This is a genomic window from Sphingomonas sp. OK281, from assembly GCF_900115295.1.
GTDB lineage: Bacteria > Pseudomonadota > Alphaproteobacteria > Sphingomonadales > Sphingomonadaceae > Sphingomonas.
The window spans coordinates 1-113,955 of record NZ_FOVZ01000002.1 but is presented as its reverse complement, the minus strand read 5'-3'; the positions used below and the strand labels follow the sequence as shown (position 1 = coordinate 113,955).

The 113,955-nt window shown below is 66.2% G+C and carries 100 protein-coding genes and 4 tRNA genes (1 of these 104 only partly in view); 48 read left to right on the top strand and 56 right to left on the bottom strand.

The genetic code is table 11. The features are described from left to right. A protein-coding gene (locus tag BM244_RS06690; RefSeq protein ID WP_093398238.1) for an alkene reductase crosses the window boundary here: on the bottom strand, positions 1-821 show its 5' portion. It extends 268 nt beyond the left edge of the window; the window shows 821 of its 1,089 coding nt (coding positions 1-821); it begins with the start codon at positions 819-821; its stop codon lies beyond the left edge, outside the window. A 51-nt stretch (positions 822-872) separates the two neighbouring features. Between BM244_RS06690 and BM244_RS06685 the strand changes: the two genes are divergently transcribed. The 6 genes from BM244_RS06685 to BM244_RS06660 all read left to right on the top strand — a co-directional run bounded on the left by BM244_RS06685 (position 873) and on the right by BM244_RS06660 (position 6,963). Then, positions 873-1,871 (top strand): DMT family transporter, encoded by a 999-nt coding sequence (locus tag BM244_RS06685; RefSeq protein WP_093398237.1) that lies wholly within the window; start codon positions 873-875, stop codon positions 1,869-1,871. Next, positions 1,868-2,521 carry a COQ9 family protein gene (locus BM244_RS06680; RefSeq protein ID WP_093398236.1) on the top strand — a complete coding sequence of 218 codons (654 nt, stop codon included), beginning with the start codon at positions 1,868-1,870 and terminating at the stop codon, positions 2,519-2,521. The genes BM244_RS06685 and BM244_RS06680 overlap by 4 nt, the downstream gene beginning before the upstream one ends. Positions 2,522-2,648: 127 nt before the next feature. After that, entirely contained in the window at positions 2,649-2,924 is a 276-nt protein-coding gene (locus BM244_RS06675) for a FeoA family protein (protein ID WP_056487822.1), read from the top strand. Between the two features lie 9 nt (positions 2,925-2,933). Then, the gene (locus BM244_RS06670; RefSeq protein ID WP_093398235.1) at positions 2,934-4,808 is read left to right on the top strand and encodes a ferrous iron transporter B; all 1,875 of its coding nucleotides are present in this window, start codon (positions 2,934-2,936) and stop codon (positions 4,806-4,808) included. 8 nt (positions 4,809-4,816) lie between these two features. Next, entirely contained in the window at positions 4,817-5,425 is a 609-nt protein-coding gene (gene ssb / locus BM244_RS06665) for a single-stranded DNA-binding protein (RefSeq protein ID WP_093398234.1), read from the top strand. A 5-nt stretch (positions 5,426-5,430) separates the two neighbouring features. After that, positions 5,431-6,963: a sensor histidine kinase gene (locus BM244_RS06660; protein WP_254784325.1), complete on the top strand. Its 1,533-nt coding sequence runs from the start codon at positions 5,431-5,433 to the stop codon at positions 6,961-6,963. Here BM244_RS06660 and BM244_RS06655 read toward each other — a convergent pair. From BM244_RS06655 to BM244_RS06640, 4 genes are all read right to left on the bottom strand, one after another. After that, positions 6,953-7,339, bottom strand: a complete 387-nt coding sequence (locus tag BM244_RS06655; protein WP_093398233.1) for a response regulator — start codon at positions 7,337-7,339, stop codon at positions 6,953-6,955. The genes BM244_RS06660 and BM244_RS06655 overlap by 11 nt on opposite strands. A 94-nt stretch (positions 7,340-7,433) precedes the next feature. After that, on the bottom strand, positions 7,434-8,021 hold the full coding sequence (metW, locus tag BM244_RS06650; RefSeq protein WP_093398232.1) for a methionine biosynthesis protein MetW: 588 nt from the start codon (positions 8,019-8,021) through the stop codon (positions 7,434-7,436). Beyond that, a complete protein-coding gene (locus BM244_RS06645; RefSeq protein WP_093398231.1) occupies positions 8,018-8,452 on the bottom strand; it encodes a GNAT family N-acetyltransferase in 435 nt (144 codons plus the stop codon). Before BM244_RS06645 ends, metW begins: the two co-directional genes overlap by 4 nt. Then, on the bottom strand, positions 8,449-9,600 hold the full coding sequence (locus BM244_RS06640; RefSeq protein WP_093398995.1) for a homoserine O-acetyltransferase MetX: 1,152 nt from the start codon (positions 9,598-9,600) through the stop codon (positions 8,449-8,451). Before BM244_RS06640 ends, BM244_RS06645 begins: the two co-directional genes overlap by 4 nt. A gap of 247 nt (positions 9,601-9,847) precedes the next feature. Here BM244_RS06640 and hisC point away from each other — a divergent pair, with 247 nt between their 5' ends. Continuing rightward, positions 9,848-10,957 (top strand): histidinol-phosphate transaminase, encoded by a 1,110-nt coding sequence (gene hisC, locus BM244_RS06635; RefSeq protein ID WP_093398230.1) that lies wholly within the window; start codon positions 9,848-9,850, stop codon positions 10,955-10,957. Next, a complete protein-coding gene (locus BM244_RS06630; protein ID WP_093398229.1) occupies positions 10,957-11,865 on the top strand; it encodes a prephenate/arogenate dehydrogenase family protein in 909 nt (302 codons plus the stop codon). The genes hisC and BM244_RS06630 overlap by 1 nt, the downstream gene beginning before the upstream one ends. A 136-nt stretch (positions 11,866-12,001) precedes the next feature. Here BM244_RS06630 and BM244_RS06625 read toward each other — a convergent pair whose 3' ends face one another. The 4 genes from BM244_RS06625 to ftsE are packed head-to-tail and all read right to left on the bottom strand — an operon-like array spanning position 12,002 to position 14,836. Next, a complete protein-coding gene (locus BM244_RS06625; RefSeq protein ID WP_093398228.1) occupies positions 12,002-12,682 on the bottom strand; it encodes a lysophospholipid acyltransferase family protein in 681 nt (226 codons plus the stop codon). After that, positions 12,679-13,215, bottom strand: coding sequence for a YdcF family protein (locus BM244_RS06620; RefSeq protein WP_093398227.1), 537 nt, complete (start codon positions 13,213-13,215; stop codon positions 12,679-12,681). Before BM244_RS06620 ends, BM244_RS06625 begins: the two co-directional genes overlap by 4 nt. After that, positions 13,212-14,111, bottom strand: coding sequence for a cell division protein FtsX (locus tag BM244_RS06615; RefSeq protein WP_093398226.1), 900 nt, complete (start codon positions 14,109-14,111; stop codon positions 13,212-13,214). The genes BM244_RS06620 and BM244_RS06615 overlap by 4 nt, the downstream gene beginning before the upstream one ends. After that, positions 14,108-14,836, bottom strand: a complete 729-nt coding sequence (gene ftsE / locus BM244_RS06610) for a cell division ATP-binding protein FtsE (protein ID WP_093398225.1) — start codon at positions 14,834-14,836, stop codon at positions 14,108-14,110. Before ftsE ends, BM244_RS06615 begins: the two co-directional genes overlap by 4 nt. A gap of 165 nt (positions 14,837-15,001) precedes the next feature. Between ftsE and BM244_RS06605 the strand changes: the two genes are divergently transcribed. Then, positions 15,002-15,763, top strand: a complete 762-nt coding sequence (locus BM244_RS06605; RefSeq protein ID WP_093398224.1) for an MJ0042-type zinc finger domain-containing protein — start codon at positions 15,002-15,004, stop codon at positions 15,761-15,763. Here the strand turns inward: BM244_RS06605 and BM244_RS06600 are convergent. Continuing rightward, positions 15,760-17,136 (bottom strand): MATE family efflux transporter, encoded by a 1,377-nt coding sequence (locus tag BM244_RS06600; RefSeq protein ID WP_254784324.1) that lies wholly within the window; start codon positions 17,134-17,136, stop codon positions 15,760-15,762. The genes BM244_RS06605 and BM244_RS06600 overlap by 4 nt on opposite strands. Before the next feature lie 112 nt (positions 17,137-17,248). On the opposite strand from BM244_RS06600, the gene BM244_RS06595 reads away from it, so the two are divergent. Beyond that, positions 17,249-17,335: transfer RNA gene (locus BM244_RS06595), tRNA-Leu, on the top strand. Between the two features lie 79 nt (positions 17,336-17,414). Beyond that, on the top strand, positions 17,415-17,567 hold the full coding sequence (locus BM244_RS23025) for a hypothetical protein (RefSeq protein WP_175518116.1): 153 nt from the start codon (positions 17,415-17,417) through the stop codon (positions 17,565-17,567). A gap of 171 nt (positions 17,568-17,738) precedes the next feature. Here BM244_RS23025 and BM244_RS06590 read toward each other — a convergent pair whose 3' ends face one another. The 6 genes from BM244_RS06590 to BM244_RS06565 all read right to left on the bottom strand — a co-directional run bounded on the left by BM244_RS06590 (position 17,739) and on the right by BM244_RS06565 (position 26,587). After that, positions 17,739-17,981 (bottom strand): hypothetical protein, encoded by a 243-nt coding sequence (locus BM244_RS06590; protein ID WP_093398223.1) that lies wholly within the window; start codon positions 17,979-17,981, stop codon positions 17,739-17,741. A 17-nt stretch (positions 17,982-17,998) separates the two neighbouring features. Then, a complete protein-coding gene (locus BM244_RS06585) occupies positions 17,999-23,050 on the bottom strand; it encodes a DUF11 domain-containing protein (protein ID WP_093398222.1) in 5,052 nt (1,683 codons plus the stop codon). Positions 23,051-23,135: 85 nt separating this feature from the next. Then, complete coding sequence (locus tag BM244_RS06580) at positions 23,136-24,221, bottom strand: hypothetical protein (protein WP_175518115.1); 1,086 nt, start codon at positions 24,219-24,221, stop codon at positions 23,136-23,138. A gap of 85 nt (positions 24,222-24,306) precedes the next feature. Continuing rightward, positions 24,307-24,780 carry a hypothetical protein gene (locus BM244_RS06575; RefSeq protein ID WP_254784323.1) on the bottom strand — a complete coding sequence of 158 codons (474 nt, stop codon included), beginning with the start codon at positions 24,778-24,780 and terminating at the stop codon, positions 24,307-24,309. Positions 24,781-24,800: 20 nt separating this feature from the next. Continuing rightward, the gene (locus tag BM244_RS06570) at positions 24,801-25,769 is read right to left on the bottom strand and encodes a hypothetical protein (protein ID WP_093398220.1); all 969 of its coding nucleotides are present in this window, start codon (positions 25,767-25,769) and stop codon (positions 24,801-24,803) included. 356 nt (positions 25,770-26,125) lie between these two features. Further along, the gene (locus BM244_RS06565) at positions 26,126-26,587 is read right to left on the bottom strand and encodes a helix-turn-helix domain-containing protein (protein WP_093398219.1); all 462 of its coding nucleotides are present in this window, start codon (positions 26,585-26,587) and stop codon (positions 26,126-26,128) included. Between the two features lie 529 nt (positions 26,588-27,116). On the opposite strand from BM244_RS06565, the gene BM244_RS06560 reads away from it, so the two are divergent. From BM244_RS06560 to BM244_RS06540, 5 genes are all read left to right on the top strand, one after another. Beyond that, positions 27,117-28,217 (top strand): type III polyketide synthase, encoded by a 1,101-nt coding sequence (locus BM244_RS06560; protein ID WP_254784322.1) that lies wholly within the window; start codon positions 27,117-27,119, stop codon positions 28,215-28,217. Beyond that, on the top strand, positions 28,214-28,894 hold the full coding sequence (locus tag BM244_RS06555) for a methyltransferase domain-containing protein (RefSeq protein ID WP_093398218.1): 681 nt from the start codon (positions 28,214-28,216) through the stop codon (positions 28,892-28,894). Before BM244_RS06560 ends, BM244_RS06555 begins: the two co-directional genes overlap by 4 nt. Further along, positions 28,873-29,961, top strand: a complete 1,089-nt coding sequence (locus BM244_RS06550) for an NAD(P)/FAD-dependent oxidoreductase (protein WP_093398217.1) — start codon at positions 28,873-28,875, stop codon at positions 29,959-29,961. The genes BM244_RS06555 and BM244_RS06550 overlap by 22 nt, the downstream gene beginning before the upstream one ends. Positions 29,962-29,992: 31 nt before the next feature. Continuing rightward, complete coding sequence (gene msrB, locus BM244_RS06545) at positions 29,993-30,403, top strand: peptide-methionine (R)-S-oxide reductase MsrB (RefSeq protein WP_093398991.1); 411 nt, start codon at positions 29,993-29,995, stop codon at positions 30,401-30,403. 194 nt (positions 30,404-30,597) lie between these two features. Continuing rightward, positions 30,598-32,646, top strand: a complete 2,049-nt coding sequence (locus BM244_RS06540; RefSeq protein WP_254784393.1) for a transglycosylase domain-containing protein — start codon at positions 30,598-30,600, stop codon at positions 32,644-32,646. Here the strand turns inward: BM244_RS06540 and BM244_RS06535 are convergent. The 3 genes from BM244_RS06535 to BM244_RS06525 are packed head-to-tail and all read right to left on the bottom strand — an operon-like array spanning position 32,622 to position 34,325. Further along, positions 32,622-33,296 (bottom strand): M48 family metallopeptidase, encoded by a 675-nt coding sequence (locus BM244_RS06535; protein ID WP_093398215.1) that lies wholly within the window; start codon positions 33,294-33,296, stop codon positions 32,622-32,624. The two genes, BM244_RS06540 and BM244_RS06535, sit on opposite strands and share 25 nt — an antisense overlap. A 4-nt stretch (positions 33,297-33,300) precedes the next feature. Further along, on the bottom strand, positions 33,301-33,744 hold the full coding sequence (locus tag BM244_RS06530) for a YcgN family cysteine cluster protein (protein ID WP_056064232.1): 444 nt from the start codon (positions 33,742-33,744) through the stop codon (positions 33,301-33,303). Beyond that, positions 33,732-34,325, bottom strand: a complete 594-nt coding sequence (locus BM244_RS06525; RefSeq protein WP_093398990.1) for an SCO family protein — start codon at positions 34,323-34,325, stop codon at positions 33,732-33,734. The genes BM244_RS06530 and BM244_RS06525 overlap by 13 nt, the downstream gene beginning before the upstream one ends. Positions 34,326-34,404: 79 nt before the next feature. On the opposite strand from BM244_RS06525, the gene BM244_RS06520 reads away from it, so the two are divergent. Then, positions 34,405-35,013 (top strand): ankyrin repeat domain-containing protein, encoded by a 609-nt coding sequence (locus BM244_RS06520; RefSeq protein ID WP_254784321.1) that lies wholly within the window; start codon positions 34,405-34,407, stop codon positions 35,011-35,013. A gap of 121 nt (positions 35,014-35,134) precedes the next feature. Here the strand turns inward: BM244_RS06520 and BM244_RS06515 are convergent, their stop codons facing one another. Both BM244_RS06515 and BM244_RS06510 read right to left on the bottom strand, forming a co-directional pair. Continuing rightward, positions 35,135-35,809 (bottom strand): HAD family hydrolase, encoded by a 675-nt coding sequence (locus BM244_RS06515; RefSeq protein WP_093398214.1) that lies wholly within the window; start codon positions 35,807-35,809, stop codon positions 35,135-35,137. Then, positions 35,806-36,480, bottom strand: coding sequence for a YggS family pyridoxal phosphate-dependent enzyme (locus BM244_RS06510; protein WP_093398213.1), 675 nt, complete (start codon positions 36,478-36,480; stop codon positions 35,806-35,808). The genes BM244_RS06515 and BM244_RS06510 overlap by 4 nt, the downstream gene beginning before the upstream one ends. Before the next feature lie 46 nt (positions 36,481-36,526). Here BM244_RS06510 and BM244_RS06505 point away from each other — a divergent pair, with 46 nt between their 5' ends. After that, the gene (locus BM244_RS06505) at positions 36,527-37,021 is read left to right on the top strand and encodes a thiamine phosphate synthase (RefSeq protein ID WP_368086057.1); all 495 of its coding nucleotides are present in this window, start codon (positions 36,527-36,529) and stop codon (positions 37,019-37,021) included. A gap of 269 nt (positions 37,022-37,290) precedes the next feature. Here the strand turns inward: BM244_RS06505 and BM244_RS06500 are convergent, their stop codons facing one another. Further along, entirely contained in the window at positions 37,291-37,998 is a 708-nt protein-coding gene (locus BM244_RS06500) for a hypothetical protein (RefSeq protein WP_175518114.1), read from the bottom strand. A gap of 291 nt (positions 37,999-38,289) precedes the next feature. Here BM244_RS06500 and BM244_RS06495 point away from each other — a divergent pair, with 291 nt between their 5' ends. Genes BM244_RS06495 through holA form a run of 4 tightly spaced genes read left to right on the top strand, consistent with a single transcriptional unit; the run spans position 38,290 to position 42,951 of the window. Beyond that, a complete protein-coding gene (locus BM244_RS06495; protein WP_056053843.1) occupies positions 38,290-38,721 on the top strand; it encodes a DUF3576 domain-containing protein in 432 nt (143 codons plus the stop codon). Positions 38,722-38,732: 11 nt separating this feature from the next. After that, the gene (leuS, locus tag BM244_RS06490; RefSeq protein ID WP_093398212.1) at positions 38,733-41,408 is read left to right on the top strand and encodes a leucine--tRNA ligase; all 2,676 of its coding nucleotides are present in this window, start codon (positions 38,733-38,735) and stop codon (positions 41,406-41,408) included. Beyond that, positions 41,405-41,935 (top strand): LPS assembly lipoprotein LptE, encoded by a 531-nt coding sequence (lptE, locus tag BM244_RS06485; protein ID WP_056053836.1) that lies wholly within the window; start codon positions 41,405-41,407, stop codon positions 41,933-41,935. The genes leuS and lptE overlap by 4 nt, the downstream gene beginning before the upstream one ends. Then, positions 41,932-42,951, top strand: a complete 1,020-nt coding sequence (holA, locus tag BM244_RS06480; RefSeq protein WP_093398211.1) for a DNA polymerase III subunit delta — start codon at positions 41,932-41,934, stop codon at positions 42,949-42,951. Before lptE ends, holA begins: the two co-directional genes overlap by 4 nt. Before the next feature lie 286 nt (positions 42,952-43,237). Here holA and BM244_RS06475 read toward each other — a convergent pair whose 3' ends face one another. The 6 genes from BM244_RS06475 to BM244_RS06450 are packed head-to-tail and all read right to left on the bottom strand — an operon-like array spanning position 43,238 to position 48,938. Beyond that, on the bottom strand, positions 43,238-44,137 hold the full coding sequence (locus BM244_RS06475; RefSeq protein WP_056053832.1) for a ParB/RepB/Spo0J family partition protein: 900 nt from the start codon (positions 44,135-44,137) through the stop codon (positions 43,238-43,240). Next, a complete protein-coding gene (locus tag BM244_RS06470) occupies positions 44,134-44,916 on the bottom strand; it encodes a ParA family protein (protein WP_093398210.1) in 783 nt (260 codons plus the stop codon). Before BM244_RS06470 ends, BM244_RS06475 begins: the two co-directional genes overlap by 4 nt. After that, a complete protein-coding gene (gene rsmG / locus BM244_RS06465) occupies positions 44,913-45,533 on the bottom strand; it encodes a 16S rRNA (guanine(527)-N(7))-methyltransferase RsmG (RefSeq protein WP_093398209.1) in 621 nt (206 codons plus the stop codon). Before rsmG ends, BM244_RS06470 begins: the two co-directional genes overlap by 4 nt. After that, positions 45,530-47,365 (bottom strand): tRNA uridine-5-carboxymethylaminomethyl(34) synthesis enzyme MnmG, encoded by a 1,836-nt coding sequence (gene mnmG, locus BM244_RS06460; protein ID WP_093398986.1) that lies wholly within the window; start codon positions 47,363-47,365, stop codon positions 45,530-45,532. Before mnmG ends, rsmG begins: the two co-directional genes overlap by 4 nt. A gap of 54 nt (positions 47,366-47,419) precedes the next feature. Further along, entirely contained in the window at positions 47,420-48,697 is a 1,278-nt protein-coding gene (mnmE, locus tag BM244_RS06455) for a tRNA uridine-5-carboxymethylaminomethyl(34) synthesis GTPase MnmE (RefSeq protein WP_093398208.1), read from the bottom strand. Between the two features lie 7 nt (positions 48,698-48,704). Continuing rightward, complete coding sequence (locus BM244_RS06450) at positions 48,705-48,938, bottom strand: DUF6489 family protein (RefSeq protein WP_056053820.1); 234 nt, start codon at positions 48,936-48,938, stop codon at positions 48,705-48,707. Positions 48,939-48,953: 15 nt separating this feature from the next. Here BM244_RS06450 and BM244_RS06445 point away from each other — a divergent pair, with 15 nt between their 5' ends. After that, a complete protein-coding gene (locus BM244_RS06445) occupies positions 48,954-49,466 on the top strand; it encodes a methylated-DNA--[protein]-cysteine S-methyltransferase (protein WP_254784320.1) in 513 nt (170 codons plus the stop codon). After that, positions 49,463-50,164 (top strand): dienelactone hydrolase family protein, encoded by a 702-nt coding sequence (locus BM244_RS06440; RefSeq protein WP_093398206.1) that lies wholly within the window; start codon positions 49,463-49,465, stop codon positions 50,162-50,164. Before BM244_RS06445 ends, BM244_RS06440 begins: the two co-directional genes overlap by 4 nt. Before the next feature lie 182 nt (positions 50,165-50,346). Here the strand turns inward: BM244_RS06440 and BM244_RS06435 are convergent, their stop codons facing one another. The 4 genes from BM244_RS06435 to hemE form a co-directional block, all read right to left on the bottom strand. Continuing rightward, a complete protein-coding gene (locus BM244_RS06435; RefSeq protein WP_175518183.1) occupies positions 50,347-51,063 on the bottom strand; it encodes a TerC family protein in 717 nt (238 codons plus the stop codon). Positions 51,064-51,291: 228 nt separating this feature from the next. Then, a complete protein-coding gene (gene rho / locus BM244_RS06430) occupies positions 51,292-52,548 on the bottom strand; it encodes a transcription termination factor Rho (RefSeq protein ID WP_031395107.1) in 1,257 nt (418 codons plus the stop codon). Positions 52,549-52,849: 301 nt separating this feature from the next. Next, on the bottom strand, positions 52,850-53,311 hold the full coding sequence (locus BM244_RS06425; protein WP_093398205.1) for a CopD family protein: 462 nt from the start codon (positions 53,309-53,311) through the stop codon (positions 52,850-52,852). After that, positions 53,308-54,357, bottom strand: coding sequence for a uroporphyrinogen decarboxylase (gene hemE, locus BM244_RS06420; protein WP_093398204.1), 1,050 nt, complete (start codon positions 54,355-54,357; stop codon positions 53,308-53,310). The genes BM244_RS06425 and hemE overlap by 4 nt, the downstream gene beginning before the upstream one ends. 328 nt (positions 54,358-54,685) lie before the next feature. Between hemE and BM244_RS06415 the strand changes: the two genes are divergently transcribed. The 11 genes from BM244_RS06415 (at position 54,686) to BM244_RS06365 (ending at position 61,885) form a co-directional block, all read left to right on the top strand. Continuing rightward, positions 54,686-55,519, top strand: coding sequence for a pyruvate, water dikinase regulatory protein (locus tag BM244_RS06415; protein WP_093398203.1), 834 nt, complete (start codon positions 54,686-54,688; stop codon positions 55,517-55,519). Next, positions 55,516-56,106 carry a Maf family protein gene (locus tag BM244_RS06410; RefSeq protein WP_093398202.1) on the top strand — a complete coding sequence of 197 codons (591 nt, stop codon included), beginning with the start codon at positions 55,516-55,518 and terminating at the stop codon, positions 56,104-56,106. The genes BM244_RS06415 and BM244_RS06410 overlap by 4 nt, the downstream gene beginning before the upstream one ends. 247 nt (positions 56,107-56,353) lie before the next feature. Then, the gene (locus tag BM244_RS06405; protein WP_093398201.1) at positions 56,354-57,166 is read left to right on the top strand and encodes a shikimate dehydrogenase family protein; all 813 of its coding nucleotides are present in this window, start codon (positions 56,354-56,356) and stop codon (positions 57,164-57,166) included. Further along, positions 57,163-57,738 (top strand): dephospho-CoA kinase, encoded by a 576-nt coding sequence (gene coaE / locus BM244_RS06400; protein ID WP_093398200.1) that lies wholly within the window; start codon positions 57,163-57,165, stop codon positions 57,736-57,738. Before BM244_RS06405 ends, coaE begins: the two co-directional genes overlap by 4 nt. 15 nt (positions 57,739-57,753) lie before the next feature. Then, complete coding sequence (gene dnaQ / locus BM244_RS06395; RefSeq protein ID WP_056064356.1) at positions 57,754-58,446, top strand: DNA polymerase III subunit epsilon; 693 nt, start codon at positions 57,754-57,756, stop codon at positions 58,444-58,446. Between the two features lie 61 nt (positions 58,447-58,507). Continuing rightward, the gene (gene raiA, locus BM244_RS06390; RefSeq protein ID WP_093398199.1) at positions 58,508-59,107 is read left to right on the top strand and encodes a ribosome hibernation-promoting factor, HPF/YfiA family; all 600 of its coding nucleotides are present in this window, start codon (positions 58,508-58,510) and stop codon (positions 59,105-59,107) included. A gap of 101 nt (positions 59,108-59,208) precedes the next feature. Then, on the top strand, positions 59,209-59,676 hold the full coding sequence (locus BM244_RS06385; protein WP_056064361.1) for a PTS sugar transporter subunit IIA: 468 nt from the start codon (positions 59,209-59,211) through the stop codon (positions 59,674-59,676). Beyond that, a complete protein-coding gene (locus tag BM244_RS06380) occupies positions 59,666-60,151 on the top strand; it encodes a PaaI family thioesterase (protein ID WP_093398198.1) in 486 nt (161 codons plus the stop codon). The genes BM244_RS06385 and BM244_RS06380 overlap by 11 nt, the downstream gene beginning before the upstream one ends. Beyond that, positions 60,148-60,474: a DUF1491 family protein gene (locus BM244_RS06375; RefSeq protein ID WP_093398197.1), complete on the top strand. Its 327-nt coding sequence runs from the start codon at positions 60,148-60,150 to the stop codon at positions 60,472-60,474. Before BM244_RS06380 ends, BM244_RS06375 begins: the two co-directional genes overlap by 4 nt. Before the next feature lie 153 nt (positions 60,475-60,627). After that, the gene (locus BM244_RS06370; RefSeq protein ID WP_093398196.1) at positions 60,628-61,287 is read left to right on the top strand and encodes a cell wall hydrolase; all 660 of its coding nucleotides are present in this window, start codon (positions 60,628-60,630) and stop codon (positions 61,285-61,287) included. 100 nt (positions 61,288-61,387) lie between these two features. Then, positions 61,388-61,885 (top strand): MmcB family DNA repair protein, encoded by a 498-nt coding sequence (locus BM244_RS06365; RefSeq protein WP_093398984.1) that lies wholly within the window; start codon positions 61,388-61,390, stop codon positions 61,883-61,885. 105 nt (positions 61,886-61,990) lie between these two features. Here the strand turns inward: BM244_RS06365 and BM244_RS06360 are convergent, their stop codons facing one another. The 6 genes from BM244_RS06360 to BM244_RS06335 all read right to left on the bottom strand — a co-directional run bounded on the left by BM244_RS06360 (position 61,991) and on the right by BM244_RS06335 (position 69,286). After that, positions 61,991-62,467 carry a YdcF family protein gene (locus tag BM244_RS06360; RefSeq protein ID WP_175518113.1) on the bottom strand — a complete coding sequence of 159 codons (477 nt, stop codon included), beginning with the start codon at positions 62,465-62,467 and terminating at the stop codon, positions 61,991-61,993. 32 nt (positions 62,468-62,499) lie between these two features. Then, the gene (gene ribA, locus BM244_RS06355; RefSeq protein ID WP_093398194.1) at positions 62,500-63,546 is read right to left on the bottom strand and encodes a GTP cyclohydrolase II; all 1,047 of its coding nucleotides are present in this window, start codon (positions 63,544-63,546) and stop codon (positions 62,500-62,502) included. After that, positions 63,543-64,325, bottom strand: coding sequence for an exodeoxyribonuclease III (locus tag BM244_RS06350; protein WP_093398193.1), 783 nt, complete (start codon positions 64,323-64,325; stop codon positions 63,543-63,545). Before BM244_RS06350 ends, ribA begins: the two co-directional genes overlap by 4 nt. 336 nt (positions 64,326-64,661) lie before the next feature. After that, on the bottom strand, positions 64,662-65,291 hold the full coding sequence (locus BM244_RS06345) for a LolA family protein (protein ID WP_093398192.1): 630 nt from the start codon (positions 65,289-65,291) through the stop codon (positions 64,662-64,664). A gap of 69 nt (positions 65,292-65,360) precedes the next feature. Beyond that, the gene (locus tag BM244_RS06340) at positions 65,361-66,749 is read right to left on the bottom strand and encodes a carbohydrate porin (protein WP_093398191.1); all 1,389 of its coding nucleotides are present in this window, start codon (positions 66,747-66,749) and stop codon (positions 65,361-65,363) included. Between the two features lie 224 nt (positions 66,750-66,973). Beyond that, entirely contained in the window at positions 66,974-69,286 is a 2,313-nt protein-coding gene (locus BM244_RS06335) for a DNA translocase FtsK (RefSeq protein WP_056064299.1), read from the bottom strand. A gap of 143 nt (positions 69,287-69,429) precedes the next feature. Between BM244_RS06335 and BM244_RS06330 the strand changes: the two genes are divergently transcribed. Then, entirely contained in the window at positions 69,430-70,644 is a 1,215-nt protein-coding gene (locus BM244_RS06330; RefSeq protein ID WP_093398983.1) for a UbiH/UbiF/VisC/COQ6 family ubiquinone biosynthesis hydroxylase, read from the top strand. A 7-nt stretch (positions 70,645-70,651) separates the two neighbouring features. Then, positions 70,652-71,311 carry a 5,6-dimethylbenzimidazole synthase gene (gene bluB / locus BM244_RS06325; protein ID WP_093398190.1) on the top strand — a complete coding sequence of 220 codons (660 nt, stop codon included), beginning with the start codon at positions 70,652-70,654 and terminating at the stop codon, positions 71,309-71,311. 5 nt (positions 71,312-71,316) lie between these two features. On the opposite strand, the gene BM244_RS06320 is transcribed toward bluB, so the two are convergent. From BM244_RS06320 to BM244_RS06295, 6 genes are all read right to left on the bottom strand, one after another. Next, positions 71,317-71,496, bottom strand: coding sequence for a Trm112 family protein (locus tag BM244_RS06320; protein ID WP_302847257.1), 180 nt, complete (start codon positions 71,494-71,496; stop codon positions 71,317-71,319). Further along, positions 71,493-72,134, bottom strand: a complete 642-nt coding sequence (locus BM244_RS06315; protein WP_093398189.1) for an LON peptidase substrate-binding domain-containing protein — start codon at positions 72,132-72,134, stop codon at positions 71,493-71,495. The genes BM244_RS06320 and BM244_RS06315 overlap by 4 nt, the downstream gene beginning before the upstream one ends. Then, the gene (locus BM244_RS06310; RefSeq protein WP_093398188.1) at positions 72,131-73,027 is read right to left on the bottom strand and encodes a tetratricopeptide repeat protein; all 897 of its coding nucleotides are present in this window, start codon (positions 73,025-73,027) and stop codon (positions 72,131-72,133) included. Before BM244_RS06310 ends, BM244_RS06315 begins: the two co-directional genes overlap by 4 nt. A gap of 383 nt (positions 73,028-73,410) precedes the next feature. Next, positions 73,411-76,911 (bottom strand): error-prone DNA polymerase, encoded by a 3,501-nt coding sequence (locus BM244_RS06305; RefSeq protein ID WP_093398187.1) that lies wholly within the window; start codon positions 76,909-76,911, stop codon positions 73,411-73,413. Positions 76,912-76,924: 13 nt separating this feature from the next. Next, positions 76,925-78,394, bottom strand: coding sequence for a Y-family DNA polymerase (locus BM244_RS06300; RefSeq protein ID WP_254784390.1), 1,470 nt, complete (start codon positions 78,392-78,394; stop codon positions 76,925-76,927). Then, positions 78,363-79,166 (bottom strand): hypothetical protein, encoded by an 804-nt coding sequence (locus tag BM244_RS06295; RefSeq protein ID WP_093398186.1) that lies wholly within the window; start codon positions 79,164-79,166, stop codon positions 78,363-78,365. Before BM244_RS06295 ends, BM244_RS06300 begins: the two co-directional genes overlap by 32 nt. A 361-nt stretch (positions 79,167-79,527) precedes the next feature. Here BM244_RS06295 and BM244_RS06290 point away from each other — a divergent pair, with 361 nt between their 5' ends. Next, a complete protein-coding gene (locus BM244_RS06290) occupies positions 79,528-82,476 on the top strand; it encodes a TonB-dependent receptor domain-containing protein (protein ID WP_093398185.1) in 2,949 nt (982 codons plus the stop codon). A 192-nt stretch (positions 82,477-82,668) separates the two neighbouring features. Beyond that, a tRNA-Gly gene (locus BM244_RS06285) sits at positions 82,669-82,743 on the top strand. A gap of 147 nt (positions 82,744-82,890) precedes the next feature. On the opposite strand, the gene BM244_RS06280 is transcribed toward BM244_RS06285, so the two are convergent. From BM244_RS06280 to BM244_RS06260, 5 genes are all read right to left on the bottom strand, one after another. Then, entirely contained in the window at positions 82,891-84,528 is a 1,638-nt protein-coding gene (locus BM244_RS06280; RefSeq protein ID WP_093398184.1) for an alpha-L-fucosidase, read from the bottom strand. Beyond that, entirely contained in the window at positions 84,525-85,322 is a 798-nt protein-coding gene (locus tag BM244_RS06275) for an SGNH/GDSL hydrolase family protein (protein ID WP_093398183.1), read from the bottom strand. The genes BM244_RS06280 and BM244_RS06275 overlap by 4 nt, the downstream gene beginning before the upstream one ends. Beyond that, positions 85,322-87,721, bottom strand: a complete 2,400-nt coding sequence (locus BM244_RS06270) for a glycoside hydrolase family 31 protein (RefSeq protein WP_093398980.1) — start codon at positions 87,719-87,721, stop codon at positions 85,322-85,324. Before BM244_RS06270 ends, BM244_RS06275 begins: the two co-directional genes overlap by 1 nt. A gap of 135 nt (positions 87,722-87,856) precedes the next feature. Then, a complete protein-coding gene (locus tag BM244_RS06265) occupies positions 87,857-89,932 on the bottom strand; it encodes a beta-galactosidase (RefSeq protein WP_254784319.1) in 2,076 nt (691 codons plus the stop codon). Between the two features lie 65 nt (positions 89,933-89,997). Continuing rightward, positions 89,998-91,560, bottom strand: coding sequence for an alpha-L-fucosidase (locus BM244_RS06260; protein WP_254784318.1), 1,563 nt, complete (start codon positions 91,558-91,560; stop codon positions 89,998-90,000). 411 nt (positions 91,561-91,971) lie between these two features. Here BM244_RS06260 and BM244_RS06255 point away from each other — a divergent pair, with 411 nt between their 5' ends. From BM244_RS06255 to BM244_RS23760, 4 genes are all read left to right on the top strand, one after another. Next, positions 91,972-94,779, top strand: a complete 2,808-nt coding sequence (locus BM244_RS06255; RefSeq protein WP_093398181.1) for a TonB-dependent receptor — start codon at positions 91,972-91,974, stop codon at positions 94,777-94,779. Between the two features lie 518 nt (positions 94,780-95,297). Continuing rightward, positions 95,298-96,953, top strand: a complete 1,656-nt coding sequence (locus BM244_RS06250) for a DUF5597 domain-containing protein (protein WP_175518111.1) — start codon at positions 95,298-95,300, stop codon at positions 96,951-96,953. Positions 96,954-97,091: 138 nt separating this feature from the next. After that, a tRNA-Gly gene (locus tag BM244_RS06245) sits at positions 97,092-97,165 on the top strand. Positions 97,166-97,351: 186 nt separating this feature from the next. Further along, a complete protein-coding gene (locus BM244_RS23760) occupies positions 97,352-100,615 on the top strand; it encodes a hybrid sensor histidine kinase/response regulator (protein ID WP_302847256.1) in 3,264 nt (1,087 codons plus the stop codon). 320 nt (positions 100,616-100,935) lie between these two features. On the opposite strand, the gene BM244_RS06235 is transcribed toward BM244_RS23760, so the two are convergent. Both BM244_RS06235 and acs read right to left on the bottom strand, forming a co-directional pair. After that, positions 100,936-101,559 carry a response regulator transcription factor gene (locus BM244_RS06235; protein ID WP_093398179.1) on the bottom strand — a complete coding sequence of 208 codons (624 nt, stop codon included), beginning with the start codon at positions 101,557-101,559 and terminating at the stop codon, positions 100,936-100,938. Further along, the gene (acs, locus tag BM244_RS06230; RefSeq protein ID WP_093398178.1) at positions 101,556-103,511 is read right to left on the bottom strand and encodes an acetate--CoA ligase; all 1,956 of its coding nucleotides are present in this window, start codon (positions 103,509-103,511) and stop codon (positions 101,556-101,558) included. Before acs ends, BM244_RS06235 begins: the two co-directional genes overlap by 4 nt. Positions 103,512-103,665: 154 nt before the next feature. Here acs and BM244_RS06225 point away from each other — a divergent pair, with 154 nt between their 5' ends. Continuing rightward, entirely contained in the window at positions 103,666-105,117 is a 1,452-nt protein-coding gene (locus BM244_RS06225; protein WP_254784317.1) for a DcaP family trimeric outer membrane transporter, read from the top strand. Between the two features lie 226 nt (positions 105,118-105,343). After that, positions 105,344-107,011, top strand: a complete 1,668-nt coding sequence (locus BM244_RS06220; protein WP_093398177.1) for an MFS transporter — start codon at positions 105,344-105,346, stop codon at positions 107,009-107,011. 99 nt (positions 107,012-107,110) lie between these two features. Here the strand turns inward: BM244_RS06220 and BM244_RS06215 are convergent, their stop codons facing one another. Then, entirely contained in the window at positions 107,111-108,271 is a 1,161-nt protein-coding gene (locus BM244_RS06215; RefSeq protein WP_093398176.1) for a phospholipase D-like domain-containing protein, read from the bottom strand. Positions 108,272-108,388: 117 nt separating this feature from the next. On the opposite strand from BM244_RS06215, the gene rpoZ reads away from it, so the two are divergent. Further along, on the top strand, positions 108,389-108,733 hold the full coding sequence (rpoZ, locus tag BM244_RS06210; protein WP_055882033.1) for a DNA-directed RNA polymerase subunit omega: 345 nt from the start codon (positions 108,389-108,391) through the stop codon (positions 108,731-108,733). Positions 108,734-109,121: 388 nt separating this feature from the next. Here rpoZ and BM244_RS06205 read toward each other — a convergent pair whose 3' ends face one another. Then, positions 109,122-109,793, bottom strand: a complete 672-nt coding sequence (locus BM244_RS06205; protein ID WP_093398175.1) for an RlmE family RNA methyltransferase — start codon at positions 109,791-109,793, stop codon at positions 109,122-109,124. Next, positions 109,790-110,833, bottom strand: coding sequence for a Ppx/GppA phosphatase family protein (locus BM244_RS06200; RefSeq protein WP_093398174.1), 1,044 nt, complete (start codon positions 110,831-110,833; stop codon positions 109,790-109,792). The genes BM244_RS06205 and BM244_RS06200 overlap by 4 nt, the downstream gene beginning before the upstream one ends. 185 nt (positions 110,834-111,018) lie before the next feature. Here BM244_RS06200 and BM244_RS06195 point away from each other — a divergent pair. Then, positions 111,019-111,092 (top strand) — tRNA-Gln (locus BM244_RS06195). A 90-nt stretch (positions 111,093-111,182) separates the two neighbouring features. Here BM244_RS06195 and BM244_RS06190 read toward each other — a convergent pair. Beyond that, complete coding sequence (locus tag BM244_RS06190; protein WP_093398976.1) at positions 111,183-111,485, bottom strand: hypothetical protein; 303 nt, start codon at positions 111,483-111,485, stop codon at positions 111,183-111,185. 71 nt (positions 111,486-111,556) lie between these two features. On the opposite strand from BM244_RS06190, the gene BM244_RS06185 reads away from it, so the two are divergent. Beyond that, the gene (locus BM244_RS06185; protein WP_093398173.1) at positions 111,557-111,982 is read left to right on the top strand and encodes a CBS domain-containing protein; all 426 of its coding nucleotides are present in this window, start codon (positions 111,557-111,559) and stop codon (positions 111,980-111,982) included. Between the two features lies 1 nt (position 111,983). On the opposite strand, the gene BM244_RS06180 is transcribed toward BM244_RS06185, so the two are convergent. Beyond that, a complete protein-coding gene (locus BM244_RS06180) occupies positions 111,984-113,492 on the bottom strand; it encodes a lipopolysaccharide biosynthesis protein (protein WP_093398975.1) in 1,509 nt (502 codons plus the stop codon). Positions 113,493-113,955: the final 463 nt, after the last annotated feature.

Here is a 113,955-nt window from a genome sequence, read left to right as displayed (position 1 = left end):
ACGTCGGTCTTGCCGAACGTACCATCGGGGCCGGGCTCGCGCAGTTCGAGGAACGCGATGCCGAGATTGGACAGCGCCTTGGCGGCGGCAGTGAACAGCGCCTCGGGGTTGCTGTCGTCGACGCCCTGCGAATCGCCGTTGGGCGACAGGCGGACGCTGACGCGATCAGCGCCGGCGACCGAGATCACGCGCTCGGCGACTTCGCGGAGCAGGCGGACGCGGTTCTCGATCGAGCCGCCGTACTCATCGGTGCGGAAATTGGCGTTGTCGCGTAGGAACTGGTCGATCAGATAGCCATTGGCTGCGTGAATCTGCACGCCGTCAAAGCCTGCCGCGAGCGCGTTCTTGGTTGCCAGCTCGTAATCGTTCAGCAAACGCGGGATCTCGTTGGTCTCGAGCGGACGTGCGACCTCGAAGTCCTTCTTGCCCTCGAACGTATGCGCCTGGCCTTCGGTCGCGGTTGCCGACGACGATACGGGCTGCGTCTCGTACACCGACGAATGGCCCTGGCGACCCATGTGCCACAGCTGTGCGACGATCCGGCCGCCGGCGGCATGGACCGAGTCGGTGACGGGCTTCCAGGCGGCAACCTGCGCATCGGTCCACAGGCCCGGCGCGAACGGCCAGCCAAGGCCTTCGCGGCTGATGCCGGTGGCTTCCGAGATGATCAGGCCGGCGCTCGCACGCTGCGTATAATACTCGACCATGATGTCGGTCGGCACCGCATCCCTGTCGGCACGCCCGCGGGTGAGCGGCGCCATGATGATGCGGTTGGGCGCTTCGACGGCACCAAGGGTAATCGGATCGAAAAGGCTAGGCATGGGGGCTCCTTATTGGCCTGACGGGCGGAAGATAGGAGGCTACAGGGCGGCATGCATCGTCCCGACCCGCAAAGATTATCTAGCGTGCCCGATACGCCGCACGGTTTGACGCCAGTTGCGGAAAGTGTCGCCGCGCCGGGGCTTATCGCCTTCGCGGCGCTGGTGGTGGCGAACGTCGCGCTGGCGTTCGGGCCGTGGTTCGTCCGCGCGACCGAGGTCGGGCCGGTGGCCGCGGGGTTCTGGCGGCTCACGCTCGCCGTGCCGTTCCTGATCGCGCTCGCGGTTCAGCAGGGCGCACGGCCGACTCGGTTGAGCCGGGGCGTGTGGATCGGGCTGATCGTCGGCGGCGTGTGTTTCGCGGCCGATCTTGGGGCATGGCACCTCGGTATCCGGCGCACGACGCTCGCCAACGCGACGCTGTTCGGCAACGCGGCGACGCTGATGTTCCCGATCTACGGCTTCCTGATCGCGAAGACATGGCCGACGCGGACGCAGGGCTGGGCACTGGCGTTGGCGGCGGCCGGGGCGACGCTGTTGCTGGGGCGTTCCTATCAGCTCGATGCGAAGAACCTTGCGGGCGATCTGCTCTGCATCCTCGCGGGGCTGCTTTATACGGTCTATTTCATCCTGATGGCGCGCGCGCGGGCGACGCTGGCGCCACTGTCCGCGCTGACCCTGTCGACGCTGGCGGGGATCGTGCCGCTGCTCGTGTTCGCGCTGGTGATGGGGGAGCGGGTGGTGCCGACGCACTGGGGGCCGCTGATCGGACTTGCCCTGTGCAGCCAGGTGCTCGGGCAAGGCTTGATGATCTATGCGCTCGGCCGCTTCTCGCCGTTGGTGATCGGGATCGCGTTGCTGATCCAGCCGGTGGTCGCCGGTGTGGTCGGCTGGCTGGTGTACGGCGAGCGGCTTGGCGCGGCGGACCTGGTCGGCGTCGTGATGGTGGCGGTCGCGCTGGTGCTCGTCCGCCGCGGGCCTCCCCCGGAAGTGTCGCCCCCCCTTGAACACACGCTTGATACGCCTGATTTTGAACGGCAGGAGACGGTATGACCCAGGACCTTACGCTCGACGAAATCCGCGCAAAGCTCGCCCCCGGCATCGCCGCCAACGCGGCGTTCGACGGCTGGAGCGATGCCGCGCGCGATATGGCCGCGCAGGCCGAGGCGATCGACACCGACATCGCCCCGCTCGCGTTCAAGGACGGCCCGGTCGACATGATCGACGCGTGGTTCGCGCACATCGACGGGGTGATGCTCGCTGCAGTGCCGCCCGAGCGGCTGGCGCTGATGAAGATCCGCGAGAGGATCACCGCGCTGGTCGAAGCCCGCCTGAACGCGACGTCGATCGATCGCGAATCGCTGCGGCGCGCGCTCGCGATCCTCGCGCTGCCGCAGAACCTGGCGAAGGCGACGCGGCTTGGCTGGCGGACGGTCGACACGATCTGGCGCGCGGCCGGCGATGTCGCGACCGACTATAATTACTACACCAAGCGGACGATCCTGCTCGGCGTGTATGCGTCGACGATCACGGTCTTCCTCGACGACGAGAGCGAAGGCCTCGCCGAGACGCGCGCGTTCCTCGGTCGTCGCATCGACGGGATCATGCAGTTCGAAAAGGCCAAGGCCGGCTTCCTCAAGCGCACCGAGCACGGTTTCAGCCTGTCGCGATTCGTCGGCCGCCTGCGCTATCCAACTGCCTGAAGCTGCTAACAGTCGCTAAGTGCTTCTATATTCTGACTTTCATCTGGATGGCGAGGCGTCGAGGCGGTCGTAACTCACGACGGTTAGGGCTTCCCTTCCCCGAGCGTTACTGATAATCAGTCGCATCATGGACACTCGCCCCGATCGTTCCGTCAGCCTCGAAACGCTGCCTCGCAAGCAGCATGGCATCGTTGCCGCGATCGAATGGGCGCGACTTGCCGATCCCGAGGCGCGCCGGTTGCGCGAACTCGGCTTCGACGAGGGTGTCGATGTCGAGGTGCTGCACCGCGCGACGCTGGGCCAAGGCCCGATCGCCTGCCGGATCGGCCGGATGACGGTTGCGCTGCGCCGTGCCGTTGCCGGCGCGATCCACGTTTCGCCCATGCCTGCCGCGGCTGAATAATCCCATAAAATGAACGCAGCACCGCTGGTTGCGCTGGTCGGCAATCCCAATGCCGGCAAGAGCGCGCTGTTCAACGCGCTCACGGGTGCGCGCCAGAAGGTCGGCAATTATCCCGGCGTCACGGTCGAGCGGAAGGTCGGGCGGCTGATGCTCGACGACGGCCGGCCCGTAGAGCTGGTCGACCTGCCCGGCGCGTACAGCCTCGAACCCTCTTCCCCCGACGAGCGAGTCACGCGCGACGTCGTCACCGGCACGCAGGACGGCGAGCGCCTGCCCGACGCACTGGTCGTCGTCGTCGATGCCGCCAATCTCGACAACCACCTCCGCTTCACGCTCCAGCTGATCGCGCTCGGCCTGCCGGTCGTGGTCGCGCTCAACATGGTCGATCTCGCCGAGCGCGACGGGCTGAAGCTCGATCCCAAGGTGCTCGAGCGCGAACTCGGCGTGCCGGTGATCCCGACCGTCGCGGTGCGCAAGCGCGGTCTCGACGAGTTGAAAGCGGCCTTATCCGGCATCGTCGTCAACGGCCCGATGCGCCTCCGCAAATCCAACGGCAGCGTGCAGGACGACATCGTCACGCTCCAGCGCCGCGCGCGGCAAATCGCCACGTCCGCGACCGTATCCGAGACGCAGGTCCGCCGCTGGACGCACATGCTCGACGCGGTCGCGCTGCACCCCGTCGCGGGGCCGATCCTGTTGCTCGGCATCATGTTCCTGATGTTCCAGGCGGTGTTCAGCTGGGCACAGCCATTCATGGACGCGATCGACGCGGGGTTCACCGCGTTGCAGGGCTTCCTGACCGCCGAACTCCCCGATTCGCTACTCCGCTCGCTGCTGGTCGACGGCGTGATCGCGGGCGTCGGCGCGGTCATCGTCTTCCTGCCGCAGATCCTCATTCTGTTCCTCTTTATCTTGGTCCTCGAAGCCAGCGGCTACATGGTCCGCGCGGCGTTCCTGATGGACCGGGTGATGGCGAGCGTCGGGCTGTCCGGGCGCGCGTTCATTCCGCTGCTGTCGAGCTTCGCGTGCGCGATCCCCGGGATCATGGCGACGCGGACGATCGACGACGAGAAGGACCGGCTGACGACGATCCTGATCGCGCCGCTGATGACGTGCTCCGCGCGCCTGCCCGTCTACACGCTGATCATCGGCGCGTTCATCCCGAATACGCAGGTGCTGCCATTCGTCGGGTTGCAGGGGCTGGTGATGCTCGGCCTGTACGTGATGGGCATCGTCGGTGCGTTCGTCGCCGCGCTGGTGCTGCGCCGGACGGTGACCAAGGGCGTGTCGTCGGGCTTCATGATGGAGATGCCCAAATACCAGTGGCCGCAGTGGCGCGACGTCGGCATCGGCCTGTGGAGCCGCGCGCAGATCTTCCTGAAGCGCGCCGGCGGGATCATCCTGACCTCGACGATCATCCTGTGGGTGTTGCTGAGCTTCCCCAAGCCGCCCGAGCAGCCCGCCGGTGCGCCGAAGATCTCGGCAGTCGATTATTCGGTCGCCGGACGCATCGCCAACGGCATCGCGCCGGTGTTCGCGCCGATCGGCTTCAACCGCGACATCGTCCTCGCGCTGATCCCGGCGATGGCCGCGCGTGAAGTCGCGGTCGCGGCGATCGGCACCGTCTACGCGATCGACGATCCCGCCAGCAACCAGGGCGGCAAGGCGATGATCGAGAACCTCCGCGGCCGCTGGAGCCTGCCCACCGCGCTCGCCTTCCTGATGTGGTTCGTGTTCGCGCCGCAGTGCATTTCGACGATCGCCGTCACCCGTCGCGAGACCAATGGGTGGAAATGGCCCGCCTTCATGGTTGGCTATTTGTTCGCCGCCGCCTACATCATGGCTGGCATTACATACTGGCTGGCGGTGTTCGCCGGCCTCTGAGGGGCATCATGGCAGGCAGCGTCAACAAGGTCATCATCGTCGGCAATCTGGGTCGCGACCCGGAGAGCAAGGCGTTCCAGAACGGCGGCAAGGTCGTCAATCTGCGCATCGCGACATCGGAGTCCTGGAAGGACAAGATGTCGGGCGAGCGCAAGGAAAAGACCGAATGGCATTCGGTCGCGATCTTCAACGAAGGTCTGGCGAACGTCGCCGAAAAATATCTCCGCAAGGGCTCGAAGGTCTATATCGAGGGCGCGCTCCAGACCCGGAAGTGGCAGGACGCGCAGGGCCAGGACAAATATTCGACCGAGATCGTGCTGCAGGGCTTCAACAGCGTGCTGACGATGCTCGACGGCCCGAACGGCGGCGCTGGCGGTGGTGCAGGCGGGGGTGCAGGCGGCGGCGGTGGTAGCCGCGGCGGTGGCGACGACTGGGCCGGCGGCGGTGGCGGCAACGACTTCGGCGGTGGTTCGTCGGGTGGCGGCGGCGGTTACGGCGGCGGCGGCGGTGGTGGTCGCGGCGGCAGCGCACCTTCCGGTGGTGGCGGCGCACGCGGCGGCAGCTTCGGCCAGACCGGCGGCTTCTCGGACGATCTCGACGACGACGTGCCGTTCTGATTGCCGTGACGACGCTGTATTCCGTTCCCAAGACCGCCACGTTCGACGAGGCCGAGCGCTCCCGCGTGATCTCGGCCTACGACGTCGCCGGCGCGCGCGCGAAGGGCCAGCTCGACGACATCGTGGCGTTCGCAGCAGAGCTGTGCGGCGCCCCGGTTGCGTTGCTGAGCCTGGTCGAGGAGGAATATCAGCGTTTTCTGGCGCGGACCGGCTTCGACCTAGAGCAGACGCCGCGCAGCATGTCGTTCTGTGCGCACGCGATGCACCATCACGAGGTGATGGAAGTACCCGACGCGCAGGCCGATCCGCGCTTCGTCGACAACCCGCTGGTGACGGGCGAGCCGTATGTGCGATTCTATGCCGGTGCACCGCTCGTCTCCAGCGAGGGCGTGCCGCTGGGCGCGCTCTGCGTGCTGGCGAACGAGCCGCGCGAAGGCCTGACCCGGTTCCAGCGCGACGGCCTCACGCTGCTCGCCAAGGCGGCGATGGGCCGGCTCGACGACCGCCGCACCGCGCGCGAACAGGCGATGGCCGAGGCCGAGGCACGCCGTACGATCGAAGCGAGCGACCTGAAGTTCCGCACGCTCGCCGACACCATGCCGCAGATGGTCTGGTCGACGCAGCCCGACGGCTTCCACGATTACTATAACGCGCGCTGGTACGAGTTCACCGGCGCCCCTGCCGGTACGACTGACGGCGAAGGCTGGAACGACGTGTTCCACCCCGAGGACCAGGATCGCGCCTGGGCCGTCTGGCGCCAGTCGCTAGACACCGGCGAGCCCTACAACATCGAATACAGGCTTCGGCATTTCGACGGCACCTACCGCTGGGTGCTCGGTCGTGCGCTGCCGGTCCGCGACGAACGGGGCGCGATCCAGCGCTGGTTCGGAACCTGTACCGACATCCACGAACAGAAGCTCGCCTATGAAGAACGCGAGATGATCAGCCAGGAGCTGAGCCACCGCATCAAGAACATCTTCGCGGTGATCGCCGGGCTGATCGCGTTTTCGGCGCGGGGGAAGCCGGAGTTCGCGGGGATCGCGACCGACCTGCGCCACCGCATCAACGCGCTTGGCCGTGCCCATGATTTCGTCCGTCCGCATAGCGCGAACTCGCGCCCGGCCGCGGCGCAGAACAGCCTGCACGGCTTGTTGCAGGAATTGTTCGAGCCGTATCAGCGGATCGACGGCGCACGCCTGAGCGTCGCCGGCGACGACGTCCAGATCGACGATCGCTCGGCCACGCCGCTCGCGCTCATGTTCCACGAGCTTGCTACCAACGCGACGAAGTATGGCGCGCTGGCGACCGAACTCGGCACGGTTCATATCGCCATTACCGCCACCGACAAGACCGTGACGTTGAACTGGTGCGAACAGGGCGGCCCGTCCGTGAACAGGCCGACCACGCCGGCCGGCTTCGGCACGCAACTTATCGAAATGAGCGCCGTGCGTCAGCTGGGCGGGAGCGTGAACCGAACGTGGAACGATGACGGCCTGATCGTCGATCTGGCCATTCCGAGAGCTGCGTTCAGCCGCTGACGACCCGAACGACGTCGTCGTGCGCGATCGCTTCGTCGTTGCAGGCCATCGCCGCAGCCGCCAGGATCGCGGAGTCGTTGAACGGCTTGCGGATGTACCCGAGGCACTCGGCATCGCCGATCTGGGCGGGGTTGGCGGTTACGAACACGACCTTGACGCCGTAGTCTCGTGCCATCCGCTTGGCTATTTCGGGCCCTGTCGGTCCGTCGCGCAGGTTGATGTCGACGAACGCGAAGTTGCAGCCCGGTGCTGCGGCGATCGCGCTGTCACGATCGGCCGCGATCCCCGCGACGCCGTAGCCGGCATCCATGAGGATTCGCTCGAGGTCGAGCGCGACGAAGATTTCGTCTTCGACAATGAGGGCGGTCTTGGTCATCGACGGGGTTAACCAGTCGCCAGCCGATCGGTTCCGCCAAATCGGTAATCTGGATCAACCGCTCGTCCCGATATGGACCCAGTCTCACAATCGATTACCGTCGCAGCAGGAATACCGCGTGCTCGGCGATTAGATTGGCGCCCCCTGCGCCGGTGCGCTTGTCGCCCGACAGGAACCAGGCGTTCTCGACGGTGATCCCGCGCGCTTTCACGAAGGCGCGGAAATCGTCGATCGTGACGTGGTGGATGTTCGGCGTGTCGTACCAGCTCTCTGGCAACTGCCGCGTCACCGGCATCCGCCCGCCCCACAGCAGCGACAGCCGCACGCGCCAATGCGCGAAATTGGGGAAGCTGACGAACGCGCGTCGGCCGATCCGCAACAGGTGGTCGAGCACCAGATCGGGCGCGCGTGCGGTCTGCAACGTCTGGCTGAGGATCGCGTAGTCGAAGCTGCCGTCGGGATAGCCGGCAAGGTCGATATCCGCATCGCCCTGAATCACCGACAGCCCGCGCGCGACCGCAGACGCCACGTTGCGTGCGTCGATCTCCAGACCGCGCGCGTCGACATCGCGCGTATCGCGGAGCGCAGCCATCAGCGCCCCGTCGCCGCAGCCGATATCGAGCACGCGGCTGCCCTGCGCGACGTTCTCGGCGATTACGGCAAGGTCGGTCCGTAAGGTCATGGCGCGTTCCGCAACTGCTCGGCGAGGCCCGGCGCGAGGCGCTCCATGTAGCGATCGGCGCGGACTAGGGGATGGAAGCCGAGGTTCGCATACACGCCATGCGCATCGGCGGTGACGAGCCCGACCCTGCGCAACCCGGCAAACGACGGATGCTCCAGGAACCAGCTCACCAGCCGCCGCCCGAGCCCCTGCCCGCGTACGGATTCGTCGACCCATACGTCCGCCAGCCACGCGAAGGTGGCGTGATCGGTAATCATCCGCGCAAAGCCGACCTGCTGCTCGTTCTCGTACGCGCCGAGACAGTGCGACCCGGCGATCGCGCGCGCGACCAGATCGCGCTCGATACCTGGCGACCAGTAACTGCTCGCCAGCCAGCCATGGATGCGGTCGATCTGCAACTTGGTCGCGTCGTCGGACAGGATGATCGTCATCGGCCAGCCCTCAGGAAGCCGTCGACCACCCGGTTCAGATCCGGCGCCTCCAGCAGGAACGCGTCGTGGCCGTACGGGCTCGACAGCTCGACGAAGCTGACCGGGGCGCCGGCAGCGTTCAGTGCCTGGACGATCGCGCGTGATTCGGCGGTCGGATACAGCCAGTCGGTGTCGAAGCTGACGAGACAGAACCGCGATTTGGTCGCGCGAAACGCATTGGCGAGCAAACCGCCATGCTCCTCGGCCAGGTCGAAATAGTCCATCGCGCGCGTGATGTAGAGGTACGAGTTCGCATCGAACCGGTCGGTGAAGGCGAGGCCCTGGTGGCGCAGATAGCTCTCGACCTGGAAGTCCGCGTCGAAGCCGAACGATTTCGCGTCGCGCGCCTGGAGGCGGCGGCCGAACTTCTCGGTCAGCCCTGCCTCCGACAGATAGGTGATGTGCGCCGCCATCCGCGCGACCGCGAGCCCGGCGGTCGGCGCGGCATCGTCGTGATACTCGCCGCCGCGCCAGTTCGGATCGGCCATAACCGCCTGCCGCCCGACCTCGTGGAACGCGATGTTCTGCGCGGTGTGGCGCGCGGTCGAGGCGATCACGACGCACGCCTTCACGCGGTCGGGGAAGGTGGCGGGCCAGCTCAGCGCCTGCATCCCGCCCATCGACCCGCCGACCACCGCATGGAGCACGCCGATCCCGAGATGATCGAGTAGCATCGCCTGCGCGCGCACCATGTCGCGGATCGTGATGACCGGGAAGCCCATTGCCCAAGGCCGTCCGGTTGCGGGATTGATCGTCGCCGGCCCCGATGTCCCCATGCAACTGCCGAGCACGTTCGCGCAGACGACGAAGTGCCGCGCAGGGTCGATCGGCTTGCCCTCGCCGACCATCCGCGTCCACCAGCCGGGCTTGCCGGTGCGGGGGTGGTGCGAGGCGACGTGCTGGTCGCCGGTCAGCGCGTGGCAGATCAGGACCGCGTTCGACGCGTCGGCATTGAGCGTGCCGTAGGTCTCGTAGGCGATATCGACCGGCGACAGCAGCACGCCGCCGTCGAGCCGCAGCGGCCCCGGCAAGGTGACGCGCCGCGCGAGACCGAAGCGCTGGTCGGTGTCGTGGCCGGTGCTGGGGTCGATGGCAGGCGTGTCGAGCATGCCGCGCGCTACCATAAGCGGCTGCCGTCATGCCAGCGCGTCCTCGATCCTCCCCCGCAAGGGCGAGGTGGCTGGCGCTTGCCAGACGGAGGGGGAGGAAAGCGAAACATCTGCTGTGCGTCCTCCCCCTCCGTGGCCTTTGGCGCCACCTCCCCCTGGCGGGGGAGGATCGTAAAGACCGACTTCCCCCGCCCCCCACGCACAAAGATTTGCCACCGCGCCACCGCGCCCGCTATGTCCCGCGACCATGACAAACATCACGCCCGCCCCTGCGCCGAAGCCCTGGATCATGGGGATCGCGCCGTACACGCCCGGCCGCTCGACGACCGATGATGGCCGCAAGGTGATCAAGCTGTCGTCGAACGAGAACCCGCTCGGCACCAGCCCTGCCGCGAAGGCCGCGTTCGATGCCGCGGACCGGACCCTGGAACGCTATCCGGATGCGAGTGCGGCCGAATTGCGCGAGGCACTGGCGGCGCATTACGACCTCGATCCGGCGCGCGTGATCTACGGCACCGGCTCGGACGAGATCCTGCATCTGATCGCCGGCGCCTATGCCGGACCGGGCGACGAGATCATCCACGTCCGCTACGGTTTCGCGGTGTACGAGATCGCGACGCGCCGGGTGGGAGCCGAACCCGTCATCGTCGACGACCGCGACTATGCGACCGACGTCGACGCGATCCTCGCCGCGGTCACCGAGCGCACCCGCGTCGTCTTCGTCGCCAATCCGAACAACCCGACCGGCACGTTCACGCCGCGCGCAGAAGTCGCACGGCTGCATGCCGGACTGCCGAAGTCGGTGCTGCTGGTGCTCGACCAGGCCTATGCCGAATATCTGTCGCCCGAGGAGGACGATGCGGGCTTGGCACTCGCGATGACCGAGGCGAACGTGCTCGTGACGCGGACCTTCTCGAAGATCCACGGGCTGGCCGCCGAGCGGATCGGCTGGGGCTATGCCTGCGCGCCGATCATCGACGCGATGCATCGCATCCGCGCACCGTTCAACGTGACCACTGCGGGCCAGGCTGCAGCCGTCGCCGCGATCGGCGACACCGGCTTCGTCGACGCGACGCGCGCGCATAACGACACGTGGCGCGGCTGGTTCGTCGAGCAGATCGAACAGATGGGCAATGCGGGGCTCCGGGCGGTGCCGTCGAAGGCGAACTTCGTGCTGGTGCTGTTCGAGGGCAAGCTGACTGCCGATGCGGCGTATCACGGGCTGATGGACGCGGGCTACATCGTCCGCTGGCTGCCCGGCCAGGGCCTGCCCAACGCGCTGCGCATCACGATCGGCACCGAGGAGGAAACGTGCGGCGTCACCGCGGCGCTGCGCAATCTGGTCGACAACGCCTGATGCTTCCGTTTGCGCGCGTCACGATCGTCGGGCTGGGACTGATCGGCTCGTCGGTGGCGCGCGCGATCCAGGCGACGATGCCGACCGTTCGCGTCACCGGCTACGACGCCGACGCGGGCGTGCGCGAGACGGCGGACCGGCTGCAGTTCTGCGACGACGTTGCGGGATCGGCGGGGGCGGCGGTGATCGACGCCGACCTGGTGATCCTGTGCGTACCCGTCGGCATCATGGGCGACGTCGCGCGTGAGTTCGCGGCCGATCTGCCGGCGGATGCGGTCGTCAGCGATGTCGGCAGCTGCAAGGCGGAGATCGTCCGCGCGCTGACCGAAGCGCTGCCGAACGCGATCGTGATCCCTGCGCACCCGGTGGCGGGCACCGAGCGAAGCGGGCCCGAGGCCGGCTTCGCGACGCTGTTCCGCCACCGCTGGTGCATCGTCACGCCACCCGAAGGCGCGAACCCGGTCGCGGTCGAGCGCGTGTCGGAGTTCTGGCGCAGGCTCGGCGCGCAGGTCGAGACGATGGCGCCCGAGCATCACGACCGCGTCCTCGCCGTCACCAGCCATCTGCCACATCTGATCGCCTATACGATCGTCGGCACCGCGGGCGATCTGGAGGAAGTGACGCAGTCGGAGGTCATCAAATATTCGGCGGGCGGGTTTCGCGATTTCACGCGGATCGCGGCGTCGGATCCGACGATGTGGCGGGATATCTTCCTCAACAACCGCGAGGCGGTGCTGGAGATGCTCCAGCGCTTCTCGGAGGATCTGAGTCACCTGCAGCGTGCGATCCGCTGGGGTGATGGGGATGCGCTGTTCGACTTGTTCACGCGGACTCGGGCGATCCGGCGGAGCATTGTCGAGCAGGGCCAGGACGATGACGTGCAGGATTTCGGGCGTACGCACGGTTGAGGGCAACCACCCCGGCGAAGGCCGGGGCCCAGTTGGGTAGGCTAGAGTAACGGCTCGCAACGCACATTAGCGACGTCGCCCAACTGGGCCCCGGCCTTCGCCGGGGTGGTGGACTGCTGGGGGGTGCCTTCCCAACCTAATCCAGCGCGTTCATCGCCGCATGGACGCGCTGCTCAGCCTCTTCGCGCGGCAAGCCCGGCGGTACCACCTCGCCGAACCGGAACGTGATCACCCCCGGCAGCTTCGACCCCTTTTTCGGCCACACCAAACCGCTGTCGCACGCGATCGGCACCGTCGGCATTTTCAACGCGCGATACAGCCCGGCAAACCCCGGCTTCAGCGGCGGATGCTCGCCGGGCGACACGCGCGTTCCTTCCGGAAAGATCAGGATCGAGCGCCCGGTCGCCTTCGCCGCGGTCGCCTCGCGCATCATGCTGCGCATCGCCGTCGCCGACGCCTCGCGGTCGACGACGATCGCGCCATAGCGCCGCGCCGCCCAACCCCAGGCCGGAATATCCGCGAGTTCGCGCTTCAGCACGATCGCCGGACCGTCGAGCAACCCCTGCAACTCGAGCGTCTCGAACATCGCCTGGTGCTTGCACGCATAGAACGCCGGCTCGGTCGGCCGCGTCCCCTCGATCCGGATATGCACGCCCAGGATCACCCGCGCGCACCAGCGGTGGAAGCGCGTCCAGATCGTCGAATGCACGATCACCGCGCGGGAGCCGAACAGCGCCGAGATCGGCACGGTCACCACGATCGGCACCGAGATCGTGTAGAAAACGAGCATGAACGCCCAGTTGCGCAGCCAGATCATCCGCCAAATCCAATCCACAATGCGATCCGGCGAAGGATCAACTTGTTATATTCGTTGACCAAGGTCCCGAGCCGCGGCGTCCCCGGCACCCCGTCGCCAAGGATCACGACGTTCTTGTCGAGCGCCGCCGCGAGCTCCATCCGCGCGCGCGCGACATGCCAGTCCGACGTCACCAGCCGCACCGAGCGGTATTTGTGCACGCGCACCCACTGCGCAGTCTCCTCCGCGTTCGAGCGCGTATCGACCGCGTCCGCGCCGAGATCGATGCAGCACGCGAACAGCGCAGGCGACGTCCGATACTCCAGCGCGAGATCGATCGGTCGTACCCCCGGCGCGACGCCGGTCACGAGCATCCGCTTGGCTTGGTGATCGCGGAGCAGTGCGATGCCGCGGTCGATCCGCCCTGCCCCGCCGGTCGGCACGACGATCGCATCCGAGGTGAACCCGTCGAGCGGTTTCGGCAGCAGCAGCATGAACACCGCGAACCCGAACGCCCAGGCGAGCGCCATGATGCCGAGGAACCGGACGATCACAGGATATGCCTCAGCGCGCGGACGATCGTGACGCGGGCGGCGAGCGTGGCGAGGACGACGAACGCGATCGGCAGCATCGCGAGCGCCACCCAGTCCACCCCGCCGAGCGTCACGCCGCCGAGCAGTTCGGAGCCCAGTCCGTGCAACCGGAGGCCGATGAACGCGACCACCAGCAACGCGGCGATACCGCCGCCGACGCCGCCGATCGACGCATCGAGCGCGATCCGCCGCTGGAACAGCCGCGCGACCTGAAGATCGGTCGAGCCGAGCATGTGCATCACCGCGATGGTCTCGCGGTGCGTCTCCAGACCCGCGCGCGCGGCCAGCACGACGACCGCGGCGGTCGCGCTCGCCATCAGCAGGACCAGCGCGAGTGCCAGGAACGTCAGCGAGCGCATCACGTCGTTGACCGGCGACATCCAGCTTTCATGGCGATCGACGCGGACGATCGGGCTCAGCCGACGCACTATGGTCGCGACGCGCGCGGCCACCGCCCCGTCATGATCGGCGAGGTCGACGTCGATCATCGCCGGCACGGGCAATTGCGGGTCGGCGCCATCGGACCCGAGCCAGGGTTGCAGCAGCCGCGTGAGTTCGGCGCGATCGACCGGCGTCGCCGTCGCGACCGCCGGCATCGTCCGCAGCGCCGCCAGCACGCGCGCCGCAACCGCATCGCGGCGGACCGGATCGCCATCGACGACCTGCACCGTCAACCGCCCCGCCAACTGTCGATCGAGCAGGCGCGCCGCGCCTGCGGTCGCCAGCCCCAAGGCGGCGGCGAGCATCGTCAGGAACAGCATGATCGCCATCACCCACGTCATCGCGCGCAGGCCACCCGCTTCGTCGAGCACGCGGCGTTCGGCCGAAGACCGCGCTTTGGTGGCGCGACCGATCATTCGGGCCGCGTCGGCGGATAGCGCAGCGAGCCGGTCGGATCGAGCAGCCGCCCGCGATCGAGCCGCATCATCTGCGCGCCCGGTATCCGCCCCAGCAGGTGGAAGTCGTGCGTCGCGACCACTACGGTCGTACCCAGCTTGTTGAGCGATTCGAACAGGTGCAACAGCCGCTCGGCCATGTCGGGATCGACGTTGCCGGTCGGCTCGTCCGCGACCAGGATCTCGGGGCGTGCGATGACCGCGCGGGCGATCGCAACACGCTGCTGCTCACCACCCGACAGCGTCGCGGGTCGCGCATCGGCGCGCTCGGTCAGCCCGACCCAGGCGAGCATCTCGCGCACCGGTTGCTCGATATCCGCCTCGGGCATCCCCGCCACGCGCAACGGCAGCGCGATATTGTCCCAGGTCGACAGATGCGGGACGAGCCGAAAATCCTGGAACACCACGCCGATCCGCCGCCGAAACCCGGGCAGTCGGTCGCGCGACAGCACCACGGCATCCTCGCCGAACAGCCGGATCACGCCCCGCGTCGGGCGTTGTGCGAGATAGAGGAGCTTCAGCAACGAGGTCTTCCCCGCGCCGCTCGCGCCGGTCAGGAAATAGAACGCACCGCTGCGCAGCGTGAAGCTGACGTCCGACAGCGTCTCCGGCCCTGCGCCGGGCCCCGAGTCTGACTCAGTGCCGTAGCGAAGCCCGACATTTTCGAATTGGACGATATTCGCCATGACGTGGTTGCGCCCGCTCTCGCCCGCTTGATGCCCGTGCCAATGCCCGTATCGGCGCTTTCGCATGAAAGCGCGCGCCGCTTCAAGCTTGCCACATATGCGGGCCGCGTGCTTATTCGGCACAAGATACGGTCGCGCTCCGGCGGCCGCTGGTGAAGCGTACTCATGATCCTCCAATGCCCCGAGTGCAGCACGCGCTATCTGGTCCCCGACAGCGCGATCGGGACCGAAGGGCGCACCGTGCGCTGCGCCAATTGCAAGCATAGCTGGTTCCAGGCTGCTGCACCGGACGTCGAGGATGCGCTGGAGATCCCGGAGCCGACGCCGCTAGCGCCTGCGCCACCGCCGCTCGCCCCGCTCGCGCGGCCGCCGATCGCGGAGCCGGCCGAACGGTTCGCGCCCTTCGCCCCCGCCGCGCCACCCGCGCCTGCATTCGTAGCGCCTACATTCGTTGCTCCCGTAGCGCCGCAGATCGACACTCTGCCGGTTCGCCTGCGTCGCAACACGACGCGGCGCTGGACGATCGTCGCGGTGCTTGCCGGGTTGCTGATGCTGATCGCGGCGGGCGCGATCGTGTATCTCGGTGCGCCGGGCGTCGCGGCCAAGCTGGGTCTCGGGATCGGCAGCGACGAGACGCCGCTGCGGCTGCGCGACAATCCGATCGAGCGGCGCGAGCTCGACAATGGCTCCGAGCTGTTCGCGGTCAGCGGCCAGGTCACCAACCCGTCCAACCAGCGCCAGCGCGTGCCCGACATCCGCGCCGAACTCCGCGATGCGCAGGGGCGGCTGGTGTATAGCTGGACGATCACCCCGCAGCAGCGGACGCTGGCGCCGGGCGGTGCGATCGATTTCAACTCCGCGACGCTGAACGTGCCGGCGAACTCGAAGCGGCTGGAGCTGAGCTTTGCAGGTGAAGCGACCCGCTAGGCGCGCCGCAATCGCCGGCTCACGATCCAGAACCGTGCGCCGTGCAACAGCGCTGCGGTGAGCATTCCCAGCCCGGAGGCATAGACCAGCGCCATCGGTCCCATCCCGGCGTGGACCATCCACCAGCCTGCGCCGCCGGTGACGATGAAATACGCGACGATGCTGTTCATGCCCGCGACGACCTGATCGCCGAGCGAGCGGAGCGCGTAGACCAGCACCACCTGCGCGCCGTCGAACAGGATGAACGGCGCCCATACCGGCAGCATCGCCAGCGCGACCGCGTGAGTCGCGGCATCGGCCGGAAACGCCGCGACGATCGGCGCGCGCGCGACGATTAGGACGATCCCGCATACGCCCAGCGCCAGCATCGACAGACCGGTCGCGATCAAAGCGCGCGAGATGCCTGCCTTCGGATCCCCCTCGCCCACCGCATTGCCGACGCGGACGCCACACGCCGACCCGAGGCCGAGCGCAAACCCGAACGTGACGTTGTGGACCGAGAACACGATCTGGAACGCATGCGCGACGTCGTCGCCGAATTGCGTCGACAGCGCGATCAGGATCGAGAAGCCAGCAAGTTCCAGCCCGGACGCGACGGCGGGCACGATCCCGAACACCGCCAGCGCCACGATGCCGGCCGGCACCCCGCGCCATGCGGCCAGATCGATGCGCCGAACGCCGCGCTCCCTTGCGCGCGGCAGGGTCAGCGCCGCGGCGATCATCCCGACCGCGCCGAGTCCCGACGCGATCGCGGTGGCCGTCGCCGCGCCGACCGCCCCCATCGCCGGGAGCCCGAGATGACCGCCCGACATCGCCCAGGCGAGCAGCGCGTTGAGCGGCAGGATCGACAGGTTGACCACCGCGACGCGGCGCGGCCGGCTGACGCCCTCCAGGAAGAAGCTGGCGGCGACGATCATCAACTGCGGCGGATAGGTGAACGCCATGACGCGGACGACCCGTCCGGCCGGCTCGACCAGCGCAGGCGCGACGCCGATCCCGGCGAGCATGGCGTCCGCGAACACGAACATGACGCCGCCGACGACGAGCCCGAGCAGCAACCCCAGCACCAATCCTTCGCGCAGCACTTGCCCGGTCCGCGGCAGATCCCCCGCCCCGTCGGCACGTGCGGTGTGGACGAGCACGCCCGACAGCCATGCGAGGCCGGTGACGATCGCGATGAACGTCAGCGATCGACTAGCCCCCAGCGCCGCCACCTCGTGCGCGCCGACCAGCCCGACCACGATCACGTCGGTGACGTGGAGGATCGTCCAGTTGAGGCTGGTCAGCATCACCGGCCACGCCAGCGCGAGGACGCGCCGCGTTTCGGCCTGCAGATCGGCCCTGGTATCGGGCGAGAGAAAGGGCACGGCCATCGTTTGCGGTACCGGACGAACGCTTTTTCGCAAAGGGCGTTGCACGATGCGGAAAGCCTTGCTAGTGGCGCTCGCCTACCAGATGCCGGGTTCGCCCGGCGATGTTTCATGGGCGGCCATGGCGGAACTGGTAGACGCGCAACGTTGAGGTCGTTGTGGGCGAAAGCCCGTGGAAGTTCGAGTCTTCTTGGCCGCACCATTTTTCCCGATAGAGTAATCACTCCCCTTCGAGGGTCCCCCTTTCGCCGTTGTGCGTTGGGCTTGGCGGAGGAATTTGCATGAGTTCGATCGACGACACGATCATCGAGACCCCCGAGGGCCCGATGACGTTTGCGCAGTGGAAGAAGAAGAACCCGGTCCAGCTGCCATCGCGCCGGACCAAGGGGAAGAAGCTGCCCAACAAGGTGAAGCTGACGACCGACGAGAAATAGGGGCGCCTGGGTCTCGAACGCGCAACCAATGAGCAGACGCGCTCCCCTCCCTGGAAGGGAGAGGTGGGTCGGCCTGCTTGTGATACGACAGTTCGGATCGCGCGGACGCCGACCCACCCCCGGCCCGTCCCTTTCAGGGAGGGGGGAAGAAGGAGCGTCCCAGTAATCTCCTTAGTGTCTCGCCGACCCCATCTGGGCCCGGATCATCCGTGCCTGGAACTTCACGCGCTGCCAGAACGTCGCATCGTCGAGCCGCCATTGGCGGATCGCCTGCGTCGCCAGCGTCTCGATCAACGCCTCGCTCGTCGCCGCGTCCTGTGCCGCGAACGCCCGTGCGAGATCCTCGACGCACGGACCGTGGTCGGTGAAGTCGCGCGGCAGCGGCATGGGTGTCGGCTGGCTCGGCATCGGCATAGGTCTCTCTCCCTGTATTATCGCCGCCCGCCGAACAGGGCGCGCGTGGCGCCACCGATCGACGTTTGGTCGAATTTCAGCCGCATCGTGACGTACGGCCCCTGCCGCGTGTAGCGGTCGTCTTCGAAATCGCGGTCGCGGTAGCCCGACACGTTATAGCCTGCGCTGATCCACGTGTTCCGCGCGGGCGACACGCCGACCGATGGCCCACCGCTCCACGACCATGCGCCACGCTCCCAGGCGTGCTGGACCGAGCCGCTGACGCCGATATCGAACCGCGTGCCGACATCCTTGCGCAACTCGAACCCGGTCACGTCGATATACCCGTCATAGGTATCGTCGGCGAAGCGCCCGGCGACGTATTTGGCGCCGTAATACAGCGTCGCCTCGGTGCCGTGGCCGAGCCCTTCGGGACCGGTGCGATAGTTCACCGCCAGGTTGTTGATGATCCGCGAGGTCACCTGATCGCCGCCGCCATAAGCGGGGACACCGAGCGAATTGGAGTCCGAGAACCCGGCATCCGCGCTCTCGTGGCGCAGTTCGAGCCGTTCGAGCACCGACCAGCGGCTGTCGAGCGGGCGGAAGGCGAGCGCGACGTCGGCGGTGGCATAGGTCGCGACCGCGCCGGTCCGGTCCTTGATCGTGTACCCCTTGATGCTCGACGCAAGCGTCTTGCCCTGCCCCAGCGTGCGCAGGAAGTTGGTCGTGATCCCCCAGCGATCGCCGCTGTCGGCATTGCGATATTCGAGCCGCCCGTTCACCGACCACAAGGTCTGGCGATAGGTCGCGCCGATCGTCGCGGCGGCATAGTCGCCATTGGTCTGGTCCTGCCCGACATAGCCGCCCGAGGTGACCGGCTGGAACGGATTGACCACCGCGCCCTTGGGGATGCTGCCCTTGACCGTATTGCTCGCATCGAGCGTGCCGTCGACGGTCCAGTTCTTGCCGATCGGCAGCGACTGGCTGAGCCCGTATTGCGCATAGGTCCGCGCGCCGTCCTCGCCCCCCAAGCCACTGGCGGCCTGCTGGTTCAGCGTGCTCATCAGCTTGGCACCGGTCCACGGCGCGACGTCGAAGCCCAGCTGCTTGGTATGCGCGACATAGCCGTCGCCGTTCGCGATCTCGTACCCGCCGATCAGGCGGATGCCGGGCGTGATCCGATAGGCCAGCTGGATCTGGTGACGGATCGGGAAATCGACGCTGTCGCTCTGACCGCCCGGCGCAAACTGGGTCTGTGCGGTGATGCTCAGCTTGCTGTCGAACAGCAGCTGCGTGCCGCCGACCGTCAGCAGGCGGCTGTCGCGGTGCTTGCCGTCGATGCCGCGATCCGACGCATATTGCCCGCCGACAAAGATCGTGCCCGATTCACGGCGATATTCGAGCCGGGCGTCGGCGGCGGTGCGCGTTCCCGCGCTGTCGAGCTGCTGCTGGTGCCAGGCGAGCCCCGTCAAGCTGAGCTTGTCGGTCAGGCGAACGCGACCGTCGAGCCCGAATTTCCGCGTGCCTGCCTCGACCAGGTTCTGCTGGCCGACGCCGAACGCGGTATCCTGCTGGCGGGCATAGGCGAGCAGGTCGAGCTTCGCACCGTGATGATCGATCTCGGCAAGGTAGGCGAGCCCCTGGCCCAGGCCGCCGCGTCCGCCCTTGGCGATCTCACCGCGGACTTCGGTGTTCGCGGTGACCCGCGCCTTGATGTCCGCACCGAGCACGGTGGCCTTGCCGTTGGTCTCGTCGCGGATCGCCGCAGCACCTACCTCGATGCGACCATTCGCCAGCTTGGTCGCGACGCGCGCGGCGGCGGCCAGCTTGGCGGATCGGCCGCTCTCGACCTCGTAATCCGCGACGATGAAGGTCGGATTGAGGTTGCCGTCGCGGCTCAGGATCGGGTTGCGGAAGCGTACCGTGCCCATCGACGTATCGATGTCGTAGTCGATGTGCCGGGTCAGCTGCGTGGTCGACACGATCAGTTCCGAGCGGAAGCGATCGCGCGTCTCGAGCCGCAGCTTGTCGCTGTTCGGGACGATGTTGCGCCCCGACAGCCGGTATGGACCGCTAAGGCCATTGCCCTGGATTTCGTCGCGCGAATACAGCGTGTCGGTATGCGCGGCGAACCCCGTCGCGCGCACCCGCTTGCCCTCGTACGCGGTCTTCACGCCGTTGAGCGTCCGGTTGTAGCGAGTCAGCTGCGTATCGGTGAAGCCAGTCTCGAAATCGCCGAACAGCGCGTAGAATTCACGACGTTCCAGCCGCAGGTACAGCTTCCGGCGAGTCGCCGCGTCGTAGCCCTGGCGCGAGCCGTCGCCGTAGACGGTGTAATAGCGGTCGGGGTCGATCGTACCGAGCAGGCCGCGGTCGGGATCGTATTTGCGGTCGCTGTCATAGGCGATCGTCGCCAGCCACGAGCCCTTGACGCGGCCCTTGGCATAAAAAGCGAGCTGGCCATCGGTGACGACGCTGTTGCGCTCGGCGCGTGGCAGGCCCGACTGGCGCTTGCTGAGCATGTCGTAGCCGAGCGAGCCTGCGCCGAAGCCGACTACGACCCAGTCCTTGGCGGACGCGGCGAGCCAGGCGCGGATTTCGTTGGTGTGGACGACCTTGTCCTCGGTCAGCGCGACCGCGATGCGGACCGCGCCCGCCTGGGTGGTCGGCTGGAGCGCGAGGAAGGCGAGCCCGTCGTCGCCCACCACAAGCGCGGTCGTTGCCGAGCGTTCGCGACCAGCCAGCTGGCGGCTCTGTTCGAGCGCGACTTCGACGGCGGCGGTGTAGGGCTGGTCGACCGTGAACGGCACGACCGTTCCTGCGCGAACCGGCCGCCCGGTCTTGTCGGTCACGCGCACCGCGATCAACGGGCGGGTCAGACCGTCCGCGACCAGCCGGCTGTTGGCGGCGTCGAACACCGCACGGACCGGCAGGCCCGCATAATGCACGACCCGGTCGAGTGTCTTCACGACGCTGCCGTCGGCGGCGAGCACCCGCGCCTGGAGACGATTATCGCCCTCGGTCAACGGGATACCGGTCCAGCGCGATACCGCGATGTCGGTGCCGTCGCGCGTATCCGTGCCATCGAACGCGAGCGGCTCGACCTGCTTGCCGTTGATCGTGAGCGCCACGCGCTGGCCTGGCAGGTGCTTGATCACGGCGCGGACGACCGGCGCGCGTGGATTATGGTCTGCGAGCGGGAACAGCCAGTCGACACCGGCGGTCTGGCCACTGGCGAGCCAGTCGCGGCTGCCCGCGGCGGTGGCGTCGTCGACGACCGTGATCGGCAGCCCCGTATCCGCGACCTTCGCCTTGCCGGTCGGCTTGAGCTGGAAGTCGACGCGCTTCAGCAACCCGCCATCGCCCTCGACGAAGCGCGAGATCGGGCTATTCGCCTGGCGCGTGTCGATGTCGCAGGCGACCGGCGCGTGCGTCGCGGGGATGCTTGTCGTATCGATCTGGACGACGTGACGACCAGCGCGGACGCCCTCGAAATGATAGAGCCCGTCGCGATCGGTGGCGACGAACGTGCCGTCCTCCATCAGCAGGCGGATTCCGGCCACGCCCTTGCGCTTGTCGACCGGATCGCCGCAATTCCCCTCGGTCACGCGGCCGATGATCGTCATCGCGTCGGTGAACAGCAGCGGACGCAGGCGGACCGACGCCGCGGCCTCGTTGCTGGTGACGGTGCCCTGCCCGACGACGCGCGCACGGTTCAGCGCCTCGCCGGCCGGCGCACCGGGGGCGATGCTGACGACGTATTTCAATTCGGTCGAGGCACCGGCGGCCAGCACGGGAATCACGAAGTCCAGCGTGCGGCCATCGCTCGACACGGTTGGCTCGTCGCCACCGCGCGCGGAATTGCGTTCGTAGCGCAGCCCACGCGGCAACGTGTCGGCGACGTGCAGCCCGCGCGCGGGAACCGCATCGCGGTTGGTGATCCGCAGCAGGTACTGCACGAAATCCCCTGGCGACGCCTCGCGCACCGACGCCGTCTTGGTCAGCAACAGCGTCCCCGCACCGGGGCTGTCGAGCGGAATGTCCGCGGAGAAGGGCTCGGGCGTCGACAGCGTCAGCGATCCGCCGAAGCTGGTGTCGTTGAGAATGAAGGACCTGCCCTGCGGGTCCTTAAGCGCGGCAAGCGTCGCGCGATCGACCGTGGACGGCGCGGTGTAGGTGCCCGGTGGCGCGACCTTCAGGAAATAGCGGCCGGGCGCGGTCAGCGGGAAACGGTATCGTCCGGTCTCGCCGGGATACAGGCGACCGCTGGCGTCGGTGACGGCCTCGCCGGTGACGACGGTGGAGGGATAGCGGCTGACGCCGTCGTCGCCGAACACGGTGGCGGGCTGGCCGGTCTCGTCGACCAGCGACACGATGGTGCCGTCGACCAGCGCGCCCGTCCGCGAATCGAACGTGTAGCCGGCCGGATCGATCAGCAGCGACGCCATCGAAGCGAGGCTGTAGCCATCCTCGGCAAAGCTCAGCTTGATCGTCGCGCCGCGCATGTTGCGGATGTCGCAGGCGGCGAGCTCGGGATGCTTGCCGGTCGCGCTCGCGGGGATGCCGCCGGCGAAGATACCGCTGTTGGCCGCGGTTTCGGTGAGGGTCAGCGTGGTGTGGATGGTGCCGACGTCGACCGCGATGACCGCCGTCTCGCGGGCGTCCGGATTATGGTTGCCCGCCTGGTTGTCGAGCACCAGGATCATGTCGGCATAGATGTCGATCGCCGCGACCCAGGGCGATGCGGCGTAGGTCGCGGCATCGATCGGCGCAGGCGTGAACAGGAAACTGGGGGTGGTCTGGCATTGGGCGCCAGTCAGGTCGTAATTCGGCGGCGGCAGGTGAAAGGTGAGCGTCGTCGGACGCTTGGCACGGTTGACGTCGAGCGACACCGTGTTGGACGGCACGCTGCGCATACCGGAGTCGCTGCTCGCGTCGTCGAACGACAGCGTCGCGGTATTCTGGATGCGCGTCGGGGCACCGGCCTGGCCACCGGTTTGCGCCGCGACCGGCAGGCCGCCGAGCACGAGCCCGCACAGGATCGTCAGGATCAGGGCGCAAAGGCGCGAAAGGCGGCGGAAGCTGGACATGAAGGGTCCTCTCCCGGCACGCGTCGTGACGCGTGCCGGGATCGGTCGTTCCTTTATCGAGGGACGGGATTCGCGTGAGGCGGGTTTAGTTGATCTTCACGCGGAAGCTGGCGGCCACCGGCAGCAGCGACGTCAGGGTCGGGATCGTCACCTTCACCTGCTTGGCGGTGCCGTCGTACGACCCGGTGATGCCGCTCACCGGCAGCACCGTTCCGCCGGCATCGGTCAGCGTCACGCCGTCCGTCAGGCATTCGCCGCCGACCGCGACACCGCCCACCGAGAGCGAACCTGCTTCGTAGGTCGTGTTGGTGGGAATGAGATCGGTCAGGTTGACGTTGCGTGCCGGGGTTGCGACCGTCGCGTTGCGGACGACCAGGCAGTAGCGCACGACCGCACCGGGGATCGCCTTCGGCGTGACGAGAAGGTTGATCGGATCCGACACGACCGTCGACGATTTGACGATCGTTAGGTCCACGTTGCGCGTCGTGATCTCGTACGCGAGCGTCGATCGACCATAGCCGTTGAGCGCTGCGTCCCCAAAGCCCGAGTCGTTGTCGGCAAAGACCACGTCGACCACGCCGTCGCGGTTCGCGGTGAGCGCGTTCGAGACCAGCGGATCGCCTGCCTTGAGCGGATCGCCGCCTTGCGCGATCTGCGCGATCAGCGTGACGCTGGCGAGCGCTGCTGCCTGATTGGCAGGAACGTCCGCGACGATAAACACGGTCTTGGTCTGGTCCGCGCCGAGTTCGTTGATGTACGTCGCGGTATCCGCGGCGGTGTATTCGTTGTCGCCGTTCGAATCGACGATGATCCTGACATTGTCGACGTTGAAATTGTCACCGGCAAAAATGCCCCCCAGGAAACTCTGGACGTGCGTGAGCAGGAAGTCCTGCGTGCCGTTGGTGTTGTTCGTCACGGTGAACTTCAGCACCGCGCCGCTTTCACCGATCGTGACCGGGGTGTTGCCGCCGAGCGGTGCAACGGTCAGGTTGGCCTTCAGATCGACCAGAAACGTCGCGGCGTTCGAGCTGGTCGTCTGCTGGACGCCGTTGACGGTATAGCTCGCCAGCGCGGTGTTGCTGATCGTCGTGCCGGCGGCGGTGCCGGCAGGTCCTGGCGCGGTCTGCGCCGATGCGGTTCCGAACGACACGATCGCGGCCGTTCCGGCCATTAACGTGCGTATTACCCCTTTTGCATGCATGTCGTGGTCTTCCTTTATGGTTGTGTTGGTCGGGTGTGGAGGCTGAGTGACGAGGTCATTTCAGGACGGCCTGGAACGCGAACTGGCCTTGCGCGCCGGCCGGAATCGGGCTCGCGAGGCGCCACCGGACGCTGGTGACATCGTTGGGGCTCGCCGCGCGCGTGCTGCCGTCGAGGCTGCGGACGCGGAGGGTGGCGAGCGACCCGAAAGTCTTGCCGTCGACCGACACGTCGGGCGCGGGCGAACCGGGATTGGCCGATCGATAGGCGATCTGGCGCGGCAACGGGTTGTCGAGCACCACGTTGGCGAGCGGCTGTGCGCCGGCGTTGCGATAGGCCAGGATGAAGATGACCTTGTCGCCCGGCACCACGCGCGACGGCTTGACCAGCGTGACGCGCGTGGTGCCGTCGGACGCGGCGCTGCGCGCCTCGACCATGACGCTGCTGGTCACCTGCAGGGGCCCTGCGGCGGCCGACGCGACGGCGGCGGTCGATGCCAGGATGGCGGCAATCATCGGACGTGAGATCATGGCTTTGCTCCTCGTGGACGTCATTGGATCTTGGCTTTGAACTGGACGGTGTGGACCGATGCCGCGGCAACCTGGCCGAGCGCGACGGCAATGCCGGCCGCTCCCTGGCCGCTCGCGTCGAGACGTCCTGCATCGCTGTCGGCGGCGTCGCTGAGCGGCGCACCGTCGAGCGTCAGGCTGCCGGGTACGAAGACCGTACCCTCGGGAATCGGATCGGCGATGCGCGCGCCGGTAACGGCGTCGGTGAAGCGCGCCTCGAGCGTGTAGGTGATGACCGCGTCGCGCACCGCGTTCTGCGATCCGTCGGCGGCGCGCACGGACTGGCTCTTGATCAGCGCGGGGCCGGCCAACCCCGTCGTCAGCGGGACGACGACGTTGGCGATCGCACCGGTCGGGCCGACGACCGCGTCGCCCCCGCCATCGCCCATCCCGTCATACCCTGCGCCGGGCTTGCCCGATCCGGTGACCGAGCGCGCCGTGACAGTCAGGCCTGCGCTGGTGCCGGTGCCGGTATCGGGGCCGGTATTGGGGGTCGCGAGCAGGATCGCGAACAGCGTGATCGACTGGCCCGGGGCCAGCACCGGCGTCCTGCCGTCGACGGGCGCCGTATCGGTCGCGGGGTCGTACCGTCCGTCACCATTGCCATCGACCGCCAGCCCGAGGAGCGTGATGGTCGGGGACGATATGCTCGCATCCAGCGCAAAGGATTCGCTGCCATTGTCGGCGTTGGTCAGGGTCAGCCGCACGATGGTCGGTTGTCCGGAAGACCGGGCGACGACAACGGCGCCCTGTCCCTCGCGGACCAGTCGTACGTCGAGCCGTTCGGCAACGGTCAGCGTGACGGTATTCGACGCGATCGACTGGCTGGTCCCGTCGCGATCGTAGCGGAGTGCCGCGGTGTTGACGATCGGCGTGCCCGCCAGCGTCTCCGCATGCGCGCAAACCGGCAACCCCACGCCCAGCGCAGCGACGACCGCGCCGTACGACACGGCCGTAGCGGCCAGTCGTCGACCTGCGTTGCTACCGCATAAGGAAAGGCTGCGAATCAATGTGTCCCCCGAGCTTTGACGGGGAACAAATCGCGCAATCGGCCTTAAGCAAATCCTACAAAATCGGATCGGTATGCTTTTGTATCAATTGTCAGGAAACAAAGACAATATCGGTTTTGATTTTACTTAAGTCTGATATCGAACCGAAACGACCTTTACTGTTTATTGCGGCCGTATGCGGGCATCACCATTTCGAATGACGTGGTTAATAGTTTATTGAACGCCCAGTAGATTGGTTTCAGAGGCGATGTTCCATCGATCCTGAACCATTATTCTATCGCGCCATGACGAGATAGTCAGCGGCGGCGCACGGATTTCAGGTAGGAGCGCATCGCCTGATCGCCGTCGTAACTCAGCGATATTTCGACCCGGCGACGATCGGTCGGGTCGATGACGCGGTCGATCAGCTTCAGCTTGTGAAGATGTTCGATCCAGCGCTGCGACGTGGTGACTGGCGCGTCCGACATACTCACCAGCGCCTTGATGTTCATCGGCTGCCGTTCGTCGCGTGAGACGAACAAGGCCAACAGCATATCCCATGCAGGCTCATGGAACAGATCGGCGGGCAGGAACCGTCGCCGCAGCCTGCGTTCCGCCAACACTGTTTCCGCATGTGTCACGAGTTCGGCCTCGGTCGGTTCGCTCCCCGCCGGCACGGCCTCCTCGGCATGGGCCACGCGGCCATTAAACTCTTCTGCAACCGCCGAAAGCTTGGCGGTCAGGTCCTTGATCAGATCGACTACCGACTCGTTCTTCACCCGAGGCTCCCCTTTACCACCGTCAACGCGGCATTCGGTTGGCCGATCCGTCGATGCTCATCCGGCTCCCAGTTCTGGTGCTGGTTGCCGCTTCCGTTGCCTCGACCGGATGGTAACCTACCGAATGTCCGAGGAAAATGTGCGCCAGCGACACTTTGATTGTCGACAGTTTCGAGCCCGCAACGTCGATTATTTGCAATGATTTGCAATATTGCATCATTTTTGTAAGAAAAAACGATCCAATACACCTCAAAACTGTTTGAATTTAGGCGGTTAAATAGTTCAAAATGGGTGTATCTGCGTCGAGATCGGATGATTTGATCTGCGAACCCATCGATCCGGTGCCGGGGATGGGGTCATCTACCGCCCGACGCGCCTGCCACGTCCGTTCGCCAGCGCCCGGCAGATCGGCCCAGGCGATCAATCGCGAGCTGCGAGATGCGGAATGTTGTCGCGGCGACGTCTATTATCATCGACCATGCGTTGACTGGTCTAATCGCGTACCATCCTGCGCGTACGAAAGGACGTCGTGCCCGGTTTCATTCCCGCCCCCCTGCCTGTTGCGCTGCCTGTCTGTCTGAACGCCGTTGGCACCGCGGTGCCCGATCACGACATCCACGCGGCGTTCATCGCCTGGGCACGCCTGCGAACCGACGCGCGTTCGACCAAGGTGTTCGACCGCATGGCGTCGCGATCGGGCATCGGGCATCGCTGGTCCGTATTGCCGCCAACCGCTGGCGGGGGCTCGCCGGTCGACGAGGCCGGCTTCTACGCGACCGAGCCGCATCCCGGCACGGCCGCACGGATGACGCTGTACGCCGAGCACGCACCCGATCTTGCGATCCGCGCAATCGAGGCGCTGCGCGCGAAGGTCGCGGTCGAAGGCATCACGCATCTGGTCGTGGCCAGCTGCACGGGCTTCGTCGCACCGGGGATCGACCAGATCATCGCGCGTCGGCTTGGCCTTTCGTCGAGCGTCGAGCGGCTGCTGATCGGCTTCATGGGGTGTTACGCGGCGATCGTCGCGTTGCGGAGTGCGCGGCACATCGTCCGTTCCGAGCCCGATGCGCGCGTGCTGGTCGTCACGGTGGAGCTTTCCACGCTGCACTTGCAACCTGCGAACGACATCGAGGCGCTGCTCGCGATGCTCCAATTCGGCGATGGCGCCGCCGCGGCTCTGGTAACCGCGGATGCAACCGGTTTCGCGCTCGAAGCACCGTTCGCCGCGTCGTTGCCCGATAGCGAGCGGCTGATTCGCTGGGACGTCACCGACGCCGGCTTCGCGATGCATCTGTCGGGCGAAGTGCCGGGACGGATTGCCGCAGCGTTGTCCGACGAGGATTTCCGCGCGATCGTGAGTGCCGGCCAGCCGCCGGAGTCGATCGATGGATGGGCGGTACATGCCGGCGGGCGATCGATCCTCGACGCGGTCGAGCATGCGATGCGCTTGAGCCCGGACGCGCTGGCCGCCTCGCGACAGGTGCTGGCGGACAACGGCAACATGTCGTCGGCGACGTTGATGTTCGTGTTCGAGCGATTGCTCGACGGGCCACCGGTCGAGCACGGCGTGGCGCTGGCGTTTGGTCCCGGCCTGGCAGCGGAGGGCTTCGGATTCCGGAGCGCCGCATGAGCCTCGCGGTCCGCAGCCAGGCCGAGGAGCTCATGGACGCCGACGATCTGGACGCGGGGACCTATGCCGATGTCGTCGGCGATCTTGCGACGGTCAACACGGTGACGATGGCGCGCCGCCCGACGCTCGACTTTCTCGCGAGGGCGACTGCGGGGCGGAAGAGTGTCCGGTTGCTCGACGTTGGCTTCGGCGATGGCGACATGCTGCGCCGGATCGCACGCTGGGCGAACGCGAAAGGTATCGAGGCGGAACTGGTCGGCGTCGATCTCAACCCGCGCAGCGAGCAGGCGGCGCGGGCACATGGCGGTACGATTCGCTATGTCACCGGCGACTATGCGGACCTCGCCGACGAGCCGTGGGACGTCATCGTCAGCAGCCTCGTCGCGCATCACATGAGCCATGATCAGCTGGTCGCGTTTCTCCGCTTCATGGAGACGCATGCTCGTGCGGGATGGTTCGTCAACGACCTCCACCGCCACGGCTTCGCGCATTGGGGCTTCCCGGTCCTCGCGACGATCGCGCGCTGGCATCCGATCGTCCGGCATGACGGCACGCTGTCGATCGCGCGCAGCTATCGCCCCGACGAATGGCCACCGCTGCTCGCCGAGGCCGGCATCACCCAGGCGACGGTCCGCCGCGTATTTCCGTTCCGGTTATGCGTCGAACGCCTGCGCTGATCGTCGGCGGCGGGCTCGCCGGCGCCGCCACCGCAATCGGGTTGGCGCGCGCCGGCCTGCCGCATCTGCTCGTCGAGCGATCGCGCGAGACCGGCGACGCGATCTGTGGCGGGTTCCTGAGTTGGCGGACGCTGGAGACGCTCGCCGGGCTGGGGATCGATCCCGATACGCTGAACCCCGACCGTGTGACTCGCGCGCGCATCTTCGCCGGCAGTCGTCGCGCGGAAGCCGCCCTGCCTCATCCGGCGGTCTCGGTGACGCGCCACCGGCTCGATACCATCCTGTTGGCCGAAGCCGAACGGCTCGGAACGCCGGTCGAACGCGGCGTCACCGTGCGCGAGATCGACGCGACCAGCGCAAGGCTGGCAGACGGCGCGACGATCGCGACCGACGCGCTGTTTCTGGCGAGCGGCAAGCACGACGTCCGTGGCATGGCGCGGCCCGAAGACGCCCGCGGTGCCGACCCGACCCTGGGGATCCGAGTCCGGATCGCCCCCTCCCCGGCATTGGGCAAGGCGCTTGCCGGTGGCATCGAGCTTCATCTGTTCGATCGCGGCTATGCCGGTCTGGCAATGCAGGAGGACGGCACCGCGAACCTGTGCATGGCGGTGCATCGCTCCAGGCTTCAGGCCGCGGGGTCTCCTGCGCAATTGCTCCAGGCGCTCGGCCGCGAAATGCCCCCGCTGGGCGAATGGATCGCCTTGATCGATCCGGACGCGGCGATCGATGCGATCGCCAATGTCCCTTATGGCTGGCGTCAGCGCGCTGGCGTCGATGCCGTCTTCCGCCTTGGCGACCAGGCCGGCGTGATACCGTCGCTCGCGGGCGAAGGCATGGGCATCGCGCTTGCCAGCGGTGTCGCGGCCGCGCGCGCCTACGAGAAAGACGGCCCCCTGGCTGCGTCGGTTTGGCAGGAGAGCTTCGCCAGCCGCCTCGCGCGTCCGATCGGTATCGCCGGCATCGTGCGCCACATCGCCGAGCGCGAACGCGCCGGGTGGTTGCTGCCGTTCCTGCGTCCTGCACTGATCCAGGTCATCGCCAACGCAACCAGGATAAGCCAATCTTGAAATCCGTCCCGCAAGCACGAAATGCATGATCATGGACCAGCTAAATCTTTCCGAGGCCGAGTGGCGCAAGCGCCTTACGCCAGAGCAATATCACGTACTGCGCGAAGCCGGCACCGAGCGTGCGTTTGCGGGCGCGTTGAACGACAACAAGGCCGATGGCATCTATCGGTGCGCGGCCTGTGCGAACGAACTGTTCGACAGCGCCGACAAGTATGATTCCGGCTCCGGCTGGCCAAGCTTCACGCAGCCGATCGGCCCCGATGCTGTCACTGATCACGCCGATCGCAGCCACGGCATGACCCGCATCGAAACCCGGTGCGCACGGTGCGACAGCCATATGGGCCACGTCTTCCCGGATGGTCCCCCACCGACCGGGCAACGCTATTGCATGAATTCGCTGTCGCTCGAATTCCGGCCGCGCAAAGCGAACGTCGCGGCCTGATGCTGCTTGTAGGGCGGGGACATCGCGCGTAATTCTGCGGCCACATGGCTCGTACGCGTTCTGCTCCCCCGTCCCGCCGGTCCCCGACTCCCCCGGCGTCACGCTGGCGGCGGCGGCTGGTCGTGTTCCTGCAGCTTTGCGTCGGGATCGGCGTGCTCGCGCTCGGTGCGCTCGCGATCGCGGTGTATATCGCGATGTCGCAGCTCCCCAGTTTCGACAGCCTGAAATCCTCGCCCAACGGCCAGATGATCCGTGTCCACGCCGCCGACGGCACTGTGATCGTGTCGATGGGGCCCAGCTTCGGCGAATGGCTCCCGTACGGACAGATCCCCAAGGTCATGCGGGACGCGACCGTTTCGGTCGAGGACCGCCGCTTCCGATCGCATATCGGTGTCGACCCGGTCGGCGTCGCACGATCGGTAAAGGTGCGCTACGATCGCGGTCACTGGACGCAGGGCGGCTCGACGATCACGCAGCAGCTCGCGCGCACCGTCTTCCTCAACAACCAGAAGAAGTTCGGGCGGAAATTCCGCGAGGCCATCCTGGCGTTCGCGCTCGAATGGAAGTTCACCAAGGACCAGATCCTCGAACTCTATCTGAACAAGGTTTACTATGGCGGCGGCGCCTACGGAATCGACGCGGCGAGCCGGAAGTTCTTCGGCCATGGTGCAGATCATCTGAGCCTCGCCGAGGCGGCCGTCATCGCCGGCCTCGTCAAGGCGCCGTCCAACTACTCGCCGACCGCCGATGCAGAGGCCGCGATGGGCCGCGCCGGCGTGGTGTTGGAGACGATGCAGGAGACCGGTGCGATCACCGCGTCCGAGGCTGCCGATGCAGACGTATCCGGGCTGAAACTGGCGCCCGAGCCGAAGCAGAACAGCGTCCGGTACTTCACCGACTGGGCACTGCCACAGCTCGACACGCTGATCGACGAGACGACCGAGCCGCTCGAAGTCTGGACGACGCTCGACCTGACGATGCAGCGCCAGGCGGACGACGCGATTCGCGCCAATGCCCCTCCGGGCGCACAAGGCGCGCTGGTCGCGCTCGATCGTGGCGGCGAAGTGCGCGCGATGGTCGGCGGCAAGGATTACGTCTCGTCGATCTACAACCGCGCGACGCAGGCGGTCCGCCAGCCGGGCTCCGCGTTCAAGCTGTTCGTGTACCTCGCCGCGCTGGAGGCTGGCCACAAGCCGGAGGATTCGATCGTCGACGAACCCGTCACGATCCAGGGCTGGAGCCCGCGCAACGATTCGCGGCGCAACTCCGGCGCGGTGTCGCTTCGCACCGCGTTCGCCTATTCACTGAACACGATCGCCGCGAAACTGGGGCAGGAAGTCGGCTTCAACACGGTCGCCGACATGGCGCGCCGGTTCGGCATCACGACGCCGGTCAACACGCATCCGTCGATGGTGCTCGGCACGTCGGAGGTCCGCGTGATCGACATGACGCGCGCGTTTGCGAGCGTCGCCAGCAAGGGCGTCGCGGTGACGCCGTACGGGATCACGCGCGTTACCGCGAACGGCCAGACGATCTACACGCATGAGGTCGACCGCAGCCATGTGCTCGTCGCACCCTATGTCGCCGCCGAGATGACCGACCTGTTGCAGACCGCGGTCAACACCGGCACCGGTCGCGCCGCGCAGATCGGCCGTCCGGTCGCGGGCAAGACGGGGACGACCAGCTCGTCGAAGGACGGCTGGTTCCTTGGTTTCTCGAGCGGGATCACCACCGGCGTGTGGATGGGGCGCGACGATGCCAAGCCGATCGCCGGACTGCACGGCGGCACGGCACCGGCGCGCGCATGGGCGGCGTTCATGAAACCGGCGACCGCCAACCGCCCGATCGAGCAGTTCGACACGAAGGTCACGCTGCCCGAATGGCAGCTCGAGCCCGACGAAGAGAGCTATTTCGGGCAGCCCGACAACGGCCAGATGGCGGTCGACGCCGATGGCAACCCGATCGAGCAGGGCCAGCCGCCCGTGCCGACCGATGCGCAGACCGGCGATACGATTCCGCGGCCCGATGCGGACCAGCCTCAGGCGGCACCAGCGCCGCCCCCGCAGCAGATGAATCAGGACTGGATCGACCGGGTCACCGGGCGTGAGCGGCGCGAGCCGTCACCGGCGGGGCGGCAACCGCTCCAGCGCGACGTGCCCCGAGATGGGCCCCGAGATGGGTCACGTGACCAGGTCCAGACGCAACGCTTCCAGAGCGATCAGGAAGAGCGCCCGAACCAGTGAAGCCCCGCCCCGTGCGTGCGTAGCCAGGCGCGCGCGGGCGTCGGGTCTTCACCGTAGAGTTGCTCGACGAGCGCGTGGAAGACCGGCGCGTGGTTCATGTGGACGCGGTGCGCGACTTCGTGCGCGACGGTGGCGCGGCGGACCCAGCTCGGCGCGAGGATCAGCCGCCAACTGTAGCGGATGACGCCGCTCGATGCGCAGCTTCCCCAGCGACCCTTGGCGTCGCCAACCGCGACTTGGGCGACGGTTACCTTGGCCTTGGCAGCGTATTCGGCGGTTTCGGTTTCCAGCATGGCGAGTGCGGTGCGTTTGAGCCAAGCCTCGACACGACGCGCGATCGTTTCGGAAGGGCCTGACAACGAAAGCACCGAGCCTTCACGAACCACGGTTCGACGGCTGCCCGGAGTCCATTCGATCGTCAGTGGCTCGTCTGCGACGGTGAGGACCGCACCGGGCACGAACGGGCGGGGCGACGGGAGCAAGGCGCGCTGCTCGGCGATCCAGCCCGCCTTGTCCTCAGCCCATGCCAAAGCCTGCTTCAACGCCGCACGCTTGGGGAGGATCAGCCTTGCCCGGCCACTCGCAGGATCGATCGACAGACGCGCGCGACGGGCGCGGGGGTGACGGACGATCTCCAGGCCTTCTATCACCGGTTCACAGTTCCCGGTCGATGACGTGATATTCGAGCTCGCCCGCCTCGTCCTCGCTGATCGTCCAGCCGCGCACCGATTGCTTGGCGCGGTGGACGGCCTCGCGGTCGCCGCAGACGAGATAATGCCATTCGGGCAATTGCTCGCCAGCCGCACGCAGTCGGTAGGCGCAGGTCGAGGGCAGCCAGTCGATCCCGCGGACGTTGCCGGTCGTCAGCCGCACGCATTCGGGGACATAGGCGTGACGGTGGCGGTAATCCGAGCATTGCCCGCTGCGCCGGTCGAGCAGGCGGCACGAGACGTTGGTCGCGACGAGCTCGCCCGTATCCTCGTCCTCGAGCTTGTGGATGCAGCATTTGCCGCAGCCGTCGCACAAGGCTTCCCACTGGCCGCGATCGAGCTGGTCGATCGGCGTATCTTCCCAGAAGCGCGCGCTCACCGGGCCCAGCGCTTGATTTCCGTCACCACTGCGTCGGGCCCTTGTTCCTGCGGCAGCAAAGCGAGGGGCTTGCCGTCCGGGTCCATCAGATAGGCCTGGCGCGAGTGGTTTACGAGGTAGCCGCCGCCGGGCGACGCGTCGCCCTTGCTCGAATACACCGCATATTCGGTCTTGATCTGCGCGATCTGCGCGTCGGTGCCGGTGAGGCCGACCATGCGGGGGTGGAAGGCCGAGACGAACTGCTTGAGCACCGCAGGGGTATCGCGCGCCGGATCGACCGTCACGAACACCGGCACGATCTTGGCAGCGAGCGCAGGGTCGCTCGTCTCGAGCTTTTTCACCGCCGCGCCGATCGCCTGGACATCCGTCGGACACACATCGGGACAGAAGGTATAGCCGAAATACATGATCCGGTATTTGCCCGCGAACGCCTGTTCGGTGACAGTATGCCCGTTCTGGTCCGTCAACGTGAAGGCGCCACCGATCCGCGCGCCTTCGAGTGGCGGTTTGGCGGGGGGCTGGGACGAGTTGCATGCGGTTAGCGCCAAGGCAGGCAACGCGAGCGCGCAGAGGAGGAAACGGAAGGTCATGATGCCGCTAGCCTTGATCTGTTCGCTACTGCGGCGCAAGCGTCACCCGATATCCAGGACGAACCAAGGAAGTCTCTCGATGCGTATCCGCCTGATGCTCGCCGCTACCCTCCTGACGCCTGCGCTCGCCTGCGTCGCGGCGCCCGCGTTCGCGCAAGGCCAGTCGGAAGGGTACAAGTTCCTGTCCGCGGTGCGCGATGCGAAGAACAACGACGTGCTGGAGATGCTCGGCAAGCCGGGCAGCAACATCATCAACACGCGCGACGTGACCAGCGGCGAGGGCGCGCTCCACATCGTCATCAAGCGCGGCGACGAGGTGTATCTGCGGTTCCTGCTGCAGAAGGGTGCGGATGCGAACCTGCGCGACGGCAAGGGCAACACGCCGCTGCTGCTCGCGGTGACGCTCGGCCAGACCGGGATGATCCCGATCCTGACCGCCGCGGGCGCCAACCCGAACCTGGCCAATTCCGCGGGCGAGACCCCATTGATCCGCGCGGTACAGCGCCGCGACGTCGGCATGATCCGCGCGCTGCTGACCGAGAACGCGGATCCCGATCAGGCGGATATCATGGCCGGCATGTCGGCGCGCGACTACGCCAAGCAGGACGGCCGCAACCCGATCGTGACCAAGCTGCTGACGGACGCGCCTAAGAAGGTCCGGAAAGCCGTATCGGGGCCGAAATTCTGAACGACGCGGACGGTGTCCGATGCGCCGCGGTCCGCGCCTATCTCGACCGTTCGATCCTCACGGTCGCAAGGATCTGGTGGTTGAATACCGAATACGCGCCAGCGTGTTCGGAAAGGCGCGCTCAACCTAACAGTCGTGCGACGTCCTCGAAATTATCCGCGAGCGCAGCGACGCCGATCGCCTTCAGCCGTGCGCCGTGCTCGGCGTTGCAATGCGAGCCCGCCGACAGGCCAATGACATAGCCCCGCGACGCTACCGCGCCGGTCGCGCCCACTGGCGAGTCTTCGAGGATCGCCGTGCACGCGATGTCGACGCCCAGTTGCCGCGCACCGAACAGGTACAGGTCGGGCGCGGGCTTGCCGTTCGTCACGTGTTCGCGCCCGCTGTAGAGATGGTCACCGAATGCATCGCGGAGGCCGATATGCTCCAGGTGCCGCGCGATCCATGAGACCGGGCTAGACGAGACGATTGCCTTGGGCAGGTCGGCAGGGAGCGAGCGGACGAACGCCACTGCGCCCTCGATCGCGTCGACACCGGCCGCCATCACGCGCTCGTCCTCGGCTTTGCGCGCGGCGTAGAAGTCCTCGGGCAGCGGCCGGTCGATCCAGCGCTCGACCGCATCGATGAACTGCGGCCCGGCGAGCCCCATGAAGTTCGCCATCGACTCGTCGGCGGTGGTCGGGTGACCGGCCGCGGTGAGCCATTCCGCGATGTGCCGGTTGCCGACGGCTTCGCTGTCGATCAGCACGCCGTCGAAATCGAACAGCAGCGCGTCGAACCGAACTGGAATGCTCATGCGCCCTTCCCCCGCGCGCCGAACAACGCGCTGCCGATCCGGACGTGAGTCGCGCCGATCGTCACCGCGGTCTCGAAATCGTCGGACATGCCCATGCTCAGCCCCGTCAGCCCGTGATCGCGCGCGAGCTTTGCCAGCAGCGCGAAATACGGCGCCGGCTCGATATCCGCTGGCGGCAGGCACATCAGTCCGGCGATCGGCAGGCCGGCGGCGCGTGCCTGCTCCACCAGCGCGGGCAGGTCCGCGATCGCGCAGCCGCCCTTTTGCGGTTCGTCGCCGATATTCACCTGGAGGAAACAATCCGGCCGACGATCGCTCGCCTCCATCGCCTTCCCCAGCGCGGTGACCAGCGACGGGCGATCGACCGCATGGATGCAGTCGAACAACGCCACCGCCTCGGCTGCCTTGTTCGACTGGAGCTGGCCGATCAGGTGCAGTTCGACGTCGGGATATTTCTCGCGCAACGCCGGCCATTTTTCCGACGCTTCCTGCACACGGTTCTCGCCGAACACGCGCTGGCCTTCGACGAGCAGCGGTTCGATCGCCTCGACCGGATGCGTCTTCGAGACCGCGATCAGCGTCACGTCGTCCGCACGGCGATCGGCGAGTTCGGCGGCCTTGGCGATCCGAGTGCGGATGGCCTGCAATTGGGTGGTGTCGTCAACAATCATGCGGCGCGCTATAAGCAGCGGCGTGGCTCGTCGTAACCCCATTCCCGTGCGCTGGCTGATGACGGACGAGCGGATGGGCGACGCCTTGTGGCGTGCGTTGATGCGATTACCGCTGGGATCCGGCGTGGTGTTTCGCCATTACGCCACGCCCGAGCGAGAACGGCGGGCGTTGCTGCGGCGGGTCAAGCGCATCGCACGTTCGCGGGGGTTAGTCGTCGTGGTTGCGGGAAAGTTTGTGATCGCGGCCGACGGCGTGCATGGTCGGGCACAGACACATGGGATCAGAACCTGGCCAGCACATTCGAGAGGCGAGGCCTTGGCTGGCAAGCGCGCCGAGGCTGATGCCATGTTCGTGTCGCCGGTTTATCCTACCCGGTCGCACGACGGCGCGGCGGGAATCGGTCCAGCGCGGGCCATGCAAATCGGGCGAGGGCTTGGAATACCGGTGATTGCGCTGGGTGGAATGACGGAGTCGCGCTGGCGGCAAATCCGACGGTTCGGCTTCCACGGCTGGGCCGCGATCGATGCCTGGATCCGCTAGCTGCTGAGAGCCATTCCCTCTCAGATGAAACGTGACGTTGTCGGCTCAGCGAGAACGAACACCTCGTCACTTACCCTACCCGCGTCATCCCAGCGAAAGCTGGGGTCTCACACTAGGCCCCGCGTCACCCGCATCGAGGAATACCCCAGCTTTCGCTGAGGTGACGGCGAAGATAAGGCAGCACCGCACTCTGTCCCTGAAGGAAAAACGGTGCGGTAAGGTCACCCGACCGTTCCGAAACTCCAGCAAAGTACCACTTTGCTGGACGTCTAGAAGCGGAAGGCGGTGCCCAGATACACGGCCTGGCTGTCACGACGGTCGTCATCGACCTTCACGAAGCGCTCGCGATCCGACCGATACCGCACGCCAGCCGTCACCGCGAGGCTGCGCGTCAGAGCGTAGGACCCGCCAAGATCGACCGAATAGCTCGGTGCTTCCTCGACGAGGCGTGGTGCGCTCGAAAGCGGACGATCCGCCGCAGCCTTCACCGTCCCGCTGAAACGCTTGGCGCTATAGCTCACCGCAAGGTCAGCCGCCTCACGCCCACCCGGCATTGCGCCGAGATCCAGCTTGTTCACGTCGCCCGAGATTGCGAACCGCTTCCAGCCGACCGACATGCCGAGGTTATACGCGATCGGCGCAATGCCGACGGTCGGCGTAGTCGAAGCAAGGCTGGCCGTGTTGGCGACACCGCGGTTGGTCTGCGCACGGACCGCGACGGTCACCGCGCGGTTGTCCTGGCGCGTTTCGGCCGGCGTGAAGCGGAAGCTGCCGGCGTCGAAGCCACCGCGCGCGAACATCGCGGCAAGGCGGGGGTCGGCGGCGGCGGGGGTAAACGATCCGATACCGCGGACCGCAGCGACGTTATGCTTGGCAATACGAGCGGGCTGTTCGCTGGCGCCGAAGGCAGGCGCGACGATTGCGGCGGTGGCGACAAGCGTCCCGGCAACCACCCCAACTATTCCCCCACGCGTCATCACAACGAATCTGTCCTTCGAATCCCGTAATCGGACCCTGTTAAACAGCATCTAACATGAATTGATCCACAGCAAAGGCTGCAGAACCGCCCATTCCCACCCTTCGTCGCCGAATTGTCGGACAGTGTTGCAATCAGCACACAGATCGCCGCGATAGCGCTACCGAATCGGTTGCTCTCGCAGTCGGGGCAGCCCCCCGCGGATACGCTCGTCGCACACGCCGGCGTCTGCTTGCGGGCACGCGGGCTCGCCTGTAGAGCAAGGGCTGATTTACTTGCCAGGATGATGCCCATGTTCCGCCGCTCGCGTATCGCAGTCGTGCTGTTTGCCCTGCCTCTCGTCGCTTGCGGCGGCGGATCGGCGCGTCCCAAGGCGGATCTTGCCGCATCGAAGATCACGACGATCGGCGTGAACAGCTACCTGTGGCGCGCGAGCCTCGACACGCTCGGCTTCATGCCGCTGCTCCAGACCGACTCCAACGGCGGCGTGATCGTCACCGACTGGTACATCAATCCGCAGACCCCGACCGAGCGCATGAAGGTCACCGTCTCGATCCTCGACCAGGATCTGCGCGCCGATGCGCTGCGCGTCGCCGCCCTCCGCGAAGTCAACCGCAACGGCCAGTGGGTCTCGTCGCCGGTCCAGGCCGCGACCACGCAGAAGCTCGAGGACATCATCCTGACCAAGGCCCGCGACCTGCGCCGCGCCTCGATCGCGGGCTGAGGACTGATATAATGGCGTCGCGTTTCAATGCGTTGAAGGCGGACGCGGCGTGGCAGAAGATCTGGGACGAGCGCAAGACGTTCGCCGCGGACGACCTGTCGACCAAGCCGCGTTCGTACGTGCTCGAGATGTTCCCCTATCCGTCGGGGCGCATCCACATGGGGCATGTCCGGAACTACACGATGGGCGACGTGCTCGCGCGGTTCCGTCGGATGAAGGGCATGGAAGTGCTCCATCCGATGGGCTGGGACGCGTTCGGCATGCCCGCGGAAAACGCGGCGATGGAAAAGGGCGTGCATCCGGGCAACTGGACGCGCGCCAACATCGCGACGATGAAAGCGCAACTGAAGCGCCTCGGCTTCGCGCTCGACTGGACGCGCGAGCTGGCGACCTGCGAGCCCGAATATTACGGCCATGAGCAGGCGCTGTTCCTCGATTTGTTCGCGGCGGGGCTCGTGTATCGCAAGGAATCCGCGGTGAACTGGGATCCGGTCGACATGACCGTGCTCGCCAACGAGCAGGTGATCGACGGTCGCGGCTGGCGCTCGGGCGCGCTGGTCGAGCGGCGGAAACTCTCGCAGTGGTTCCTGAAGATCACCGATTTTGCCGACGAGCTGGTCGACGGGTTGGGTGCGCTCGAGCATTGGCCCGACAAGGTCAAGCTGATGCAGGAAAACTGGATCGGCCGCAGCCAGGGATTGCAGTTCAAGTTCGACCTCACTGCTCCCCTCCCGCTCGCGGGAGGGGTCGGGGGAGGGCCTGACACGAATACTGCCGGATCGATTGAGGATGCCTCCCCTCCCCTAACCCCTCCCGCAAGCGGGAAGGGAATAGAGTCGGTCGAGGTCTTCACCACGCGTCCCGACACGATGTTCGGCTCCAGCTTCGTCGCGGTCGCAGCCGATCACCCGATCGCACGCGCCATCGCCGAGACGAACCCCGACGCTGCGGCCTTCATCGAACTCTGCAAGCGTGGCGGCACCACCGCGGCCGAACTCGACACGCAGGAAAAGCTCGGCTTCGACACCGGCATCCGCGCGGTACATCCGCTCGACAAGACGTGGGAACTCCCCGTCTACATCGCGAACTTCGTGCTGATGGAATACGGCACCGGCGCGGTGTTCGGCGTCCCCGCGCACGACCAGCGAGATCTCGATTTCGCGCGCAAATACGATCTGCCCGTCAAGCGTGTCGTCAGCGAAGGCGATGACGAGGCCCCCGTGTTCGTCGGCGACACCGCCTGGACCGGCGCCGGCACGATCGTGAACTCGCACTTTCTCGACGGCATGGACATCGAGGACGCCAAGCGCGTCGTGATCGAGCGCGCCGAGGGCGAAGGCTGGGGCAAGGGCGCGACCGTGTTCCGCCTGCGCGACTGGGGCGTCAGCCGCCAGCGTTACTGGGGCACGCCGATCCCGATCATCCACTGCGACGCGTGCGGCGCGGTGCCCGTGCCCAAGGACCAGCTGCCGATCGTGCTGCCCGAGGACGTCAGCTTCGACATCCCCGGCAACCCGCTCGATCGCCATCCGACCTGGAAGCACGTCGCCTGCCCGTCCTGTGGCGGCAATGCCCGACGCGAGACCGATACGCTCGACACGTTCGTCGATTCGTCGTGGTATTTCATCCGCTTCGCCAGCCAGCCGGACGCCAAGCCGTTCGACCGGACGGGCGCGGAGAAGTGGCTGCCGGTCAACCAGTATATCGGCGGCGTCGAGCACGCGATCCTGCACCTGCTCTACGCACGGTTCTGGACGCGCGCGCTGAAGCATATCGGCATGCTCGACATCGCCGAGCCGTTCGCCGGGCTGTTCACGCAAGGCATGGTCACGCACGAGACGTATAGCCGAGGCGACGCCGGCGACGCGCAGCCGGAGGCCGACGACGACGATTCGAGCGACGCGCCGGTTAAGACTAAGTGGCTGTCTCCCGACGAGGTCCGCAAGACCGATGCAGGGTATATCGAGATCGCGACCGGCGGCCCCGTGACGGTCGGTCGCGTGACGAAAATGTCGAAGTCGAAGAAGAACACCGTCGATCCCGAGCCGATCGTCGACCAGTATGGCGCCGACGCGGTGCGCTGGTTCGTGCTCTCCGATTCGCCCCCCGAGCGCGATCTCCCGTGGAGCGAATCCGGCATCGAAGGCGCGTGGCGGTTCGTCCAGCGTCTCTGGCGCCTGATCGAGTCCGATGACGCAGCCAAGGCCGAGGGCGACGATATCGCCTTACGCAAACTCTGCCACCGGACGACCGTCGGTATCGAGAGCGATATCAACGCCTTGCAGTTCAACAAGGCGGTCGCGCGGCTGTACTCGCTGTGCAGCGCGATCGAGAAGGCCGCGCCCTCCGCAGACCGCGAACAGGCGATCCGCACGTTGCTGCTGCTCGTCAGCCCGATGGTCCCGCACGTCGCCGAGGAAGCCTGGGCGACCGCTGGCAATGACGGCCTGATCGCCGACGCCGCTTGGCCGATCGTCGATCCGGCAATGCTGGTCGACGACGAGGTCACGATCGCAGTGCAGGTCAACGGCAAGCTGCGCGACACGCTCGTCTTCCCCAAGGGCGCAGCCAAGGACGAGGTCGAAGCCGCCGCGCTCGCCTCCGAGAAGATCGTCCGCCTGCTCGAGGGCAAGCCGCCCCGGAAAGTGATCGTCGTGCCCGACCGTCTCGTGAACATCGTCGCATGAAGCGCCTAGCGATCCTCGGCGCGCTGGCGCTCGCCCCCGCGCTGTCCGGCTGCGGCCTGCATCCGCTCTACGCAGGCGGCAGCAGTGGCCCAGTCGCGGGTGCGCTCGGCCAGGTCGAGATCGCACCGATCGCGGGTAAGAACGGCTGGCTGATGGCAACCGCGCTGCGCGATCGCCTGCCGTCGAACGGCGCACCGGCGCTCTACCGGATCGACATCCGCCTCGACGACGCGATCAGCGGCCTCGGCGTGCGCACCGACGACAGTGTCTCGCGCGAACGCCGCACGTTGCGCGCACGCTATCAGCTCGTGCGGATCGGCGACAATTCGGTGCTGCTCGACGCGACCGCGGGCTCCGACGCCGGTATCGACGTCGTCCGCTCGGAATATGCGACGATCGCGGCGGAGAACACCGCGCTCGAACGCCTGTCGCAGATCGTCGCCGACCAGATCGTCGCGCGCGTTGCACTGTATGCGCGCAACACGCCGGCGGTCGCAGCGGCGCAGGCCACTACACCCGCAAAGTGAAGGCCAGCGCCGGCCAGATCCGCGGTGCGCTGGCCAAGCCGGGCGGCGACATCCGCCTGTACCTGCTCCACGGCCCCGACGAGGCCGGCGCAAGCGACCTCGCCCGCCTCCTCGCCAAGGCGATGGGCGCGGATGCCGAACGCGTCGATCTCGACGGCTCGACGCTCAAGAGCGACCCCGGCCGACTGACCGATGAAGCCGCGTCGCTATCGCTGTTTGCAGGCGCAAGGTTCGTCCGCGTCGCGTCGGCCGGTGAGGAAAGTCTCGAAGCGTTCACCAACCTCCTCGCGGCCGAACGTGTCGGCAATCCGGTCGTGGCGATCGCGCCAACGGTCAAATCGACCGCCAAGATCGTCAAGCTCGCGATCGACTCGCCGCGCGCGATGGCGTTCGCCTGCTACGCCCCAACCGCGCAGGACGCCGAACGCCTCGCGACGACGATCGCCAACGAGAACGGCCTCCGCCCCGCCCCCGGCGTCGCCCGCCGCCTCGTCGATACCACTGGCGGCGACCGCGCCGTCATTTCGAGAGAGATCGAGAAGCTCGCGCTATACCTCGATGCCGCGCCCGATCGCCCAGCAGACCTCGATCACCACGCACTCGACGCGGTAGGTGCAGACCTCGGCGACGCAGAGATGAGCCGCGCGATCGACGCCGTGATCGAGGGCCGGGTCGACGATCTCGGCGCCGAACTTGCGGTGCTCGAGGAAGCCGGCACGTCGCCGATCCCATGGCTCCGCCAACTCGTCCGCCGCCTGATCGCGCTCGCCGACATGCGCGGCGAAATCGACCGCGGCGAAGCGGTCGACGCGGTGATGAAACGCCACCGCGTGTTCTTCAAGGAAGAGGCCAGCACCGCGCGCTCTTTGCGCCGCTGGTCACCGGTAATGCTCGCCACCGCGATCCAGCGCGTCCGAACCGCCGAGCGCGCGATCATGGCATCGGGGAATGCTGGCGGGGTTGTGGCGGAGGCAGCAGTGGTGGCGCTATCGCAGGCGATCGCACGGCGAAACTAACGCGCACCCGTAACCGCATTCGCGTCTGCGTCTGCGTCTGCGTCTGCGTCTGCCTCCGCTTCCCGCCCCCACCTTCCGTCATCCCGGCGCACGCCGGACCCATGGATAGGGTGCGATCATTAACGAAGCGGACCGCAACCGTGGGTCCCGGCTTCCGCCGGGATGACGGAGATTGTGGTCCTCCCTCTCCCCTCCATCCCCTATCCCCCGTTCGTCCTCAGCGAAGTCGAAGGATGGTCCGAGACGCAGGTGCTTCGACTTCGCTCGGCACGAACGGAGCGCGTGATTAGATCGCCCCGCCCGTCAACCGCTGACACACCATATCAAGCTGGTCGAGCGTCGAGTAATTCAACGTCAACGTCCCCCCAGTCTCGGTATGCGCCACCTTCACCTGCAATCCGAGCAAGTCCGCCAACTGCCGCTCCAACGCCGCGATATCCGCATCCGGCACCCGAGGCTCGGACGACCCACCGCCGCCTCGGCTCCGCCCAGGCTTCGCATCACGCGCCAGCTTCTCAGTCTCGCGCACCGACAGCCCACGCGAAACGACCTGGTCCGCCAGCGATTCCACGTCTGGCGACCCCAGCAACGCCCGGGCATGCCCCATCGACAGCGAGCCATCGACCACCTGCGACTGCACCTGCGCCGGCAGCTCCAACAGCCGCAGCAGATTCGCGACATGACTGCGCGACTTGTGGACGATCTTGGCCAGCACCTCCTGCGTATGCCCGTATTCGCCCGCCAGCCGCTGATACGCTTGAGCCTCTTCGATCGCGTTGAGGTCCTCGCGCTGGATGTTCTCGATCAGTGCGATCTCGAGCGTCTCGGCATCGTCGAAGTCGCGGACGACGACCGGCACCTCGTGCAGCCGCGCCCGCTGCGCCGCCCGCCAGCGCCGCTCACCCGCGACGATCTGGAAATCATGCCCATGCGGGCGAACCACGATCGGCTGGATCAGCCCGCGAGACGCGATCGACGCGGCCAGCTCGTCGAGCATCGCCTCGTCGAAATGCCGCCGCGGCTGATCGGGATGCGGCGACAGCGAACTGACCGGGAGCATCCGCACACCCGACGACTGCGGTGCAGACGCGCCATCGGCCGACACCGGCGTCTCACGCGCCATCTCGCCGAGCAATGCGTTGAGGCCCCTGCCCAGCCCCGGCCGGCCGCGCTTGTTCTCGCTCATGCCGCGGCCTGCGCGGTAGCGGGAAGCCGGCCGATCAGCTCACGCGCGAGTGCGATGTACGCCTGCGAGCCCGAACACCGGTGATCGTAGATCAACGCGGGCAACCCGTGGCTCGGCGCCTCCGACAGCCGCACGTTGCGCGGGATCACCGTCTCGAACACCACTTTGCCGAGAACCGCGCGAACGTCCGCCGAGACCTGATCTGTCAACCGATTACGCCGATCGAACATCGTCAGCGCGACACCGAGGATCGACAGCCCAGGATTGAACCGCTGGCGGATCCGCTCGACCGTACTCAACAACTGCGACAACCCTTCAAGCGCGAAAAACTCGCATTGCAGCGGCACGAGCAGCGAGTCCGCCGCGACCATCGCGTTGATCGTCAGCAGCCCCAGCGACGGCGGGCAATCGATCAGCGCGATATCCCACGGCCCCTGCGCCGCCTTTACCGCGCGATCGAGCCTGTGCGTACGTGCATCGAAGTCGACCAGCTCGATCTCCGCGCCCGACAGGTCGACCGTCGCCGGGACGATATCGAGCCGCGGCACGCGCGTATGCACCACCGCGTCCTCGATCGACGTCTCACCGACCAGCACGTCATAGCTCGACCGCTCGCGCTGCGAATGGCCGATGCCGAGCCCGGTCGACGCGTTGCCCTGCGGATCGAGATCGACCAGCAGCACGCGCATGCCTGTCGCCGCGAGCGCGGTCGCGAGGTTGATGGCGCTGGTGGTCTTGCCCACCCCACCCTTTTGATTGGCGACCGCGATGGTGATCATCGCGCGCTTACCCGATCCAGAACCACGATCGACGACTCCGGGTTCGTGACGCTTTGTTCCACGTGGAACATAAACCGCCAATGCTGCTTGAGCGCGGCCAGCTCCTCCCCGTCGAAACGCCCCCGAGGAAGCAACCACCGCGTCTCCGTTGTGGCGCAGTGCGCCGCGCCACGCAAAAGGTTTTGCAACGACGCGACCGCCCGAGCGGAAATGATCGAAGCGTCGGCCGTGGCGTTCTCTACTTTCGAGGCATGAACGCGCACCTGTTCGCCAAGGCCAAGCCGAGCGATACAAAGCTGGAGGAAGTCTGCACGACGACGCCGGGGCTCGACCAGATCAACCTGCCCCTCGCGAACCAGTGCTACGACCATGCCAGGAAACCCCCCACCGGTGCCGATATCGAGCCACCGCTTTGCCGACGTATCCGCCCCTGCGAGCGCGATCAGTTGGAGCGAGTCCACCACGTGCCGATCCCAGATCGTCGGGATCGTCGACGGCGCAATCAGGTTTTGGTGCGGCGCTTCCTCGACGACCATCGCCACGAACGCGTTCAAGCGCTCGGTCGCCTCTGCCCCGAACCGCTCGGTCGTCCAGCTCTGTGCGTCGTCTTCGGTCATGCTGGCACTCGTTTCGTATGCAATAATACCGCGGACAACGCCGCCGGGGTGATCCCCCGCACCCGCGCTGCTGCCGCCAGCGAGGTAGGCCGCGCAGCACTCAAGCGATCGATCATCTCGTTCGAAAGACCCGGCACGCGGTCATAGGCAAGGTCCTCCGGCAAACGGATCGCCTCGTCAGCCCGCAACCGCGCGACCTCCTGCGCCTGCCGCTCGATATACGGAGCGTAGCGCGCGTCCTCTAACACTTCGTCAACGACCGCCGTCGGGATGCCTCCCGCCGCGTCCGGCGCGACGTGCGCAAGCTTGACGCCCTCAAACCGCAGCCAGTCGAACGCGGTCCGTCGTGCACCGTCCCGACCAATCGCAACGCCCTGATCGGCCACATGGGTCGCAGTCCGCTCGCAATCGAGTGCCGATCGGAAGCGAGCCCGGTCTTCCACCAGCGCATGCTGATGTGCCAGACGCTCGGGTCCAAGGCACCCCGCCGCCTCTGCAATCCCACCCAGTCGTGTCTCTGCATTATCCGCGCGCAACGACAACCGGAACTCCGCCCGTGCCGTCAGCATCCGATACGGCTCGGTCACGCCTTGCAGGGTTAGGTCGTCGATCATCACCCCGAGATAGCTCGACGCGCGATCGAGAATCACCGGCGCCAGATCGCACGCATACGCCGCCGCGTTGAGCCCAGCGACGAGCCCCTGCCCCGCCGCTTCCTCATACCCGGTCGTGCCGTTGATCTGCCCTGCGCAAAACACCCCCTCGATCGCACCCAGCCCAAGCCGCGTATCGAGCGCACGCGGATCGATATAATCATACTCGACCGCATAACCGGGCATCGTCATCCGTACCCGTTCGAGGCCGGGAATGCTGGCAAGCATCGCCGCCTGAACCTCGACCGGTAGCGAGGTCGACAACCCGTTCGGATAGACCGTCGCATCGTCGAGCCCCTCGGGTTCGAGGAAAACCTGATGCCCGTCGCGATCGCCAAACCGATGCACCTTGTCCTCGATCGACGGACAGTAACGCGGCCCCGCCGCCTCGATCGCGCCGGTGAACAGCGGCGACCGGTGGAATGCCTCGCGGATGATCGCATGCGTTCGATCAGTCGTACGCGTGATGGCACACGCGATCTGCGGCAGCGGACGCGCGCGGGTCATCGGCGACATCGTCCACGGATCGAGATCGGAGGGCTGCTCGGCAAGCGCCCCCCAGTCGATCGTGCGACCGTCGAGCCGCGGCGGTGTGCCGGTCTTCAGCCGTGCCATCGGCAGGTGGCGTGCGCGCAACTGATCGGCCAACGGCCTAGCCGCACGCTCACCGATCCGACCCCCTTCCTCGCGGTCATCCCCCCGGAAGATACGACCACCAAGGAACGTGCCGGTCGCCAGCACGACCGCTCGTGCCGCCACGATCGCGCCATCCGCCAGCACGACACCGGCCACGCGATCGCCGTCGAAATGCAACGCCGTTGCCTCGCCCTCGACGATCGAAAGACCTTCCGTAGCCGCAAGCATTGCCTGAATCGCACCGGAATAGAGGCGCCGATCGGCCTGGATCCGAGGCCCCTGCACCGCCGAACCCTTGCTGCGATTGAGCATGCGATAGTGGATCGCGGCAGCATCGGCAGCGCGGCCGATCAGCCCGTCGAACGCGTCGACCTCGCGAACCATGTGCCCCTTACCGAGCCCGCCGATCGCCGGATTGCACGACATCGCGCCAATATGCGCAGCGTCGAACGACACGAGCGCAGTACGCGCGCCCCTCCGCGCCGCCGCGGCTGCGGCTTCGGTTCCGGCATGGCCACCGCCAACCACCACTACATCGAACATGTCACGGCCGTAGAACGCCACGACCGACGCGTCAAAGATGTTCCACGTGGAACATCACTTACCGATGCAGAATCGTCCAAACAGCGCGTCGAGCATTTCCCCGGTCGCGTCGAGTCCGAGTACGCCCGCAAGGATCGCGCGTGCCTGTCGAAGGTGTTCCGCAACGATAAGCGCGTCCGAACTTCGATACCGAAGAGCCTCGACCGCCGCAGCGCACTGCCGGCGCTGGTGCTGCTTCAATGCTATCTCATCGCCACGGGGCAGCATCGCAATCGCTCGCCGATGCAGTTCACCCCAAAGGGCATCGAGCGATCCCAGGTCGTTGTGTGAAACCGCCAATGTCCGGTCGGCGGGCAATTCCCCCCGCCCCGGCAGATCGGCACGCGCATGAATCCAGATCGCATCCGCGCGGGGCGGCGCGGTATCGGCCAGCCACATCACGATGTCCGCTGCGGCAAGCGCACCTTCAGCGCGCGTGACACCGATCGCTTCGATCGGGTCGAGCGTATCGATCAAACCGGCAGTGTCGGTCAGCACATAGGCGACACCGTTCCGCGTCACCGGAACGTCGATCCGGTCGCGTGTCGTTCCCGAGATCGGCGAAACGATCGCCGCATCGCGTTCGCCAAGCAGGTTGAGTAGCGTCGACTTGCCGCTGTTCGGCGGACCGCCGATGACGACGCGCAGGCCGTCCTTCAGCCGCTCGACCGGGCGCGCGCCGACCACTGTCTCGATCTGCGCGGCTAGCACGGCGATCTCCGAGACGATCGCATCGAACGCGCCGGTATCGCTCGCGACGTCGTCCTCGTCGGCGAAGTCGAGCATCGCCTCGACCCGCGCGGACAACATCGCAACCGAGTCCATCCAGCCGCGAACAGCCTGGCTCACCCGCCCCTCTGCCGCCGTCATCGCCGCGACACGCTGGCTCTCCGTCTCCGCTTCGAGAAGATCGGCAAGCCCCTCGGCTTCGGTCAGGTCGATGCGGCCATTGGTCAGCGCGCGACGGGTGAACTCCCCCGGCTCGGCATGCCGCAAGCCGGGAATCGCCGACAACGCCCGTTCGACCGCAGCGATCACCGCGCGACCGCCATGGCAATAAAACTCGACCAGGTCTTCGCCGGTCGCCGTCGCCGGTCCTGGAAACACGATCACCAGCGCGCGATCAAGCAACGCCTTGTCGGTATCCCGCAGTCCCCGGAGGCTAGCATGGCGCGGCGCCGGCAACGGTCCCGCCAGCGCCTCGGCCGCCGCAAACGCCTGGGGCCCGCTCACCCGAACAACGGCGATCGCCGCTGGCGGTCGTCCGCTCGATACCGCGAAAATCGTCTTCACGAGAAACTCAGCCGCTTTTCGTCGCGCTGTCGAACAGGCGTTTCCACATCGCCATCCCCGCCTCGCCCATCGGCTGCCAGCCACGCATCATCGACTCGAGCATTTCCGGCTTCATCTGGCCGTCGGGAATCGCCTCCATCATCATCGCGATATAGCGGTCGTGGATCGGCGTCAGATCGGGCAGCCCGACCGCGCGGCGCGCTTCCTCGGGCGTGCATTCGATCTCGATATTCATCTTCATGTGACGCACCCTTCGATGACGCTTGAGCGGTCCATCGCGGCGCTGCATAGCGGGGGAATGTATGCGCGCGATGCCGCCTCGATCGCAACGCCTATCGGCCTGGTCCGCGTGACCGGCACCGGGGACCGGATCGATGCGATCGATATCGGCGTGGAAGATGGTTCGACCAGCGATGCCCCCGCGATCCTGGAAGCTCTCCGCCAGCTCGACGCGTATTTCACCGGACGGCTGACCGTGTTCGACCTGCCACTCGCGCCTTCCCCTACCCCGCGCGGTGCCGACCTTCGCCAGGCGATCGTCGACATCGCCTACGGCACGACGGCCAGCTACGGCGCACTCGCCAAGGCGATCGGCTCCAGCCCACGCGCGATCGGCCAGGCGTGCGCACGCAATCCTTTTCCGATCATCGTCCCCTGCCACCGAATCCTTGGAGCCGGCGGAGCGCTTGGTGCGTACTCCGCGGGGGAAGGCCCGATCACCAAATCCCGGCTGCTCGACCATGAGCGGCCGCCAGGAGGACTGTTATGACGAACACTACCAAGATCGCCACGCTCGCGGGCGATGGCGAATTCACCGCGTATCGCGCGACCCCGGCAGGCACGCCGAAGGCCGCGATCGTCGTGATCCAGGAGATCTTGGGCGTGAACGCAGGGATCCGCCGCAAGTGCGATACGCTCGCCGAGGCCGGCTATCTCGCAATCGCCCCCGACCTGTTCTGGCGCCTCGAGCCCGGCATCGAGCTCGATCCGGACATTAAGCCCGAGTTCGATCGTGCGCTCGAACTGATGGGCCAGTTCGACCAGGACAAGGGTATCGCCGATATCGAAGCGAGCATCCGCGCGGTCCGCAGCGAACTCGGTGACGGCGCCAAGGTCGGTGTGGTCGGCTACTGCCTCGGTGGGCGCCTCGCGTTCATGACCGCGGCACGTACCGACGTCGATGCGAGCGTCGGCTATTACGGCGTCGGGATCGACGGCCTGCTCGGCGAAAAGCACGCGATCGCGCACCCAGTGCTGTTGCACGTGCCGGAGGAGGATCACTTCGTCGACAAGGCTGCGCAGGCGGCGATGCACGCCGGGCTCGACGATCACCCCAAGGTGACGATCTACGATTACGCGGGCGAGGACCACGGCTTCGCGACCGAGTTCGGCGAGCGGCGGTCGGATGCGTCGGCCAAGCTGGCGGACGAGCGTACGGCGAAGTTCTTCGCGGAGAATCTGGGCTGATCATCCCCCCGTCACTTCGGACTTGTTCCGGGGTTCACGGTCCCGCGAACTCACGACTCTCAAGCGTGCGGAACGGCGGATGGCGGAACGAGTCCGGCATGACGGGGCGCTGACGACAGACATGAAAAGGCCTCGCCGGATGATACCGGCGAGGCCTTTTTCTTATCCCAACCGCAGCGCGATCAACGCAGCAGCGTGATGATCCCCAGCGTGTCGCCAGTGCCAACCCAGCCTTCGTAGATCATCTTCACCGCAACCACGAGGATCACCGCAAGGCCGATATACGCTATCCAGCGATACTTGTTGATCACACGCGCGATGTAGTTCGCGGCAAGACCCATCATCGCGACCGACAGCAGCAGGCCGATGACCAGGATACCGGGATGCTCGCGCGCCGCGCCGGCGACCGCCAGGACGTTGTCGAGGCTCATCGAGACGTCGGCGACGGCAACGGCCCAAGCGGCGCTCGCAAAGCCCTTCGAAGAGCGGATACCCGATCGCTCGTCGCCCTCGATCTCCTCGGAACCGGCGTTCTCCGCGCCCTCGCGGATTTCGCGCCAGAACTTCCAGCTCACCCAGAGCAGCAACAGCCCGCCTGCGAAGATCAGCCCGACGATGCCCATCAGCCACGTGACGATCAACGCGAAGAAGATGCGCAGGACGAGCGCCGCGCCGATGCCGATCAGGATGACCTTCTTGCGCTGGTCGGCGGGAAGGCCAGCGGCGAGTGCGCCGACGACGATCGCGTTGTCGCCCGCGAGGACGAGATCGATCATCAGGACCGATCCAAATGCGGCCAGCGCCTTGGGGTCGCCCAAGTTGGAGAAGTCGGCGACGATGTGCTGCCAGATTTCCAGCGGCGAGCCGGGGCCCGCGGTGCTCGATGCGGCGGCCAGCATGGCGATGATACTCAAGATGTCAGCTCCCGGTGACGTGGCCACGCCGCGGGCGGAGTGGCGGTTTTCATATTCATTAATAGCAAAGCGGCACGCGAAAGCCATTGCTCTCGCGTGCCGCTTTGGTCTGCTTGGCCGGACATGGGCAAAGCCCATGTCGTCGGTCGGAGCTTACGCCCCGCCGGCCGAACCGAGTGCGGCCTGCTGCAGCTTGCAGCAGGCCGCACTCGGTTATTGGTTCATACTATCGAAGAAATTCTCGTTGGTCTTCGAATCCTTCATCTTGTCGAGCAGGAACTCCATCGCGTCGATCGTGCCCATCTGCATCAGGATGCGGCGCAGGACCCACATCTTGCTGAGCTTGGCCTTGTCGACCAGCAGCTCTTCCTTGCGCGTGCCCGACTTGCCGACGTCGAGCGCCGGGAAGATGCGCTTGTCCGCGACCTTGCGATCGAGCACGATTTCCGAGTTGCCGGTGCCCTTGAACTCCTCAAAGATCACCTCGTCCATCCGGCTGCCCGTATCGATCAGTGCGGTCGCGATGATCGAGAGCGAACCGCCCTCCTCGATGTTGCGTGCGGCACCGAAGAAGCGCTTCGGACGCTGCAGCGCGTTCGCATCGACACCGCCGGTCAGGACCTTGCCCGACGACGGCACGACGGTGTTGTAGGCACGACCCAGACGCGTGATCGAGTCGAGCAGGATCACGACGTCCTTCTTGTGCTCGACCAGGCGCTTCGCCTTTTCGATCACCATTTCAGCGACTTGCACGTGGCGCTGCGCGGGTTCGTCGAAGGTCGAGCTGACCACCTCGCCCTTCACGCTGCGCTGCATGTCGGTGACTTCCTCGGGGCGCTCGTCGATCAGCAGGACGATCAGGAACACCTCGGGGTGGTTGTCGGTGATCGCCTTGGCCATGTTCTGCAACATGACGGTCTTGCCGACGCGCGGCGGCGCGACGATCAGCGTGCGCTGGCCCTTGCCCTGCGGCGAGACGATGTCGATCACGCGTGCCGACTTGTCCTTGACGGTCGGGTCGGCAGGATCGAGCGTCAGCTTGCTCTCGGGGTAGAGCGGCGTGAGGTTGTCGAAATTGACGCGGTGGCGGACGACGTCGGGATCGTCGAAATTGACCGCGGTCAGCTTCACCAGCGAGAAATAGCGCTCGCCATCCTTCGGCCCGCGGATCTCGCCCTCGACCGTGTCACCGGTGCGCAAACCGAACTTCCGAACCTGGTTCGGCGAGATGTAGATGTCGTCCGGACCGGCGAGATAGTTCGATTCAGGCGAACGCAGGAAGCCAAAGCCATCGGGCAGCACTTCGATCGTGCCGAGCCCCATGATCTGGTCGCCATTGTCCGCCTGCACCTTCAGGATCGCGAACAGCAGGTCCTGCTTGCGCAGCGTCGAGGCGCTCTCGACCCCCAGTTCCTCGGCCAGCTGGACCAGCTCGGCGGGTTTCTTTTTCTTCAGGTCTTTGAGATGCATGGGGATTTCCGGATAGCAATCAACGGGAGAACGCTCGGTCGGCGGTGCGCTTGGGAAGCGGAACTGGGCGAGACGAGTCTGGCAAGACACGACCGGGCAGGACGCCAGGAGGCCGTGTTGGGAGAAGGTGTTAGAATTGGGGGGCGGGTTAGTCAAGCGGCCCCTTCAATCCTCCCCCGCCAGGAAGAGGTGGCTGGCACTTGCCAGACGGAGGGGGAGGAAGGGGCAACGATTGTTGCGTGTGCCTCCCCCTCCGTCACCTTCGGCGACACCTCCCCCTGGCGGGGGAGGATCAGGAAGGTCAGAACGGCTTCACGATCGCCAGCACGACGATCAGCGTTACCGCGAGCGCCGGCACCTCGTTGAGCATCCGCAGTTGCTTGCCGGTGAGCGTCGGCTTCCCCGCAGCGAGCTTCTTCGCATAGCCGACGGTCCAGCCGTGATACCCCGACAGCAGGAACACCAGCACCAGCTTCAGGTGCAGCCACCCCAGCCCCGGCGCGCCGTCCGCCAGCCCGAGGTTCAGCGCCAGCGCGATCCCCAGCACCCAGACGACGATCATCGCCGGCGTCAGGATGATGTGGCGGATCTTGCCCTCGCGCTCGACCCAGTTCGCCGCCTCGGTCGTGTTGCCCGCCGCCAACGCCTCCTGATGATACACGAGGTAGCGCGGCAGCATGAACAGCCCCGCCATCCAGAAGATCACGAAGATCAGATGCGCCGCCTTCACCCAGTCGTACGCAGCGCCGAGAAAACCGCTCATGTCGTGCTCCTTACGCGGGCGATCAGCTGCTCGACATGCGCGATCGGCGTGTCGGGCAGGATGCCGTGGCCGAGGTTGAAGACGTGCGGGCGATCGACGAACGCCGCGAGGATCCGGTCGATCGCCGCATCGAGATCCGCCCCGCCTGCGATCAACGCCAGCGGATCGAGGTTGCCCTGCACCGGCATGTCCGTAGGCAACGACGCGTGTGCCCAGACCGGATCGACGGTCTCGTCCAGCCCGATCGCATCGACGCCTGTCTCGCACGCATAGGCCGGGAGCTTGCCCCCCGCGCCCTTCGGAAAGCCGATGATCGGCACACCGGGGCAACGCGCGTGGAGGCGCTCGACGATCGACGCGGTCGGCGCGATCACCCAGCGTTCGAACTGCGCAGGCGACAGCGACCCTGACCAGCTGTCGAACAACTGCACCACGTCGACGCCCGCCTCGATCTGCCGCGCGAGATACTCGACGGTGTTATCAGCGATCGCATCGATGATCGCACCGAACGCCTCGGGGTCGCGATATGCAAAGCGCCGCGTCTCGGACTGATCCTTCGAGCCCTTCCCCGCAACCATATAGGTCGCGACCGTCCAGGGAGACCCCGCAAAGCCCAGGAACGTCGTCTCGGGGGGCAAGGCAGCGGCGACCTTCGCAACGGTGCCGTAGACCGGCTCCAGCCGCCCCATCACCGGCTGCAACCGATAGAGCGCATGGTCGACCAGCGCCGGCTCGAGCCGAGGCCCCTCGCCGACCCCGAAGCTCAGATCCTGCCCGAGCGCCCACGGGATCATCAGGATGTCCGAGAACAGGATAGAGCCGTCGAACCCGAACCGACGGATCGGCTGGAGCGTCACCTCGGCCGCCGCGTCGGGATCGGTCGCGAGCGCGAGGAAGCCGCCCTTCTCCGCACGGAGTTCGCGATATTCGGGGAGATACCGCCCCGCCTGCCGCATGAGCCACAGCGGCGGCACGGCCTGACGCTCTCCGCGAAGGGTCGCCAGAAGCGGCTTGAAGGTCGGCGAGTTGGGAGTCGGATCGGTCAGCGGAGCACCCTTCTTCTACTATAAGAAGATTCTAGAAATAGGTTGTTGCAGTGGTTGGGCGGTTGAACCCGGGACTTATGCGGTGATCCCGGAAATGCCAACAGCTTGACCCCTCGGCACGCCCACAAACGCGCTGATTCGATTCAAGGCTTCCCGTTACCCACAGCCTGTGGATAAAATCCGGCCCTGTGCGCGGCGGTGTGGATAGAATCGGTGTTATCCACGGCACACCCGTCGCTTGGCGAGGCGGACGAGTTACGCTAGCCGTTCTCCCCATGTTATCCACAGATTCACGCCCACTGGCCCGCCCGCTGGGGATAAAACGCCGATGATGCGGCTCCACCTTCATTTGTTGTCGGATTCGACCGGCGAGACGCTGGAGAACATCGCGAAGGCGGCGCTGGCGCAATATGACGACGTCGAGACGGTCCGCCATTTCTGGCCGATGGTGCGAACCGAGGCGCATCTCGAACGCATCCTCCAGGAGATCGCGCAGAACCCGGGGCTGGTGGTGTTTACGCTGGTGAACCCGGCGACCCGGCGGATTCTGGAGCAGCGGTGCCTCGCACTAGGGCTTCCGGCAGTAGCGCCGCTCGATCCCGTGAACGACGCGCTTTCCGGGTTGCTCGGCCAGCAGGCGAAGGCACGCCCGGGACGCCAGCACGTCCTCGACGCCGCCTATTTCGCACGCGTCGACGCGATACAGTGGACGATCGCGCATGACGACGGGATCGCCTCGGAAGAATGGGAGGAAGCCGATATCGTCCTCGCGGGCGTGTCGCGTTCGTCGAAGACGCCGACCTCGATCTACCTCGCCAACCGTGGCTACAAGACAGCGAACATCCCGATCGTGGTGGAAAGTCCACCACCGCTGAACCTCTACAAGCTCGCCAACCCGCTGATCGTCGGCCTCACGACCAGCGCCGACCGCCTGATCCAGGTCCGCCGCAACCGCCTGCTGTCGCTCAACCAACAGCCCGACACGTCCTATGTCGAGGAAGAAGCGGTGATGCGCGAACTCGCCTTTGCGCGCCGCATGTTCGCCGACAATGGCTGGCCGGTGATCGACGTCACCCGCCGCTCGATCGAGGAAACCGCGGCGGCGATCATCGCCTTGTGCAACCAGCGCCGCGCCGACGCCGCTCCGAAGGTCGAGTCATGAGCCTGATCCTCGCTTCGCAAAGCGCCTCGCGCCGCTCGATGCTGACCGCCGCCGGCGTGCCGTTCGAAGCGACCTTTGCCGGCGTTGACGAGGATGCAGCCAAGGCGGCGCTGCGCGACCTGTCCCCGCGCGATCTCGCCGATGCGCTGGCCGAACTGAAGGCGCTGAAGGTTTCCGCGAGAATGCCCGGCTATCTCGTCCTCGGCAGCGACTCGCTGGTCGCGCTGGAAGACGGCACGATCCTCGACAAGCCCGTCGACCGCGCAGATGCGGCGGCACACCTGCGGCTGATGTCCGGCAAGCGCCACGACTTGTGGAGCGCCGCGGTCGTCGCCGAGAACGGCCAGGCGATCTGGCGCCACGTCGAGCGCGCGAAGATGCACGTCCGCCCGCTGTCCGAAGCGTTCATCGAGACGTATCTCGATGCGGAATGGCTTGCGATCTCGGGCTGCGTCGGCTGCTACCGTATCGAAGGTCCCGGCGCGCAACTGTTCGCCAAGATCGAAGGAAGCCAGTTCACGGTACTCGGCATGCCGCTGCTCAACGTCCTCGACTTCCTCCGCGTGCGCGGCGAGCTGCCGGCATAACCCGAAGCTTCAATCCTCCCCCGCTAGGGGGAAGTGGCTGGCGCTTGCCAGACGGAGGGGGAGGTAAGGAGTAACTGCTCTTCCGTGTCTTTCCCCTCCGTCACCTTCGGTGCCACCTCCCCCTTGAGGGGGAGGATTGAGTAGGTCGCGCATGGCACTTCACCCGCGCTAGACTAAACCAAGTTCACCCGCGAAGGCGGGTGCCTAGATTGGATCCCCGCCTCCGCGGGGAAACACGGAGCCTCGAATGACCCGTCCCTATGCAGAAGTGATCGGCGATCCGATCGCACAGTCGAAATCGCCGCTGATCCACGGCTTCTGGCTCGACGCGCTCGGGATCGACGCGGAATACCGCCACAAGCTCGTCACCCCGGACGCCCTCCCCGCCTACTTCGCCGAACGCAAAGCCGACCCCGCCTGGCGCGGGTGCAACATCACGATGCCGCACAAGCTCGCCGCGCTCGACCACGTCTCCGACCCCGGCAACGTCCGCGGGACGATCGGCGCGATCAACACCGTGTTTCGCAATCAGGCGGGCGACTGCATCGGCACCAACACCGACGCCGCCGGATTCTGGGCTCCGATTGACGACCTAGACATCGCCGGCCAGCGCGTCACGGTGATCGGCGCCGGCGGTGCTGCCCGCGCGATCCTGTTCGCACTGTCGCGGATGGGTGTCGGCCCCGTCACCATCCTCAACCGCAATCCGCTCAAGGGCGCGGCGCTGCTGTCGACGTTCGGCCTCAGGGGCCAGGCGCTCCCGATCGGCCCCGCCGCCCCGCCCTCGCGACTGCTCGTCAACGCCAGCGTGCTCGGCATGGCAGGCCAGCCTCCCCTCGATATCGATCTCGGCGCACTAGAACCGGACTCGCTGGTCTACGACATCGTCTACTCGCCGCTCGAAACCGGTCTCCTGAAAGCTGCCCGCGCGCGCGATCTGGAAACCGTCGATGGCCTGGAGATGCTGATCGGCCAGGCGGCGGTCGCGTTCGAGATATTGTTCCACGTGGAACCACCGCGCGATCGTGACGACGACCTCCGCGCATTGCTGGTAAAATGATTATCGGCCTCACTGGCTCGATCGGCATGGGCAAATCCGCGGTCGCCGCGATGTTCGCGGACGAGGCCGTCCCGGTGTTCGACGCCGACGCCACCGTCCACCGACTGCAAGGCATCGGCGGGCGACTGGTCCCCGCAATCGAAGCCGCCTTCCCCGGCACGACCACCAACGGCGCAGTCGACCGCGCGAAACTCGGCGCAGCGGTGTTCGGCGACGACGCCGCGATCAAGCGGCTTGAAGCGATCGTCCACCCCGCCGTCGGCGACGAGCGCGCTGCCTTCCTTGCTAAGCACACCGGCAAGCGAGTCGTCTTCGACGTCCCCCTGCTGTTCGAGACCGGTGGCGACCGCAACGTCGACCTGATCGTCGTCGTCTCCGCCGCCCCCGACGTCCAGCGCGCCCGCGTCCTCGCCCGCCCCGGCATGACCGCGGAGAAGTTCGCCGCGATCTTGGCCCGCCAGACCCCCGACGCCGAAAAACGCGCCCGCGCGGATCACGTCATCCACACCGACACCAGCTTCGACGCAACACGTGCGCAAGTCCGGGCGGTGCTTGCATCCTTGGAAATCTGAGCCGATACCATCGGGATGCGTGAGATCGTCTTCGATACCGAAACCACCGGCCTCAGTTTTTCCGGCGGCGACCGCATGGTCGAAATCGGCTGCGTCGAGATGCTCAACCGGGTCGAGACCGGCCGCACCTTCCACGCCTATTACCATCCCGAACGCGACATGCCGGTCGAGGCGTTCAACGTCCACGGGCTGAGCGCGCAGTTCCTCTCCGACAAGCCGAAGTTCGCCGACGCGGTCGAGGACTTGCTCGAATTCGTCGGTGACGCGCCGATGATCGCGCACAATGCCGGCTTCGATTTCTCGTTCCTCAACGGCGAGCTGACCAAGTGCGGCCGCCAGATCGTCCACATGAAGCGGATGGTCGACACGCTGCAGATCGCGCGCAGCCGCCATCCCGGCGCCAAGCATTCGCTCGACGCACTCTGTTCGCGGTTCGGCATCGATCGCAGCCACCGCGTTCTGCACGGCGCGTTGCTCGATGCGCAGTTGCTCGCGCAGGTCTATGTCGAGCTGATGGGCGGCCGCCAGATCGGCCTCGGCCTGCTGAGCGATACCGGCAGCACCGCGTCGACTCCGATCGTCGCACAGGCGCCTCGGGTCGTTCGCCCCGCCCGCGTTTTCGCGGTGAGCGAGGGAGACCTTGCGGCCCATGCTGCGTTTATGAAGGGGATCAAGGATCCGATCTGGGGGGCCGTGGCGTCCGGATGACGCTGGCAGGGTGGAGCCAATAGGACCGCCCGAAGACTGTAACGCCGACAAGGAGACGACAATGGATATCCGGATTTCTGGTCATCAGGTTGACACTGGCGAAGCACTCAACAGCCACGTGGAAGACCGACTCCAGGGTATCGCCGACAAGTATTTCTCGCGCGCCATCTCGGCGGAAGTCACGTTCGGCAAGGGGCCGCACGACGCCGGCTTCAAATGCGACATCGTCGCGCACGTGATGAAGGGCCTCGTGATCAAGGGCCACGGCGACGCCTATGACGCGCGCGCCGCATTCGATGCCGCCGCCGCCAAGATCGAGACTCAGCTCCGCCGCTACATGCGCCGCCTTAAGGATCGCCACGCCGGCGAAGCGGTCGCGATCGCCGAGAGCAATGGCTATGACAATGCCGGCTACACGCTGTTCCAGGAAAGCATCGAGGAAGACGATGTCGCGGACGCACCGCTGATCATCGCCGAAACCCGCGTGGATATCCCGGAGGCCAGCGTGTCCGACGCGGTGATGATGCTCGATCTGCGCAACACCGCCGCGCTGCTGTTCATGAATGCGGGTACCGGCGCGCACAACATGGTCTATCGTCGCGGCGATGGCACGATCGGTTGGGTCGAGCCACAGCGAGCAGCGGCCACCCCGGCCCAGTAAAGAAGGGTCCATAAAGGCGCGGGTCTCAAGGCCGCGCCTTTACGCCCCCGCGCAACCCGCTAAGGCGGACGCGCGCGGGGGCGCTTGAGACATTGAACACAATGACCGATTTTAGTGACATGCTGCGTCCCGACGCAGTGCAGACGGGCGTGATCGCCAAAAACAAGAAGGCAGTGTTCCAGCATCTCGCCACGGTTGCGTCTGAGATACTCGATGCAGACCCCAAGATGATCGCCGATCGGCTGGCTGCGCGCGAGAAACTCGGCTCGACCGGGTTCGGCGGCGGCGTCGCGATTCCGCACGCCAAGCTCGAAGGGCTCGCGCAGGTAACCGGCGTGTTCGCGCGGCTGGCAGAGCCGGTCGACTTCCAGGCGGTCGACGATCTCCCCGTCGATCTCGTCTTCATGCTGCTCTCCCCCACCGACGCCGGCGCGGTCCACCTGAAGGCGCTCGCCCGCGTCTCGCGTCGGCTGCGCGACAAGGCGTTCCTCGAGAAACTGCGCGGCGGCGGTTCGCCCGACGCGGTCTACGCGCTGTTCACCGCCGACGAGGTCCGCGATGCAGCCTGAGGCCGCCCCCAGTTCGGCCCCAAACACCGCCGGGGCAGACGCGCATTTCCGCGCACTGGAGTCGCTCTACGCCCAGGCCCCGATCAACCGCTTCTTCGACTCCTCGCTCGAAATCCCCGAAGCCGGAGTCGCGCGCATCCATTTCACTATCGACGAACGCCATTACCACGCCGGCGGCGCCGCGCACGGTACGAGCTATTTCAAGATGCTCGACGACGCCGCTTTCTACGCCTGCAACAGCCTGGTCACCGATCGCTTCCTGCTCACCACCGCCTTCAACCTGCTCCTCACGCGCCCGCTCAAGGTCGGCCCAGTGATCGCCGAGGGACGCTGGATCAGCGGCAAGCGGCGCGTTTTCGTCGCGGATGCCCGGCTGATCGATGCGGACGGCGAAGAAGCGGCGAGAGGCACCGGCACCTTTATGCGCTCGCGGATCGCGCTTGCCGGTCTCCCCGGATACCGCAGCGCAGCATGAGCGGTCGTCTCCCCAGCGGATTCCTCGTCAGCGCGCTGTTGCGGCGCGTCAACGACGCAGGTGGCTTCGGTGCGGTGATGGCGAAGGGCGACCCCCAAGGCGGCGCGATCCTGGTCATCGCGGTCGACAAGGGCGCCCCTCCCCGTCTGCTCGAACGCGGTATCGGACCCGATGGACGGACCGCGCTGATCGACTCCACCCCGCTCGAAGACCTCGACGGATATTGGCGTCGCCGCCGCGCAAGCGACCCGGATCTCTGGGTAATCGAGGTGGACATCGCAGCGGCGGAACGGTTCGCCGCTGAAACGATCCTCGACGATTGACTCGAAAGCCCCCCCCATAGAGGGGAATTGCAACATTGATTGGCGTTGTGCTGGGACGGGTGCGATCCGGATCAGTTACGCAGTCGGGGGGATGCCTGGACGATCGGCTCGTACGATTGCTTCCGCGGTCCAACCGCATCTGAATAAGTTTGAATGACGATTCTTCAGCGGGCTGCGACGATCGCAGTCATGACCTTCTCTCTCGCCGGCCTGCTCGGCAACAGCGCTCCCGGTCAGGCAACCGGTATCGATCGCTCGACCACCAATCTCACTGCTCTTGCCAACTTAAACGCGCTCTCGCCGCAGAATGTTCCGCAGATCGCTCCAGTTGCCACGCCAGTCGCACCTGTCGAGACGAACGCCCAGAACACCGCAGCCAGCCCTGCCGTCGCAGAAGCCGAAGAATTCGACACGCTCGCCCAGGCCGTCGCCGCGCAGGATAGCGCCGCCGCCGATGAAGCGCTCCAGTGCCTCGCCGGCGCAATCTATTTCGAGTCCAAGGGTGAGCCGCTGACCGGCCAGCTCGCGGTCGCCGAAGTCATCATCAACCGCGCCAAGTCGGGTCGTTTCCCCGGCAACGTCTGCGCCGTCGTCAAGCAGCGCGGCCAGTTCAGCTTCGTTCGCGGTGGCCAGATCCCCAACATCAACGCCGGTAATGCCTACCGCACCGCTGTCGCAGTCGCCAAGGTTGCCCTTGCCGACGCGTGGAACAGCCCTGCCGACAAGGCGCTCTACTTCAACACCCCCGATCGCCGCCCAAGCGTCCGCGCGATCAAGGTCGCCTCGATCGGCAACCACGTTTTCTATCGCTGAGGCCACCTGCCCCGCGTCGAAGGTACGGACAACATCCCGAAAACGCGTCACAATCCGTGAACGAGCTTGCCTCGTTCGCGGATTGTTCTATTTCCGGGGCATGCTCGATATGCCGCCGGACTCCTGCATCGACGAACCTGGATCACCATTATGCGCCGCCGACGTGGCGCGGGGCGTCATCCGGATGTTGTTGCGCCATGATCTTACCGCGATGACCGAAGTGCCGCTGGATGGCGGACGTCGAGCCGATCTGATGGCCATCGATGCACGCGGTCAGATCGTTGTCGTTGAAATCAAGGTGTCGCGGGCGGATTTGCTGAGCGACGGCAAGTGGCCCGATTATCTCGGGCATTGCGACCGGTACTTCTGGGCCGTTCCGGCTGGGTTCGACGTCGGGCCGTTGAACGGTCCTGCGTTTCTACCGGAGCGGACGGGGATTATAATCGCCGATCGCTACGACGCGGCGATCGTCAGAGAGGCTCACACCACCCCCCTCCCCGCGCATGTCCGAAAGCGCGGTACGCTGGCGTTCGCAAGGCGGGCGGCGCGTCGCCTGATCGCGCAGACCGATCCCGATGCGGACGGGCTGGCCTTCTGAAGCTCCGCGAGACCTCGCGGTTATGAGCGGGCGTTTCGTGTCGTGACCGCAATGATGGGTCGTGGCGAAATGACCGTCGACAGCGCTAGTTTGTAGTGGTGACCTTCAACCCCGCTTGCGCCGCCAGATCGCGCCAACTCCCGCAACCAGATCATACGGGATAGCCGCGGCCTCGCGGGTGCGCATCTTGAGTTGATACCGCCGACTCCCGCCATGCGGCACGTGGATCGCGCTTGCGGGCATGCCGAGCATCGCGAACAGCATGCGGATGCGGGGTTGGTGATAGCCGTCGGTGCAGATCATGCACTGCGCATACTGGCCCGCGCGCGCGAACGCGGTCGCGGCCACGACGCTCTGCAGCGTATCCACGCTGGCCTCGTCGAGATGGATCCGTGACCGGTCGACCGTCTCGGCCAGCACATTCGCCATCACCGACGCTTCCGAAGGCCCGTGCGTCCCCTTGGCGCCTGAGCAGAATAGGTCCGCATCGACGTAGCGCGCCGCGGCGGCGGCCGCGAACGCTATGCGGCGAGCCAGAGTCGGGCTCGGGCTGCTATCGGGACGAACGGCCGCGCCGAACACTACGATCAGACGCCGGGAAGGTGGAATGTCGGTCAGAACTGATGACCCGTGCGGTCGCGCTTGGTCGCGAGATACTGCGCGTTGTGCGGATTGGAGGGCAGGAAGTGCGGCACGCGTTCGATCACCGTCACGCCCGCCGCTTCGAGCCCGGCGACCTTGGCGGGGTTGTTGGTCAGCAACCGTACCTCGCGCTGGCCGAGCAGGGTCAGCATCCGTGCTGCCACCCCGAAATCGCGCGCGTCGACCGCAAAGCCGAGCCGCGTGTTCGCGTCGACCGTGTCGAACCCCTGATCCTGCAACGCATATGCCCGCAGCTTGTTGACCAGCCCGATCCCGCGGCCTTCTTGGCGCAGATATAGCAGGATACCCCAGCCGCTATGCTGGATCGCGTGGATCGCGGCGTGCAGCTGCGGCCCGCAGTCACATTTGAGACTGCCCAGCACATCGCCCGTCAGGCACTCGCTGTGCAGCCGGACGAGCGGCGGCTGTCCGTCGGGCTGGCCGATCAGCAACGCGATATGCTCGTCCGCGCTCTCGGGACTGCGGAATGCGACGATCTCCGCATCCTCCGCGCCCTCGACGGGGAGGCGTGCGCGCGTGGCGAGCGTCAGGCGGGTCGCATCCTCGTGCGCGTCTATATCAACGGCGCTTATGCTGACTTCGGGCTCGCCGGTGCCGAGGAAGAAGGCGGGGAGCAGTCCGGCAATCCGCGCAAGGCGTAGCGCCGCGGCCGCCGCGTCGGGATCGCGCACCGGCAGCGTGCGGAACGGACCCTTCAACGGGGTCGCCAAGTCGAATTGCGGATCGGCCAGCGCGGTGGCCGCGGCGAAGTCGATCCACGGGGCGCGGTCGACGAGCACGGGCTCGGTCGGATCCGCCGCCGCCAGCTGGTTCGCCAGCTTCAACGTCGCCGCGCGCCCCGACGAGATCAGGACGCCGCCGTCCGCTTCGGGATCGAACGCCGCCAACCGCTGCGCATCCGCCGTCTCGATCGCGAGCAGGACCAGCCCGTCGATCGCTATCGGCCAGCCGCGACGGAGCGCATCAATCGCGCGGGCGGCGGCGCGGGGATTACTCAAAACGCGAACTCGGTCATGATCGGGACGTGGTCGGATGGCTTCAACCAGCTTCGGCAGCGTTCATAGACGTGATGCGACACCGCGGCTTCGGCGGCGGCACCGGTCGCCCACATGTGATCGAGCCGGCGGCCACGGTCCGATGCCGCCCAATCCTTGGCGCGGTAGCTCCACCAGGTGAACAGGCGGGCGGGGGCAGGGTGGAAGCGGCGGCCGAGATCGACCCAGTCGCCCGCCGCCTGCAGCTTGCCGAGCGCCTCGACCTCGATCGGGGTGTGGCTGACGACGTCGAGCAACTGCTTGTGGCTCCAGACGTCCGATTCGAGCGGGGCGATGTTGAAGTCGCCAACGAGAATGGTGGGGCCGGGCAGCGTTTCGGACCAGGTCGTCATGCGGTCTATGAAGTCGAGCTTCTGGCCGAACTTGGGGTTCACCTCGCGGTCGGGGACGTCGCCGCCGGCGGGGACGTAGACGTTCTCGAGCCGTACGCCGTTCTCCAGCCGGACGCCGATGTGGCGCGCCTCGCTGTTCGCCTGCCAGTCGAATCGGTCGTCTGCGACGATCGGCACGCGGCTCAGGATCGCGACGCCGTGGTGCATGCGTTGGCCGTGCAGGACGATGTGCTCGTAGCCGAGCGCACGGAACGCCTCGAGCGGGAAGTCGCCGTCGATGACCTTGGTCTCCTGCAGGCACAGGATGTCGGGCTGCTCGTCGCGCAGAAACTGTTCGACGATGGCGATCCGGAAACGGACCGAGTTGATGTTCCAGGATACGATCTTCACCGGCGCGATGTAGCGTTGCGGGGGGGTGGGGACAAGGAACGCTGCAGGGGACGCGGAAGAAGGGAGAAGGCGCCACGGGCAAAGCCCATGTCGTCGACCGGGCTTTGCCCGTCGGCCGCGCTTGAGCGAGTCAGGAAAATTCATTTTCCTGCCTCTCTACGCGAAAGACCCTCGCTCCGGGGGCATGGAGCGAGGGCCAACTCAGCGTTCGTCACGCAGGCAAGAGGTGGGGAAACCATCCGGGCAACAGGGGGAAAAATCCCGAATGCCCCACATCCGCGAGCCACTCTCTAGGCGGCGGAACCTGTCGCTTGCATGAATGACACGAAGTTTATGTTACTTTCTTACACCCGTGCGGCGCGGATCGTTCCAGCGGAAACTGTTATCGCTGACCGCCTCACCGAACTTCTGGTTGGTCAGGCGGATCGTCGTCCGGTTGTTCTGGCTGTCGAGAGCGACCCAGCCCTGCAGCATCAACCCGCCCGGCGCACTCGCGTTGCGGACGAATACCAGCGTGATTCGGCCGTATTCGGGATGCTTGGGATCGTTCGCCTCGACCGACACGATCCGCTGGTCGTAACCGGGCACGAGCTTGGCATAGCGCGTGATGTCGCGCGTTGGATCGAGCAGCACGCCCAGCGGCGAGTTCTTGATCGGCCAGCGCTGCACCTGCTTGACCGAATAGTCGATGAAGGTCAGCGCGCCGCCCTCCGCGACGATCAGGATCGGCACGCCCTTCTCATACTGGAAGCGCAGCTTGCCGGGCTTCTTTAGCGTCAGCACGCCGGTCAGCACCTTGCCGTTGCGATCCGCCTGCGAGAAATTCGCGGTCATCGTCTCGACCGATTGCAGGTGCTTCTGCACGGCGGCCAGGTCGCCGGTCGCCTGCGCGGCGATCGGGGCAGGCACGGCGGCGACGGACAAAGCGGCGATCGTCGCGATCACCGCGGGACGGGTATTGAACATCGAAATCTCCTTGGAGCGCGGACAATTGCCGGCCCGCGCTTGAACCGCCACTGAATTCGACGAGTTCCCCTACAGCGTGATCGCCGCCTTCATCCCAAGTACGCCGACGTCGTTCGCGTCATGGACGCCGCCCGGATTGTGAATGAATTGCACGTTCGGGCGCAGTTCGAGCCACCGCGTGGGATGGACGCTATAATAGATTTCCGACGCGTACTCCGCATCCTGTACCGCCGGCCGGGTCGGATCGAGCGCCTCACCTTTCGCGACGCGCCCGTTCACGTTGGTCCGCGCCACGCCGAAGCCGAGGATGTCGCCCGGTCGCCACGGCACCAGCCCCTTGTAGAACAGCCCCGCGGCGATCTGGTTGTCGGTGGTCGAGGTCGCGCGATCGGCCTGCGTCGCGTTGAGGAACACGCTGAGCCCGGTGACCGACTTGCCGTCCTTCGAGGTGCCAGTGACCTGTTGCTGGATGTTGAAATACACGCCGTAGCGCGCGCTGCGGCGGAGCGGTTCGAGCCCGGTGATCGCGATCGGCCGGCGGTTCAGGTCGTAGAACACGTCGTCGCCGTTCGAGGTATTGATCCAGCCGCCGACCTTGTACGCGCCGACTCGACCGTCGTTGTCGCCGCGCCGCCATTCGGCCTCGACGGGAACCAGTACGCCCGTTGCGCCGTGAAAATGGCCAATCACGAAATCATTGTCGAGGTTGCGCGGGTTCACTTCGTAGGCAGCGGTCTTTAGCGTCAGGTGATCGTTGACGTCGTAGCGCAACCGCGCGCCCCATTGGCTGACCGGCCAGTTCTGCCAGTAATCGCCGTTCAGATTGCCCGGCTGTGCGCCGCAGAAGCTGAGGTTCTGGAAATAGCACGAGAAGGACGCGAAATCTTCGCCCGGATTGGTGCGGCCGATCTTCAACTCGAGCTTCTCGCCGAGTGTCTGCTCGTACCAGAATTGCGTGAGGCGGACGGTCTGGCCGCGGCCGTATACTTCCTGGACCTGTTGCAGCACGCCCAGATTGGCGTCGGCGCCGAGATCGCGGCCGCGGCGATAGGTGACGGTCGCCTGGAACGCGCCACCCTTGAGCCCCACGACCTTGTCGAGATCGAGCAGCACGCCGACGTCGAACTGGCCGGTCTCGCGCAATAGTTTCCGGTCGCCACCGGAGAAATTATAGGCGCTTTCCGAGGCATAGCGCGCGCTGAGGCCGATGCCGCGATCGGCCAGCCGTTTGCGGATGTCGAACCAGTCGGCGAATAGGCCAGGCGGCGGGGTACGCTGCGTATCGGCGGTCAGCGCGGACGGCGAGAGGTCGCTGTCGCGGCGGACGCCGGAGCGCGGGCGGTGCTGCGTGTCGGTGGCACTGCTGCCGGGAGTCTGCTTGGTGGTGTCCTGCGCGGAGACCTGACCGGGTAGGGCGAGCGCCACCGCTGCCGCTGCACAGAACCGCCGATACCCCATTTCGCCCACCTGTTTTTCGTAACTTGAATCAACCCCGTATACCGGGTGTTGGCAGTCCGAAACCCTCGACAAGTCAAAGGGACTCTAGGAATCCTCCCCCGCCAGGGGGAGGTGGCTGGCACTTGCCAGACGGAGGGGGAGGGGGCGACAACGTAGGTTGCGTGTCCTCCCCCTCCGTCACCTGCGGTGCCACCTCCCCCTGGCGGGGGAGGATCGATCCAACCTTAGATCGCATGCCCCTCGGTATCGCGTAGCACTTCACGGCGGCCGACATGATCCGGCCGACCGACGATGCCGTCCTTCTCCATCCGCTCGATCAACCGCGCAGCCGAATTGTAGCCGATCCGCAACTGCCGCTGCAGCCACGAGGTCGATGCCTTCTGCGACTCGCAGACCAGCTGGATCGCCTGGCGATATTGCTGGTCCTCCGCCGAATCCTCACCGGTCGGCGAGCCCTCCAGCGCGAAGCTCTCCTCGGGCTCCTCGGTAACGGAGGAGATATAATCCGGCAGCCCCTGCGACCGCCAGTGATCCGCCACCAGCCGCACTTCGTCGTCGGTCACGAACGGCCCGTGGACGCGGACGATGCCCTTACCGCCGGGCATGTAGAGCATGTCGCCCTTGCCGAGCAGCTGCTCCGCGCCCTGTTCGCCGAGGATGGTGCGCGAATCGATCTTCGAGGTGACGTGGAAGCTGATCCGGGTCGGCAAATTGGCCTTGATGACGCCGGTGATGACGTCGACCGACGGCCGCTGCGTCGCCATGATCAGGTGGATGCCTGCCGCGCGTGCCTTCTGCGCGAGCCGCTGGATGAGGAATTCGACCTCCTTGCCCGCGGTCATCATCAGGTCGGCGAGCTCGTCGACGATCACGACGATCTGCGGCAAAACGTCGTATTCGAGCTTCTCCTCCTCGTACATCGGCGCGCCCGTGTCGGGATGATAGCCGGTCTGGACCTTCCGCCCGAGCGGTTGGCCCTTCGCCTTCGCGCCGCGCACCTTGTCGTTGAAGCCCGCGAGGCTGCGCACGCCGACGGAGGACATCTGGCGATAGCGATCCTCCATCGTCTCGACCGCCCATTTCAGCGCGCGCACCGCTTTCGCGGGATCGGTGACGACCGGCGACAACAGGTGGGGAATGTCGTCGTACATGCTCAGTTCGAGCATCTTCGGATCGATCATGATCATCCGGCACTGGTTCGGCGTCAGTTTGTACAGCAGCGACAGGATCATGCTGTTCAGGCCGACCGACTTGCCCGAGCCGGTCGTGCCCGCGACCAGCAGATGCGGCATCGGCGCGAGATCCGCGATCACCGAATCGCCCGCGATGTTCTTGCCGAGAATGATCGGCAGCTGCGCCGACTGATCCTCGAATGTCTGGCTGCCGACGAGTTCGTGCAAGCTCACCGCCTCGCGCCGCGCATTCGGCAACTCGATGCCGATCACGTTGCGCCCCGGGATCACCGCGACGCGCGCCGAAATCGCGGACATGTTGCGGGCGATGTCGTCTGCCAGCGCGATCACGCGGCTCGCCTTGATGCCGGGTGCTGGCTCGAGTTCGTACATCGTCACGACCGGCCCCGGCCGGACCTCGATGATCGATCCCTTCACGTGGAAATCGTCGAGCACGTTCTCCAACAGCCGGGCGTTGCGCTCCAGCCCCGCCTTGTCGATCACGTTGCCCTGGCTCGGCGGTGAGGGCGTCAGCAGGTCGAGGCTCGGCAGCGTGAAATTGTCGCGCAGGTCGAGCGACGACTGGCGCTCCTTGGGCTTGGCCTGCGACGGTGCGTTTTGACGGTCCGCGATCACCGGGGCAGGCCGCGGGTCGGGCTCGGCGACCGCGCGGGGCTCGACCGGTTTGCGCGTCAACGTCAGCGGCTCGTCGTCGTCCTCGTCGATCTCCGCGAAGCCGTCATAGCCGAGCGCCTCGGTGCGATTGCGGCGGGGAAGGCGCCATTTGCGCTCGCCGAGATCGATCTCGATGCTCTTGCCCCAGACGATCGCGCCCGCGATCGCCGCGACCAGCCCGATGGCGCGGGCGGACCAGAGCTCTGCGACCGGCTGGCCGATGAAGCTTAACGCCCAGTGCACCGCGCTGGAAACCGACAGGCCGATCACGCCGCCCCAGCCGGCGGGGAGCGCGAGCACCGACGTACCCGACACGAATGCCAGCGCGCTCGCCATCAGCGCGACGCCGATCGCCGCGCCGCGCACCATCCGCACCCAATGCCCGAGCGGCGCGTCACGCCACAGTCGCATCCCGAGGATCGGTCCGATCGGCAGCAACAGCGCGACCGCCGGCCCGAACAGCGTGAGCGCGATATCCGCGAACCACGCGCCCGGCGGCCCGACCAGGTTGGCGGGGTCGCCGCCCGATGCGGTGTTGAGCGCCGGATCGCTCGGGTGATAGCTCGCCAGCGCCAGCGCCATCAGCAGCGTGCCGACGAACAGCGCGATCGCCGCGATCAGGGCGCCGCTGCGGACGGCGCCCGCCTTCACCGTCTCACGCCACAAGGCTGGCTGCGCGCGGCTGGCCATGACCCGTATTCTCCAGAATCAGTACAATAGGGATATTGCATCGCGCTGGGTTGGTCGGACGTCAAGCAAGCACGCTGAAACACGGGTTAAACCGCGTCCGGATCGTCGTTGGCAGCGACCGGTTGGCGGGATACAGCGGCGTCATGGACACAGATGTAATCATCCTCGGTGGCGGGCTGGTCGGCGCGACGCTCGCCGTGGCGCTCGACGTGCACGGCATTTCGACGATCGTGATCGACCCTGCCGACCCCGCGGTAACGTTGGCGCCCGGATTCGACGGCCGCGCGTCGGCAGTCGCGAGCGCCAGCCACCGGATGCTCGACGCGATCGGCGTCGGGGCTACGCTGGCTGGGCAGGGGTGTGCGATCCGCCAGATCCGGGTGAGCGACGGGCTCGAACCCGGCGCGCTCGATTTCGTCCCCGCCGCAGACGATGGCGCGCTCGGCACGATGTACGAGAACAAGCTGCTCCGCCGCACGCTGTTCGACGCCGCGACCGCCGCAGCGCATGTCGACCTTCGCATGCAGACGCGCGCTACCTCGGTCGACCGTGCAGAATCGGGCGTCACCGCCACGCTGGACTCGGGCGACGTCATTCGCGCGCCGCTGTTGATCGCCGCGGAGGGCCGCAATTCGCCGACGCGCGAGGCTGCCGGTATTACGATCGCGCGCTGGTCGTACGAGCACACCGCGATCATCGCCGCGTTCCACCACGAACGGTCTCACGAGGACGTCGCGTACGAGATCTTCTACGCGAGCGGCCCGTTCGCGCTGCTCCCGCTCCCTGATGACGCCGACGGTCACCGCTCGGCGATCGTCTGGACGGTCGACGCGAAGAGCGCCCCCGGCATGCTCAAGCTCGGCGACCGCGCGTTCCTCGCTGAAGCGGAAAAGAGCATGGGCGGCTTCCTCGGCGAGCTGTCGATGGCCACCCCGCGGTCGAGCTACCCGCTCGGCTTCCACCACGCCGCGCGGATCACCGACACGCGGCTCGCGCTGGTCGGCGACGCCGGCCACGGCATCCACCCGATCGCCGGGCAGGGCCTCAACCTCGGCTTCCGCGACGTCGCGACGCTCGCCGAAGTGCTGGTCGAGGGCAAACGCCTCGGCCTCGACCTCGGCGACGCCGCGTTGCTCGCGCGCTACCAGCGCTGGCGCGGGCTCGACACGTTCATGACCGCCGCCGCCACCGATACGCTCACCCGCCTGTTCGGCCTCCCCGGCAAGACCGCCGGCGCCGTCCGCCGGTTCGGCATCAGCGCGGTGAATGCGATCCCACCCCTCAAGGACCGCTTCATGGCCGAAGCGCGCGGCGAAAGCGGCGACCTGCCGAAGCTGTTGCAGGGGATGATGGTCTAGACGGGGCATGACCGTTTCGGCTCCCGATGGACCCGCGCAGGTCTTGCCAGTGTTCGACGCGTTCGAGGATGCATTCGCAGACCTGATCCGCTGGCGGCGCGACGTCCGGCATTTTCGACGCGATCCGATCGATCCCGAGGTCCTGCCGAAACTGCTCGACCTGGCCAATCTCGCGCCGTCGGTCGGGCTGAGCCAACCCTGGCGCTTCGTGACGGTCGACGCGCCCGACCGGCGCGCGGCGGTGCGCGCGATATTCGCTGCGTGCAACGCACAGGCGCTGGCCGCGCAATCGCCATCGCGCAGCGAGCGTTATGCGCGGCTCAAGCTCGCGGGGCTCGACGATGCGCCGTGCCATCTCGCGGTCTTCGCCGACCCCGATCCGCAACAAGGCCACGGATTGGGACGGCAGACGATGCCGGAAACCGCGGCGTATTCCGCGGTGATGGCGCTGCACACCTTGTGGCTTGCGGCGCGCTGCGTCGGGCTTGGGCTCGGCTGGGTCTCAATCCTCGACGCCGACCGCGTTCGCGCTGCGCTCGATCTGCCCGAACACTGGCAGATGATCGGTTATGTCTGCATCGGCTATCCGGCGATCAACAGCGACACGCCCGAGCTGGAACGCGAAGGCTGGGAGCACCGGCAACCGGTCGACGTCACGCGGCGCTAGGCGTGTCAGGCGTCGGTGATCCGTCGGGCCTCTTCGACCAGCATGACCGGAACGCCGTCTTTGATCGGATAGGCCAGACCGGCCGCGTCCGAGACGAGTTCCTGTGCTGCCTCATCATACCGCAGCGGCGTGCGGGTCATCGGGCAGACGAGGCGTTCGAGCAGCCAGGGATCGAGCGCGGTCACTGCAACGTCACCGATTCGTCGCCGTCGTGCCGCCCGAAGAACTGCATCAGCTGGATGATCAGTTCGGCGCGCTGTTCGATATCCGGCGCCTCGAGCAACGCCTGTTTTGCGGCTGCGTCGAACGGCGCGATCTGCGCGATGCCGTTGACCAGGCTCTCGTCGTCGAGCCGTCCGACCGCATCCCAATCGACCGCATAGCCCTGCATGTCCGCGAACCGACGCGACTCCAATTCCAGCGAAGACCGGCGGCCGAGCGACAGCGCGTCGTCCTCAATCAACGGCAGCAATTCCGCCTCGACCTGGCGGAACGCGGTCGTCACATCGAGTTCGCGCACGATCCGGAACAGCGCGATGCCCTCCAGCACGACGTTGTAGCGCCCGTCGTCAAGTGCCTCGACCTCGGCGATCTTGCCGACGCAGCCGATGTCGTACAGCGCGTTCTCGTCGTCATGCGGTCCGCCCCGCGGCTGGATCATCCCGATCCGCCGGTCGCGCGCCATCGCATCGCTGATCATCGCCCGATAGCGCGGCTCGAACATGTGCAGCGGCAGGTGCATGCCCGGGAAAAGCAGCGCGCCCGGCAAGGGGAAGATCGACAGTCGCGTGGTAGCGCGCGGGGGGGCGGACTCGGTGGTCATCCGAACAGGATCGCAGACAGGCGGCGTCGCTGTCCAGACACCCACGGGTCCTCGAGCCCGACGACCTCGAACAGTTTCAGCAACTGCGTCCGCGCCGCGCCCTCGTTCCAGTCGCGCTCAGTGGCGATGATGCCGAGGAACGTGTCGGCGGCGGCATCGCGGTCGTTCGCCGCCATCTGGCCGTTGGCGAGCGCGAACCGGGCCTGCAGGTCGTCGGGGTTAGCCTCGACTGCTGCGAGCAATGGCGAGAGATCCTCGACCGGCGGGGCCGACTGCGCGAGTGCGAGTGCAGCCTGCGCGCGGGTAATCGCCGGGTCCTTGGCGATCGCCGGATCGAGGTTTGCCAGCCAGTCGGTCGCCTCGTCGAGCTGCCCGGTCGCGACCAGAGCGCGGACGAAGCCGGCATGGACTTGCGGATGCTCGGGTGCGATCTCGGCGATCTCGCGGAAGATGCCGAGCGCGCGCTCGCCGTCACCCGCTGCAAGCGCCTCTTCGCCGATCGCGATCAACGGCTCGACGTCGGGCACCGCGTCCGTCGCGCCGGCTTCGATCGGCAGCTGCTTGAGCAACTGGTCGAGGATCACGCGCAGCTGTGATTCGGTGCGTGCGCTGGTCATGTCGGCGACGAGCTGGCCCTGGAACATCGCGTAGACGGTCGGGATCGACTTGATCTGGAATTGCGCGGCGATGAACTGGTTCTTGTCGGTATCGACCTTCGCCAGCACGACGCCCTTGTCGGCATAATCCGCCGCGACCTTCTCCAGCGTCGGCGTCAGCGCCTTGCACGGCCCGCACCATTCGGCCCAAAAATCGATGATCACGAGGCTCGTCATCGACGGTTCGACGACATCGCGACGGAACGCCTCGACGGCGTCCTTCTCCGCGGGGGACATTCCAAGCGTGGCCAAGTTCAACTCCCGTGTAATCCAGACGCGCTATCTGGGGCGCGCCCGCGGCGAATGCCACCTCTGGAGCCTACCTCTAGACCATCGCGTTGGAAATTCCACGAGGGGACCAGCCTGTCCTGCCCTTTATGGTTGCCCGTGCCCAGCCTGTCCTTCCGAAGTCCATCACCCTCCAATCCCGCCACCCCGGCGAAGGCCGGGGTCCAGTTGGTGAGGTCGTAGTCACGGAGTGCAGCTTTCATCGGCAGCGTTTCCCATCTGGACCCCGGCCTCCGCCGGGGAGGTGCACTGTTTGAAGAGGATAGGCGCCGAATAGCTCCGGGATGACAGAACGTTGGCGATCGCGAGAACAAAGGCATCAAGCGACCAACTCAATGAAAGTCACGCGACTTGGGGAGGACTCGCACATCGCGGGGATGCGTCGCGCGCGGATGATGCGCGCGGGCATCGGGACTCCGCGTGAGAACCGGCCGGATCACCTCGTCGACACGTGCCAGCGGCGGCTCCAGTGCGTGATCCTCCGACAACAGCCGCAGCATCTCCGTGCGGTCCTGCACGCGCGAGGTCATCAGGTGCGTGACGCCTTCCTCGCTGCGCTGGATCACGCCTTCCAGCACCATCAGCCGCGACGCCATCACCGCGCGGCGGTTCGCCTCGAAATCGCGTGCCCACATCAGCCCGTTGGTGATCCCGGTCTCGTCCTCGATCGTCACGAAAATCGCGTTGCCCTTGCCCGGCCGCTGGCGAACCAGGACGACGCCCGCCACTTTCGCACGACGCCCGTCCTTGGTCGCGTTGGCCTGCGCGCTCGACAGGATACCTTCTGCCGCAAAGCGTTCGCGGAGGAACGACATCGGATGCGCCTTCAACGACAGCCGCGTGGTTTGGTAATCCGCCGCGACCTGTTCGGAGAGCGGCATCGCCGGCAGATGCGCGTCGGGCTCCTGGCCGAGTTCGGGCACCTCTGCCGCCGCAAAGAGCGCAAGCTGCTTGGGCGGGGTCCGGCGCACGTCCCACAACGCCTCGCGCCGCTCCTTCGCCACCGACCGAAACGCATCCGCATCGGCGAGCAGGTTCATCGCCCGCTGCGGCAGGTTGGCGCGACGCGCGAGGTCCTCGATGCTAGCGAACGGCGTGGTCCGAACGCGAACGATGTCGTCGGCCCAATCCTTCCGAAACCCATCCACCTGCCGAAACCCAAGCCGCAAATCCTCCCCGGCACGGGGAGGGGGACCATCCGCAGGATGGTGGAGGGGGGGCGCCGCGAACGTGTCGCCTGAAGGGGTGGCAGCCGAAAGCGCGGCGCCAGTAACAGGAACATCCGCCAGCGATACGTTCGCGGAAGCCCCCCTCCACCCCGCTTCGCGCGGTCCCCCTCCCCGTACCGGGGAGGATAAGCTGTTATCCCACGCGCTCGCATTCACATCGACCGGCAGCACGGTGACCCCATGCTCGACCGCATCGCGCACCAGTTGCGCCGGCGCATAAAACCCCATCGGCTGCGAATTGAGCAGCGCGCAGCAGAACACCGCCGGGTGAAAGCATTTGATCCACGACGACACATACACCAGCCGCGCAAACGACAGCGCGTGGCTCTCGGGAAACCCGTAGGACCCAAACCCCTCGATCTGCTTGAAACACCGTTCGGCGAACTCCGCCTCATATCCCCGCGCGACCATCCCACCGATCAGCTTGGCCTGGAAATTGTTCATCCCTCCGACCTTGCGAAACGTCGCCATCGATTTCCGTAGTTCGTTGGCCTCGTCGGGGGTGAACTTTGCCGCGACGATCGCCAGCTTCATGGCCTGTTCCTGGAACAACGGTACGCCGTACGTCTCGCCGAGCAGCACTTCGAGTTCGTCGCTTCGGCCATGCTCGGGCGATGGCGAGGGATAGACCACCACCTCCTTCTTTGCCCGCCGCCGCAGATAGGGATGCACCATGTCGCCTTCGATCGGCCCGGGCCGGACGATCGCCACCTGAACCACCAGATCGTACAACTTCCGCGGTCTTAGACGGGGCAGCATGTTGATCTGCGCGCGGCTCTCGACCTGAAATACGCCGATGCTGTCGCCCTTGCACAGCATGTCGTAGACCTTGGAATTTTCGTCGTTGGCGATCGTCTTCAGTTCATAATCGCCCAGCCCGTGCTGCCGCATCAGGTCGAAGCTCTTGCGGATGCAGGTCAGCATGCCGAGCGCGAGAATGTCCACCTTCATCAAGCCGAGGCAATCGATATCGTCCTTGTCCCATTCGATGAACGTGCGATCTTCCATGGCGCCATTGTGGATCGGCACGATCTCGTCGAGCCGACCCTGGGTCAGTACGAAGCCGCCGACATGCTGTGATAGGTGACGTGGGAATTCGAGCAGGCGTTCGACCATGTCCTGCAACCTAGCGATTTCCGGATTGGCGACGTCGAACCCCGTTTCGGCAAAGCGCCGTTCCGGGAAGCGGTTCGAGAAGCTGCCCCAAACCGTGCTGGTCAGGCGTTGCGTGACGTCTTCGGTAAAACCCAGCGCCTTGCCGACCTCGCGCACGGTGCTACGGGACCGAAAATGGATCACGGTCGCCGCGATCGCCGCGCGCTCCCGGCCATAGCGGCCGTAGATATACTGCATCACCTCTTCGCGACGCTCATGCTCGAAATCGACGTCGATATCGGGCGGCTCGCTACGTTCGGCCGAGACGAAGCGCGAGAACAGCAGGTCGTGCTTCATTGGATCCACCGACGTGACGCCGAGCACGTAGCATACTACCGAATTGGCGGCCGATCCGCGCCCTTGGCATAGGATCGGTGGATCGGCGCTGCGTGCGAACCGGACGACGTCGTGGACCGTCAGGAAATAATAGGCATATTCCTGTTGTCGGATAAGCGCGAACTCCTCGCGGAGCGACTTGACGAGCTTGTCCGGCACGTAACCGTCATATTGATCGATCGCCGATTGCCAGGCGAGATGCTCCAGCCAGTCCTGCGGATCCCAGCCTACCGGGACGGGCTCATGCGGATACTCGTATTTGAGCTCGTCGAGCGTGAAGTCGATCCGCGCGAGCAGCTTTGCCGTCTCGCCAATCGCGTGCGGCCGGTCGCGGTAAAGGTGCGCGATATCGTCCGCATCCTTCAAATGGCGCTCGCCATTGGCACCGAGTCGTCTCCCGGCACGCTGGATCGTGGTGCCTTCGCGGATACAGGTGACGATGTCGTGGAGCGAGCGATCGTCTGCCATCGCATAGCGCACGTCGTTGGTCGCCAGGATCGGCACGCGCGCCTTGGCGGCGATCCGTGCAAGCCGGGTCTGACGCCGCCGATCGCGACCGCCATGCGGCATCGTTACGCCAAGCCACACCGATCGCCGCGCCAGCGGACGAAGCGCGGCAAGTGTAGCCTCGAGACTGGCATCGTTGCGCATGGGAAGCACGTAATCCTCGTGCGCAACTACCGGGCGGGCCGTGCACTTCGGCATGACGATCAACAGTATTTCACCTAGATGCGCGACCAGATCGTCGAAGCCGAGGATGCAGCCGCCTTTCTCGGCGCGCCGGTTGCCTAAAGTCAGCAGCCGCGTCAGCCGTCCCCATCCGGCACGCGTTGCGGGGTAGGCGACGATGTCGGGCGTACCGTCCGCGAACACGAGACGCGCGCCGACCACAAGCTTGAAATCGAACGGCGGCAGGTTCGCACCGAGCTGCCCTCGTTTTGCGCGTTCCAGGGCATCATAGGCGCGCACCACGCCAGCAACCGTATTGCGATCGGCGATGCCGATGCCAACCAGTTTTAATTCGATTGCACGACCGACGATGTCGCTGGGATGGCTGGCGCCGTCGAGGAACGAATAGTTGGTCGCCGCGACGAGTTCGGCGAACCCGCTCATGGCGTCGCGCCACTCACGCGAAGACGCCGTGGAGGTACCAGCGGGGCGCCTCCATCTCGGAATACAGGCCGTGGCGGAAGATCCAGAAGCGGCGGCCGCGGCGGTCCTCGATGCGGTAGTAATCGCGCGTCGGGATGTCCTGGCGCCGCCACCATTCGCCGGCGATCCGCTCGGGGCCTTCGCTGTGCGCGACGTCGTGGACAGTGCGGCGCCAGCGGAAGCGGTGCGGCGGGCCGTCGGGGACCTCGGCCATCATCGATTCGATCGGCTGCGGCGGGTCGAACAGGTAGATCGGGCGCAGCGGGGGCTCGCCGGTCTCGGGCGCGGTCCAAGGGGTTGGGGCTGGTGCTTCAGCGGCCGGCAGCATCAGTTCTGCCTGTTCGGGGATATGACTGTCGCGCGCGGAAAACCGGCGCACGCGTGCCCGGCCCAGTCGCGTGCCGAGCTGGTCGACGAGCTGCGCGACTTCACCCTTTTGTGCCTCGCCGCCTTCGAGCTTCAGTTGCGACGCATCGAGCTTTTCGGCGAGCGCGACGTCGAGCCGGACGAGATCGTACCCGAACCCGGGATCGAGCGGGTCGGCGAGGCTGTCGATGCGCTCGCGAAACAGCCGCATCAACAACGCGACGTCACGGGTCGGCTGGCCGGTCTCTATCCGCAGCCGCTGGACGAGGCCGTCGGCACGGAAGAGGCGCGCTTCCCAGCGGCGGCCGCCTTCGTGACGGTCGGCAAGCTGGCCCGCGGCTTCGGTGGCGAGTTCGGCGAGCATTTCCAGCGCGTATTCGGTGCGCGCGATCGGTTCGGCGAAGCGCCGTTCAACACCGATCTTGGGCACCGTTCGTCGTGCGACGATCGGCCCCTTTATCGATCCGTCGAGCCGGCGGATCATCATCGCCGCTTCCTCGCCGAACCGTGCGGCGATCGTCGCGAGCGGCCGCGCCATCACGTCGCCGACCGTCTTCAGCCCCGCGCGCGACAACGCGGTCGTCGCATCCTCGTCGAGGCCCAGCGCAGCCACCGGCAACCGCTTGACCGCCCGTTTTTCATCCGGCGCCGGCGCCCCCGCATACCGCGCCAGCGCCCGCGCCGTATCGGGCGTGTCACCGAACGCGTGGCGTACCAGCACGCCGCGCCGCGCCAGGCGCTCCTCGAGATCGGCGGCAAGGCGGCGCTCGCCCTCGAACTCGTGCACGCACCCGGCGATATCGAGAATCAGCCCATCGGGTTCGTCGAGCGCGACCGACGGCGTGTAGCGCTGGCATCCGTCCGCTAGCCGCTCGAGCCATTCGTGATCGGCATGTGCGTCATGCTCGTACACCTCCAGCTCCGGCACGCGCGCCCGTGCATCGGCGAGCGTCAGCCCAGGCTGTAGCCCCGCCCGCACCGCCTCGCGATCGAGCGCCTTCAGCCGGACCCCACCCGAGACCGTCTCGACGAACGCGATCGGTGTCTCAGCCCGTCCGACGAACAGATGCGGCCGCATCGTCCGCAGCCGCTCGATCGGCAGCCACGGGAATACCAGCGCCAGGTAGCGCCGCGGGATCACCGCCTGAATCTTCGATGATGGCGGTTTCGAAGGCGGTATTGTCGAAGATGTACGCGTCACGGTCCCACTCCACGCGCCAGCGGAGCCCGGCCTGGCCTCCGCGTCGACGCAGCAATTCGATGTCGAAGGCAGGTTTGCCCGGCGCGTCGGCCTCCAGCGGTCGCGAGCGGCTCGCGGCGACCTGCCAGCGCGATGCGGCGGCACTCGGCACCGGTTCGGCACCGATGCGCAGGCTGAGTATCGTCACGCCCGAGGCTTCGGCCGCCAGCATCAGCCGCCGCGTCGCGGTCAGGTCGATCCCCGGCGCGCGTCCCCAGGATTCGATCAGCAACGTACCGAGCCCGTGACACCGCGCGGCATCGGCGGCGGCGCGCAGCAAGCTTGCCTCGTCCTCGACCAGACCCAGCACCAGCGACGTCACGTCGAGCCCCATCTCGACCAGTCCGGTCGCATGCAGCCGCCCGCCCTGGCGCTCGCTCGCCTCGGTCCGCAGCCACATCACCGGAGTCGCCCGCGCCGCCAGAACAGAGGCAACGGCAAATCCCGCACCACTCGCAGAATCGTCGACGGTCGCAAAAACCTCGTGCAACTGTGCCTTCGCCATCCCCTGGGTCAGCCACGCATCGTCCGCACGGCCATCACCCTGGGCCGGCATCCCCGTCGTGGCGATCCGCTTCAGGCGGGCGATCAGGGCAGACGACTCGTTCACAATTGTTCTTGTAATGTTCTATGGGACGAGTCGCCAAGCGGAATCTTTTTCGACGGTCGATCCCGGGACGTGATCGACACTGATAAAACCGCCCTGACACAGTGTTTCAGTCGCTCGCAGATGATGCACGGTTCGTCTGCAAGCGTGACGCCTAAATGAAAAATACGTCAGGAACCGTGTCTTTCTTGCGACAGGATATCACCGATAATTCCGCGCCTTGTATCCGGTGTTTACAGTTTTGAGACACGGTTGCAGTCCCGTCCCAGCGCCGCAATCCCCCCGGACGATGCGGCCATTCCGGAACGCGCTCGCGCCATCCCCGAAGGGGGGAGGGGACGGGCCTTGTGAGAGATTGCTTACCATGACCACCATCGCTTTCCGGCCGACCCTGCTTCGGAGCTCGGCGTTGTCGGCGCTCGTCCTCGCCGGACTGATCGCTACCGTGCCCGCGTTCGCGCAGGATGCCCAGGTTCAGCCCAGCACCTCGGTTTCGACGCCACCGCAGGGCGACGTTTCGCCTGCGCCGACCGCCGCTCCAACCGCGACTCCCACCCCGGCGACCGCAGATGCCGACCAGCCGCAGGACATCGTCGTCACCGGCTCGCTGTTCCGCCGTACCGATACCGAGACGCCGTCGCCGGTCACCGTGCTGACCGCGGATTCGCTCGCCAAGGCCGGCATCAACAACGTGTCGGACGCGGTCCGCTCGATCTCCGCCGACAGCAGCGGCTCGGTCCCGACCTCGTTCACCAACGGCTTCGGTGCAGGCTCGTCGGGCGTGTCGCTGCGCGGCCTGACGGTCAACTCGACGCTGACGCTGATCGACGGTGTGCGAACCGCGAACTATCCACTGGCGGATGACGGCCAGCGCTCGTTCGTCGACCTGAACACCATTCCCAACGCGATCGTCGACCGTGTCGAAGTGCTCAAGGATGGCGCCTCGTCGAGCTATGGTGCGGATGCGATCGGCGGCGTCGTCAACATCATCATGAAGAAGGAGATCGTCGGCGCGTACGGCACGGTCGAGGGCGGCGTGACGCAGCGCGGCGACGGCGGCAGCCAGCGCGCGACGCTGACGCTCGGCACCGGACGCCTGAAGGAACAGGGCTTCAACTTCTACGTCAGCGGTGAATACCAGCACAACGACGCGATCTACAATCGCAACCGCGGCTTCCCGTACAACACCGCCGACCTGACCTCGATCGGCGGCGACAACAACAATGCGGGCTCGGTCGCACCGAGCAGCACCACCAGCGCGGTCGTCGCGCCCACCACGCAGACCACGCCGGGTAATATCCTGTCGGGCACCGGCCTCGCCACCGGTCCGTTCCAGGTGCTCAACCCCAATGGCTGCTCGGCCGGCCAGACGCTCGTCACGACGCCGCGCTCGGGCACCGGTTTCATCGACCAGGGTTGCGAGCAGAACCTGGTGTCCCAATACGGCCAGATTCAGCCCGAGCAGACCCGGTTCGGCGTCACCGTCCACGGTACCGCGCAGATCAACGACAAGACGCAGGCCTATCTGATCGCGTCGTATTTCCAGAACGACGTCAAGGCGCAGGGCAGCCCGTCGCTGATCCGCTCGGCCAACCCGGTCAACACGCAGAACATCGTCCTGCCGGTGCTGCTCGCGAACGGCACGGACAATCCGAACAACCCGTTCGATACGCCGGCCGCGATCCGCTACCGGTTCGGCGACATCGCCAACACGTCAGAGTATAAGAACCATGTGATCCGCGCCGCCGCCGGCATCGACGGCCAGTTCGGCGAGGGCTGGGGTTATTCCGCTACGATCACCGCGGCGCATTCGTGGCTCGACATCACGCAGAACGGCTATCTGAACCTTGCCGGGCTGCAGACCGCGATCAACAGCGGCAGCTATAATTTCGTCAATCCCGAGCTGAACACCGCCGCCGTCCGCGCGGCGATCTCGCCGACCGTCCGTTCGCAGGCGACCAGCGACCTAGACATGGTCCAGGGCGTCATCACCAAGGACCTGTTCCAGCTTCCGGGCGGCGCGCTGCAGCTCGGCGTCGGCGGGTCAGTCCGCTACGAGGCGCAGAACGATCCGAGCCAGAACCCGGACTTCACGACGATCAACCTCAACCAGTTCTCGGCCGTCGGCAACCGCACCGTCGAATCGGCGTATTTCGAGGTCAACGCGCCGATCCTGACCAGCCTGGAGATCGACGGCTCGGGCCGCTTCGATCACTATTCGGAAGGCTATAGCCACTTCTCGCCGAAGATCGGGGTGAAGTTCACGCCGATCCGCCAGGTCGCTCTCCGGGGTACGTTCTCGAAGGGCTTCCGTGCACCGAGCTTTGCCGAGACGTCGGGTTCGGTGGTCGGCTTCACCGCCGCTACCCCGCCCTGCTCGCTCCAGGCGCAGCACGGTGCAACCGTGACCGGCACGACCTGCTCTGGCGGCAGCGCGTACAACCAGTCCTACTCAATCGGCTTCAACACCGCCGGCAACCCCGACATCAAGCCCGAGCTGTCGCGCAGCTTCACCGGCGGCGTGGTCGTCCAGCCGCTCCGCTGGCTGAGCTTCACCGCGGATTACTACAACATCAAGAAGACGCGGGTGATCACCGGCGGCCCGCTCTCGAACCAGGCACTCGCGGCCTATTATGCGGGCACCGCACTGCCGACCGGCTACAGCGTGACGCCGGACGCGATCGATCCGTCCTATCCGAACGCCCCAACCCGCGCGCTGTTCGTCAACTCGCCTTATGCCAATGCGGCCGCGCTCAAGACCTCGGGGCTCGATTTCTCCGCGCTCGTCCAGTTGAAGCCGAGCGACGACTTCCACTTCACCAGCCGCGCCGAGGCGACCTACATCCTGCATTACGACTTCAAGCAGAGCGATGCCGATCCGTTCGTCGATTTCGTCGGCACGCAGGCGCCCTACATCACCTCGTCGGGCGCGGGCACGCCGGCATGGCGCGGCAACTGGCAGAACAGCATCGACTACAAGGCGTACACGCTGACCGCGACGGCCTATTACACGTCGGGGTACAAGGCCGTGGCGTACGACCAGTTCGGGACCACCGACTGCAACGGCGGCAGCACCTATGGCGGCACGGACCCCGAGTTCAACTGCCATGTGAAGCACTTCGTCGACGTGGACCTGACTGGCAACGTGAAGGTCAACGACAAGTTCAACCTGTACTTCAACGTGGTCAATCTGCTGGACCAGAAGGCGCCGCTGAACGCCGGCAACTATGCCGCGGTCAACTACAACCCGACCTACACGCAGATCGGTGCGGTCGGCCGGACGATCCGGGTGGGCGCGAACTTCCAGTTCTGATCGGCCACGCCTATTCGAAAGCCTCGGGGGCGGACGGCAACGTCCGCCCCCTTTTTCATGCCCTGCAAATCCAGGGCCGACAGATTTTTACCGAAAGAATGCAGAAGGCGCTTGCCGTCCCGGAAACACCGGGCTAACAGCGCGCCTCACCCAGTCGCCGTGTCGCTTCAGACCGGAGACATAGGCGCCAGAGCGGGCGTAGCTCAGGGGTAGAGCACAACCTTGCCAAGGTTGGGGTCGAGGGTTCGAATCCCTTCGCCCGCTCCAGTTTTCCTACGAGAAAACAGCGGTCGAGGCCGATGCGGTATCAAGACCGCCTTCCGATATATCCAAGCCAAGACCATCTCATTCTAGCGGTCTGCCAGCTGCGATCCCTAATGATCCCCAAGTTCAGAACCAGAGCAGGTCGAGCGGCTATACCAGGCCGCGACCTTCGATCTTGAGGACGGGTACGAAGCCGTTTCCGGGGTTCGCGGGCATCGTCAGGCGCAGGCCGCGTGGATCGCGTCTGTGCGCCACGCTGCCGCCGCCCAGCAGGGTCACACGCTCGACCACGCCGTCGGCAAAGCGGTTGCGTCCCAGGGCCTCGATCGTGACGTCGCCCCGTGGCCATCGCAGGAACAGCGCGTAGAGCGCGCCCTTGTTGGTGGTGAAGCGGACATCGCGGGCGGTGAACATGCCCGACGACTGTTCGTTCTGCATCCCGGCCTGAAGCTTGGTCGGCCCCTCGCCGTAGATCCGCCATGGCCGCGAGCCGAAGATCGCCTCGTCGTTGACCGCGATCCAGCGGCTCATGCCGTCGAGGATCTTCTCCTCCTCGCCGTCGATCGAGCCGTCGCCCGGCTGCGGGATCGAGAGCAGCAGGTTGCCGTTCTTCGACACGACGTCGGCCAGCCGCTGGATCACCTGTTCGGCGGTCTTGTAGCTTTTGTCGTTGAGCCGCGCGACGTTGTAGAACCAGTCGCCGATGCACGTATCGGTCTGCCACGGCTCGTCCCACAGGTGATCGGTGAAGCCGCGCTCGACGTCCTGCACCAGGCCGAACCGTGCATAGGGCTTCAGTTGCTTGGCGGTCAGCACGACGTCGATCTTGCCGTGCCACGCGATCGACCGGTTATAGTAGTCCGCCGCCGCCTGGAGCCCGATCGGGCCGAACGGGAGCTCGTAATCGTCGAAATAGCAGAAGTCGGGCTTGTACTTGTCGATCAGGTCGGTCTGGCGCAGCAGCCATTTCGCGGCATAGCCAGGATCGTTCGGCGGCGGCGTCTCGATCCACTGGCCGTCGTTCGCGTCGTGCCACGCGTTCATCGCCGCGATCGTGTCGATGCCGTTCGGCAGGACCGCGTGTGCGCCGGTATAGAGTTGTTGCGGATCGAGCCCGTCCCACCATGTGCCGCGGCCATCGGCGGCTCGCAGTTTGAACGCGTCGTAGCGCTGGCCCTTCAGCGGCCCTGTAGGGTCATAGCCATAGGCGGTCTGATACCAGTGCCAGCTGTGTGCGGCATGGTTCGAGACGCCGAATTTCAGCCCCGCTTTCCGCGCCGCCTTTTCCCAGGTGCCGACGACGTCGCGCTTCGGCCCGACGCGGAGCGAATTCCAGGCATGATAGCGACTGTCGTAGCAGTCGAGATTGTCGTGGTGATTGGCGAGCGAGACGAAATATTTCGCGCCGGCCTTCGCATAGCGGGCGATCAGCGCGTCGGGGTCCCAGCGCGCCGCGGTCCAGCGGTTCATCACTTCCATCATCCCCGACTTGGTCGGATGGCCATAGGTCCTGAGGTGATGTTCGTAGACGGGGTGCCCCTGCATATACATGAAGCGGCCGTACCAGTCGCCTTGCTCGGGCACGGACTGCGGGCCCCAATGCGACCACAGGCCGAGCTTGGCGTCGCGGAACCACTCGGGATAGCGGTAGTGATCGACCAGCGACTGCCAGGTGGGTTGCACGGGACCGCGGGCCAGCCCCATCGGGCTCTGCGCGAGCGCGTGCGTCGCGGGGGCGAGGGCGGCGATCCCGGCGAGCACGGAGCGGCGGCTGAGGTCGATGCTCATTTGGCCGCGACGGTCCGGCGGATGGCAGCGAGGGCCAGCGGGCGCATCACCGCATAGCCCGCGGGGGTCGGATGGACGCCGTCGCTCGCCAGCCCCGGCTTCATCGCGCCCTCAGGCGTGGCTAGCGCGGTGTAGTAATCGACATAGGTGAAGCGGTTCTTCGCGGCATAGGCCTTCAGCCAGGTGTTGAGCGCGCGGATCTGCGGCACCGGCTGCTTGTCCTTGCTCCACGGAAAGGCGGCGGCGGGCGGGGTCGAGGCGATGATGACCTTGATACCGTTCGCGCGCGCCAGATCGGCCATGCTGGCGATGTTCCCCTGGACGATCGCCATGGTCGAGGCGCCGGTGTTGCCGGCGATGTCGTTGGTGCCCGCCATGATGTGGACCGCGCGCGGTTTCAGCGCGATCACGTCCTCGCGGAAGCGCACGAGCATCTGCGGCGTGGTCTGGCCGCTGATCCCGCGATCGACCAGTCCGCCGGTGAACAGCGCGCCGTCCGCGCCGATCCAGTTGTCGGTGATCGAATCGCCCATGAAGACCACGCGGACCGGCGTGTGCGACGCCTTCAGCTGGTCGTTCTGTGCGCGGTATCGGCACAGCTGGCCGAAGTCGCGCGTGAGCATGTGCAGCTTCCACGCCTCCCATCCGGTGCCATCGGTTGGCGACGGATGCGCAGGGCAGGGGGCCGCGACGATCCCGACCGGATCGCCGGCATAGGGATCGCCCGGAACATTGGTCTGCGCAGCCGCCGGCAACGAGACCAGCGCCAATGCCGCGATAGCGATCCCGCGCATCACTTTGCAGCGACGATCTGGACCAGCGATGCGGCGTCCTGCCCGGTCGGCAGCTTGCCCGACGCGGTCAGCCGCCGGGTCTTGTCGTCCCAGCGCAGGGTCGCCTTGCGGCCGCCCTTGGTGCGATAGTCGTTGGTCACGCCGTCATCGTCGTACAGCGCGAAGCTCGCATCCGCGCCGGGATAGACGCGGATGCTCTCGAGCGCCTGCGCGGTCGCGGTGCTCGGCACCTGGACGCCCATCGGGATGATCGACCCGGCGCGCACGAACAGCGGGATCTTGTCGATCGGCGCATTGGCCGTGACGGTCTGGCCGCCCGTGAACCGCTGGTTGGTCCAGTAATCATACCATTCGGCCCCGGCCGGCAGATAGACCTGGCGGCTGGTCTTGCCCTGTTCGGTGACGGGCGCGACCAGGAAGGCGGGACCGAACATATATTCGTCGCCCATGTCGGCGACGTTCGGATCGTTCGGGAAATCCATGAACAGCGCGCGCATCATCGGCGCATTGCTCTCGTACGTGTGGCGCCCGAGCGAATAGATATACGGCATCAAGGAATACCGCAGCTTCAGGAAGTTCGCGAGGACCGGCTCGGCCGCGGTGCCATACTGCCAGATCGCGGTGGCCGGGCGCTGGCCGTGGATCCGCAGCGTCGGCGTGAACACGCTGTACCCGAACCAGCGCGTGAACAGCTCGGGATAGTCCGCATAATCGGGCGCCATCGCGGTCGCGCCGGCTGGATCGAGCAGCACCGGGCGCGTCGCCTTGGGTCCGTTCGGCCATTGCCAGCCGCCGATGTCGCTGCCCCAATAGGCCATGCCGCTGGCGGTGAAGCCTAGGCCGGCGGGGACCTGCCGATGCAGCGCCTCCCAGGTCGACTTGATGTCCGACGACCAGAACAGCCCGCCGTTGCGCTGCGCACCGAGATAGGCCGCGCGCGACAGGATCAGGTTGCGCATCGTGGGGCGATCCTTCGCCGACCCGTCTGCCACGCTCATCGTGTGGAGCAGCGGGAAGACGTTGTGATAGCGGTCGCCCGAGCCGATCGAGTAGAAGCTGCCGTCGGGCACTAGGTCTGGCTCGGTCTCGTCGAGCCAGAACCAGTCGAAGCCCTGGCTGGCGATGTTGTCGCGGATCCGGTCCCAGAACCAGTGGCGCGCATCGGGGTTGGTGCTGTCGAGCAACGCGCCCGCGCGGTCGGACCGGATCGGCAGGCCGTCGACGACGTTCCCGTCCTTGTCCTTCAGCAACCAGCCCTTGCTCGACAGCAGGTCGAAGTAGCGCGATTCCTTTTCGAACCGCGGCCAGACGCTGATGATCGAATGCATCCCCATCGACTTCAATTTGTCGTTCATGCCCTTGGGGTCGGGGAAGTAATTCCGGTCGATGTCGAGCTGGCCCATGCGCGACCAGTAGAACCAGTCGAGCACCATAATGTCGAGCGGCAGGCCACGGCTCCGATACCCGTTGGCGACGTCGAGCAGTTCCTTCTCGGTCTCGTAGCGTGCCTTGCTCTGGATGAGGCCGAACGCGGCCTTCGGCGGCAGCGGCGTGGTGCCGGTCAGCGTGGCGTAGCCGGCATAGATCTCGTCGGTGGTGGCGCCGGTGATGACGAAGAACGAGACGCGCTCTCCGACCTCCGACTGCCAGTGCGTCGCACTATGCAGGCCGGGGGAAACGACGGTCGAGGACGGATTGTCCCAGACGATGCCGTAGCCCTTGTTGGTGACCATGAACGGCACGCAGACCGTCTCGCCCGCCGGCGCATCGTAATTATGGCGGCAGTCGATCGTGCGACCGCGCAGGTCCAGCTTGCCCTCCTGGTTCTGGCCCAGGCCGTAATAATGCTCGTCGGCAGGCGAGGCGAAGCTCGCGCCGACGCGGAACGTCTTCTCGCCATTGACGGTGTGCGGCGCCATTTCCCAGCCGGTCATTTGCGTCAGCATGGTGCCGTCGGGCTTGCGGATCGTCACCGACACCGGCGGCAGCGACGGCGCGAAATAGCGCTCCATCTGCGTCGGCGCCTTGGGCCAGGGCTTTGCGTCGACCGACAGCGACAGCGCGGACGAGGTGAAGACGTCGGCGCCTGCGTCATTACGATGCGTCCAGCCGGCGGCGTTGGGCTTTGCATTGGGACCATCACCGGGGGGCGCGTCGACCTGTCCGCGGTCGGTGGCGATCGTCACGCGGATGATGTTGGGCGCATAGGCTTCGACCGAAACGAGGCTGCCGTTGCGATCGACCGTGGCGATCGGTGCGGCGACGGCTGCGCTGCCGAGCGTCGCGAGCGAGACGCCGATGGCCAACCGCGCGAACAGTCGCGACGACCATCCCGATCCATAGGTGTTGCGGGACAGGTTGGGCGACTGCGTGAAACCACGCGCTCGGGCGATATGCATCGAAATCCTCTCCACGGGCTTATGCCCTGACGGTAGCGCAAACGTCGCCAGTGCGGCGATTTTGTCGTATAATTGCAGATAATCGGCGCGGATCAACCATATTTCCTGCGTCCGCCGCGACGAAACTTGGCGGACCTATCGCAGCAACGCTACGCCATAGGGCGCAAGATCGAGCCGATCGGTATACGCCTTGCCGGTCAGGAGATCGTGTTTCTCGCCAGACAGGGCGACGCGGGCAGGCGCGGTGGTGGTGTTGACGTACAATGTACGCCCCTCGACGACGCGCGCGACCACGCCCGGCGGGGTGACCGGGCCGCGCTCGATCCCGAGGTCTGCGTAAAGCGATCGGACCAGCGGATCGAGGAACGCTGCCTGTGCGGCGGTGGCGAGGTAGATCGCCCGGCCCTTGCCGAAGTGGTTGACGGTGATCGCCGGGCTCGGCTTCGGGGTGTTGGTGAACATCGCCAGGGGTTTGGCCGTACTCGGCTCGAGCACCTCGTAATACGGATCGCTGCCGGTTCGCTCGACGCCTTCGAACGTCACCTTCAGAGGTTGCTCCGAGCGGTAGAACTCGTTGGTCCGGACGCCGAACACATCGGTCAGCCGGCCGGGCAACGGCGTCTCGAACCATTTGCCGGTCTCGTCCACCTTGGCGGAATAGCCGGTCATGATCACCGTCCCGCCGTTCGCGACGTAGCGCCGCACCGCGTCGGCGGTTTCCTTGTCGATCATGTACGCGCTGGGCAGGATGACGAGCTTGTACCGATCGATCGCGTCGTGGCCGATGTCGATCACCGCGGTATCGATGTTGTCGGCGAACAGCGGTTCGAGTGCGGCCTTGGCCTGATCGGGATAGCTGGTCTTGAAATATTCCTGCATCGTGTTGGGCCCGGGTGGGGGCGAGGTCAGCCAGTTGGTCTGGAACGAATAGGCGATCGCCACCTCGGGCTGGCGGTAGCGCGGGAAACCCATCGTCTTCAGTTGCGCGAACTCGCGGGCGATCTGGCCGAACTCGCCGACCTTCCACGACGGGCGGCCATCGTGGTCGACCAGTCCGAACAGTCCTTGTTCTTCGCCGCCGCTATGCGAGTTGAACGTCCAGGCAAGGAAGGTCTGCGCGTAGTAGATCAGCCCGAAATAGGCCCACATGCGCGACCGGCCCGGCGTGCCGTAATAGCCGCCACCGCCCGCGGTGAACTCGTTCAGCCACATCGGCGTGTCGTGCCCGGCGCGGTTGCGCGACACGTCGAGCGCGGCGCCGAGCGGCTCGCCGGGATAGAAGCCCTGCCCGCCATAGGTCGAGACCTTGTCCCACGACCGGAGGTAATCGAACCCCTTGGTCCAGGCGTCGGGCCAGAAATTCGACGCGACCGGCAGGTTCGGCGCGTATTGCTTGCGCACCGCTTCGAGGTCGGTGAGCGCGCCGATCGTGTCGTCGGACCAGAAGCGGCGAAGGTCGAGATTGCGCTCGTTCGGCCCCGGGCCATTGCCGTAGGGCAGGTCGACCTCGGTCCAGGTGTTGATCCGGCGCGACCAGCGTTGCGTCGCCCAGGCGGTGTTGAGTGCGGCGATTGTCCCGTATCTCTTCTGCAGCCAGCCGACGAAGCGTTGCCGGTCGGCCGGCGAGTACGACATCTGGCCGTTGCCGATCTCGTTGGTGTAGCCGACCGCGATCACCGCGGGGTTATGGGCGTAGCGCTTCAGCATCTGCTCGGCGAGCCGCCGGACGAGCCGGCGGTAATCGGGATCGCTGATATCGTCCCAGTATCGCGTCGCCGCGTTGCGCCGGACGCCGTCCTGCGTGACGAGGTCGACGCCGGGATAGTGTTTGTGCAGCCAGGTCGGCGCGGGCTGGCCGGGAATGTCCAGCAACACCTCGATCCCGGCGGCATGCATCTGATCGAGGATCGCGTCGAACCATTCGAAGGTGAAATGGCCTTCCTGCGGTTCGAACGAATCCCAGGACAGGTCGCCCATCCGGACCATCGTGAACCCGGCGCCCTTCATGATCGCGATATCCTGGCGGATCTGCTCGGGCGACCGGTCGATCGGCTGATAGCAGGCGCCGACGAACAGGTCGCCCCGGCCCGGCCAGTCGGGATGCCCCACGGCGCTCTGCGCCTGCGCCGGGGCGATGCCGGCAAGGGGGACGGACAGCGTCGCCGCAGTGAGCAGGGCAAACCGCAGGGCGCGGATAATCGGATGTTTCAAGAAGCCTCTCCAAGCTCGTATGCGATTCGTCGCGCGCGTCCGGCACGTGCGCGATCTTCCGGTCGTCAGGCGAAATCGATCGCGAAGGCGCTCGCGTGGCGGGTCGGCAAGACCGCGGGCAGGTCGATCACCAGCGCCTGCCCGGTCTGGCGAAACGCGATACCGGCGGGTCGACCGAGCAACCGCACCGCACGCACGCGGCGTCGTTCGTGCGGATTGGGCTGGGCCAGCGACGTGATCACGGTCCGGCCCTCAGGCATGCCGAGCGTGATCGCATACAGCGTCTCGCCCTTCGTGGTGAACCGGATGTCCTGCGGGGTGTAGCTGGTCTTTTCCGCAAACGCGCCGGCAGTCGCGGTGGTCGGGCCCTCGCCATAGATCTTCCACGGGCGCGTACCGTGTATCGCTTCGCCATTGGCGGCCATCCACGGCGCCAGATCGGTCAGCAACCGGTCCGATTCCGCGGGCAGGCTGCCGTCGCCGTGCATCACGACGTTCAGCAGCAGGTTGCCGTTCTTGCTGACGACATCGGCCAGCATCGCGATGACCTCGTCGGCAGTCTTGTAGGTGTCGGACCGGTTGAAGAACCAGTCGCCGTTCGAGGTGTCGGTCTGCCAGGCGTGCGGGTTGATACCCTTCAGGACGCCGCGCTCGACATCCTGGACCGCCCAGTCCGAACTGAACGCGCCCGAACCTGAATCCTTGCAGTTGTAGACCGCTTCCAGCGTCCCGTTGCGCGCCACGCTGCTGTTGTAGAAATGCGCGAGGAGCGAGCGTCCGACTTCGCCGAACGGCAGGCCGCCGTCCGAATAGAGCAGGTCGGGCTCGTGCGTGTCGATCAGGTCGCGGATCCGGTCGAACCACCGGGCGTGATAGGCCGGGTTGGTCGTGTACCAGCTGGCGGGCGTGTTGATGAACGGCTCGTCGCGGTTGGTATGATAGAGATCGGCATAGCGCGGATCGGCACCGTCATAGGCGAGACCGAGCTTGGGCCAGAACTGATCGTAGAGGTGGTTGGGATACCACCAGCAATAGCTGGCGCCGAGATGCTCGGACACGCCGAAGCGCAGGCCGTTCCGCACGGCGGCTGCCTTCCAGTCGCCGACGATGTCGCGCTTCGGCCCCATCGCCACGGCGTTCCAGCGATGATGCTTCGATCGCCAGAGATCGAAATTGTCGTGATGCACGCCCATCGACACCAGGTAGCGCGCGCCGGCGGCGGCATAGCGCGCGGCAAGCGCATCGGGATCGAACTTTTCCGCGCGCCACAACGGGATGATGTCCTTGTAGCCGACCTTGGAAGGGTGGCCGTAGGTCTTGACGTGATGATCGTAATGCGGGTGGCCGGGCACGTACATAAAGCGTGCATACCAGTCGCCCTGGCTCGGCACCGCCTGCGGTCCCCAATGCGCCCAGATGCCGAACTTGGCATCGCGAAACCAGTCCGGGGCCCGGTAGCCGCCGAGCGACTGGGCGGTGGCATCGAACCGACCCGGTGCGATGGCGCGGTGGGCGAGCGGCGAGGGGTGAGTCTGCGACCGGTGCGGCGGCGGGGCGGCGCGCGCCAGTCCGTCCAGGCCAAACGCGGCCGCTAGCGGGGCCCCGAGCACTTCGCGCTTGCTGAACATTACCACGCCTCTCCCTCTCTCCGGCGGTTCGACTGCCCGGATCGAGCGCCGATTACGCACCAACGACCCGATATTACCGATCTTGTCAATTAAGTCCTACAATTACACTCGTGAGATCTTTGGGACACATTCGGCTGTTTGAACCCCATCACGCCATTTCCGGCCGATTTCGGACTATTTTGGCAAGATGTACGCGATATTCGGTGATTCAGCTTCCGCGCATCGCAGTTCCAAGTGCGACATTTTTGCCATCATACCGACCAAATTGTCGGCGTAAATCGATTTAGCATATAAATGATCTAAATCATTCGCTAGGCGCCGCGGACGATACGGTAGCGGCAGGCCGCGCACGATATCCAAGGTTGAAATGCAGGCGGTCCGACAGGGCCAGACCCGCTGGAGGAGAGTGTGATGAAGCGTTCCAAGATTCGAGTTGGCAGCATCCAGGGTCTGAGCACGACCGTGTCGCTGCTGGCGCTCATGATGGTCGGTTCGGTGGCGCAGGCGCAGGTCGCGGCGCCGCAGGAGACCCCGCCCGCACCGGTTGCGGATGCGCAGCAGACCAGCGGTACTGCCGCCCCGAGCGCCGACCAGGCCCAGGCCGTCGATACCGCGCCGGTCGCTGCAGGAGCCGGCGACGATATCGTCGTCACGGGCGTCCGTGCGAGCCTTCAGTCCGCCCAGAACATCAAGCGCAATTCGACGCAGATCGTCGATTCGATCGTCGCCGAGGACATCGGCAAGCTGCCGGACCGCAACATCGCCGAGGCGTTGCAGCGCATCTCGGGCATCCAGATCCAGCGCAATTTCGGCGAGGGCAGTTCGGTCGCGATCCGCGGGCTGACGCAGGTCCGCACGGAGCTGAACGGGCGCGACATCTTTACCGCGAACAATTCGAGCAACGCGCTGAGCCTAGAGGACGTGCCGTCCGAGCTGCTCGCCGGCATCGACGTCTACAAGAACCCGTCGGCCGACCTGATCGAGGGCCAGCTCAGCGGCACGATCAACTTCCGCACGCGCAAACCGTTCGACTTCGACGGCTTCAAGATCTCAGGTTCGGCGACCAACACCTATTACGACCTGGTCAAGAATAGCCAGCCGGCGGCGTCGCTGCTGGTCAGCGATCGCTGGAACACCGGCATCGGCGAGATCGGCATCCTGGCGAGCGCCTCGTATCAGAAGACCAGTTTCCGGCAGGACACGATCTCGACCGAGCCGTTCTATACGCTCGACCCCACCAACGCCAACGACGCCGCGACGCTGGCAGCGCTCGGGCGTACCGGCCAGACCACCACGCTGCCGCACGGCACCGGGATCGGCGAAGTGTTCGGCGACCGCCGTCGCCTCGGCATCGACGTATCGCTGCAATGGCGTCCGACGGACACGCTGGAGTTCACCGGCGAAGTCTTCCGCAACGACTATAAGCTGCGGTCCTACGGCTACAGCTATTTCGCCTACACCAGCGGCGCGTCGATCACGCCGCTGGCAGGTGCGCCGTTCACCTATGCCGCGAACGGCGATTTCCAGAGCGGGACGTTCACCAACGTACCGATCGGCAACAACACCTCGATCGGTGCGCGCCATTCGGTGACGACCGATTACTCGCTCAACGGCAAGTGGAAGCCGACCGCCAACCTGACGATCACCGGCGATCTGCAATATGTGGATTCCAAGACCAACAACCTGAACTCGATCGTCGGGTTGAGCGGCGTCGCGACAACGCTCACGCAGGATATCTCGGGCGCGGTTCCGTCGTTCCAGATCACGTCGGCCGACGGACTGGCAAACCCGGCGACGTACAGCAACGGCTTCTACCTCGATAACCTCAACACCTCGAAGGGCACCGACAAGGTCGGCCGCCTCGACGGCGAATATCGCTTCGACGGCGGGATCCTCAGCTCGATCAAGGCGGGCTTCCGGTTCGCCGACCGTCGCAACCGGACCAGCGATACCGGCTATCGCTATACCGGGCTGACCGGCGCGGCGACCAACCTCCGCTATGTCGATCTCAGCGGCTTCTTCCGCGGGCAAGCGGATCTGTTCGGCGACATCCAGGCGTTCTCGCTGCCGACCGTGCTCGACTACGACGCTACCCGGGCGGCGCTCGGCGTCGCGACGACGCCAAGCTATGTGCCGAGCGGCACCAACACGCAGGCGCAGAAGACCTATACCGGCTATGCCGCTGCGTTCTTCAAGGCGGACGACCTGCCCGTGCCGATCGACGGCAACATCGGCGTGCGCGTGGTCCAGAGCAAGGTCGCGGTATCGGGCTTCTACCAGCAGGTCGACCTGATCACCTTGGCCGACGGTACCCAGTCGACCGCGGCGCCGACCTTCACCGAGGTCAACCAGGCCAACACCTACACGTCGGTCCTGCCCAGCCTCAACCTGCGCGGGCGCCTGACCGACCGACTCCAGCTGCGCTTTGCCGCGTCGAAGAACATCTCGCGGCCGGACTTCAACCAGCTCAACCCGAGCCTGACGATCACCGAGCCCGGCACCGCGCAGATCGACCAGCAGCACGTGACGTCGACCGGCAACCCGTATCTGAAGCCGATGAAATCGACCAATTTCGACGCCTCGCTCGAATGGTATTTCGCCAAGAGTGGATCGCTGACGGTCGCCGGCTTCTACAAGGACATCTCGAACTACATCCAGACCGTCATCACGCAGCGTGACGTCACCTTTACCGACGGCGTCACCGCGACCTACGACGTCACCACCTACAACAACGCCAGCAAGGCCAAGGTGAAGGGTGCCGAAGTCGCGTACCAGCAGTTCTTCGACTTCCTGCCGGGTCCGCTCGCCGGCCTCGGCGTCCAGGCGAACTTCACCTATGTCGATTCGCAGGCCCCGAGCCCGGCAAGCGACGGTCCGGTGACGCAATTGTCGCTCGAGGGGCTGTCGAAGTATAACTACAATCTAATCGGCATCTACGAGCGCGGGCTGATCTCGGCACGCGTGGCGTATAACTGGCGCAGCGAGTTCCTGGTGACGACCTCGGCGAACGGCACGGGCAATCTGCCGCAGTTCCAGAAGGCATCGGGGCAGCTCGATGCATCGATCACCGCCAACATAACGCCGCATCTCTCGCTGACGCTGAACGGGACCAACCTCACCAACACGGTGCGCTCGACCTATTACGGCATCACCACCCGGCCGCGCGACCTGATCATGAGCGACCGGCAGATCACTGGCGTCGCTCGCATCACGTTCTGATCGGCACGGTTCGATGCCGGGCGCCCGACGGATCTTCGGTTCCGGTCCGGCGTCCGATGGGTAGGGAATGACCGACGCCACTATGACAGGGGCGCTGGCTTCGGATACTCGAGGGTAAGGCACGGCCGCTCGACGCGCGCCTCGGGAGGGGGGAACGATGAGGCAGGACCAGCCGACGCGCCGCATCCGCTACCAGCGTTTCCTGGCGAATGGCGCGGCGCGGGGACGGCGTCCGGTCTGGCTCAGGTCGCGCGCGCCGCGGTATCGCGTTCCGAAAGACTTGCCACTGGGGCGCCGCTTACCGAACCGGCGCCGGGAATTTTCGGCTTCGGGCACGATACGGGCGCGTGCCGTCGCTTGCGGCGACGTCGGATGGCTTGCGAAGCATACGCGAGCGGGGCGGGAAACCGGTTTTCCGGGGCGTGGTCGGACGAGACCAAGTCTGTAACGAATGCAAGTATACCGGCACCGATCGGCAGGAGATCAAGCTCCGCTTCGAAAGAGAGAAGGATTCAGTCATGGTTCGTATGAAGACGACGATCGCGGGCCTGGCCCTGTCCGTGTCGCTGCCCTTGTCTTTGATCGGCATCGCGTCGGCGCAGACGACGACCGAGGTTCCGCGGATCGCCACCAAGGCGGGGCGGCATGCGCTGATCGTCGACGGCGCGCCGTTCCTGATGCTCGGCGCGCAGGTCAACAACAGCAGCAACTACGCATCCGCGCTGCCACGGGTCTGGCCGATGCTCGACCGGATCCACGCGAACACCGTCGAGATCCCGATCGCGTGGCAGCAGGTCGAGCCGGTCGAGGGCAGGTTCGACCTCGGTTTTCTCCAGACGCTGCTCGATCAGGCGCGGGCACATGACAAGCGCGTCGTGCTGCTCTGGTTCGGGACGTGGAAGAACACGTCGCCCGGCTACACGCCGGACTGGTTCAAGGCCGACAACCGCCGTTTCCCGCGGATGAAGCTGAAGGACGGCACCGACCATTATGTCCATTCGCCGATGTTTCGCGCCACGCTGGAAGCGGACAAGCGCGCGTTCGTCGAGGTAATGAAATATCTGAAGGCGCATGATCCGCAGAACACGGTCATCATGGTGCAGCCCGAGAACGAAGTGGGCAGCTATCGTTCGCCGCGCGATTACGGCGCGCAGGCGAACGCGGTGTTTGCCAAGCCGGTGCCGGCAGAGCTGGCAAAGGCGCTGAAGAAGCCGGGTGGCAGCTGGACGCAGATGTTCGGCGCGCAGGCCGACCGCGCGTTCAACACCTGGCACACGGCGCGCTTCGTCGACGAGATCGCCGCAGCCGGGAAGGCGATCAAGCCGTTGCCGATGTACGTCAACGCATCGCTTGCCGGGCCGTCGAACGTGCCCGATCCGACCGGCGTCGCGAGCGGCGGGCCGCAGCAGGACGTGCTGGATATCTGGAAGGCGGCGGCGCCTGCGATCGATTTCCAGGCGCCGGATATCTACGACCGCGATGCGGGCCATGTCGCGCTGTACCTCGATGCCTATGCGCGGCCTGACAACGCGCTGATGGTGCCCGAGATCGGCAACGCGAAGGAGTTTGCGCGGTTCTTCTATGCGGCGCTCGGACGGGGGGCTATCGGCTATGCGCCGTTCGGCATGGATGACACCGGGTATTTCAACTACCCGCTTGGGGCGAAGGCGCTCGACGACGAGACGGTCGATGCGATCGGACTGAAATATGCGGCGCTGTCGACGATGGCGCGTGACTGGGCGAAAATCGCGTACGAGCATCCGACCTGGGGTGCGGCCAAGCCTGACGAGGGGGCGGGGCAGCCTGTCACTCCTCAGTCGACCACGATGGGGGACTGGACGATCGCCACCAGCTATGGCGAATGGCAGTTCGGGCAGAAGGACTGGACCTGGATCAAGTCCGAGCCCCCGGTCTGGGCGAAGGAGCCCGTCGGCGGCGTCGCGGTCGCGCATCTCTCGCCGAACGAATTCCTCGTGGTCGGCGACCATGTCCGGCTGAACTTCGGGACGGCGAAGGGCGGTCCCAAGAACGGCTCGGTATTCCGCGTCGAGGAGGGCCGGGTGGTCGACGGGCGCTGGGTGATGAGCCGAATCTGGAACGGCGACCAGACCGATTACGGGATCAACCTGATCGCCCCGGTCATCCTCAAGGTGACGATGGGCAGCTACAGATAGCGCGCACCGCATCGCGGCCGGCGCCCTCCGAGCCTTGCACCGTGATGCGCGTTTGAATAAGAGCCGTGTACCCGCTTCTGTCCTTACATCGGAACGGACTCGGGTGCAGGCCAGGAAATCCAGTGGTTCCAAGGCGATGCGGGTATAGTACAATGGTAGTACAGCAGCCTTCCAAGCTGAATACACGGGTTCGATTCCCGTTACCCGCTCCAAGCCCATTCGATCGATACGACGACCGCCGCCACGCTTGACGCCGCGCAGGCCGGTGCCTGATGTCGGTGCATCCTGTGCTAGACACGGCGTGATCGCAGTCCTGCAAGCGGAGCCGCAATATCGTCGGGCCAAGTGTCATCCTCGCCATCCTGGGCTATGGCATCCTGCTGTTCGGCATTGCCTGGGTGGTAGACCGGCGCGGCCTGTCGCGGCGGCTCGGGCGGATCGCGTATCCGCTGTCGCTGGCGGTGTATTGCAGCAGCTGGACGTTCTTCGGCGGAGTCGGCACCGCGGCGACGCGGGGGTGGGATTACCTCGCCATCTATCTCGGGCCAGCGCTCGTATTCCTGCTCGCGCCGAAGTTTCTTGCGCGGCTGGTGCGGCTGGCGCGCGAGGAGGGATCGAGTTCGATCTCCGACTTCATATCCGCGCGATACGGCCGCAGCCGGGGGACTGCGGCGATCGTCGCGGGGACGGCGTTGCTTGCGTCGGTGCCCTATATCGCGCTGCAGCTGCGATCGGTCACGCTGAGTTTCGGCGCGATCGCGGGCGTCGGGAGTTCGGCGGAGGTCGGTACGTTCGTCGCGCTGCTGCTGGCGGTGTTCGCGATCCTGTTCGGTGCGCGGCGCTATGAGGTGGCGGGGCGTAATCCCGGCGTGGTCGCGGCGATCGCGGCGGAATCGCTGATCAAGCTGCTGTGTTTCGTCGTGCTCGGGGTGGTGACGGTGGCGCTGCTCGCCGACGTGCCGACGGCGACGCTGGCGGCACCGCTGGCGCGGCTCGAGGCGGGCTTCACCTGGGGGGCGCTGACCTCCGATTTCTGGGTCAGGACGCTGCTTTCGGCACTCGCCATCCTGTGCCTGCCCCGGCAGTTCTATGTCGGGGTGATCGAGGCGCGCGGCCCCGATGCCGTCGCCCGGGCGCGCTGGCCGTTCATCGCATACATGGTGGTGATCTCGCTGCTCGTGCTGCCGCTGGCGCTGGCAGGGATGACGCTGTTGCCGGGCGATGCCGAGCCCGATCTCTACGTGCTCGCGGTGCCGTTGCAGCAGGGGCAGCACGTTGTTGCGTTGCTCGCGTTCCTCGGCGGGTTCTCGGCCGCGACGGCGATGGTGGTGGTCGAGACGATCGCGCTGTCGACGATGGCGACCAACGATCTGCTCGCGCCGCTGCTGCTCCGGCGGCACGGCGAGGCGGGCGAGGGCGAGCTGGGGCGGCGGATGCTGCGCGTGCGGCGCCTCATCATCGCCGCGATCGTCGCGGTCGCGCTGGTGTATGGACGGAGTCTCGGCGCGGACCTGCCGCTGGCGTCGATCGGGCTGATCGCGTTCGCCGGGGTCGCGCAGTTCGCGCCTGCGCTGATCGCGACGGTCGGCTGGAACTTCGCCAACCACACCGCCGCGCGCGCGGGGCTGATCGGCGGCGTGATCGTCTGGATCTACTGCCTGTTGCTGCCGTCGATCGGCGAGGGCGTCGGCCCGGCCTTGGCGCAGTTCACGCGCGGGTGGCTCGATCCCGATGCGCTGCTCGGCTGGCGGATCGGTTCGCCTTTGGTCAATGGGACGGTGTGGAGCCTGGGCATCAACGTCGCGCTGATGGCGGGACTGCATGTGCGGGAGCGGCATCGGGGGAATGCTGCGCTCGACCACGTCACGACACTCGGCGAATTGCGGATGCTGGTCGCGCGGTTCGTCGGCGATGGCGAGGCGGAGGCGATCGGCGTGACGTCTCCCGACCTGCGCGCGCCGATCGATGGCCCTGCCGCGCGTACCGCTGAGCGGCTGATCGCGGGCGTTATCGGCGCACCGTCGGCGCGGAAGATCGTCGCGTCGAGCATCGCCGGCTCGGCGATCGACGTCAGCGACGTGGTGCGGCTGCTCGACCAGCGCGGGCGCTCGCTGCGGTTCTCGCGCACGCTGCTGTCGGCGACGCTGGAGACGATCGATCCGGGGGTCAGCGTGATCGATGCGGACTTGCGGCTGGTCGCGTGGAATCCGCGCTATGTCGAGATGTTCGACTATCCCGAGGGCTATGTCGTCGTCGGGCGCTCGATCGCCGACCTCATCCGCTACAATGCCGAGCGCGAGGGGATCGCGGGCGATATCGCGGCGCATGTCGGGCGGCGGGTGGCGCACCTCGCGCGCGGCACACCGCACAGTTTCGAGCGGCAGCGGCCGTCGGGGCGGTGGATCAAGATGGTCGGGCGGCCGATGCCGGGCGGCGGGTACGTCCAGAGCTTCACCGACATCACCGCGGAGAAGGAGGCGCAGGCCGATCTCGAGGCGCGGGTGGCGGCGCGGACGCAGGACCTTGCGCGGTCGAACCACATGCTGGGTGAGGCGCGCGCGATCGCCGAGACCGCGACGCGCGACAAGACGCGGTTCCTGGCGGCGGCGAGCCATGACCTGTTGCAGCCGCTGCATGCGGCGCGGCTGTTCTGCGCGGCGCTTGCCGAGGACAGGGCGCCGCATCAGGCGGAGCTGGTGCGCGCAATCGATGGCGCGATCGGGTCGGCGGACACGTTGCTGCGTGCGCTGCTCGACGTGTCGCGGCTCGATGCGGGGGGCGTGGTGCCGAAGGTCGAGCGGTTTGCGCTGGGGGCGTTGATCGAGGAGCTGGCGGTGCAGTTCCGGCCGTTGGCGGGCGAGCGCGGGCTGGTGCTGGCGGCGCATCCGGGGGCGTTCAGCGTGGCGACGGATCGGTCGTTGCTGCGGTCGATCTTGCAGAATTTCCTGTCGAATGCGGTGCGCTATTCGGCGGATGGACGGATTTGGATCGGCGCGCGGCGCAGGGGCGACGATGTGCTGATCGAGGTGCGGGATAACGGGCCGGGGATTGCTGCGGGTGACCGCGAGCGAATCTTCGAGGAGTTCGAGCGGCTGGAGAGCAAGGGAAGCGCGGGGGGCGGCGTCGGGCTCGGGCTGGCGATCGTCCGGCGGATCGCGCGATTGCTTGGGGCTGCGGTGGAGTTGCGGTCGGACTTGGGGCGGGGGACGACGTTTGCGGTGAGAGTGCCGCTTGCGCCAGCCGGGCTGGACGTTTTTTTGCCAACGCCTCTGGCCAGCCGTGCGCTGGTGCCGGGGTTGCGGGTGCTGTGTCTCGACAACGATGCGACGATCCTTGCGGCGCTCGATGCGGCGTTGCGCGCGCGGCGTTGCGTGCCGTTGCTGGCGGCGACGATCGCCGAGGCGATGGAACTGGCGGCGGACGAGGAGCCGGATATGGCGCTCGTCGACTTTCATCTGGACGAAGTGGAGGATGGACTCGACGTGGTTGCTCGGTTGCGGGCGATGGTGCCGGCGCCGGCGATTGCGCTGGTGACGGCGGACCGTTCGGTTGCGGACGATCCGCGGTGTGCGGGGCTCGTCGTGCTGACGAAGCCGGTGGTGCCGGCGGATCTGTGGCGGTTTATCGAGGACGCGTCTGCGGCGGCGGCGCTGGGAAGTTGATCCTTTGTATCCTCCCCCGCCAGGGGGAGGTGGCTGGCTCTTGCCAGACGGAGGGGGAGGAAAGAGAAACGTGCGTTGCGCGGGCCGCCCCCTCCGTCGCCTTCGGCGCCACCTCCCCCTTGCGGGGGAGGATTCAAATGGGGGCGGTATTCAGCTGAAGTGGCTGGCTGCCGGAATCAGTCAGTACTCTACCTTTCGAGCAAGGCATGTTTCCCCGCGAAGGCGGGGATCCAGACTGGGCTCCCGCCTTCGCGGGAGAACAAGGAATTATGTGCTGCCGGGGATGCGAACGGGCTCTTATCCGGGCGGCATGGCCTGCCTCAGTCGGCGAAGTGGATGTCCATCGCCCTCGCCGCGAGGACCGCTTGCGTGCGGTTCTGGACGCCTAACTTGCGCAGGATCGCGGTCATGTGACCCTTTACCGTGCCTTCGGAGATGCCGAGGTCGAAGGCGACTTGCTTGTTCAGGCGGCCGGCCAGGACGCCGAGCAGGACTTTCAGTTCGGTCGGGGTGAGGCTTGCGACACGCGTCGCCATGTCATCGACGGAGGCCCCTTCGATCGGCGCGTCGCGTTCGCCGGCGAGGGCTCGGGCTACGGCGGTTTCGAGGGTAGTCAGGTCGGCGGTCTTGGAGACGAAGCCGATCGCACCATACGCCCTCGCACGCGGTGCCGCCTCAGCCTCGTCAGCCGAGGAGATCACCATGATCGGCGTGTCAGGACGTTCGGCGTGCAGCAGCGCGACCCCCGCGAAACCTTCCGAGCCCGGCATACGCAGGTCGAGCAGGATCAGGTCGAGCCGCTCCGCCCCCCGAGCCGCATCGACCGCCTCGCAGAGCTGCCCCGCCTCGATCACCACCGCGTCGGGCGCGGCGCGGCTGACCGCCAGTTTGAGCGCCTGGCGGAACAGCGGGTGATCGTCGGCGATGAGGATCGTGCGCGTCATGCCGGTACGGGAGCGGCCTCCTCGCGGCCGGCGATCAGCGCGTCGACCACCGCGGGATCGGCGAGCGTCGAGGTGTCGCCGAGCTGGTCGAGCTGGTTTTCGGCGATCTTGCGCAGGATGCGGCGCATGATCTTGCCCGAGCGCGTCTTGGGCAGCGCCGGCGCGAACTGGAGGATGTCGGGGGTCGCGATCGGGCCGATCTCGCGGCGGACCCATTGGACTAGTTCCTTGCGCAGGTCTTCGCTCGGCTCGGCGTTCGCGTTCAAGGTGACGTAGGCGTAGATGCCTTGGCCCTTCACGTCGTGCGGCATGCCGACGACCGCGGCCTCGGCGACCTTCGAATGCGCGACGAGTGCGCTCTCGACCTCGGCGGTGCCCATGCGGTGGCCGCTGACGTTGATGACGTCGTCGACGCGGCCGGTGATCCAGTAATAGCCGTCCTCGTCGCGGCGGCAGCCGTCGCCGGTGAAATACTTGCCCGGATAGGTCGAGAAATACGTCTGGAAGAAGCGCTCGTGATCGTTCCACACGGTGCGCATCTGGCCGGGCCAGCTGTCGGCGATGACGAGGTTGCCCTCGACTGCGCCGTCCAGCACCTTGCCGTCCGCATCGACCAGTTCGGGCAGCACGCCGAACAGGGGTTTGGTCGCGCTGCCGGGCTTGAGTGCGGTTGCGCCGGGCAAAGGCGAGATCATGTGGCCGCCCGTTTCGGTCTGCCACCAGGTGTCGACGATCGGGCAGCGGCCGTCGCCGACGACGTTGTGGTACCAGTTCCACGCCTCGGGATTGATCGGTTCGCCGACCGAGCCAAGCAGGCGCAGCGACTTGCGGCTGGTGCGCGTCACCCAGTCGTCGCCCTCGCGCATCAGCGAACGCAGCGCGGTCGGGGCGGTGTAGAGGATGTTGACCTGGTATTTGTCGACGATCTGCCAGAACCGGCTGTGATCGGGGTAGTTCGGCACGCCCTCGAACATCACGGTGGTCGCCCCGTTCGCGAGCGCGCCGTACAACGAATAGGTGTGGCCGGTGACCCAGCCGACATCCGCCGCGCACCAGAAGATCTCGCCGGGGCGGTAGTTGAAGACGTATTCGTGCGTCATCGACGCCCACACCAGATAGCCGCCGGTCGAGTGAAGCACGCCCTTGGGCTGGCCGGTCGAGCCGCTGGTGTAGAGGATGAACAGCGGGTCCTCGGCGTTCATCGGCTCGGGGGCGCAGTCGGTCGACTGGCCCTCGACGCAGTCCGCATACCAGCAGTCGCGGCCTTCGGTCATCGTGACCTTGCCGCCGGTGCGACGGACGACGATGACGGTCTCGACCGCGAGATCGCCGTGGTCGAGCGCGGCGTCGACATTGGCCTTCAACGGCACGGTCTTGCCGCCACGCAACCCTTCGTCGGCGGTGATGACGATACGGCTGTCGCAATCGTGGATGCGGTTGCACAGGCTCTCGGGCGAGAAGCCGCCGAACACCACCGAATGGATCGCACCGATCCGCGCGCAGGCGAGCATCGCGAACGCCGCCTCGGGGATCATCGGCAGGTAGATGGTGACGCGGTCGCCCTTCCTGACACCCTTGGCCTTCAGCGCGTTGCCGAGCTTCGACACCTCGTCGCGCAGTTCGGCATAGCTGATCTTGCGCTCGTCGGCGGGGTCGTCGCCTTCCCACAGGATCGCGGTCGCGTCGGGGCGGGCGTCGGCGTGGCGATCGACGCAGTTGGCGGCGACGTTGAGCTGCCCGTCCTCGAACCAGCGGATGTGGAAGTCGCTCTCGTCGAACGAGGTGTCCTTGATCTTGGTCGGCGGCACGATCCAGTCGAGCCGCTTGGCCTCCTTCGCCCAGAACGCGTCGGGATCGGTCGCGGCCTCGGCATACATCCGGTCATAGGCGGCGGCGTCGATCAGGGCGTCCTTCGCCCATTCCGCGGGGACGGGATAGCTTGCCTCGGTCATCTGGCTCTCCTTTTGCCGCGCTGTACGCGGTCGTGTTCGGGCGATCATCCCGCACCAAAGTAAGGGGTGGACCGGGGGACGCAATGCGCCATGATGACGACGCTAATTCCACGCGTAAGACCAGTGGAAAAGCACGGAGACGGGGATGACACGGATGGCGTTCAAGACACGGCTGGCCCTGACGACGTTGCTTGCGGGCACTGCGATGGTGCCGGGCGTGGCGCAGGCGCAGACCGCGCGCGAGGTCGAGCTGGAAACGCGGTTGAAGGCGCTGGAGGCGGCGGTGCAGGATTTGCGCGGCGAGCTGAACGCGGCGCGGGCGACGACTGCGACCGCGCCGCAACCTGTCACGCCAGCGACATCGACCACCGCGCCGACCGCGGTCGCGTCCTCGCCGAACGATCTGCATCCGACCGCGCCGATGGGCCCGACGGCGCCGACCGCGCTCGCCGAAGCGAAGGCACCGGCCGCGGCGCCATCGACGGACGGGTTCAAGGTCGCCGGGACGACGGTCAAATTGAACGGTTTCATCAAGACCTGGGCGTCGGTCAGCCGCTACAGCGGCGGCAACATCGCGCCGGAATCGGTCGGTCGCGACTTCTATTTCCCGAGCATGACCCCGGTCGGCGGCCGCAACGAAGGCGACAGCGTCGAGGCGCATGCCAAGCAGACCCGCATCGTGCTGGGTACCGAGACGCCGATCGACGGGCATACCCTCAAGGGCCTGCTCGAAGTCGATTTCCAGGTCGTGCCGGGGACGCAAGGGAACCAGCGCGTCGTCAACGGTTACAACCCGGGCCTGCGCCGCGCGTTCTTCACGTTCGACAACTGGCTGTTCGGCCAGGAGTGGACCAACTTCCAGTATATCGGCGCGCTGCCCGAGACGACCGACTTCATCGGCCCGTCGGAGGGCACCGTGTTCGTCCGCCAGGCGCAGATCCGTTATACGCGCAAGCTGAACGACACGCTGTCGCTGTCGGTCGCGGCCGAGAACCCGGAGACCGCCTCGACCAGTCTTGCGTCCGCAACGATCGTCGAGAATGCCGACGATCGCCTGCCCGACGTCACCGCGCGCCTCAACTACAAGACCGCGTTCGGCGAGTTCTCTCTCGCGGGGCTCGCGCGCCAGCTGACGATCGACACGGGGACGCTCAAGGACAGCGCCACCGGCTGGGGCGTGTCGTTCGCGGGCAAGGTGCCGCTCGATGCCAAGGGCCGCTCGGACATCCGCTTCATGGTCACGCATGGCGACGGGATCGGCCGCTATGTCGGTCTCGATCTCGCCCCCGACGCGGTGTTCGTGCCGGTGGTCGGCGCGCGACTGTACACGCCGAGCCTGACTGCAGGGTTCGCGGCGTTGAAGCTCGGCTGGACTGACAAGCTGCGTTCGACCTTCATCGGCAGCGTCCAGTCGATCGACTATCCGGCCGGTGGCGAACCGATCGGCGCGAGTGCATCGGCATGGAGCGCGTCCGCCAACCTGTTCTTCTCGCCGATCAAGAACATCGATCTCGGCGTCGAATTCCGTCACGCGGAGCGCGAACTGGTCGACGGGCAGGTAGGCAAGATGGACCGCGGCGAGCTCGCGGCACGGTACTCGTTCTAGCGCATGATTCACGATCCTCCCCCGCAAGGGGGAGGTGTCGCCGAAGGTGACGGAGGGGGAGGATGCGGAACAATGGTCATCCCGGTCCTCCCCCTCCGTCAGGCAAGTGCCTGCCACCTCCCCTGGCGGGGGAGGATGAGTGGGCCGCCAATCGGCATTTTTTCGCGTTCAAAAGTCGGCGGAGACCGGCTGTTCTACCCAATTTTCCTTCTGAGAGGATACTGCTATGGCGACTACAACAGGGGATGCTTCGCCCCTCGGGCACGTGAAGCAGAGCCAGCCGCTCATCATCATCGCGTCGTCACTCGGCGCGGTGTTCGAATGGTATGACTTCTATCTCTACGGCCTGCTGGCGACGATCATCACCGCGCAGTTCTTCTCGGGCGTCAACGAGACCACCGGGTTCATCTTCGCGCTCGCGGCGTTCGCGGCCGGGTTCGCGGTGCGGCCGTTCGGTGCACTGGTGTTCGGGCGGATCGGCGATGTCGTCGGGCGCAAGAACACGTTCCTCGTGACGATGGCGATTATGGGCCTGTCGACCTTCCTGGTCGGCCTGCTTCCAAGCTATGCCTCGGTCGGCGTCGCCGCGCCGATCGCGCTCGTCGTGCTGCGCCTGTTGCAGGGCCTCGCGCTCGGTGGCGAATATGGCGGTGCTGCGACCTATGTCGCGGAGCACGCACCCGACAAGAAGCGCGGGCTGTTCACCAGCTTCATCCAGACCACCGCCTCGCTCGGGCTGTTCGCAGCGCTGCTGATCGTGATCGGCGTGCGGACTCTGGTCGGCGAAGAGGCGTTCGCGGCCTGGGGCTGGCGTATCCCGTTCATCGTCTCGATCGCGCTGCTCGCGGTGTCGCTCTGGATCCGCATGCAGCTCGAAGAGAGCCCGGTGTTCCAGAAGATGAAGGACGAGGGCAAGACCTCGAAGGCGCCGCTGACCGAGGCGTTCGGGCAGTGGAGCAATTTGAAGGTCGTGCTGATCGCGCTGTTCGGTGCGGTCGTCGGCCAGGGCGTCGTGTTCTACACCAGCCAGTTCTACGCGTTGTTCTTCCTTGAGAAGAATCTCCGCGTCGACGGGCCGACCACCAACATCCTGATCGCGATCGCGCTGTTGATCGCGACGCCGGCGTTCATCTTCTTCGGCTGGCTGTCGGACAAGATCGGGCGGAAATACATCATCCTGACCGGCTGTGCGCTCGCCGCGCTGACCTACATGCCGCTGTTCCACGCATTGTCGAAGGCCGCTAACCCCGCGCTCTATGCGGCGCAGGCTAATTCGCCGGTGAGCGTCGTCGCCAACCCCGACGAGTGTTCGGTGCAGTTCGATCCGGTCGGCAAGAACAAGTTCGACAAGAGCTCGTGCGACATCGCCAAGGCGTATCTGGCGAAGGCGGGCATCTCGTACGCCAACGTGATCGCACCTGCGGGCACCGTCGCGCAGATCCATATCGGCGGCACGACCATCCCGGTGGTCAATCCGGCAGTCGTGTCGGGCCCTGACAAGGCGGCGGCGATCAAGGCGTTCGGTGCGGAAGTGAAGACGGCACTCACCGCGGTCGGCTACCCCGAAAAGGCGGACCCGGCGCAGATCAACAAGCCGATGGTCGTCGCGATCCTCGTCCTGCTCGTGCTGTACGTGACGATGGTCTACGGGCCGATCGCGGCGCTACTCGTCGAGCTGTTCCCGACGCGGATCCGCTACACCTCGATGTCGTTGCCTTATCATATCGGCAATGGCTGGTTCGGCGGGTTCCTGCCGACCGCGGCGTTCGCGATGGTCGCGGCGACCGGGGATATCTATTACGGGCTTTGGTACCCGATCCTCGCCTGCGCGGTGACCGCGGTCGTCGGTCTCGTGTTCCTGCCCGAGACGTTCCGTCGGTCGCTGCACGGCTGAAGAAGCCGGCAGGAGGAATCTCGATGGCGGTATCGGTTCGGTGGGGACACCGGACCGATGCCGCCTTTTTTTCGGGCACGAAACTGCGCGACGGACAGTCTACTCGTCGATCCCGAAGTTCAGCCCGCGCGACACACTCGGGTCCATCACCGCGACCACGAAATACGCGCCGAACTGCTTGATCCGCTGCACCCAGCCGGTGTTCGCCTTGTACAGAGCCTTGGTCACCTTGGTCGACTTTGCCACCTCGCCGTCGACATAGCGTCGAACATGCGCCGCAAACGCCGCATCCTCGATCCGCAGCATCAGTTCGAGGTTGATGAACAGGCTGCGCATGTCGAAGTTCGCCGAGCCGATATGGACCGCGTCGTCGATCACGTAGAGTTTCGTATGCAGCTTGGTCGGCTGGTATTCGAACAGCCGCACGCCCTTGCGCAACAGCCCCGCATAGGTGAACCGCGCGGCGGCGATCGTCGCGTTGTTGTCCGATTTGCTCGCGGTGACCACCCGGACGTCCGCCTGTCGTCGCCCGGCCTTGTCGAGCCGACGCAACAGCACCGGGCTGGGCGTGAAATAGCCCGCGATGATATCGATCCGCCGCCCGCGCCGCATGTCGTCGCGCACCGCGCGCGCCCAGGGCGACAGCTTGCGCGTCGGTCCGCCGATCAGCCACCGGGTCGCACCTTTCGTCTCGCTCCAGCGCGACAGCGCGGCGTTCAGCCGGCGCAGCTTGCCCCTGGGTTCATGGATCCAGTCCTTCAACGCATCGAAATAGCCGGCCAGCCGCCCCGCCGCGGGCCCTTCGACCAGCAAGCCCAGGTCGCGCCACGCCTGTTCGGCAACGGTGCCGAAATAATCGTCCTCGATGTTGAACCCGCCGATGATGATTCGCGCTTCGTCGGCGAGTGCGAGCTTCTGGTGGTTGCGAAGCAGGTAGCGACGACCGAATCGTGCAGAGAACCGGCATACCGAGATGCCGACGGCTTCGAGCGGTTCGAAGAAGGCACGCGGTGCATCGTCGCTGCCGAACCCGTCGACGATCAGCGCGACTTCGACTCCGCGCTCGGCGGCGGCGATCAGCGCCGCATTGACGCGCTTCCCGGACTCGTCGTCCGCGTAGATATAGTACAATATGCGAAGGGTCCGCTCGGCGCCGTCGATCAGCGCGATCACCGCGTCGAGGCGGCGGGGGCCGGTGTCGAGCAGCGTCATCTGGTTGCCGTCGACGGTGAAAGTCGGCTGCTCTGTGGGATCGTCCATGGCCGGCGTGATGGACACGGGGGACGCCGGTGGCAAGCCGCGCCGATTTCTTGACTTTGCAGGCCGTCGCTCGTAGGCGACGCATTCTCATTCTATCGTTGTTACGAAGGAAGCCGCATGGCGCGCGTTACCGTCGAGGATTGTGTCGACAAGATCCCCAACCGGTTCGACCTGGTGTTGTTCGCGGCCCAGCGTGCGCGCCAGATCTCGGGCGGCGCCGAACTGACGCTCGACCGCGACCGCGACAAGAACCCGGTCGTCGCGCTGCGCGAGATCGCCGACGAGAACGTCAAGCCGGCGCACCTGAAGGAACAGGTCATCCAGGGCCTGCAGAAGGTTCGCGTCGACGATGACGACGAGGTCGATGCCGTCGGCAGCCTGGCCGCTTCGGCCGAGGCGCTGCGGCTTACCGCGGCAGCACCGCCGCGCAACCAGAATCTGGGTGCGGATTACGAGGGTTGAGGCGGGGGATTAGCTAACGCTAATCCGTGCCTTATCCCCAGCCGACGACGCGGTTTTGCCGCGACGCGTGAAATAGAGAGAAGCCCGCTGACCCAAGAGGTCCGCGGGCTTTTTCTGTATACCCTCTCCCTGAAGGGGAGAGGGGAGGGGCCCGCGGCCCTTGCCGTGGGAAGGGTGAGGGCACGTGCTTCAGGCAGATCGCCAACCTACGCCCTCTCCTTGTCTCCCGCGAAGGCGGGAGCCCAGTCAGGATCCCCGCCTTCGCGGGGTAGAGTCTCAGCCGTGACGCTTTGGTATTACTCTAAGGCAGGGCGCCACGGCGAAGCCCCGTCGTCAGTCGTTGCTGCGCAACGCTGGCCGGGCTTTCGACTCACCCGAAATAGCTCTGCTATTTCGGGTCTCGGCCTTTAAACCCCTGCGCCACCACGAACCACTCCACCGACCCCTTGCGGCTAGCCGGCGGCTTGGCATGCTTCACCGTCTTGAAGTTCCGCTTCATCTCCGCGACCAGTTCGGAATCGGCGCCACCCGCAAACACCTTCGACACGAACGTCCCGCCCGGCTCGAGCACCTCGCACGCAAAATGCAGCGCGGTCTCGACCAGTGCCATCGTCCGCAACGCGTCGGTCTGCGGATGCCCGACCGTGTTCGCCGCCATGTCCGACAGCACCAGGTCCGGCGCGCCACCCAAGGCCTCGATCAACTTCCCCGGCGCGGCATCGTCGAGAAAATCCATCTCGAAGATCGTCACGCCCTCGATCGGATCGACCGGGAGCAGGTCGATGCCCACCACCGTCGCCTTGGGGATCCGCCGCCGGATCACCTGCGCCCAGCCACCCGGCGCGAGTCCCAGATCGACCACGCGCTTCGAACCGCGGATCAGCTCGAACCGCTCGTCGAGTTCGATCAGCTTGTACGCCGCCCGGCTGCGATAGCCGTCGGCCTTGGCGCGCTTCACATACGGATCGTTCAACTGCCGCTCGAGCCAGCGCGTCGACTGCGCGGTCCGCTTGCGCGCGGTGAGCACGCGGACATGCCCGCCTGAGCCGCCCCGGCTCATGCCGCGACTCCCGCGGCTTTGCCGGGCTTGGGCGAGCCCATAAGTCCGCGCAGGATGCCCTCGCGAATGCCGCGGTCGGCGATGCCGAGCCGTTCGGCGGGCCACAAATCCATGATCGTCTCCAGAATGGCACAGCCCGCGACCACCAGGTCGGCGCGCTCGTTGCCGATGCACGGCAGCTTGGCGCGCTCCGTGATCGACATATGGGAAAGGTCGGCGCTGATCCGCCGCATCGCCGAGGCGGGCACGATCAGCCCGTCGACCACCGAGCGGTCGTAATGGCTGAGCCCGAGATGCACGCTGCCGAGCGTCGTCACCGTGCCGCTGGTACCGAGCAGCCGCGGTCGCTCGATATGCCGGGGTAGGCGGGCTGCAAACCCCGCAAAACTGTCCGCGACGACCTGGCGCATCCGCGCATACGCGGCGCGCCGCCCGTCCTCGCCTTCGCCGCCACCGGCATGCTCGGTCAGCGACACGACGCCCCACGGCGCCGAATGCCAGTCGAGCACGGTCGGGATCGGCGTCGATGTATCGACCAGCACCAGCTCGGTCGACCCGCCGCCGATATCGAACACGAGCGCGGGATCCTCCCCCGGCTCGATCAGCGCATGGCAGCCGAGCACCGCCAACCGCGCTTCTTCCTCGGCGGAAATGATGTCGAGGTGGATGCCCGTCTCGGCGAGCGCGCGGGCGATGAACGCAGGCCCGTTCGACGCCTGCCGACACGCCTCCGTCGCGACCGACCGCGCCAGCGTCACGTTGCGGCGCTGGAGCTTGTCCGAACACACGCGAAGCGCCGCGATCGTCCGCTCGATCGCCGCGTCGCTCAGCTTGCCGGTCGAGGCCAATCCCTCGCCCAGTCGAACGATTCGCGAGAACGCGTCGATCACCGCGAAGCCGCCAGCCTGCGGTCGCGCGATCAGCAATCTGCAATTGTTGGTGCCGAGATCCAGCGCGGCAAACGCCTGCGCATCGGCCCACCGCCCACGAGAGGGCCGGGTCGCCGCCGGACGGGCAGGACCACCCTGCCGGAACGGCATTCGGGTGGAAACATCCCCCATCGCCGTAAGACTCGCTATCTATATCTGCCGCCGCGGGAAAATACCCGCCCGGTGCTTGGACACGAATGTAGCGCGGCGGCGCGATTACGCAAGCGAACTGGCGGATCGGCGACATCTTGGCGTTGACAGCACGAAACCGCCCGCCTAGATCGCGCCCTCGCTGATGCCCCGTCGTCTAATGGTAAGACTGCGGTTTCTGATACCGCCTATTGAGGTTCGAATCCTCACGGGGCATCCAGCGGTCGCCTTCGGGGCACCCAGATCCAGGTGCCGGCCGATCGACGGCGACAGTCCCATACCAGCAGATTCGTCCTGTCCCGGCTTCGGATCACTCGATCCGCGTGACGTCCTCGTCATGCCCGCTTCCGGAACTCAGGAACGCGAGGCCCATCAGCAATCCGGCCATCATTACCGATCCGCCGACTCCGCCGATCACCGCCAACATCGTCACGAGGTGCAGCGGCCCCTGGAGATGGGCCATCGTCGCGATCACCGCGGCGACGCAGATCGCCGCCGCCAGCACCATCCACCCCATGATCGCCCGAAACCGGCTCCACGCGAACGCGGCATAGCGTGGGTCGTCGAGTCCGGTCGGACGTTCGACCGGGTGTTCGGGCAGGGTATCGGTCATCGCTTCACATTGCCGCGCAAACATGGTTTCCTCAAGTCACGCGCAATAGACGCAATGGAGGAGAGGCGAAGATGACGATCGCGGCGATCCTGAAGGACAAGGGCAACATACAGTCGCTCACCCCCGATTCTTCCGTAGCGGCGGCGGTGGCGCTGCTCGCGGAGAAGCGGATCGGCGCGGCGCCGGTGCTCGATGGCGACCGGGTGGTCGGCATCTTTTCCGAACGCGACGTCATTCATTGCCTGCAAGCCGACGGGGCTGCGGCGCTGGCGCGGAGAATTGGCGACGTGATGACCACCGCGGTAAGGTCGATCGGACCGAACGAGTCGGCGATCGGTGCGCTGTCGCTGATGACGCAACGCCGGATCCGTCATCTGCCCGTGATCGACGGCGAGACGCTCGTCGGGTTCGTCTCGATCGGCGACCTCGTCAAATATCGCATCGACCGGATCGAGGCGGACGCTGCGGCGATGCGCGAGTATATCCAGTCGGCCTGAGTTATGCCGGCATGGGCTGTTTGCGGACTACCGCGATCAGGTCCCTGACGGTTGCCCGCGCAAACACCAGCATCGCCGCCGCGTACACCGCGGCGCCGACGGGGATGAGCACGGCAAGGCGCCAGTGCGCGTCGAGTGGCGGCAGGCTGCGGTCGGTTAGCCAGACCACCAGCGCCATCGCGATCGCCGCCAGGGCCGGCGATGCGACCGCTCCCGCTACGGCGCGCGCCGTCACGCCGATCACCGGCAGCGTTCGCCAGGCGCTGATCACGAGATAGATCGGATAGGCGGCGATCCAGGCCAGACCCATGCCGGTCGGGCCCCATTGCACGCCGACCAGGAACGCGGTGGTCAGGATCAGCGCGCCGGTCGCGCCATTGCGGACGCCGATACCGGGGCGGCCGCGCGCATCGGAAGCCGGTGTGAACAACACCTGCAGCGTCATGAACGGCATCGCCAGCGCGAGCAGATGCACGACCGGTGCCGTCTCGCGCCATTTGTCGCCCAACACGGTCAGCACCAGCGGTTCGGCGGTCGCGGCCAGCCCCATGTAGAACGGCATCGCCACGATCATCACCATCCGCACGCCCTTGACGAAGGCCCGTCCGATCGCGTCGGGATCGGCCTGCATCCGCGCATAGGCGGAGAAGGCGACCTCGTTCAGGGGGGGGACGAACTTCGACACGAAGATCTGCGTGAGGAACAGGCTGGTCGTATAGATGCCCAGCGTGTGTGCGGAAAAGCTGCGACCGGCGATGAACACGTCGGCCTGGCTTTGCAGGAACCAGAACAGCTGGCCCGCCGCCATCACGCCACCATAGCGCGCGATCGTGCCCGCCCCGCGAAAGTCGAAGCTCGGCCAGACCAGCGAGCGTGCGCTCCAGGTCATCATCGCGCCGCGCACGCTGAACAGCACGATCGGTGCCAGCACCAGCGTCCACACGCCAAGACCATAGAGCGCCCCGCCAAGCGCGGCGCTGGCGGACGCGATCGACGCGGTGATGTTCGCCTTGGCCTGGTGACGAAAGTCCATCGACCGGGACAGCAGCGCATAGGGAAGCGCGATGAACGGCGTCGTTAGGTACAGCAGGGCCTGCACGCGAAGCATGTCGCCGACGATCGGCTGCCGGTAATAGGCCGACGCCAGCGGCGCCAGCGACACCTGCGCGATCGCGAGCGCGACGTTCAGCGCGATCAACATGCCGAACAGCTGGCGGACTTCGCGGTGGCTGATCTCCTTTTGCTGGATCAGCCCGCTCGCCAGCCCGTAGCCATTGAGCATCGCCATAAAGGTGAGGATCACCTGGCACATCGCGAACAGGCCATAATCGGCGGGCGCAAGGATCCGTATCACGAGGAAGGTGGCGCTCCACTGCACCAGCTGCGCGACGATCTGGCTGCCCGAGCGCCAGATCAACGCCTTGCGCACCTGCCCGGCGAGCGACCCGGCATCGTGCGACGTGCCGGACACGGGTTCGCCGGCGACCGGGACGGGACTCGCGTTGGTCATCATATCGGGCATCTCGGGGGAATGACCTTCACTTTGCCTAAGGCGCTTCACGATCGCCATAGGCGATGACTGAAAGACGATTGGCCGAACGACGATTAGCAGAGAGACGATTGCAGAGAGACGGTTGGCCCGCAACGCTGGACGCCTCGGTGTGACCATCGCCTGCAAGGGGTGCACTCGATTGCTCCTCCTACAACCTTCGCACCGATGAGTCGTCACGGTCGTAGGCCCCCGCCAAGGGGTACCGGGCGTCATAAACGCGCCGATCCGAGAAATTGCCACAAATATGAAAGATAGTGTTTGACGCGAATCGGAACCCCGCCTAGAGGGGTGTCACCGCAGCGAACGGCCACACGGTCTGGTTGTTGCGGTCGCAAAAAACCAGATGCTCCAAGCTTCTTCTAGCGAAGAGGTTATGCGAGTGTCGGTATTTTTGTCGGCTCTTTGACATTGTAGGTTAAGA

What these genes read in the sequence shown, in the direction of transcription:
- BM244_RS06685 (WP_093398237.1), top strand. Translation starts at nt 873, where the DNA reads ATGCATCGTCCCGACCCGCAAAGATTATCTAGCGTGCCCGATACGCCG.
- BM244_RS06680 (WP_093398236.1), top strand. Translation starts at nt 1,868, where the DNA reads ATGACCCAGGACCTTACGCTCGACGAAATCCGCGCAAAGCTCGCCCCC.
- BM244_RS06675 (WP_056487822.1), top strand. Translation starts at nt 2,649, where the DNA reads ATGGACACTCGCCCCGATCGTTCCGTCAGCCTCGAAACGCTGCCTCGC.
- BM244_RS06670 (WP_093398235.1), top strand. Translation starts at nt 2,934, where the DNA reads ATGAACGCAGCACCGCTGGTTGCGCTGGTCGGCAATCCCAATGCCGGC.
- ssb (WP_093398234.1), top strand. Translation starts at nt 4,817, where the DNA reads ATGGCAGGCAGCGTCAACAAGGTCATCATCGTCGGCAATCTGGGTCGC.
- BM244_RS06655 (WP_093398233.1), bottom strand. Translation starts at nt 7,339, where the DNA reads ATGACCAAGACCGCCCTCATTGTCGAAGACGAAATCTTCGTCGCGCTC.
- metW (WP_093398232.1), bottom strand. Translation starts at nt 8,021, where the DNA reads ATGACCTTACGGACCGACCTTGCCGTAATCGCCGAGAACGTCGCGCAG.
- BM244_RS06645 (WP_093398231.1), bottom strand. Translation starts at nt 8,452, where the DNA reads ATGACGATCATCCTGTCCGACGACGCGACCAAGTTGCAGATCGACCGC.
- BM244_RS06640 (WP_093398995.1), bottom strand. Translation starts at nt 9,600, where the DNA reads ATGCTCGACACGCCTGCCATCGACCCCAGCACCGGCCACGACACCGAC.
- hisC (WP_093398230.1), top strand. Translation starts at nt 9,848, where the DNA reads ATGACAAACATCACGCCCGCCCCTGCGCCGAAGCCCTGGATCATGGGG.
- BM244_RS06630 (WP_093398229.1), top strand. Translation starts at nt 10,957, where the DNA reads ATGCTTCCGTTTGCGCGCGTCACGATCGTCGGGCTGGGACTGATCGGC.
- BM244_RS06625 (WP_093398228.1), bottom strand. Translation starts at nt 12,682, where the DNA reads ATGATCTGGCTGCGCAACTGGGCGTTCATGCTCGTTTTCTACACGATC.
- BM244_RS06615 (WP_093398226.1), bottom strand. Translation starts at nt 14,111, where the DNA reads ATGATCGGTCGCGCCACCAAAGCGCGGTCTTCGGCCGAACGCCGCGTG.
- ftsE (WP_093398225.1), bottom strand. Translation starts at nt 14,836, where the DNA reads ATGGCGAATATCGTCCAATTCGAAAATGTCGGGCTTCGCTACGGCACT.
- BM244_RS06605 (WP_093398224.1), top strand. Translation starts at nt 15,002, where the DNA reads ATGATCCTCCAATGCCCCGAGTGCAGCACGCGCTATCTGGTCCCCGAC.
- BM244_RS06600 (WP_254784324.1), bottom strand. Translation starts at nt 17,136, where the DNA reads ATGGCCGTGCCCTTTCTCTCGCCCGATACCAGGGCCGATCTGCAGGCC.
- BM244_RS23025 (WP_175518116.1), top strand. Translation starts at nt 17,415, where the DNA reads ATGAGTTCGATCGACGACACGATCATCGAGACCCCCGAGGGCCCGATG.
- BM244_RS06590 (WP_093398223.1), bottom strand. Translation starts at nt 17,981, where the DNA reads ATGCCGATGCCGAGCCAGCCGACACCCATGCCGCTGCCGCGCGACTTC.
- BM244_RS06585 (WP_093398222.1), bottom strand. Translation starts at nt 23,050, where the DNA reads ATGTCCAGCTTCCGCCGCCTTTCGCGCCTTTGCGCCCTGATCCTGACG.
- BM244_RS06580 (WP_175518115.1), bottom strand. Translation starts at nt 24,221, where the DNA reads ATGGCCGGAACGGCCGCGATCGTGTCGTTCGGAACCGCATCGGCGCAG.
- BM244_RS06575 (WP_254784323.1), bottom strand. Translation starts at nt 24,780, where the DNA reads ATGATCTCACGTCCGATGATTGCCGCCATCCTGGCATCGACCGCCGCC.
- BM244_RS06555 (WP_093398218.1), top strand. Translation starts at nt 28,214, where the DNA reads ATGAGCCTCGCGGTCCGCAGCCAGGCCGAGGAGCTCATGGACGCCGAC.
- BM244_RS06550 (WP_093398217.1), top strand. Translation starts at nt 28,873, where the DNA reads ATGCGTCGAACGCCTGCGCTGATCGTCGGCGGCGGGCTCGCCGGCGCC.
- msrB (WP_093398991.1), top strand. Translation starts at nt 29,993, where the DNA reads ATGGACCAGCTAAATCTTTCCGAGGCCGAGTGGCGCAAGCGCCTTACG.
- BM244_RS06540 (WP_254784393.1), top strand. Translation starts at nt 30,598, where the DNA reads ATGTCGCAGCTCCCCAGTTTCGACAGCCTGAAATCCTCGCCCAACGGC.
- BM244_RS06525 (WP_093398990.1), bottom strand. Translation starts at nt 34,325, where the DNA reads ATGACCTTCCGTTTCCTCCTCTGCGCGCTCGCGTTGCCTGCCTTGGCG.
- BM244_RS06520 (WP_254784321.1), top strand. Translation starts at nt 34,405, where the DNA reads ATGCGTATCCGCCTGATGCTCGCCGCTACCCTCCTGACGCCTGCGCTC.
- BM244_RS06515 (WP_093398214.1), bottom strand. Translation starts at nt 35,809, where the DNA reads ATGAGCATTCCAGTTCGGTTCGACGCGCTGCTGTTCGATTTCGACGGC.
- BM244_RS06510 (WP_093398213.1), bottom strand. Translation starts at nt 36,480, where the DNA reads ATGATTGTTGACGACACCACCCAATTGCAGGCCATCCGCACTCGGATC.
- BM244_RS06500 (WP_175518114.1), bottom strand. Translation starts at nt 37,998, where the DNA reads ATGACGCGTGGGGGAATAGTTGGGGTGGTTGCCGGGACGCTTGTCGCC.
- BM244_RS06495 (WP_056053843.1), top strand. Translation starts at nt 38,290, where the DNA reads ATGTTCCGCCGCTCGCGTATCGCAGTCGTGCTGTTTGCCCTGCCTCTC.
- leuS (WP_093398212.1), top strand. Translation starts at nt 38,733, where the DNA reads ATGGCGTCGCGTTTCAATGCGTTGAAGGCGGACGCGGCGTGGCAGAAG.
- lptE (WP_056053836.1), top strand. Translation starts at nt 41,405, where the DNA reads ATGAAGCGCCTAGCGATCCTCGGCGCGCTGGCGCTCGCCCCCGCGCTG.
- BM244_RS06475 (WP_056053832.1), bottom strand. Translation starts at nt 44,137, where the DNA reads ATGAGCGAGAACAAGCGCGGCCGGCCGGGGCTGGGCAGGGGCCTCAAC.
- BM244_RS06470 (WP_093398210.1), bottom strand. Translation starts at nt 44,916, where the DNA reads ATGATCACCATCGCGGTCGCCAATCAAAAGGGTGGGGTGGGCAAGACC.
- rsmG (WP_093398209.1), bottom strand. Translation starts at nt 45,533, where the DNA reads ATGACCGAAGACGACGCACAGAGCTGGACGACCGAGCGGTTCGGGGCA.
- mnmG (WP_093398986.1), bottom strand. Translation starts at nt 47,365, where the DNA reads ATGTTCGATGTAGTGGTGGTTGGCGGTGGCCATGCCGGAACCGAAGCC.
- BM244_RS06450 (WP_056053820.1), bottom strand. Translation starts at nt 48,938, where the DNA reads ATGAAGATGAATATCGAGATCGAATGCACGCCCGAGGAAGCGCGCCGC.
- BM244_RS06445 (WP_254784320.1), top strand. Translation starts at nt 48,954, where the DNA reads ATGACGCTTGAGCGGTCCATCGCGGCGCTGCATAGCGGGGGAATGTAT.
- BM244_RS06440 (WP_093398206.1), top strand. Translation starts at nt 49,463, where the DNA reads ATGACGAACACTACCAAGATCGCCACGCTCGCGGGCGATGGCGAATTC.
- BM244_RS06435 (WP_175518183.1), bottom strand. Translation starts at nt 51,063, where the DNA reads ATGCTGGCCGCCGCATCGAGCACCGCGGGCCCCGGCTCGCCGCTGGAA.
- rho (WP_031395107.1), bottom strand. Translation starts at nt 52,548, where the DNA reads ATGCATCTCAAAGACCTGAAGAAAAAGAAACCCGCCGAGCTGGTCCAG.
- BM244_RS06425 (WP_093398205.1), bottom strand. Translation starts at nt 53,311, where the DNA reads ATGAGCGGTTTTCTCGGCGCTGCGTACGACTGGGTGAAGGCGGCGCAT.
- BM244_RS06415 (WP_093398203.1), top strand. Translation starts at nt 54,686, where the DNA reads ATGATGCGGCTCCACCTTCATTTGTTGTCGGATTCGACCGGCGAGACG.
- BM244_RS06410 (WP_093398202.1), top strand. Translation starts at nt 55,516, where the DNA reads ATGAGCCTGATCCTCGCTTCGCAAAGCGCCTCGCGCCGCTCGATGCTG.
- BM244_RS06405 (WP_093398201.1), top strand. Translation starts at nt 56,354, where the DNA reads ATGACCCGTCCCTATGCAGAAGTGATCGGCGATCCGATCGCACAGTCG.
- coaE (WP_093398200.1), top strand. Translation starts at nt 57,163, where the DNA reads ATGATTATCGGCCTCACTGGCTCGATCGGCATGGGCAAATCCGCGGTC.
- dnaQ (WP_056064356.1), top strand. Translation starts at nt 57,754, where the DNA reads ATGCGTGAGATCGTCTTCGATACCGAAACCACCGGCCTCAGTTTTTCC.
- raiA (WP_093398199.1), top strand. Translation starts at nt 58,508, where the DNA reads ATGGATATCCGGATTTCTGGTCATCAGGTTGACACTGGCGAAGCACTC.
- BM244_RS06385 (WP_056064361.1), top strand. Translation starts at nt 59,209, where the DNA reads ATGACCGATTTTAGTGACATGCTGCGTCCCGACGCAGTGCAGACGGGC.
- BM244_RS06380 (WP_093398198.1), top strand. Translation starts at nt 59,666, where the DNA reads ATGCAGCCTGAGGCCGCCCCCAGTTCGGCCCCAAACACCGCCGGGGCA.
- BM244_RS06375 (WP_093398197.1), top strand. Translation starts at nt 60,148, where the DNA reads ATGAGCGGTCGTCTCCCCAGCGGATTCCTCGTCAGCGCGCTGTTGCGG.
- BM244_RS06370 (WP_093398196.1), top strand. Translation starts at nt 60,628, where the DNA reads ATGACGATTCTTCAGCGGGCTGCGACGATCGCAGTCATGACCTTCTCT.
- BM244_RS06365 (WP_093398984.1), top strand. Translation starts at nt 61,388, where the DNA reads ATGCTCGATATGCCGCCGGACTCCTGCATCGACGAACCTGGATCACCA.
- BM244_RS06345 (WP_093398192.1), bottom strand. Translation starts at nt 65,291, where the DNA reads ATGTTCAATACCCGTCCCGCGGTGATCGCGACGATCGCCGCTTTGTCC.
- BM244_RS06340 (WP_093398191.1), bottom strand. Translation starts at nt 66,749, where the DNA reads ATGGGGTATCGGCGGTTCTGTGCAGCGGCAGCGGTGGCGCTCGCCCTA.
- BM244_RS06335 (WP_056064299.1), bottom strand. Translation starts at nt 69,286, where the DNA reads ATGGCCAGCCGCGCGCAGCCAGCCTTGTGGCGTGAGACGGTGAAGGCG.
- BM244_RS06330 (WP_093398983.1), top strand. Translation starts at nt 69,430, where the DNA reads ATGGACACAGATGTAATCATCCTCGGTGGCGGGCTGGTCGGCGCGACG.
- bluB (WP_093398190.1), top strand. Translation starts at nt 70,652, where the DNA reads ATGACCGTTTCGGCTCCCGATGGACCCGCGCAGGTCTTGCCAGTGTTC.
- BM244_RS06315 (WP_093398189.1), bottom strand. Translation starts at nt 72,134, where the DNA reads ATGACCACCGAGTCCGCCCCCCCGCGCGCTACCACGCGACTGTCGATC.
- BM244_RS06310 (WP_093398188.1), bottom strand. Translation starts at nt 73,027, where the DNA reads ATGTCCCCCGCGGAGAAGGACGCCGTCGAGGCGTTCCGTCGCGATGTC.
- BM244_RS06305 (WP_093398187.1), bottom strand. Translation starts at nt 76,911, where the DNA reads ATGAGCGGGTTCGCCGAACTCGTCGCGGCGACCAACTATTCGTTCCTC.
- BM244_RS06300 (WP_254784390.1), bottom strand. Translation starts at nt 78,394, where the DNA reads ATGCGGCCGCATCTGTTCGTCGGACGGGCTGAGACACCGATCGCGTTC.
- BM244_RS06290 (WP_093398185.1), top strand. Translation starts at nt 79,528, where the DNA reads ATGACCACCATCGCTTTCCGGCCGACCCTGCTTCGGAGCTCGGCGTTG.
- BM244_RS06280 (WP_093398184.1), bottom strand. Translation starts at nt 84,528, where the DNA reads ATGAGCATCGACCTCAGCCGCCGCTCCGTGCTCGCCGGGATCGCCGCC.
- BM244_RS06275 (WP_093398183.1), bottom strand. Translation starts at nt 85,322, where the DNA reads ATGCGCGGGATCGCTATCGCGGCATTGGCGCTGGTCTCGTTGCCGGCG.
- BM244_RS06270 (WP_093398980.1), bottom strand. Translation starts at nt 87,721, where the DNA reads ATGCATATCGCCCGAGCGCGTGGTTTCACGCAGTCGCCCAACCTGTCC.
- BM244_RS06260 (WP_254784318.1), bottom strand. Translation starts at nt 91,560, where the DNA reads ATGTTCAGCAAGCGCGAAGTGCTCGGGGCCCCGCTAGCGGCCGCGTTT.
- BM244_RS06255 (WP_093398181.1), top strand. Translation starts at nt 91,972, where the DNA reads ATGAAGCGTTCCAAGATTCGAGTTGGCAGCATCCAGGGTCTGAGCACG.
- BM244_RS06250 (WP_175518111.1), top strand. Translation starts at nt 95,298, where the DNA reads ATGGTTCGTATGAAGACGACGATCGCGGGCCTGGCCCTGTCCGTGTCG.
- BM244_RS06235 (WP_093398179.1), bottom strand. Translation starts at nt 101,559, where the DNA reads ATGACGCGCACGATCCTCATCGCCGACGATCACCCGCTGTTCCGCCAG.
- acs (WP_093398178.1), bottom strand. Translation starts at nt 103,511, where the DNA reads ATGACCGAGGCAAGCTATCCCGTCCCCGCGGAATGGGCGAAGGACGCC.
- BM244_RS06225 (WP_254784317.1), top strand. Translation starts at nt 103,666, where the DNA reads ATGGCGTTCAAGACACGGCTGGCCCTGACGACGTTGCTTGCGGGCACT.
- BM244_RS06220 (WP_093398177.1), top strand. Translation starts at nt 105,344, where the DNA reads ATGGCGACTACAACAGGGGATGCTTCGCCCCTCGGGCACGTGAAGCAG.
- BM244_RS06215 (WP_093398176.1), bottom strand. Translation starts at nt 108,271, where the DNA reads ATGGACGATCCCACAGAGCAGCCGACTTTCACCGTCGACGGCAACCAG.
- rpoZ (WP_055882033.1), top strand. Translation starts at nt 108,389, where the DNA reads ATGGCGCGCGTTACCGTCGAGGATTGTGTCGACAAGATCCCCAACCGG.
- BM244_RS06205 (WP_093398175.1), bottom strand. Translation starts at nt 109,793, where the DNA reads ATGAGCCGGGGCGGCTCAGGCGGGCATGTCCGCGTGCTCACCGCGCGC.
- BM244_RS06200 (WP_093398174.1), bottom strand. Translation starts at nt 110,833, where the DNA reads ATGCCGTTCCGGCAGGGTGGTCCTGCCCGTCCGGCGGCGACCCGGCCC.
- BM244_RS06190 (WP_093398976.1), bottom strand. Translation starts at nt 111,485, where the DNA reads ATGACCGATACCCTGCCCGAACACCCGGTCGAACGTCCGACCGGACTC.
- BM244_RS06185 (WP_093398173.1), top strand. Translation starts at nt 111,557, where the DNA reads ATGACGATCGCGGCGATCCTGAAGGACAAGGGCAACATACAGTCGCTC.
- BM244_RS06180 (WP_093398975.1), bottom strand. Translation starts at nt 113,492, where the DNA reads ATGACCAACGCGAGTCCCGTCCCGGTCGCCGGCGAACCCGTGTCCGGC.